Annotated in this window: 99 protein-coding genes and 1 pseudogene (1 of these 100 cut by a window edge); 64 read left to right on the forward strand and 36 right to left on the reverse strand. The window is 64.0% G+C overall.

Translation table 11 applies throughout. The features are described from left to right. The 3 genes from AC3WK8_RS04945 to AC3WK8_RS04955 all read right to left on the reverse strand — a co-directional run. Nucleotides 1–346, reverse strand: a 346-nt coding sequence (locus tag AC3WK8_RS04945) for a GntR family transcriptional regulator (RefSeq protein WP_146043234.1), incomplete at its 3' end; no start/stop codon positions are given. Between the two features lie 271 nt (nt 347–617). Next, a complete protein-coding gene (locus AC3WK8_RS04950) occupies nt 618–1,121 on the reverse strand; it encodes a L,D-transpeptidase family protein (RefSeq protein ID WP_022642484.1) in 504 nt (167 codons plus the stop codon). Between the two features lie 48 nt (nt 1,122–1,169). Continuing rightward, nucleotides 1,170–1,721 (reverse strand): NUDIX hydrolase, encoded by a 552-nt coding sequence (locus tag AC3WK8_RS04955; protein ID WP_103324091.1) that lies wholly within the window; start codon nt 1,719–1,721, stop codon nt 1,170–1,172. A gap of 149 nt (nt 1,722–1,870) precedes the next feature. On the opposite strand from AC3WK8_RS04955, the gene AC3WK8_RS04960 reads away from it, so the two are divergent. The 5 genes from AC3WK8_RS04960 to purT all read left to right on the forward strand — a co-directional run bounded on the left by AC3WK8_RS04960 (nt 1,871) and on the right by purT (nt 5,106). Next, nucleotides 1,871–2,470 carry a CoA pyrophosphatase gene (locus AC3WK8_RS04960; protein WP_085596212.1) on the forward strand — a complete coding sequence of 200 codons (600 nt, stop codon included), beginning with the start codon at nt 1,871–1,873 and terminating at the stop codon, nt 2,468–2,470. Between the two features lie 55 nt (nt 2,471–2,525). Next, nucleotides 2,526–3,050 (forward strand): gamma carbonic anhydrase family protein, encoded by a 525-nt coding sequence (locus AC3WK8_RS04965; protein ID WP_053134561.1) that lies wholly within the window; start codon nt 2,526–2,528, stop codon nt 3,048–3,050. Beyond that, a complete protein-coding gene (locus AC3WK8_RS04970) occupies nt 3,047–3,262 on the forward strand; it encodes a DUF1289 domain-containing protein (protein WP_103324092.1) in 216 nt (71 codons plus the stop codon). The genes AC3WK8_RS04965 and AC3WK8_RS04970 overlap by 4 nt, the downstream gene beginning before the upstream one ends. Before the next feature lie 100 nt (nt 3,263–3,362). Continuing rightward, nucleotides 3,363–3,830, forward strand: a complete 468-nt coding sequence (locus AC3WK8_RS04975) for a preQ0 transporter (RefSeq protein WP_022642489.1) — start codon at nt 3,363–3,365, stop codon at nt 3,828–3,830. Nucleotides 3,831–3,924: 94 nt separating this feature from the next. Then, nucleotides 3,925–5,106 carry a formate-dependent phosphoribosylglycinamide formyltransferase gene (purT, locus tag AC3WK8_RS04980; protein WP_085596210.1) on the forward strand — a complete coding sequence of 394 codons (1,182 nt, stop codon included), beginning with the start codon at nt 3,925–3,927 and terminating at the stop codon, nt 5,104–5,106. A gap of 93 nt (nt 5,107–5,199) precedes the next feature. On the opposite strand, the gene AC3WK8_RS04985 is transcribed toward purT, so the two are convergent. The 3 genes from AC3WK8_RS04985 to AC3WK8_RS04995 all read right to left on the reverse strand — a co-directional run bounded on the left by AC3WK8_RS04985 (nt 5,200) and on the right by AC3WK8_RS04995 (nt 8,845). Continuing rightward, the gene (locus AC3WK8_RS04985; protein ID WP_103324093.1) at nt 5,200–6,516 is read right to left on the reverse strand and encodes an MFS transporter; all 1,317 of its coding nucleotides are present in this window, start codon (nt 6,514–6,516) and stop codon (nt 5,200–5,202) included. Between the two features lie 289 nt (nt 6,517–6,805). After that, nucleotides 6,806–8,023 (reverse strand): HlyC/CorC family transporter, encoded by a 1,218-nt coding sequence (locus tag AC3WK8_RS04990; RefSeq protein WP_103324094.1) that lies wholly within the window; start codon nt 8,021–8,023, stop codon nt 6,806–6,808. Nucleotides 8,024–8,032: 9 nt separating this feature from the next. Further along, nucleotides 8,033–8,845 carry a cytochrome C assembly family protein gene (locus AC3WK8_RS04995; protein WP_103324095.1) on the reverse strand — a complete coding sequence of 271 codons (813 nt, stop codon included), beginning with the start codon at nt 8,843–8,845 and terminating at the stop codon, nt 8,033–8,035. Nucleotides 8,846–9,053: 208 nt separating this feature from the next. Here AC3WK8_RS04995 and ffh point away from each other — a divergent pair, with 208 nt between their 5' ends. From ffh to AC3WK8_RS05025, 6 genes are all read left to right on the forward strand, one after another. Next, nucleotides 9,054–10,427, forward strand: a complete 1,374-nt coding sequence (ffh, locus tag AC3WK8_RS05000; RefSeq protein ID WP_085596206.1) for a signal recognition particle protein — start codon at nt 9,054–9,056, stop codon at nt 10,425–10,427. 250 nt (nt 10,428–10,677) lie between these two features. Then, nucleotides 10,678–10,929: a 30S ribosomal protein S16 gene (gene rpsP, locus AC3WK8_RS05005; protein WP_003198088.1), complete on the forward strand. Its 252-nt coding sequence runs from the start codon at nt 10,678–10,680 to the stop codon at nt 10,927–10,929. Between the two features lie 5 nt (nt 10,930–10,934). Then, nucleotides 10,935–11,471: a ribosome maturation factor RimM gene (gene rimM, locus AC3WK8_RS05010; protein WP_022642495.1), complete on the forward strand. Its 537-nt coding sequence runs from the start codon at nt 10,935–10,937 to the stop codon at nt 11,469–11,471. A 2-nt stretch (nt 11,472–11,473) separates the two neighbouring features. After that, nucleotides 11,474–12,226, forward strand: a complete 753-nt coding sequence (gene trmD, locus AC3WK8_RS05015) for a tRNA (guanosine(37)-N1)-methyltransferase TrmD (RefSeq protein WP_103324096.1) — start codon at nt 11,474–11,476, stop codon at nt 12,224–12,226. Between the two features lie 45 nt (nt 12,227–12,271). Then, nucleotides 12,272–12,622: a 50S ribosomal protein L19 gene (gene rplS / locus AC3WK8_RS05020; protein WP_053134351.1), complete on the forward strand. Its 351-nt coding sequence runs from the start codon at nt 12,272–12,274 to the stop codon at nt 12,620–12,622. A 91-nt stretch (nt 12,623–12,713) separates the two neighbouring features. Beyond that, nucleotides 12,714–13,127, forward strand: coding sequence for an acyl-CoA thioesterase (locus tag AC3WK8_RS05025; RefSeq protein WP_022642499.1), 414 nt, complete (start codon nt 12,714–12,716; stop codon nt 13,125–13,127). 3 nt (nt 13,128–13,130) lie between these two features. Here the strand turns inward: AC3WK8_RS05025 and AC3WK8_RS05030 are convergent, their stop codons facing one another. Then, the gene (locus AC3WK8_RS05030; protein ID WP_103324097.1) at nt 13,131–14,933 is read right to left on the reverse strand and encodes a cation:proton antiporter; all 1,803 of its coding nucleotides are present in this window, start codon (nt 14,931–14,933) and stop codon (nt 13,131–13,133) included. 106 nt (nt 14,934–15,039) lie between these two features. Here AC3WK8_RS05030 and xerD point away from each other — a divergent pair, with 106 nt between their 5' ends. The 6 genes from xerD to AC3WK8_RS05060 all read left to right on the forward strand — a co-directional run bounded on the left by xerD (nt 15,040) and on the right by AC3WK8_RS05060 (nt 24,809). Then, a complete protein-coding gene (gene xerD / locus AC3WK8_RS05035; protein ID WP_103324098.1) occupies nt 15,040–15,936 on the forward strand; it encodes a site-specific tyrosine recombinase XerD in 897 nt (298 codons plus the stop codon). Between the two features lie 147 nt (nt 15,937–16,083). Then, on the forward strand, nt 16,084–16,815 hold the full coding sequence (locus AC3WK8_RS05040; RefSeq protein WP_022642502.1) for a thioredoxin fold domain-containing protein: 732 nt from the start codon (nt 16,084–16,086) through the stop codon (nt 16,813–16,815). Between the two features lie 137 nt (nt 16,816–16,952). Next, nucleotides 16,953–18,257 (forward strand): homoserine dehydrogenase, encoded by a 1,305-nt coding sequence (locus tag AC3WK8_RS05045; RefSeq protein WP_103324099.1) that lies wholly within the window; start codon nt 16,953–16,955, stop codon nt 18,255–18,257. A 104-nt stretch (nt 18,258–18,361) separates the two neighbouring features. Beyond that, the gene (gene thrC, locus AC3WK8_RS05050) at nt 18,362–19,771 is read left to right on the forward strand and encodes a threonine synthase (protein ID WP_085596201.1); all 1,410 of its coding nucleotides are present in this window, start codon (nt 18,362–18,364) and stop codon (nt 19,769–19,771) included. Between the two features lie 93 nt (nt 19,772–19,864). Beyond that, complete coding sequence (locus AC3WK8_RS05055) at nt 19,865–23,455, forward strand: ATP-binding protein (RefSeq protein ID WP_103324100.1); 3,591 nt, start codon at nt 19,865–19,867, stop codon at nt 23,453–23,455. A gap of 91 nt (nt 23,456–23,546) precedes the next feature. After that, on the forward strand, nt 23,547–24,809 hold the full coding sequence (locus tag AC3WK8_RS05060) for an EAL domain-containing response regulator (protein ID WP_103324101.1): 1,263 nt from the start codon (nt 23,547–23,549) through the stop codon (nt 24,807–24,809). Here the strand turns inward: AC3WK8_RS05060 and AC3WK8_RS05065 are convergent. Further along, a complete protein-coding gene (locus tag AC3WK8_RS05065) occupies nt 24,806–25,468 on the reverse strand; it encodes a response regulator (protein ID WP_031320957.1) in 663 nt (220 codons plus the stop codon). The genes AC3WK8_RS05060 and AC3WK8_RS05065 overlap by 4 nt on opposite strands. Before the next feature lie 207 nt (nt 25,469–25,675). Between AC3WK8_RS05065 and AC3WK8_RS05070 the strand changes: the two genes are divergently transcribed. Then, a complete protein-coding gene (locus AC3WK8_RS05070) occupies nt 25,676–25,963 on the forward strand; it encodes a DUF3509 domain-containing protein (RefSeq protein ID WP_085596198.1) in 288 nt (95 codons plus the stop codon). A 167-nt stretch (nt 25,964–26,130) separates the two neighbouring features. Here the strand turns inward: AC3WK8_RS05070 and AC3WK8_RS05075 are convergent, their stop codons facing one another. Then, entirely contained in the window at nt 26,131–26,982 is an 852-nt protein-coding gene (locus AC3WK8_RS05075) for a TIGR02285 family protein (RefSeq protein ID WP_085596197.1), read from the reverse strand. 40 nt (nt 26,983–27,022) lie between these two features. Continuing rightward, nucleotides 27,023–28,222, reverse strand: coding sequence for a CaiB/BaiF CoA transferase family protein (locus AC3WK8_RS05080; RefSeq protein WP_031320958.1), 1,200 nt, complete (start codon nt 28,220–28,222; stop codon nt 27,023–27,025). A 297-nt stretch (nt 28,223–28,519) separates the two neighbouring features. On the opposite strand from AC3WK8_RS05080, the gene bacA reads away from it, so the two are divergent. From bacA to AC3WK8_RS05110, 6 genes and pseudogenes are all read left to right on the forward strand, one after another. After that, nucleotides 28,520–29,140: a biofilm formation regulator BacA gene (bacA, locus tag AC3WK8_RS05085; RefSeq protein ID WP_085596196.1), complete on the forward strand. Its 621-nt coding sequence runs from the start codon at nt 28,520–28,522 to the stop codon at nt 29,138–29,140. 15 nt (nt 29,141–29,155) lie between these two features. Next, nucleotides 29,156–29,851, forward strand: a complete 696-nt coding sequence (locus tag AC3WK8_RS05090; RefSeq protein ID WP_022642515.1) for a PspA/IM30 family protein — start codon at nt 29,156–29,158, stop codon at nt 29,849–29,851. 66 nt (nt 29,852–29,917) lie between these two features. Next, nucleotides 29,918–30,559 (forward strand): OB-fold-containig protein, encoded by a 642-nt coding sequence (locus AC3WK8_RS05095; RefSeq protein WP_053134372.1) that lies wholly within the window; start codon nt 29,918–29,920, stop codon nt 30,557–30,559. Nucleotides 30,560–30,595: 36 nt separating this feature from the next. Then, a complete protein-coding gene (locus AC3WK8_RS05100; protein ID WP_022642517.1) occupies nt 30,596–32,668 on the forward strand; it encodes a flotillin family protein in 2,073 nt (690 codons plus the stop codon). Nucleotides 32,669–32,817: 149 nt separating this feature from the next. Continuing rightward, nucleotides 32,818–37,965, forward strand: coding sequence for a DNA repair ATPase (locus tag AC3WK8_RS05105; RefSeq protein WP_103324102.1), 5,148 nt, complete (start codon nt 32,818–32,820; stop codon nt 37,963–37,965). 45 nt (nt 37,966–38,010) lie between these two features. After that, nucleotides 38,011–38,699, forward strand: a pseudogene (locus tag AC3WK8_RS05110) (phospholipase D-like domain-containing protein). A gap of 24 nt (nt 38,700–38,723) precedes the next feature. Here the strand turns inward: AC3WK8_RS05110 and AC3WK8_RS05115 are convergent. Beyond that, nucleotides 38,724–40,457, reverse strand: a complete 1,734-nt coding sequence (locus tag AC3WK8_RS05115) for a hypothetical protein (protein WP_103324103.1) — start codon at nt 40,455–40,457, stop codon at nt 38,724–38,726. Nucleotides 40,458–40,679: 222 nt separating this feature from the next. On the opposite strand from AC3WK8_RS05115, the gene AC3WK8_RS05120 reads away from it, so the two are divergent. From AC3WK8_RS05120 to AC3WK8_RS05130, 3 genes are all read left to right on the forward strand, one after another. After that, entirely contained in the window at nt 40,680–41,222 is a 543-nt protein-coding gene (locus tag AC3WK8_RS05120; RefSeq protein ID WP_085596192.1) for a YaeQ family protein, read from the forward strand. Nucleotides 41,223–41,439: 217 nt separating this feature from the next. Next, nucleotides 41,440–43,149, forward strand: a complete 1,710-nt coding sequence (recJ, locus tag AC3WK8_RS05125) for a single-stranded-DNA-specific exonuclease RecJ (protein ID WP_022642524.1) — start codon at nt 41,440–41,442, stop codon at nt 43,147–43,149. 315 nt (nt 43,150–43,464) lie between these two features. Continuing rightward, nucleotides 43,465–44,571: an NADH:flavin oxidoreductase/NADH oxidase gene (locus AC3WK8_RS05130; RefSeq protein WP_085596191.1), complete on the forward strand. Its 1,107-nt coding sequence runs from the start codon at nt 43,465–43,467 to the stop codon at nt 44,569–44,571. A 65-nt stretch (nt 44,572–44,636) separates the two neighbouring features. On the opposite strand, the gene AC3WK8_RS05135 is transcribed toward AC3WK8_RS05130, so the two are convergent. Next, nucleotides 44,637–46,262: a glucan biosynthesis protein D gene (locus AC3WK8_RS05135; protein ID WP_103324104.1), complete on the reverse strand. Its 1,626-nt coding sequence runs from the start codon at nt 46,260–46,262 to the stop codon at nt 44,637–44,639. Between the two features lie 200 nt (nt 46,263–46,462). On the opposite strand from AC3WK8_RS05135, the gene AC3WK8_RS05140 reads away from it, so the two are divergent. Then, entirely contained in the window at nt 46,463–46,996 is a 534-nt protein-coding gene (locus AC3WK8_RS05140; RefSeq protein ID WP_103324105.1) for a GNAT family N-acetyltransferase, read from the forward strand. Here the strand turns inward: AC3WK8_RS05140 and AC3WK8_RS05145 are convergent. The 4 genes from AC3WK8_RS05145 to AC3WK8_RS05160 form a co-directional block, all read right to left on the reverse strand. Next, nucleotides 46,993–48,186 carry a DUF418 domain-containing protein gene (locus tag AC3WK8_RS05145; RefSeq protein ID WP_103324106.1) on the reverse strand — a complete coding sequence of 398 codons (1,194 nt, stop codon included), beginning with the start codon at nt 48,184–48,186 and terminating at the stop codon, nt 46,993–46,995. The two genes, AC3WK8_RS05140 and AC3WK8_RS05145, sit on opposite strands and share 4 nt — an antisense overlap. A gap of 2 nt (nt 48,187–48,188) precedes the next feature. Further along, nucleotides 48,189–48,785, reverse strand: coding sequence for a TetR/AcrR family transcriptional regulator (locus AC3WK8_RS05150; protein WP_103324107.1), 597 nt, complete (start codon nt 48,783–48,785; stop codon nt 48,189–48,191). Between the two features lie 134 nt (nt 48,786–48,919). Continuing rightward, on the reverse strand, nt 48,920–49,936 hold the full coding sequence (locus AC3WK8_RS05155; RefSeq protein ID WP_103324108.1) for a hypothetical protein: 1,017 nt from the start codon (nt 49,934–49,936) through the stop codon (nt 48,920–48,922). Then, on the reverse strand, nt 49,929–50,378 hold the full coding sequence (locus AC3WK8_RS05160) for a hypothetical protein (RefSeq protein ID WP_256592214.1): 450 nt from the start codon (nt 50,376–50,378) through the stop codon (nt 49,929–49,931). Before AC3WK8_RS05160 ends, AC3WK8_RS05155 begins: the two co-directional genes overlap by 8 nt. A 232-nt stretch (nt 50,379–50,610) precedes the next feature. On the opposite strand from AC3WK8_RS05160, the gene AC3WK8_RS05165 reads away from it, so the two are divergent. The 8 genes from AC3WK8_RS05165 to AC3WK8_RS05200 all read left to right on the forward strand — a co-directional run bounded on the left by AC3WK8_RS05165 (nt 50,611) and on the right by AC3WK8_RS05200 (nt 60,043). After that, the gene (locus AC3WK8_RS05165; protein WP_085596185.1) at nt 50,611–51,336 is read left to right on the forward strand and encodes a tellurite resistance TerB family protein; all 726 of its coding nucleotides are present in this window, start codon (nt 50,611–50,613) and stop codon (nt 51,334–51,336) included. A gap of 204 nt (nt 51,337–51,540) precedes the next feature. After that, nucleotides 51,541–53,163 carry a methyl-accepting chemotaxis protein gene (locus AC3WK8_RS05170; protein ID WP_103324109.1) on the forward strand — a complete coding sequence of 541 codons (1,623 nt, stop codon included), beginning with the start codon at nt 51,541–51,543 and terminating at the stop codon, nt 53,161–53,163. Continuing rightward, nucleotides 53,163–53,699, forward strand: coding sequence for a chemotaxis protein CheW (locus AC3WK8_RS05175; protein ID WP_085596183.1), 537 nt, complete (start codon nt 53,163–53,165; stop codon nt 53,697–53,699). The genes AC3WK8_RS05170 and AC3WK8_RS05175 overlap by 1 nt, the downstream gene beginning before the upstream one ends. After that, a complete protein-coding gene (locus AC3WK8_RS05180) occupies nt 53,696–54,964 on the forward strand; it encodes a CheR family methyltransferase (protein ID WP_085596182.1) in 1,269 nt (422 codons plus the stop codon). The genes AC3WK8_RS05175 and AC3WK8_RS05180 overlap by 4 nt, the downstream gene beginning before the upstream one ends. Continuing rightward, the gene (locus tag AC3WK8_RS05185; RefSeq protein WP_085596181.1) at nt 54,961–55,647 is read left to right on the forward strand and encodes a chemotaxis protein CheW; all 687 of its coding nucleotides are present in this window, start codon (nt 54,961–54,963) and stop codon (nt 55,645–55,647) included. Before AC3WK8_RS05180 ends, AC3WK8_RS05185 begins: the two co-directional genes overlap by 4 nt. Continuing rightward, complete coding sequence (locus AC3WK8_RS05190) at nt 55,644–57,986, forward strand: hybrid sensor histidine kinase/response regulator (RefSeq protein WP_085596180.1); 2,343 nt, start codon at nt 55,644–55,646, stop codon at nt 57,984–57,986. The genes AC3WK8_RS05185 and AC3WK8_RS05190 overlap by 4 nt, the downstream gene beginning before the upstream one ends. Beyond that, nucleotides 57,983–58,993 (forward strand): chemotaxis response regulator protein-glutamate methylesterase, encoded by a 1,011-nt coding sequence (locus tag AC3WK8_RS05195; RefSeq protein ID WP_103324110.1) that lies wholly within the window; start codon nt 57,983–57,985, stop codon nt 58,991–58,993. The genes AC3WK8_RS05190 and AC3WK8_RS05195 overlap by 4 nt, the downstream gene beginning before the upstream one ends. Nucleotides 58,994–59,041: 48 nt before the next feature. Continuing rightward, complete coding sequence (locus tag AC3WK8_RS05200) at nt 59,042–60,043, forward strand: response regulator (protein ID WP_085596178.1); 1,002 nt, start codon at nt 59,042–59,044, stop codon at nt 60,041–60,043. A 5-nt stretch (nt 60,044–60,048) separates the two neighbouring features. Here AC3WK8_RS05200 and AC3WK8_RS05205 read toward each other — a convergent pair whose 3' ends face one another. Continuing rightward, nucleotides 60,049–60,552, reverse strand: a complete 504-nt coding sequence (locus tag AC3WK8_RS05205; protein ID WP_103324111.1) for a hypothetical protein — start codon at nt 60,550–60,552, stop codon at nt 60,049–60,051. Nucleotides 60,553–60,738: 186 nt separating this feature from the next. Here AC3WK8_RS05205 and prfB point away from each other — a divergent pair. The 6 genes from prfB to AC3WK8_RS05235 all read left to right on the forward strand — a co-directional run bounded on the left by prfB (nt 60,739) and on the right by AC3WK8_RS05235 (nt 67,035). Continuing rightward, nucleotides 60,739–61,834 (forward strand): peptide chain release factor 2 gene (gene prfB / locus AC3WK8_RS05210; protein ID WP_103324112.1). Its coding sequence is split into 2 segments (ribosomal slippage): nt 60,739–60,810 and nt 60,812–61,834, totalling 1,095 coding nucleotides; the frame shifts between segments, so codons are not numbered across the junction. Between the two features lie 91 nt (nt 61,835–61,925). After that, nucleotides 61,926–63,428, forward strand: coding sequence for a lysine--tRNA ligase (lysS, locus tag AC3WK8_RS05215; protein ID WP_103324113.1), 1,503 nt, complete (start codon nt 61,926–61,928; stop codon nt 63,426–63,428). Between the two features lie 105 nt (nt 63,429–63,533). Then, nucleotides 63,534–64,250 carry a TetR/AcrR family transcriptional regulator gene (locus tag AC3WK8_RS05220; RefSeq protein ID WP_103324114.1) on the forward strand — a complete coding sequence of 239 codons (717 nt, stop codon included), beginning with the start codon at nt 63,534–63,536 and terminating at the stop codon, nt 64,248–64,250. 134 nt (nt 64,251–64,384) lie between these two features. Then, on the forward strand, nt 64,385–65,662 hold the full coding sequence (locus AC3WK8_RS05225) for a flavohemoglobin expression-modulating QEGLA motif protein (RefSeq protein WP_053134418.1): 1,278 nt from the start codon (nt 64,385–64,387) through the stop codon (nt 65,660–65,662). Between the two features lie 102 nt (nt 65,663–65,764). Continuing rightward, nucleotides 65,765–66,712, forward strand: coding sequence for an alpha/beta hydrolase (locus AC3WK8_RS05230; RefSeq protein ID WP_103324115.1), 948 nt, complete (start codon nt 65,765–65,767; stop codon nt 66,710–66,712). Then, nucleotides 66,709–67,035, forward strand: coding sequence for a PA3694 family proteiin (locus AC3WK8_RS05235; RefSeq protein WP_031320969.1), 327 nt, complete (start codon nt 66,709–66,711; stop codon nt 67,033–67,035). Before AC3WK8_RS05230 ends, AC3WK8_RS05235 begins: the two co-directional genes overlap by 4 nt. 103 nt (nt 67,036–67,138) lie before the next feature. On the opposite strand, the gene lptF is transcribed toward AC3WK8_RS05235, so the two are convergent. The 3 genes from lptF to AC3WK8_RS05250 form a co-directional block, all read right to left on the reverse strand. Continuing rightward, nucleotides 67,139–67,921 (reverse strand): lipotoxin F family OmpA-related lipoprotein LptF, encoded by a 783-nt coding sequence (gene lptF / locus AC3WK8_RS05240; RefSeq protein WP_085596174.1) that lies wholly within the window; start codon nt 67,919–67,921, stop codon nt 67,139–67,141. A gap of 49 nt (nt 67,922–67,970) precedes the next feature. Beyond that, nucleotides 67,971–68,384, reverse strand: a complete 414-nt coding sequence (locus tag AC3WK8_RS05245; protein ID WP_022642547.1) for a DUF4398 domain-containing protein — start codon at nt 68,382–68,384, stop codon at nt 67,971–67,973. Nucleotides 68,385–68,646: 262 nt separating this feature from the next. Beyond that, nucleotides 68,647–68,991, reverse strand: coding sequence for a hypothetical protein (locus tag AC3WK8_RS05250; protein ID WP_022642548.1), 345 nt, complete (start codon nt 68,989–68,991; stop codon nt 68,647–68,649). Between the two features lie 203 nt (nt 68,992–69,194). Here AC3WK8_RS05250 and ppc point away from each other — a divergent pair, with 203 nt between their 5' ends. From ppc to AC3WK8_RS05285, 7 genes are all read left to right on the forward strand, one after another. Beyond that, nucleotides 69,195–71,825 carry a phosphoenolpyruvate carboxylase gene (gene ppc / locus AC3WK8_RS05255; protein ID WP_103324199.1) on the forward strand — a complete coding sequence of 877 codons (2,631 nt, stop codon included), beginning with the start codon at nt 69,195–69,197 and terminating at the stop codon, nt 71,823–71,825. Between the two features lie 289 nt (nt 71,826–72,114). After that, nucleotides 72,115–72,762 carry an adenylate kinase gene (gene adk, locus AC3WK8_RS05260; protein ID WP_022642550.1) on the forward strand — a complete coding sequence of 216 codons (648 nt, stop codon included), beginning with the start codon at nt 72,115–72,117 and terminating at the stop codon, nt 72,760–72,762. 89 nt (nt 72,763–72,851) lie between these two features. Beyond that, on the forward strand, nt 72,852–73,526 hold the full coding sequence (gene tsaB, locus AC3WK8_RS05265; RefSeq protein ID WP_085596172.1) for a tRNA (adenosine(37)-N6)-threonylcarbamoyltransferase complex dimerization subunit type 1 TsaB: 675 nt from the start codon (nt 72,852–72,854) through the stop codon (nt 73,524–73,526). Nucleotides 73,527–73,713: 187 nt separating this feature from the next. Then, nucleotides 73,714–74,013: a hypothetical protein gene (locus AC3WK8_RS05270; protein ID WP_103324116.1), complete on the forward strand. Its 300-nt coding sequence runs from the start codon at nt 73,714–73,716 to the stop codon at nt 74,011–74,013. Further along, entirely contained in the window at nt 74,010–74,870 is an 861-nt protein-coding gene (locus tag AC3WK8_RS05275; RefSeq protein WP_177409109.1) for a DUF72 domain-containing protein, read from the forward strand. Before AC3WK8_RS05270 ends, AC3WK8_RS05275 begins: the two co-directional genes overlap by 4 nt. Nucleotides 74,871–74,900: 30 nt before the next feature. Next, entirely contained in the window at nt 74,901–75,734 is an 834-nt protein-coding gene (locus AC3WK8_RS05280; RefSeq protein WP_103324117.1) for an isocitrate lyase/PEP mutase family protein, read from the forward strand. A gap of 12 nt (nt 75,735–75,746) precedes the next feature. Next, entirely contained in the window at nt 75,747–76,445 is a 699-nt protein-coding gene (locus AC3WK8_RS05285; protein ID WP_103324118.1) for an extensin-like domain-containing protein, read from the forward strand. Nucleotides 76,446–76,454: 9 nt separating this feature from the next. Here the strand turns inward: AC3WK8_RS05285 and AC3WK8_RS05290 are convergent, their stop codons facing one another. Next, nucleotides 76,455–77,072, reverse strand: a complete 618-nt coding sequence (locus tag AC3WK8_RS05290; protein ID WP_103324119.1) for an energy transducer TonB — start codon at nt 77,070–77,072, stop codon at nt 76,455–76,457. Nucleotides 77,073–77,165: 93 nt separating this feature from the next. On the opposite strand from AC3WK8_RS05290, the gene AC3WK8_RS05295 reads away from it, so the two are divergent. Beyond that, nucleotides 77,166–77,948, forward strand: coding sequence for a class I SAM-dependent methyltransferase (locus AC3WK8_RS05295; protein ID WP_103324120.1), 783 nt, complete (start codon nt 77,166–77,168; stop codon nt 77,946–77,948). 16 nt (nt 77,949–77,964) lie between these two features. On the opposite strand, the gene AC3WK8_RS05300 is transcribed toward AC3WK8_RS05295, so the two are convergent. Then, nucleotides 77,965–78,609 carry a TetR/AcrR family transcriptional regulator gene (locus AC3WK8_RS05300; protein ID WP_085596166.1) on the reverse strand — a complete coding sequence of 215 codons (645 nt, stop codon included), beginning with the start codon at nt 78,607–78,609 and terminating at the stop codon, nt 77,965–77,967. A 94-nt stretch (nt 78,610–78,703) separates the two neighbouring features. Here AC3WK8_RS05300 and AC3WK8_RS05305 point away from each other — a divergent pair, with 94 nt between their 5' ends. Together AC3WK8_RS05305 and AC3WK8_RS05310 are read left to right on the forward strand one after the other, a co-directional pair. Continuing rightward, nucleotides 78,704–79,792: an efflux RND transporter periplasmic adaptor subunit gene (locus AC3WK8_RS05305; RefSeq protein WP_053134433.1), complete on the forward strand. Its 1,089-nt coding sequence runs from the start codon at nt 78,704–78,706 to the stop codon at nt 79,790–79,792. 6 nt (nt 79,793–79,798) lie between these two features. After that, on the forward strand, nt 79,799–82,855 hold the full coding sequence (locus tag AC3WK8_RS05310; RefSeq protein ID WP_103324121.1) for an efflux RND transporter permease subunit: 3,057 nt from the start codon (nt 79,799–79,801) through the stop codon (nt 82,853–82,855). A gap of 55 nt (nt 82,856–82,910) precedes the next feature. Here the strand turns inward: AC3WK8_RS05310 and AC3WK8_RS05315 are convergent, their stop codons facing one another. The 3 genes from AC3WK8_RS05315 to plsB are packed head-to-tail and all read right to left on the reverse strand — an operon-like array spanning nt 82,911 to nt 86,580. Continuing rightward, a complete protein-coding gene (locus AC3WK8_RS05315) occupies nt 82,911–83,600 on the reverse strand; it encodes a DUF4197 domain-containing protein (protein WP_085596164.1) in 690 nt (229 codons plus the stop codon). A gap of 24 nt (nt 83,601–83,624) precedes the next feature. Then, nucleotides 83,625–84,023 (reverse strand): YbaY family lipoprotein, encoded by a 399-nt coding sequence (locus tag AC3WK8_RS05320; protein WP_022642561.1) that lies wholly within the window; start codon nt 84,021–84,023, stop codon nt 83,625–83,627. Nucleotides 84,024–84,075: 52 nt separating this feature from the next. Then, the gene (gene plsB, locus AC3WK8_RS05325) at nt 84,076–86,580 is read right to left on the reverse strand and encodes a glycerol-3-phosphate 1-O-acyltransferase PlsB (RefSeq protein WP_103324122.1); all 2,505 of its coding nucleotides are present in this window, start codon (nt 86,578–86,580) and stop codon (nt 84,076–84,078) included. A gap of 388 nt (nt 86,581–86,968) precedes the next feature. Here plsB and AC3WK8_RS05330 point away from each other — a divergent pair, with 388 nt between their 5' ends. After that, a complete protein-coding gene (locus tag AC3WK8_RS05330) occupies nt 86,969–87,178 on the forward strand; it encodes a cold-shock protein (RefSeq protein WP_022642562.1) in 210 nt (69 codons plus the stop codon). Nucleotides 87,179–87,288: 110 nt separating this feature from the next. On the opposite strand, the gene AC3WK8_RS05335 is transcribed toward AC3WK8_RS05330, so the two are convergent. The 4 genes from AC3WK8_RS05335 to AC3WK8_RS05350 all read right to left on the reverse strand — a co-directional run bounded on the left by AC3WK8_RS05335 (nt 87,289) and on the right by AC3WK8_RS05350 (nt 92,500). Then, the gene (locus AC3WK8_RS05335) at nt 87,289–87,666 is read right to left on the reverse strand and encodes a hypothetical protein (RefSeq protein WP_022642563.1); all 378 of its coding nucleotides are present in this window, start codon (nt 87,664–87,666) and stop codon (nt 87,289–87,291) included. A gap of 85 nt (nt 87,667–87,751) precedes the next feature. Continuing rightward, nucleotides 87,752–88,561: a putative RNA methyltransferase gene (locus tag AC3WK8_RS05340; RefSeq protein ID WP_022642564.1), complete on the reverse strand. Its 810-nt coding sequence runs from the start codon at nt 88,559–88,561 to the stop codon at nt 87,752–87,754. Beyond that, nucleotides 88,561–89,712, reverse strand: a complete 1,152-nt coding sequence (dapE, locus tag AC3WK8_RS05345) for a succinyl-diaminopimelate desuccinylase (RefSeq protein ID WP_053134448.1) — start codon at nt 89,710–89,712, stop codon at nt 88,561–88,563. Before dapE ends, AC3WK8_RS05340 begins: the two co-directional genes overlap by 1 nt. A 196-nt stretch (nt 89,713–89,908) precedes the next feature. After that, nucleotides 89,909–92,500 (reverse strand): glycosyltransferase, encoded by a 2,592-nt coding sequence (locus tag AC3WK8_RS05350; RefSeq protein WP_103324123.1) that lies wholly within the window; start codon nt 92,498–92,500, stop codon nt 89,909–89,911. 218 nt (nt 92,501–92,718) lie between these two features. Between AC3WK8_RS05350 and tcdA the strand changes: the two genes are divergently transcribed. Further along, nucleotides 92,719–93,528, forward strand: a complete 810-nt coding sequence (tcdA, locus tag AC3WK8_RS05355; protein ID WP_404942555.1) for a tRNA cyclic N6-threonylcarbamoyladenosine(37) synthase TcdA — start codon at nt 92,719–92,721, stop codon at nt 93,526–93,528. Nucleotides 93,529–93,654: 126 nt separating this feature from the next. On the opposite strand, the gene AC3WK8_RS05360 is transcribed toward tcdA, so the two are convergent. The 4 genes from AC3WK8_RS05360 to AC3WK8_RS05375 all read right to left on the reverse strand — a co-directional run bounded on the left by AC3WK8_RS05360 (nt 93,655) and on the right by AC3WK8_RS05375 (nt 96,722). Further along, entirely contained in the window at nt 93,655–94,062 is a 408-nt protein-coding gene (locus tag AC3WK8_RS05360) for a SufE family protein (protein ID WP_085596158.1), read from the reverse strand. Next, nucleotides 94,059–95,264 (reverse strand): aminotransferase class V-fold PLP-dependent enzyme, encoded by a 1,206-nt coding sequence (locus tag AC3WK8_RS05365; protein WP_103324125.1) that lies wholly within the window; start codon nt 95,262–95,264, stop codon nt 94,059–94,061. The genes AC3WK8_RS05360 and AC3WK8_RS05365 overlap by 4 nt, the downstream gene beginning before the upstream one ends. A gap of 81 nt (nt 95,265–95,345) precedes the next feature. Further along, nucleotides 95,346–96,380, reverse strand: a complete 1,035-nt coding sequence (dapD, locus tag AC3WK8_RS05370; protein WP_053134461.1) for a 2,3,4,5-tetrahydropyridine-2,6-dicarboxylate N-succinyltransferase — start codon at nt 96,378–96,380, stop codon at nt 95,346–95,348. A 33-nt stretch (nt 96,381–96,413) separates the two neighbouring features. Then, nucleotides 96,414–96,722, reverse strand: a complete 309-nt coding sequence (locus AC3WK8_RS05375) for an arsenate reductase (RefSeq protein WP_256592243.1) — start codon at nt 96,720–96,722, stop codon at nt 96,414–96,416. A 288-nt stretch (nt 96,723–97,010) separates the two neighbouring features. Here AC3WK8_RS05375 and AC3WK8_RS05380 point away from each other — a divergent pair, with 288 nt between their 5' ends. Then, a complete protein-coding gene (locus tag AC3WK8_RS05380) occupies nt 97,011–98,657 on the forward strand; it encodes a Na+/H+ antiporter (protein ID WP_103324127.1) in 1,647 nt (548 codons plus the stop codon). A gap of 121 nt (nt 98,658–98,778) precedes the next feature. On the opposite strand, the gene dapC is transcribed toward AC3WK8_RS05380, so the two are convergent. The 3 genes from dapC to map are packed head-to-tail and all read right to left on the reverse strand — an operon-like array spanning nt 98,779 to nt 103,550. Further along, nucleotides 98,779–99,978, reverse strand: a complete 1,200-nt coding sequence (dapC, locus tag AC3WK8_RS05385; RefSeq protein ID WP_103324128.1) for a succinyldiaminopimelate transaminase — start codon at nt 99,976–99,978, stop codon at nt 98,779–98,781. A gap of 39 nt (nt 99,979–100,017) precedes the next feature. Further along, entirely contained in the window at nt 100,018–102,720 is a 2,703-nt protein-coding gene (locus AC3WK8_RS05390) for a [protein-PII] uridylyltransferase (protein WP_103324129.1), read from the reverse strand. A gap of 47 nt (nt 102,721–102,767) precedes the next feature. Beyond that, a complete protein-coding gene (map, locus tag AC3WK8_RS05395) occupies nt 102,768–103,550 on the reverse strand; it encodes a type I methionyl aminopeptidase (RefSeq protein ID WP_022642573.1) in 783 nt (260 codons plus the stop codon). Between the two features lie 408 nt (nt 103,551–103,958). On the opposite strand from map, the gene rpsB reads away from it, so the two are divergent. The 9 genes from rpsB to bamA all read left to right on the forward strand — a co-directional run. Beyond that, nucleotides 103,959–104,696 carry a 30S ribosomal protein S2 gene (gene rpsB / locus AC3WK8_RS05400; RefSeq protein WP_011059524.1) on the forward strand — a complete coding sequence of 246 codons (738 nt, stop codon included), beginning with the start codon at nt 103,959–103,961 and terminating at the stop codon, nt 104,694–104,696. A gap of 202 nt (nt 104,697–104,898) precedes the next feature. Further along, the gene (gene tsf / locus AC3WK8_RS05405; protein WP_022642576.1) at nt 104,899–105,765 is read left to right on the forward strand and encodes a translation elongation factor Ts; all 867 of its coding nucleotides are present in this window, start codon (nt 104,899–104,901) and stop codon (nt 105,763–105,765) included. 207 nt (nt 105,766–105,972) lie between these two features. Further along, complete coding sequence (gene pyrH / locus AC3WK8_RS05410) at nt 105,973–106,716, forward strand: UMP kinase (protein ID WP_007924076.1); 744 nt, start codon at nt 105,973–105,975, stop codon at nt 106,714–106,716. Then, entirely contained in the window at nt 106,713–107,270 is a 558-nt protein-coding gene (gene frr, locus AC3WK8_RS05415; protein ID WP_103324130.1) for a ribosome recycling factor, read from the forward strand. The genes pyrH and frr overlap by 4 nt, the downstream gene beginning before the upstream one ends. Nucleotides 107,271–107,286: 16 nt before the next feature. Beyond that, nucleotides 107,287–108,042: a polyprenyl diphosphate synthase gene (gene uppS, locus AC3WK8_RS05420; RefSeq protein WP_085596153.1), complete on the forward strand. Its 756-nt coding sequence runs from the start codon at nt 107,287–107,289 to the stop codon at nt 108,040–108,042. Further along, nucleotides 108,042–108,848 (forward strand): phosphatidate cytidylyltransferase, encoded by an 807-nt coding sequence (locus tag AC3WK8_RS05425; protein WP_103324131.1) that lies wholly within the window; start codon nt 108,042–108,044, stop codon nt 108,846–108,848. The genes uppS and AC3WK8_RS05425 overlap by 1 nt, the downstream gene beginning before the upstream one ends. Continuing rightward, nucleotides 108,845–110,035, forward strand: coding sequence for a 1-deoxy-D-xylulose-5-phosphate reductoisomerase (gene ispC, locus AC3WK8_RS05430; RefSeq protein WP_103324132.1), 1,191 nt, complete (start codon nt 108,845–108,847; stop codon nt 110,033–110,035). The genes AC3WK8_RS05425 and ispC overlap by 4 nt, the downstream gene beginning before the upstream one ends. Before the next feature lie 49 nt (nt 110,036–110,084). After that, on the forward strand, nt 110,085–111,437 hold the full coding sequence (gene rseP / locus AC3WK8_RS05435; RefSeq protein ID WP_085596150.1) for a sigma E protease regulator RseP: 1,353 nt from the start codon (nt 110,085–110,087) through the stop codon (nt 111,435–111,437). Between the two features lie 74 nt (nt 111,438–111,511). Continuing rightward, nucleotides 111,512–113,017: the 5' portion of an outer membrane protein assembly factor BamA gene (gene bamA / locus AC3WK8_RS05440; RefSeq protein ID WP_103324133.1), read on the forward strand. Its footprint extends 885 nt past the window's final position; 1,506 of the gene's 2,391 nt are visible here — the first part of the coding sequence; it begins with the start codon at nt 111,512–111,514; its stop codon lies beyond the right edge, outside the window.

The following is a 113,017-nucleotide window of genomic DNA, read 5'->3' on the forward strand; positions in this document are numbered from 1 at the left end:
GGGTGAGGGTACGTTCCAGCCATTGGGAACCAGGCACGAAGCCCTTGAGGCGCAGCATCTCGCTGAAGCCGGAGAGCCGCGACAGCGGTTGTTCCAGGCGCGGCGTGATGAAGGTCCCGGAGCCTTGGTTGCGGCGGATCAGGCCCTGCTCGAAAAGCACTTCCAGGGCCTTGCGCGCGGTCACCCGGGAAATGCCCAGCAGCTCGCTGAGGTTGCGCTCCGAGGGCAGGGCCTGCTCGGCTTTCCACTGGCCGGCATGGATCGCCGCTTCCAGGTTGCGGGCCAGTTGCAGGTATAGCGGGGTGGGCTGGGTGTCGTCCGGGCGCAGGTTCAGGAGATGGTTCATGGTCGGTTTCCGATGCGGTTATAGGTTGTCGTCGCCCGGTAATGCCGAAAAACTAATACCACTTAAATACCATGTCAACGCCACTGGTCCGCAGCAGGCGCGCGAGCATTGGCACTATCGGGGTGCTGGCGAGGATAAAGGATTGAAGTGGTATTAGGCAGGTCTGGCAGCGAGGGCCAGAAGCCAGGCCGCGACCCGCTGTGGGTCGCGAAGTGGTATGGGCAGGCGGGTTTTGCGGGGCGGGGAAAATATTTTTTGCAGGAGCGGGGGATTAAGGGCGGATCTCGATCATGGTGCCGTCCTTGACCAGGCCCCAGACCTCACGCATGTCGACGTTGCGCATGGCGATGCAGCCGTCGGTCCAGTCCAGGGTATGGAAGTACTGCTCGGGGAATTCCTCGGTGTCCGGGGTGCCGTGGATCATGATCATGCCGCCGGGAGGCACGCCCTCGCGCCGGGAGCGGGCCGAGTCGCTGATATTCGGATAGGAGATGTGCATGGCCAGGTAGTAGCGGTCGCTGGTCTTGCGCCAGTCTAGCCAGTACAGGCCCTCGGGCGTGCGCTTGTCGCCTTCCATGAGCTTGGGCCCCTTGGGTTTCTTGCCCAGGGAAATGCGGTAGGTCTTGAGGGGCTTGCCGTCGTTGATCAACTGCAGTTGATGGGCGGACTTGAGTACCAGGACCTTTTCCACGACCTTGCCGCCCAGGGTTTCTACCGTGGAGGCATGGGATGCGGCGACGAACGAACAGCACAAGAGGGCAAGCAACCAGCGCATTGACACGATATCCCCAGTCGCGCACGGGGTCCCGTGCACGATCATTGTTTAACTGATGGCAGGCTGAGCGAGTGGCGGTATGGACTCGGTGCGTACTTGGAAAGCACCTGCCCGCCGGTCAGCGAAGAAGCATTCTAAGGTACGGCCGACGGTGCGGAAAGCCAGCTCGGACCAAGGGATATCGGCTTCGCTGAACAACCGCACTTCCAGGCTCTCGGTGCCGGGGGCGAAATCCGGGTCGGCCAGCTCTGCGCGAAAGAACACATGCACCTGGCTGATGTGCGGGACGTCGATCAGGGTATAGAAGCTGAGGTCGCGCACCCGGGCGCAGGCTTCCTCGAAGGTTTCGCGGATCGCCCCCTGTTCCACGGTCTCGCCGTTCTCCATGAAGCCCGCCGGCAAGGTCCAGTAGCCCAGGCGTGGCTCGATGGCCCGGCGGCATAACAGGACCTTGCCTTCCCAGGTGGCCAGGCAACCGGCGACGATGTTCGGATTCTGGTAGTGGATGGTCTGGCAGTGATCGCAGACAAAGCGCAGGCGCGAGTCGCCTTCGGGAATGCGCTGGGTCACCGGGTTGCCGCACTGGCTGCAAAATTTCATGGGGGCTGTCCGGAAAAGGCTGCGGCTATCTTGGCGCGGGCGGCCCGTTGTCGGCAAGTTATCCTTGAGCGACATGCCCGGGGAACGGGGGTTGGGCGGCTGCCGGGATTGGTGCATGATGCACGGTAGCCAACAGATCGAGATACCCCATGCTGGACGAGCTACTTCATCGGGTAAGCCACTACACGCCGCGTACATTGGAGGCCGACCGACGTTTTCCCGAGGCCGCGGTGCTGGTGCCCATCACCCGCAGCGACGAGCCGGAACTGGTGCTGACCCTGCGCGCCAGCGGGCTTTCCACCCATGGCGGCGAGGTGGCTTTTCCCGGCGGCCGGCGTGACCCGGAGGACCCGGACCTGGTGTTCACCGCCCTGCGCGAAGCAGAGGAAGAGATCGGCCTGCCGCCTGGGCTGGTGGAAGTCATTGGTCCCCTGAGCCCGTTGATCTCCAAGCATGGACTGAAGGTCACGCCCTACGTCGGGGTGATTCCCGACTTCGTCGAGTATCGCGCCAACGACGCCGAGATCGCCGCGGTGTTCAACGTCCCCCTGGAGTTCTTTCGCCAGGACCCCAGGGAGCATACCCACCGCATCGATTACCAGGGGCGCAGCTGGTACGTTCCGAGCTATCGTTTCGGCGAGTTCAAGATCTGGGGCCTGACCGCGATCATGATCGTCGAGCTGGTCAACCTGCTGTATGACGCCGGGATCAGCCTGCGCCACCCACCGAAGAATTCCGCCACCCTCTGAAGCCATCGCACGTATGGCACTCACCCGCGGCTGCCTGAGCCATGAGGACAACAAGATGAAATACCGCCTGGGCGATGCCCGAGTCCAAACCCATCCACAGAGCTGGGTAGCCCCGAACGCCACGCTGGTGGGCAAGGTCAAGCTGGAGGAGGGCGCCAGCGTGTGGTTCAACGCCGTGCTGCGCGGCGACAACGAACTGATCCTGATCGGCAGGCACAGCAACGTCCAGGACGGCACCGTGATGCATACCGACATGGGGTATCCACTGACCATCGGCACCGGGGTGACCATTGGCCACAACGCCATGCTGCATGGCTGCACCGTGGGCGACTACAGCCTGATCGGCATCAACGCGGTGATCCTCAACGGCGCGAAGATCGGCAAGAACTGCATCATCGGCGCCAACTCGCTGATCGGCGAAGGCAAGGAGATTCCCGATGGTTCGCTGGTCATGGGCTCGCCGGGCAAGGTGGTGCGTGAACTCACCGAGCCGCAGAAGAAGATGCTCGAGGCCAGTGCCGCTCACTATGTGCACAACGCCCAGCGCTATGCCCGGGACCTGGCCGAGCAGGAGCCATGAGCCTTCCGGAGAAACCCGTGGCCTCGCCTTGCGTGAGCATCTGCGCCCTGGACGAACGGGATATCTGCACCGGTTGCCAGCGTACGGTGGACGAGATCACCCGTTGGGCGCGCATGGACAATGCCGAGCGCCGTGCGGTATTGATCCTGTGCCATGAGCGCGCCAGGGACAGTGGGCTGCTGTGGCTGACGGGCTCGGGGAGTAGCAGCTGATTCGTTTCTGCTGTCTTGTCGGGGAATCGAGGACTTTCCTGGCCCGATTCCCACGGCGCAAGTAATCTGTACGTCTTCCCGACAGGTACTCTTCGCCTCCATGTTCTTCCTGATCGCCTATATCAGCAGTGTCGTGCTGACCAACTACGCTTTCTCCGTCGCTCCGCACCTGGACATCATCTGGTCGGCCTGGGGCGGGTTGCTGTTCGTCCTGCGCGACATGGTGCAGACCCGCTTCGGCCATGGCGCCATCGTCGCCATGCTGGCGGCCCTGGCGTTGTCCTACCTGACCTCCGACCCGGCTATCGCCCTGGCCAGTGCCACTGCCTTCGCGGTCTCGGAGAGCATCGATTGGCTGGTGTTCAGCATCACCAAGCGCCCGCTGCACGATCGGCTGTGGATCAGCTCGGCGCTGAGCATCCCCCTGGATACCTTCATTTTCTTCGGCATGATCGACGCGCTGACTCCAGGGGTGATACTCACTGCCCTGGGGTCGAAGTTCGCCGGGGTCACGGTGGTGTGGCTGGCCATGGCCTGGCGTTTGCGCAAAGCGGCGTGCGCCGGCTGAGCCAAAGGCCACGGTTCATGTAAAATGCCGCGCTTTCCCGGGTCGCCAGCCTGGCGCTCGGCCTTCGATGATCCGCTTCCTTGAGGACCTTCAGATGACTCGTATCGGAACTCCACTGTCGCCAACCGCGACCCGCGTCTTGCTTTGTGGCTGTGGTGAGTTGGGCAAGGAGGTGGTGATCGAGCTGCAACGCCTGGGCGTCGAAGTGATCGCCGTGGACCGCTATGCCAACGCCCCGGCGATGCAGGTGGCCCATCGCAGCCACGTGATCAACATGCTCGACGGCGCAGCCCTGCGCGCGGTGATCGAGGCGGAAAAACCGCACTTCATCGTGCCGGAAATCGAGGCCATCGCCACCGCGACCCTGGTGGAGCTGGAAGCCGAAGGCTTCACCGTGATCCCGACCGCCCGGGCCACCCAGCTGACCATGAACCGCGAAGGCATCCGGCGCCTGGCCGCCGAAGAGCTGGACCTGCCGACCTCGCCATACCACTTCGCCGATACCTTCGAGGACTACAGCAAGGCTGTGCAGGACCTGGGCTTCCCCTGCGTGGTCAAGCCGGTGATGAGCTCCTCGGGCAAGGGCCAGAGCCTGCTGCGCAGCGCCGACGACGTGCAGAAGGCCTGGGACTATGCCCAGGAAGGCGGCCGGGCAGGCAAGGGCCGGGTGATCATCGAGGGTTTCATCGACTTCGACTACGAAATCACCCTGCTGACCGTGCGCCATGCCGGTGGCACCACCTTCTGCGCACCCGTGGGCCATCGCCAGGAGAAGGGCGATTACCAGGAATCCTGGCAGCCCCAGGCCATGAGCCCGAAGGCCCTGGCCGAATCCGAGCGGGTCGCCAAGGCGGTGACCGAGGCCCTGGGCGGGCGTGGCTTGTTCGGTGTGGAGCTGTTCATCAAGGGCGACCAGGTGTGGTTCAGCGAAGTCTCGCCACGGCCCCATGACACTGGCCTGGTGACCCTGATCTCCCAGGACCTGTCGCAGTTCGCCCTGCATGCGCGGGCGATCCTCGGCCTGCCGATCCCGCTGGTTCGCCAGTTCGGCCCTTCGGCCTCGGCGGTGATCCTGGTGGAGGGCAAGTCCACCCAGACGGCCTTCGCCAACCTGGGAGCGGCCTTGAGCGAGCCGGATACCGCGCTGCGCCTGTTCGGCAAGCCGGAAGTCAACGGCCAGCGGCGCATGGGCGTGGCCCTGGCCCGTGATGAATCCATCGAAGCCGCCCGCGCCAAGGCGACCCGCGCCTCCCAGGCAGTCGTTGTAGAACTGTAAAAGAACATCGCGGGCAAGCCTCGCTCCTACCAGGTTGCGCCAACCTGCAGGAGCGGGCGGACGGCGATCCGACTTGCCCGCGATGACGCCCCGTCAGCCGACCTGGTTCAGGTCGCTGCTGAGGGTTTCCTTCAGGCACAACACCGCGATCAGGCTCAGGATCGCCGCCCCTGAGACATATCCCCCGACCCAGCTCAAGCCGCCCATCGCCACCAGTTTCTGGGCGAAGAACGGGGCTGCCGAGGCGCCGACGATTCCTCCCAGGTTATAAGCCGCCGAAGCACCGGTGTAGCGCACGTGGGTGGGAAACAGCTCCGGCAGCAGGGCGCCCATCGGCGCGAAGGTCACTCCCATCAAGAACAGCTCGATGCACAGGAACAGCGCCACCCCGGCGGTGGAGCCCTGGGTCAGCAACGGTTCCATGGTGAAGCCCGAGAGGATTGCCAGGACGCCGCCGACGATCAGCACCGGCTTGCGTCCGAAGCGGTCGCCAGCCCAGGCCGCCAGGGGCGTGGCGGCAGCCATGAACAGCACGGCGAAGCACAGCAGGCCAAGGAAGGTTTCCCGGCTGTAGCCCAGGGTCGAGACGCCGTAGCTCAGGGAAAATACCGTGGAGATGTAGAACAGCGCGTAGCACACCACCATGGCGGCGGCGCCCAACAGCACCGGCAGCCAGTATTGGCTGAAGAGCTCGATCAGCGGCAGCTTCACCCGTTCGTGGCGGGCCACGGCGTTGGCGAAGATCGGGGTTTCATGCAGCTTGAGGCGCACATACAGCCCGACCATGACCAGCGCCGCGCTGAGCAGGAACGGAATGCGCCAGCCCCAGGCCCGGAACTGCTGGTCGTCCAGGCCCATGGCCAGGCCGAGGAACAGGCCGTTGGCGGCGAGAAAGCCGATGGACGGCCCCAGTTGCGGGAACATGCCGAACCAGGCGCGCTTGCCTGGTGGAGCGTTCTCGGTGGCCAGCAGGGCCGCGCCGCCCCATTCGCCTCCCAGGCCCAGGCCCTGGCCGAAGCGCAGCAGGCACAGCAGGATCGGGGCCCAGGCGCCGATGCTGTCGTAGCCCGGCAACACGCCGATCAGGGTGGTGCAGATGCCCATCAGCAGCAGCGAGGCCACCAGGGTCGACTTGCGCCCGATCCGGTCGCCGAAGTGGCCGAACAGCGCCGAGCCCAGGGGGCGGGCGAGGAACGCGATGCCGAAGGTCAGGAATGCCGAGAGCATCTGGGCGGTGCCGGAGCTCTGGGGGAAGAACACCGGGCCGATCACCAGCGCGGCGGCGGTGGCGTAGACATAGAAATCGTAGAACTCGATGGCGGTGCCGATGAAGCTGGCCGTGGCCACCCGGCTGGCGGAATTGCCGGGGTGGTCGGTGGCGCCGGTGCTGTAGGTCGTGCTGGTCGTCATGCGGTTATCCCTGACAGTCATTGCTCCAGTGGAGCGAATTGTTATGGTCGAGCACCCAGGGATGTGGGTTTGGTGCGGGCGTGGCTCGGGATGGGAGCGACGTCGAACGGACACGGTGGTTGCGTGCAGGGTCTCGCAGGGTGCGGGTAGCACGCGAGGCTGCGGGGGCTTGGGTAAGCCAGGGGATTATAGAAAGGCTGCTAACGATCCAACAAGGAGTTGTCGCAGTGGTTTGCAGCTTGCCTGCCGGGCCGTGAACGACGGCTTGCGGGCTTGTGGCCGGCGGGTCTCAGCGAGTGGTGCTGGTGTGCCAGATGAGCACTCGGCTGACGCGGTTCTCCTCGGTTTCGAGGATTTCCAGGCGGTAGCGGCCGATCTTCAGGCACACGGCGCTGTCGGGGATGGTTTCCAGCGCTTCGGTGACCAGGCCGTTGAGGGTCTTGGGGCCGTCACTGGGCAGGTGCCAGCCCAGGCTCTTGTTCAGCTCGCGGATCGAGGCCGCGCCTTCCACCACGTAGCGACCGTCGGCCTGGGGGTGGATGTGCGGGTTGTCGAGGCTGTGTTCGCTTTCGAATTCGCCGACGATTTCTTCCAGGATGTCTTCCAGGGTGACGATGCCCTGTACCTCGCCGTACTCGTCCACCACCATGCCCAGGCGTCGTTGCTGCTTGTGGAAATTGAGCAACTGCAATTGCAGCGGGGTGCTTTCCGGGACGAAGTAGGGTTCGTGGCAGGCTGCCAGCAGGGCTTCCTTGGTCAGGCTGGCGTTGGGCAGCAAGTGACGGATCTGGCGGGTATTGAGCACCGCCTCGACCTGGTTGATATCGCTGTGGAACACCGGCAGGCGGGTACGCCGGTTCAGCCGTAGCTGGGCGATGATCTGCTCGATCGGCTCGTCCAGGTTGATGCCGTCGACTTCGCTGCGGGGCACCAGGATGTCGTTGACGGTGATGTTGTCCAGGGCGTGGATGCCAGGCAGTGCGTGCTGCTCCGGAGCTGGCTCGTCGTCCAGCAGGGCGGGGTCGTCATCGCTGTGCTTGACCGCACTGGCCTTGCTGGCGAAGGGGCGCAGCAGCAGTTGGCCAATGGCATCGAGCAGCCAGGCCAGGGGGTAGACGAGCTTCATGGGGATGGCCAGCAGGCCGTTGCCGAAGCTCAAGGTACCCTCCGGGTAGCGCGCGGCCACGGCTCGCGGCAGGTACTCGGCCAACACCAGCAGGCCGCAGGTGCTGGCCAGGCAGGCCAGCCACGGACCGTTCTCTGCCCAGTAAAACAGGGCCAGCACGGTGCTGATGATGACTGCCAGCACCCGGCACAGGGTGTTGCAGAGGATCAGGCTTTCCTTGGGAAAGGCCAGTCGGGCTGCGGCTTTGTCACCTGAGCGCGAGCTGCTGCGCAGGGCCAGCAGGTGCAATTGGGCAGTATCGATGGCGGTTAACAGTCCCGACCAGACGATCAGCAGGGCGATTACCGCGAGCATCGGGCCGGTGGGCAGGGAGTCGGTCATGGCCGGTGGTCAGATGTGCAGGATGTATTCACGGACCAGCTTGCTGCCGAAATACGCCAGCATCAGCAGGCAGAACCCCGCCAGGGTCCAGCGGATCGCCTTGTGCCCACGCCAGCCCAGGCGATTGCGGCCCCACAGCAGCACGCTGAACACCACCCAGGCCAGGCAGGCCAGCAGGGTCTTGTGCACCAGGTGCTGGGCGAACAGGTTCTCGACGAACAGCCAGCCGGAGATCAGCGACAGCGAAAGCAGGGTCCAGCCGGCCCAGAGAAAGCCGAACAGCAGGCTTTCCATGGTCTGCAGGGGTGGGAAGTTCCTGATCAGGCCGGAAGGATGCTTGTTCTTCAGTTGATGGTCCTGGACCAGCAGCAACAAGGCCTGGAACACCGCGATGGTGAACATGCCGTAGGCCAGGATCGACAGCAGGATGTGCGCCAGGATCCCTGGCTCTTCGTCGATGATCGGTACGGTGCCGGTCGGGGCGAACTGGGCCAGCAGCGTGGTCAGGGCGCCCATGGGAAACAACAGGACCAGCAGGTTTTCCACGGGGATGCGCCAGCAGGCCAGCAGGGTCAGGCCGATTACCGCCGCGGCGATCAGGCTGGCAGCGCTGAAGAAGTCCAGGCCCAGGCCGACCGGGGTCAGCAGGTGGGTCATCAGGCTGGCGCCATGGGCCAGCAGCGCCAGGATGCCGAGCACGACCAGCAGGCGCTTGTTCGCCTTGGCGCCTTTGGCCAGGCTGGAACCTTGATAGAGGGTCGCAGCGGCATAAAGAACGGCGGCGGCGAGGGTGGGTAGCAAGCTGGGTGACAAGGGGAGCATAAATCCTGTTAGGCAAGCCCGAAAGCAGCTGAGTTTGGCATAGAACCCACAGCCCTGAAAGTCCAGGCAAGCAGACGGCGAGGTGTGCGCCACGCACAGTCTTCGCTATAATCCGCCGCCTGCCCACGCCGCGGGCTCATCGAGCACTTGTTTGTCATGCTCTGGGCCGCCATTACCCCGGTCTACCCTGGGCCTGAAAGGATCGAGCATGTTTGAAAACCTAACCGAACGTCTCTCGCAGACGCTGCGCCATGTCACCGGCAAGGCCAAGCTGACCGAGGACAACATCAAAGACACCCTGCGCGAAGTGCGCATGGCGTTGCTCGAGGCCGACGTCGCCCTGCCGGTGGTCAAGGATTTCGTCAACTCGGTGAAGGAGCGTGCGGTCGGCACCGAAGTGTCGCGCAGCCTGACTCCGGGCCAGGCCTTCGTGAAGATCGTCCAGGCCGAGCTGGAAAGCCTGATGGGCGCAGCCAACGAAGACCTGAACCTCAGCGCGGTGCCACCGGCGGTGGTGCTGATGGCCGGCCTGCAGGGCGCGGGCAAGACCACCACTGCCGGCAAGCTGGCGCGCTTCCTTAAGGAGCGCAAGAAAAAGAGCGTGATGGTGGTGTCGGCGGACGTCTACCGTCCTGCGGCGATCAAGCAGCTGGAAACCTTGGCCAACGATATCGGCGTGACCTTCTTCCCATCGGACCTGAGCCAGAAGCCGGTGGCCATCGCCGAAGCGGCTATAAAGGAAGCCAAACTCAAGTTCATCGACGTGGTGATCGTCGACACCGCCGGTCGCCTGCACGTCGACAGCGAGATGATGGACGAGATCCAGGCGCTGCACGCGGCGATCAAGCCGGTGGAGACCCTGTTCGTGGTCGACGCCATGACCGGCCAGGACGCGGCCAATACCGCCAAGGCCTTCGGCGATGCGCTGCCGCTGACCGGCGTGATCCTGACCAAGGTCGACGGTGATGCCCGTGGCGGTGCCGCGCTGTCGGTGCGGGCCATTACCGGCAAGCCGATCAAGTTCATCGGCATGGGCGAGAAGAGCGAGGCCCTGGACCCTTTCCATCCCGAGCGTATCGCTTCGCGGATCCTGGGCATGGGCGACGTGCTCAGCCTGATCGAGCAGGCCGAGCAGACCCTCGACAAGGAAAAGGCCGACAAGCTGGCCAAGAAGCTGAAGAAGGGCAAGGGCTTCGACCTCGAAGACTTCCGCGACCAGCTGCAACAGATGAAGAACATGGGCGGCCTGGGCGGCCTGATGGACAAGCTGCCGAACATCGGTGGGGTCAACCTGTCCCAGATGGGCAACGCCCAGAACGCTGCGGAAAAGCAGTTCAAGCAGATGGAAGCCATCATCAACTCCATGACCCCGGCCGAGCGTCGCGATCCCGAGATGATCAGCGGCTCGCGCAAGCGTCGGATCGCCATGGGTTCCGGTACGCAGGTGCAGGACATCGGTCGCTTGATCAAGCAGCACAAGCAGATGCAGAAGATGATGAAGAAGTTTTCCGCCAAGGGTGGGATGGCCAAGATGATGCGCGGCATGGGCGGCATGCTGCCCGGCGGCATGCCGAAGATCTGAGAATCCGCGCCGGCAACCATGCCGGCGCTTTTTCCACGGGGACGTGGAAGTCGGGACGGGTCTCCGATCGGGGCCTGTCCTCCCTGCTGCCGCACAAGGCAGCTCCATGGTGAATCTGGATGACAGCCGACGGGCGTCGGAAAAAGGCATTTGCAAAAGTCCGGATATTCCTTAGAATATGCGGCCTTTCGGGCACCCATGCCCGCTGTGCATTTAGATTTGCAGCACCGACTACAGGAACGATGTTCACATGCTAACAATCCGTCTTGCCCTTGGCGGCTCCAAAAAGCGCCCGTTTTACCACCTGACCGTAACCGACAGCCGTAACCCACGTGACGGTTCGCACAAAGAACAAGTTGGCTTCTTCAACCCGGTTGCCCGTGGTCAAGAAGTTCGCCTGTCCGTGAACCAAGAGCGCGTAGCCTACTGGCTGAGCGTGGGTGCACAGCCATCTGAGCGCGTTGCTCAGCTGCTGAAGGAATCGGCCAAGGCCGCAGCCTGAACCCTATGAACGCGACGCCAGCCCCTGCTGATGATTTGATCGTCGTCGGCAAAATTTATTCTGTTCATGGCGTTCGCGGCGAAGTGAAGGTCTATTCCTTTACTGATCCGATTAAAAACCTGTTGCAGTACAAAGCCTGGACGCTCAAGCGCGAAGGCAGCGTGAAACAGGTAGAGCTGGTCAGTGGACGCGGGAACGACAAGTTCCTGGTCGCCAAGCTCAAGGGTCTTGATGATCGTGAAGAAGCTCGTCTTCTGGCCGGTTACGAGATCTGCGTGCAGCGCAACCTGTTCCCTGAACTGACCGACGGCGAGTACTACTGGTACCAGCTGCAAGGTCTCAAGGTCATCGACACCCTCGGGCAATTGCTCGGGCAGATCGATCACCTGCTCGAGACTGGCTCGAACGATGTAATGGTGGTCAAGCCTTGCGCTGGCAGCCTGGATGATCGCGAACGCTTGTTGCCCTATACCGAGCAATGCGTGTTGGCCATCGACTTGGTCGCGGGCGAGATGAAGGTGGATTGGGACGCGGATTTCTAAGCGTGGCTAACTTGCGCGTAGAAGTGATCACTCTGTTTCCCGAGATGTTTTCCGCCATCAGCGAATACGGCATAACCAGCCGCGCGGTGAAACAAGGGCTGTTGCAGCTCACTTGTCGGAATCCGCGAGACTACACCACGGATCGACATCACACTGTGGACGATCGCCCGTTTGGCGGTGGTCCGGGCATGGTGATGAAGATCAAGCCCCTGGAAGATGCGCTGGTTCAGGCCAGGAATGCAGCCGGGGAGGGTGCGAAGGTGATCTACCTGTCGCCCCAGGGCCGCCAACTGAAACAGTCGGCGGTACGCGAGTTGGCCAATGAGGATGCATTGATCCTGATTGCTGGTCGTTATGAAGGCATCGACGAGCGTTTCATCGACGCTCATGTAGATGAAGAGTGGTCGGTTGGCGACTATGTACTGTCCGGTGGCGAGCTGCCGGCGATGGTCCTGATCGATGCGGTTACACGGCTGCTGCCCGGAGCTTTGGGGCATGTGGACTCCGCGGAGGAAGACTCCTTCACGGATGGTCTGCTGGATTGCCCGCACTACACCCGACCTGAGGTGTATGCGGATCAGCGTGTTCCTGACGTGTTGCTAAGTGGCAATCACGCACATATCCGGCGTTGGCGTTTGCAGCAGTCCCTTGGTAGGACCTACGAACGACGCGTCGATCTTCTGGAAAGTCGCTCACTTTCTGGAGAAGAGAAGAAGCTGCTCGAGGAATATCTCCGCGAGCGGGACGATAGTTAACAACGTATCGATGGTAGATCCGACGATTTACCTTAGGAGCACAGCATGACCAACAAAATCATCCTTGCACTCGAAGCAGAGCAGATGAGCAAAGAGATCCCTGCCTTTGCCCCGGGCGACACCGTAGTCGTTCAGGTGAAAGTGAAGGAAGGCGATCGTTCCCGTCTGCAGGCGTTCGAAGGCGTAGTTATCGCCAAGCGCAACCGCGGTGTGAACAGCGCGTTCACTGTACGTAAAATCTCCAACGGCGTTGGCGTAGAGCGTACTTTCCAGACCTACAGCCCGCAGATCGACAGCATGGCTGTCAAGCGTCGCGGTGACGTGCGTAAAGCCAAGCTGTACTACCTGCGCGACCTGTCGGGTAAAGCAGCTCGCATCAAGGAAAAACTGGCCTGAGTCCAGCTTCCGATGCAGAAAAAAGCAGCCTACGGGCTGCTTTTTTGTTGCCCGTCATTTATTCCTCATCAGTGTTTCAGGCAGTAGATCCATGTCCCCTCGCGAGCAAGAAATCCAGCGCCGTACCGAGCTTTCGGTAACCCGCGTGACCAAGGCTGTATTCCCTTCCACCACCAACCATCACAACACCCTGTTCGGCGGCACCGCCCTGGCCTGGATGGATGAAGTCTCGTTCATCGCGGCCACTCGTTTTTGCCGGTTGCCGCTGGTGACGGTGTCCACCGACCGTATCGACTTCAATCATCCGATCGCCGCCGGGTCGATCGTCGAACTGGTCGGACGGGTGGTGAAGGTGGGCAATACCAGCCTCAAGGTCGAAGTAGAGGTATTCGTCGAGAGCATGAGTTGCGACGGTCGCGAAAAGGCCATCCATGGCCTGTTCAGCTTCGTCGCCATCGATGACGACAAGCGCCCGGTTCCGGTATTGCCCGGGTTCGCGGCCTGAGGCTCAGGGCGTCTGTGGCTGGACCAGCGCCAGCAAGGTCCAGCCTGGCGCCGGCTTGAGGCTGCTGTCCGGGGTCAGTACATGGACCCAGCCGCCGGTGTCGCGGGCGAACAGCAACGTCGCACGCTCGCCATGCAGCGCCTGGTAGTCCTCCCAGCTGAACGCCTCGGTCAGGTTGGTGCTGTAGAGTTCCGCGCCCTGGCCCAGCAGGCTGGCGAGCTTGGTATAGGTCAGGGCCTCGCTGCCCAGCAACTGCCCGCGGTGCTCATGGCTGGCGCGATGCTTGTCGGTGCGCCGGCTTTCCTGGCTGTTGGCCAGGGCGTACAGGCGCTGGTGGCCGAAGTCATGGCGAAAACGCATGGCCGCCAGGGTGTTCAGCTCACCTGATGGCGACAGCGCCAGCAGGTGCCCAAGCCCTACCAGGTCCAGATGGGCATCGGCGTGCTGCGAGGCCGGATTGCCGAAATAGGTGTGCAGGCCTTCCATGCGTGCCGCGCGGATGTTCTCCCAGCTGGAATCGGTCAGCAGCACGCGGCTGCCAAGCTGCTGCAAGGCTTTGCCAATGATCCGTGCCGGGCTGTTGGCGCCGACGATCAGGAAGCCGCTGGGTGCCGGTTCGGCCACTTTCAGCAGGCGGGCCAAGGGCCGGGCGGTGGCGCTTTGCAGGACCACGGTGCCGATGATCACGGCAAAGGTCAGGGGCACCAGCAGCAGGGCACCTTCATGGCCAGCCTGGTCCAGGCGGATGGCGAAGATCGCCGAGACCGCCGCCGCGACAATCCCCCGCGGAGCGATCCAGGCCAGCAGGGCGCGTTCGCGCCAGTTCAGGCTCGAGCCGGCGGTGGACAGCAACACGTTCAGGGGCCGGGCCATCAACTGGATCACCAGCAGCAGGATCAGCACCAGCGGGCCCAGGGCAATCAATGCCTTGAGGTCCAGGCGCGCGGCGAGCAGGATGAACAGCCCGGAAATCAGCAGCACGCTGAGGTTTTCCTTGAAGTGCAGGATATGGCGCACATCCACGCCCTTCATGTTGGCCAGCCACATGCCCATCAAGGTCACCGCCAGCAGCCCGGACTCGTGCATCACCTGGTTGGAGGCGATGAAGATACCCAGCACTCCGGCCAGGGTCGCCAGGTTATGCAGGTACTCCGGCAGCCATTGGCGGCGCATGATGCTGCCCAGGACCCAGCCGCCGGCGATACCGAACAGGCTGCCGCACAGGATCACGCCGCCGAAGGTCATCAAGCTGTGGCTCAGGCCTGCGCCCTCGGCACTGGCGATGATGAAGCTATAGACCACCACCGCCAGCAGCGCGCCGATGGGGTCGATGACGATGCCTTCCCAGCGCAGGATGTTGGCGATCGAAGCCTTGGGACGCACGACTCGCAGCATCGGCACGATCACCGTCGGGCCGGTGACCAGGGTCAGGGTGCCGAACAGCAACGCCAGCATCCAGTCGAAGCCCAGCAGCCAGTGGGTGGCCAGGGTGATCACCGCCCAGGTGGACAGGGCGCCGAGGGTTACCAGGCGATGCACCACGCTGCCGATTTCGCGCCACTCCGAAAGATGCAGGGTCAGGCTGCCTTCGAACAGGATCAGCGCCACCGCCAGGGACACCAGGGGCATCAGCAGCGGGCCGAACAGCTCCTGGGGGTCGAGCCAGCCCAGCACCGGTCCGGCGAGAATGCCACTGAGCAGCAAGAACAGGATGGCCGGCAGCTTCAGGCGCCAGGCCAGCCACTGGCAGCCCAGGGCTGCCGCACCGATGCCACCGAAGGCCAGCAGGATCTGTTGTTCACTCATGGGATTACCCTGTTCCTTGAAATGGCTGGCTATGAAAGACTAGCGACCCTGCGCGCAGTTCACTATTTTTTTCCGCCGCCTCGCCAGCCGCGCCGTTCGAGTCTTTATGCCTGCCATCGACCACCCCCTCATCGACCGTTTCCTCGACGCCTTGTGGCTGGAAAAAGGCCTCTCCGACAACACCCGGGGCGCTTATCGCAGCGACCTGGCGCTGTTCAACGGCTGGTTGCAGGAGCAAGGGGGGGAGCTGCCTGGGGCCGGGCGCGAGTCGATCCTCGATCACTTGGCCTGGCGTGTGGAGCAGGCCTACAAGCCGCGCTCCACTGCGCGTTTTCTTTCCGGGCTGCGGGGGTTCTATCGCTACTTGCTGCGCGAGAAGCTGATCGAGGTGGACCCGACCCTGCAAGTCGACATGCCGCAACTGGGCCGCCCGCTGCCCAAGTCGCTGTCGGAAGCGGATGTCGAGGCGCTGTTGGCAGCGCCGGACCTGGGCGAAGCCATCGGCCAGCGTGACCGCGCCATGCTGGAGGTCCTCTACGCCTGCGGCTTGCGGGTCACCGAGCTGGTCAGTCTGACCCTGGAACAGGTCAACCTGCGCCAGGGCGTGCTGCGGGTGATGGGCAAGGGCAGCAAGGAACGCCTGGTGCCCATGGGCGAGGAGGCCATCGCCTGGGTCGAGCGCTACCTGCGCGATGCCCGGGCCGAGCTGCTTGGCGGGCGCCCCAGCGATGTGCTGTTTCCCAGCCTGCGGGGCGAACAGATGACCCGGCAGACCTTCTGGCACCGCATCAAGCACCAGGCCAAGGTCGCCGGGATCGGCAAGGCCTTGTCGCCGCACACCCTGCGCCACGCCTTCGCCACCCACCTGCTCAACCATGGTGCCGACCTGCGGGTGGTGCAGATGCTGCTGGGCCACAGCGACCTGTCTACTACCCAGATCTATACCCATGTGGCCCGCGCGCGCCTGCAGGATCTGCACGCCAAGCATCACCCGCGAGGCTGAGCGACCTGCCGGTGGCGCTTTGCGTCGCCCGTAGTCGGTGCAGACAAACAGATGTGTTAGGCTTTGCCGGTTCGCAAAACGGCTGTTGCGAGCCGTCGCCACCGCGACCGCTCCCATTTGCCTATTTGCCCGCCTTCAGGAGTTCCCATGCGCTTGACCCAGATTATTGCCGCCGCTTCCCTGGCGTTGCTCAGCACTTTCGTCATGGCCGATGACAGTGCCGAGAAAGCTATTCGCAAAAGCCTCGAGACCTTGCAGCTCGAGGTTCCGGTAGAGAGCATCAGCGCCAGTCCGCTGGCCGGCCTGTACGAAGTCAAGCTCAAGGGCAGTCGCGTGCTTTACGCCAGCGCCGACGGCCAGTTCGTGGTCCAGGGCTACCTGTTCCAGCTCAAGGACGGCAAGCCGGTCAACCTCACGGAAAAAACCGAGCGCCTGGGGATTTCCAAGTTGATCAACGGTATTCCAGTCGCGGAAACTGTGGTCTACCCGGCGATCGGCGAGACCAAGACCCACATCACCGTGTTCACCGACACCACCTGCCCGTACTGCCACAAGCTGCACGCCGAGATCCCGGCGCTGAACAAGGCTGGTGTCGAAGTGCGCTACGTGGCCTTCCCACGCCAGGGCCTGGGCTCGCCAGGTGATGAGCAGCTGCAGGCGGTCTGGTGCTCGGCGGACAAGAAGGCGGCCATGGACCAGATGGTCAACGGCAAGGAAATCAAGGCGGCCAAGTGCGCCAACCCGGTTTCCAAGCAGTTCGCCCTGGGCCAGTCGATCGGCGTCAACGGCACTCCAGCCATCGTCCTGGCCGACGGCCAAGTAATTCCGGGCTATCAGCCTGCGCCACAGATCGCCAAACTGGCGCTGGGTGCGAAATAATCCTGCATCGTCACGCTAGCCTTTGACGATCATGACCCGGCGGTTGCAGCCACCGGGTCATCTAATAGAGAGCCGCGCTGTTTGCGGCTGATTTCCACGGCCGGCCTTCGAGTCGGCCGTTTTATGGGGAGTTCAGAGTGAATCCGGTCAAAGTAGGCATCTGTGGGCTGGGTACCGTCGGTGGCGGTACCTTCAACGTACTTCAGCGCAACGCCGAGGAGATTGCCCGTCGTGCCGGGCGTGGAATCGAAGTAGCGCAGATTGCTACCCGTACGCCAAAGCCTCAGTTCCAAACGACCGGTATTGCGATTACCAACGATGTGTTCGCCGTGGCCACCAACCCCGAGATCGATATCGTCATCGAGCTGGTGGGCGGCTATACCGTGGCCCGCGAGCTGGTGCTCAAGGCCATCGAGAATGGCAAGCATGTGGTCACCGCCAACAAGGCGCTGATCGCCGTACACGGCAATGAGATCTTCGCCAGGGCCCAGGAGAAGGGCGTGATCGTCGCCTTCGAAGCGGCGGTGGCTGGCGGCATCCCGGTGATCAAGGCGATCCGCGAAGGCCTGTCGGCCAACCGCATCAACTGGCTGGCCGGGATCATCAACGGCACTGGCAACTTCATCCTTTCGGAGATGCGCGAGAAGGCTCGTACCTTCGAAGACGTGCTGGCCGAGGCCCAGGCCCTGGGTTACGCCGAGGCCGACCCGACCTTCGACGTGGAAGGCATCGACGCCGCGCACAAGCTGACCATCCTGGCGTCCATCGCCTTCGGCATTCCGCTGCAGTTCGACAAGGCCTACACCGAGGGCATCACCAAGCTGACCACCGCCGACGTGAACTACGCCGAGGCCCTGGGCTATCGCATCAAGCACCTGGGCGTGGCCCGGCGCACCGAGGCCGGCATCGAGCTGCGGGTGCATCCGACGCTGATCCCGGCCGATCGCCTGATCGCCAACGTCAACGGCGTGATGAACGCAGTCATGGTCAACGGCGATGCCGCCGGCTCGACCCTGTTCTATGGCGCCGGCGCCGGCATGGAACCTACCGCTTCCTCGGTGGTGGCCGACCTGGTGGATGTGGTCCGCGCCATGACCAGCGATCCGGAGAACCGCGTGCCGCACCTGGCCTTCCAGCCGGATTCGCTGTCCGACCACCCGATCCTGCCGATCGAAGCCTGCGAGAGCGCCTATTACCTGCGCATCCAGGCCAAGGACCATCCGGGCGTACTGGCCCAGGTGGCGAGCATCCTTTCCGAGCGTGGGATCAACATCGAGTCGATCATGCAGAAGGAAGTCGAGGAACAGGACGGCCTGGTGCCGATGATCCTGCTGACCCACCGGGTCCTGGAGCAGCACATCAACGATGCGATCACCGCGCTGGAGGCCCTGCAGGGCGTCGTCGGCCCAGTGGTGCGTGTCCGCGTCGAACATCTCAATTAATGCAGCGGCAAGCTGCAAGTAGCCAGCGGCAAGTCAGAAGCGGATCTGCTTTGACTTGTCGCTTGTAGCTTGCAGCTTGCCGCTCAAACCGAAGGTTTGCTCTTATGCGCTACATCAGCACCCGCGGCCAGGCACCGGCCCTGAATTTCGAAGATGTACTGCTGGCCGGTCTGGCCAGCGACGGCGGTCTCTATGTGCCGGAGAACCTGCCGCGTTTCACCCAGGAGGAAATCGCTTCCTGGGCGGGCCTGCCGTATCACGAGCTGGCGTTCCGGGTCATGCGCCCATTCGTCAGCGGCAGCATCGCCGATGCCGATTTCAAGAAGATCCTCGAGGAAACCTACGGCGTCTTCGCCCATGGCGCCGTGGCGCCGCTGCGCCAGCTCAATGGCAACGAATGGGTGATGGAGCTGTTCCATGGCCCGACCCTGGCGTTCAAGGACTTCGCCCTGCAACTGCTGGGTCGCCTGCTGGATCACGTCCTGGAGAAGCGCGGCGAGCGCGTGGTGATCATCGGCGCCACTTCCGGCGATACCGGTTCGGCGGCCATCGAAGGTTGCAAGCGTTGCGACAACGTCGACATCTTCATCCTGCACCCGCATAACCGCGTCTCGGAAGTGCAGCGCCGGCAGATGACCACCATCCTGGGCGAGAACATCCACAACATCGCCATCGAAGGCAACTTCGACGACTGCCAGGAAATGGTCAAGGCCAGCTTCGCCGACCAGGGCTTCCTCAAGGGCACGCGCCTGGTAGCGGTCAACTCCATCAACTGGGCGCGGATCATGGCCCAGATCGTCTACTACTTCCATGCGGCCCTGCAGCTGGGCGGCCCGGCGCGCTCCGTGGCGTTCTCGGTGCCTACCGGCAACTTCGGCGACATCTTCGCCGGCTACCTGGCGCGCAACATGGGCCTGCCGATCAGCCAGCTGATCGTCGCCACCAACCGCAACGACATCCTGCACCGCTTCATGAGCGGCAACCAGTACGTCAAGGAAACCCTGCACGCGACCCTGTCGCCGTCGATGGACATCATGGTCTCGTCGAACTTCGAGCGCCTGCTGTTCGACCTGCACGGTCGCAACGGTGCGGCCCTGGCTGGCCTGATGGACAGCTTCAAGCAGGGCGGCGGCTTCAGCGTCGAACAGGATCGCTGGACCGAAGCGCGCAAGCTGTTCGACTCCCTGGCGGTCACTGACGAGCAGACTTGCCAGACCATCGCCGAAGTCTTCGCCCAGACCGGCGAGGTGCTGGATCCGCACACTGCGATCGGCGTGCGCGCTGCCCGCGAATGCCGGCGCAGCCTCGATACGCCGATGGTCACCCTCGGCACCGCGCACCCGGTCAAGTTCCCCGATGCGGTACAGAAGGCTGGCGTTGGCAAGGCCCTGGAGCTGCCGGCGCACCTGACCGACCTGTTCCAGCGCGAAGAGCGTTGCACGGTCCTGGCCAACGACCTCAAGGCAGTGCAGGCTTTTGTCAGCCAGCACGGCAATCGTGGCAAGCCGCTCTAAGTATCCTGGCCTTGCCGATCACGAAGCCCGTCTCCTGACGGGCTTTGTTTTTTCGCGAACCTGTAGCCCGCCAGAGGCAGGGAGGCCCGGTTGATGTCCCTTCGAACTTCTCGTACTTGCCCTGCGCTGTCCTGGCTGCTCGCCGGCCTGCTGGCCTGGGGCATGTTCCATGCCTTGCCGGCCAGTGCCGCGAAGAGCCTGCCGTTCAAGCTGGTGCCGGCCTTCATCGACCTCGAGCCACTGGACCTTAAGCCTGCCGAGCGCCAATGGCTGGCGGCGCACCCGACCCTGCGGGTAGGCATCGCCATCGATGACTACCAACCCATCGACATCACCCGCGACCGCAACCGCTACCAGGGCATCAGCGCCGATTACCTGGGGCTGGTGGGCGAGCGACTGGGGGTGAGCATGGAGGTGCTGGGGTTTTCCGAGCGTGAACAGGCGGTAGAGGCCCTGCGCAACGGCACCATCGATATCCTCACCAGCGCCAACGGTTATGAGCGTGGCGTACCGGGGCTGCGCTTCACCAGCGACTACATGCCGGACAAGGCCGTGGTGGTCGTGCGCCGCGACGAGCCGGAACCCGGTGACGACCTGGCCGGCAAGCGCCTGGTGCTGCTCGATGGCTATGCCAATGCCGCGCAGGTCCATGCGGCCTACCCGGACAGCCAGATCATGCTTTCGCCCAACCTCTACAGCGGCTTGGAAGCCCTGAACCAGGGCGATACCGATGCCTTTATCGGCAACGAGATCATCGTTCGCGCCTACAAGGCCCTGCGGCCCTACCTGGCGGTGCAGATTCATGAGCAAAGCCGCTTGCCGCCCACCGGCTTCGCTTTCGCCACCCGTGACGACAACCCGCGCCTGGCGCAGTTGCTGGAGCAGGCGCTGCAGAGCATCGACGAATCGCTGCGCCGGGAAATCCAGGCGCGCTGGACCACGGGCCTGGGCACCAACTCCGGCGAGCGCATCGAGCTGAGCGCCGAGGAACAAGCCTGGATTCTCCAGCACCCCCATGTCCTGGTGGCGTCCCAGTCCTATCCGCCCCATGTGTTCAAGGACAAGGAAGGACGCTGGGTCGGCCTGAACATCGACCTGCTCAACCGGATTGCACGCATGACCGGGCTGCATTTCGTCCACAAGCAGAGCGCATCCACCGCCCAGACCCTGGAGTTGCTGGAAAGCGGGCAGGCGCAGATGAACACCACCCTGACCGACAGCGAGGACCGGCGGCTGTTCCTGAATTTCTCCCATGCCTTCGGTGGCGCCGCCTGGGTGTTCGTCGTCCGTCCCGAGGATCGTCGCCTGGGCAGCCTCAAGCAGATGGCGGGGGAGGTGCTGGCCCTGCCGGCCCGGCATACCCTGGAAAGCTATATCCGGCGCAACTATCCGGATATCCGCCTGCGCAGCGTGGCCAACTACGAGGAGGCCCGGGCCCTGGTCAAGAACGGCGAAGCCCTGGCCACTATCCAGAACGAGATCCAGGTGCAAGCGCTGGACCTGGCCTATGAAGGCTTGCGGGCAGGGCGCAGCGTCGAGGGGACCTGGTCCGCCGACGAATTCGCCGTGCGCAAGGACCAGCCGGAACTGCTGAGCATCCTGAACAAGGCCCTGGAAGCCCTGCCAGTGGCCGAGCTCAGTGCTACGCGCCTGAAGTGGCTGGGCTCGACCCCGGTGCCGATGCCCGTCTGGCAGCGGGTGCCGGATTGGGTCTACTGGGCCATCTGCACGGCGTTGCTGTTCGGCCTGCTGTCACTGGCCTGGAGCAGCCGGCTCAAGCGCCAGATCCAGCAGCGGCTGGAGGCCGAGCAGCGCTTGAACGACCAGCTGGCCTTCAAGCGCGCGTTGCTCGATGGCATGCCCAATCCGGTTTTCGTCCGCGACCTGCAAGGGCGCTTGATCACTTGCAACAAGAGCTACGAACAGCAACTGGGCACTCGCCTGGAGCGGATCCAGGGGCGCCGGTTGATCGACCTGGACCTGCTGCCGGCGGACACCGCCCGCCAGCTGCATGACGAACTCATGCAACTGCTGGCCTCCGAGCAGTCGGTGTTCGCCGACCGACAAGTGCAAACCCGCCACGGGCCGATCCACGCCTACCAATGGACGGTGCCGTTCTACAGCGCCGAAGGGCAGTTGCAGGGGCTTTTGGGCGGTTGGATCGACATCACCGAGCGCAAGCGCCTGGAGAACCAGCTGGTCCAGGCGCGTCACGCCGCCGACCAGGCCAACGCGGCCAAGAGTGCCTTCCTTTCCACCATGAGCCATGAAATCCGCACGCCGATGACGGCGATCATCGGCCTGCTGGAGTTGGAGAAGGAACAGGCCAGGGTGCGCGGCGCGCCGTTTTCCGAAGCCCTGCGAGTGGCGTACCAGTCCGCCCAGGAGCTGATCAGCCTGATGGGCGACAGTCTCGACCTGGCCAAGATCGAGGCCGGCTACATGCAACTGGCGCCAGAGGCCACGGCCCTCAAGCCGTTCTTCGAGAGCATTCGCCAGCTGTTCGATGCCACTGCGCGCAGCCGCGGTGTGCAGCTGCATCTGGTGTTCGACGAACAGGCCGGGGGCCGTTACCTGTTCGACCCATTGCGCCTGCGCCAGGTCATGCACAACCTGTTGAGCAATGCCTTGAAGTTCACCAGCGAAGGCCAGGTGCGCATCCAGGTCGAGCGCCAGGAGCAGGACTGCGCTCTTGCCAACCTGCGTATCAGCGTTGCGGATACCGGGCCGGGGATCAGTCCCGAGCAGCAGCAGAAGCTGTTCACGCCCTTCGTCCAGGCCACCGCCGCGACTTCCCAGGCCCATGGCGGCACGGGCCTGGGGTTGAGTATCTGCCGCCAGTTGGTCGAGCTGATGGGTGGGCGCATCGAGCTGCACAGCGCCCCGGGTGCCGGGACGCTGGTGACCATCGAACTGGCGTTGGAGCGGCTGGACGAGGACTGGGCAGCCTCGCCCACGGCGGCCGAGCGTCCGCCCAGTCGCAGCATCGAAGTGCTGGTGGTGGATGACTTGAGCGCCAACCGCATGGTCCTCAGCCAGCAGTTGATGTTCCTCGGGCATCGGGTGGTGGCTTGCGACAACGCCCAGGAAGCGCTGGAGCTCTGGCAGGGCGGCGAGTTCGACCTGGTGATGACCGACTGCCAGATGCCCGGCATGAGCGGTTATGCCCTGGCCGAGGCGATCCGGCAGTTCGAGGCGCAGCGGGGGCGCGGCGCTTGTCCGGTCATCGGCTGCACGGCCAATGCCTTCGAGGATGAGCAAGAACGTTGCGAGCGGGCGGGCATGGACCTGCTGCTGGTCAAGCCGGTGACCCTGGATCAGCTGGCGCAGACGCTGGCGCGGTTCCTGCCGCCGCCGTCCTTCGATATCCAGACCCTGCGGACGATGACCCAGGCCGACGAACAGGTACTGCAACGCATGCTGCAGGAGTTGCAGCGCAACCTGGCCCAGGAGCGCCAGGCCCTGGAGGCGGCCATGCAAGACCAGCATCCTGGGCGCCTGGGCGCCACCTTGCACCGGCTCAAGGGCGTCTGTTGCCTGATCGATGCCTTGCCACTGGCCAAGGCCTGCATCGAGGCGCAGGCGCGGATCAAGGCCGGGGAAGGGATAGAGGACCGGTGGCCGGCGTTGCTGGAGGCTATCGACAACTTGCGTGGCGATATCGAGGCGGCCCTGGACGTTTAGGACTTGTCCTATGTGTGATTAAGGTTTGCCTGGTTACCGTGTCGACCCCTTAGTGGACTGTTCCCGCTTGTGTCGTACCGGAGGTTGCCCCATGCATTCGCTTAAAGTGCTGATTCTCGAAGACAACTCGTTCCAGCTGATGGCCCTGCACCAGATGCTCAACGCCAATGGCGTGTACAACGTGCTGGCCGCCGAGAACCTTGAGTCCGCACGGCGTTCGCTGGCCAGCAAGGGTCCGGTGGATATCGCTATCTGCGACCTCTACCTGGAACAGGCCGATGGCCTGGAGTTGATTCGCGAACTGGCCCGGGAGCGGCAGGCCGAGGCCCTGATCATCCTCAGCGACGCCGAACCGGATGTGCTCGAAGGCGCCGCGGGCATGGCCCGGGAACTGGGGCTGAAAATCCTCGCCTGCCTGCCAAAACCGGCGTCGGTGGCGGTGATCGGCGAGCTGCTCACTACCTACCAGCAGCTGTCCCGGCAGACGCCAGCGCTCAACCAGGCATTGCTCCGGGATTTGCTGGCCCTGGACCTGTTCGCCGCCGAGGATGTCTCCCCTGAGGAAGGTGTGGCGGCGATCCTGGGGCACGGGGTGGCGCACTTCCAGCCGGTCATCCAGCGGTGTGGCGGGTTGCACGGCGTCGAGGCGCTGGCGCGCTGGGAGCATCCGGAACGGGGGCTGTTGATGCCGGCCGAGTTCTTGCCGTTGATCGAGTTCGCCGGCCTGCAGGAGGTGTTCACCTGGCACATGCTGGAGCAGGCGCTGGAGCTGGCGGCGGGGGTGCGGCTGGTGATGGGCCATGCTCTGCCGGTGGCGGTGAACGTTCCGGTGGGCATCCTCGAACGGCCGTTGTTCCCGCGCCAATTGGAGGCCCTGCTGCGGCGCTTCGAGATCCCCGCGCGGCTGTTGACCCTGGAGATCGTCGATACCACTTGTTTGCAAACCGGCACCGCCCATGTGGAAGCCTTGCTGCGCCTGCGGATGATCGGCTGCAAGTTGTCCATCGGTGATTTCGGCGTTGGCGGTACCAGTCTGCAACGCCTTCTGGAGTTGCCATTCACCGAGCTGAAGATCCCTCCGGCATTCGTCGCCGGCATGGCCATGGACGAGCGCAAGCAGGCGCTGGTCGGTAGTGCAGTGGGCATGGCCCGGCGTATCGCCCTGGGCGTGGTGGTGGCGGGGATCGAGACCGAAGCCGAGTACCAGGTGGCCAAGACCATGGGCGCGGCCCATCTGCAAGGGTGCTTCATGGCGCCGCCGATGAGCGCCGCCGACATGCGCCAATGGCTGGCGCAAACCCTGGGGCGCGAGTCTGCGGAATCGGCAGTACGGGCCGCCGGGATGTGTGCCTAGGCCAGGCCGTGTTCCTGGACGTAGATATACAGCGCCGCCTCGCTGGCCAGGCCCAGCTTGCGCATGGCGCTGACTTTCTGTGCGCTGACGGTCTGTTTGCTGCGGTTGAGCTGGGCGGCGATCTCGCCCACCGCATGGCCGGCGGCGAGCAGGCGGATCACCTCCAGTTCCCGGGGCGAGAGCTGGTCCTTGGACGCCAGCCGATCGGGGCCCACCTCGCCGGCCAGGCTCAATGCCCGCTGGATCGCCTGGGCCACGTAGGGCCTGTTCTGGCGAGCGTGCTCGATGGCGCTGGGCAGCTCCTGGGCCAGGCTGGCCTTGCTCAGCAGGCCCATGACCCCAAGGTCGAGGATCGAGCGGAACAGCCCGGCGTGATTGAGCATGGTCACCACCACGATGGGCAGCCCGGGATGATGCCGGCGCAGTTGCTCGAGCAGGCGCAGGCCATCGTTCTGCTGCTCCTCGGGCATCATGAAATCGGTCACCAGCACGTCGCAGGGGGTATCTTGCACCAGCTGGAACAGCGCTGAGGGCGAGCTGGCTTCGCCGACCACCTCCAGGCTGTGGTCCTGCTCCAGCACTGCCCGCAGGCCAATCAGGAAGATCGGATGATCGTCGGCGAGGATGATGCGCAATCTGTTGTTCGGCGTAGCTATCAAGGCGGGACTCCATTGCAGGGACGGTATGGCGGGCGCCTGGTTGGCCGTTTTTTGCTTGTCATATTACCCGTGCATGCTCGATTGACTCAGATCGGTAGCTGTAGGTTTGGCGAACTTTCCTCTCTGAGCAACGGTCACTTGAATGTCAGAAAGCTACCGGCATTTTTGTTTTCGAACCTTAATTCGAGCTATTGAGTGGTGATCTAGATGGAAAGTATCAGTCTTTTGTTGAACGAGGCACTAAGTCCATACCAAGTGGCCCTGACCCCTTCGGGAGCCCATGGCGAGTGCCTGGTAAGCGTGAGCGATGCCGCTGGAGCCCTGGTAGTGGAGCGTGAGGTCAACCAGGCCCAGCTCACCGACAAACGCTTGCTCACCGATGTAGTCGACGGTCTGCACCGTGACGTGCTGATTGCCGAGGGGCGCCTGGAGCCCTGTGTATTCGCGGCCTTGCGCCACGCCACCGAGGGCAAGGTCTTCGAACGCCGTACATGAATTGATTTTTACGGAACCTTCCGGCAATCCCGTCAGTCAGACCTTATGCCAGCAGGAAACAGGCATTTTGCTCCGATGCTTGCAACCTGCAGGTACGGGTCTTGAAGACCACGTTTAACCCCGAGTCGTCTCCCCACTTCTCGGGGTTTCTTTTTGCCTGGCGTTTGTCAGCGGTCCGGGTGGGCCTGGAAGTAGGCATGGGCATCGGCCCGATATGCATCGCGCATGGCGGGCTCCAACCAGGCGGCGTACAACTCCACCAGGCGCTCTTCGCGCAGCTTGAGCAGGGCCTGGTTGATCTGGGCGATGGCTAGCCGGCCCTGGGGCGTGTCGGAACAGCCGACATGGACATCCTGGTACTTGTCGATGCCCTGGATCGGATAGAACAGCAGTTCTTGCGGGTCGATGCCCTGCTGCACGGCCTGGTAGCGGATCTCCGGCCAGTAGCCCAGCAGCAGTTGCAGGCGTTCCAGGCGCTGCATCTGCAACAGGCTGCCCAGGGCGTCATTGCCGTAGTGGGCGTTGAGAGTGCCGGCTGGCGCTTGTTGCAGCAGGCTGTCGAGCTGCTGGCCGTAGCTGCGTTCGGCCACCATGCCCAGCCGCTGCTTGCCGCTGGCGAGCAGCGCCGGCAGATCGACCTGGCCGTCATGGATGAATGGCGCCAGGTGCTCGCGATCGGCGCGGCGGATCACCAGGCCGTTGCTCACGACCCGCAGGCTGGTGATGGAGTAGGCCACCCATTGCGCCCGCTCCTTGCTCCAGATCAGCGAGGGATCACAGGTGAAGCTGGGTTCGCGGAGCATCTGCATGCCCCGGGCGCGGTTGATCCGCATCAGTTCGTGTTGGTACTGCGGCAGCTCGGCGATCAGTTGCGGCATGAGCAGGTCGACCACCCCGCGTCCTTTCAGCTCGCCCTCGAAAATGCTCAAGGGCGGCAGGTCGCGCAGCAGCCAGGTCAGCAGCTCTGCCGTCTGGCCCGGCAGGCTGGGCAGCCAGAGCAGCAGCGCCACCAGGGGCATCGCCAGCCGCCGGCGGGAACTCGGGCGCTGGCGGGCCAGTTCAGATCGCTCCGCTGCTGCGCAGGTCGCGGATCTGCTCGGCGCTGTAGCCCAGGCCTTGCAGGATTTCGCTTGAGTGTTCGCCCAGTTGCGGTCCGACCCAGTCGGCGCTGCCCGGGGTCTGCGAAAGCTTGGGCACGATGCCGGGCATCTTGAAGGGCTTGCCGTCCGGCAAGCTGGCCTGGAGGAACATTTCCCGGGCCAGGAACTGCGGGTCGTGGAACATATCCTCGGCGCTGAAGATACGGCTGGCCGGTACTTCGGCCTGGTTCAGCTGCTCCAGCACCTGGTCCAGGGGCAGCGACGCGACCCAGCGATCGATCACCCCATAGAGTTCGTCGCGCCGGGTATCGCGGCCGTCGTTGCTGGCCAGGGCCGGATCGTCGGCCAGGTCCTGGCGGCCTATGAGCAGCATGAAACGCTTGAAGATCGCATCGCCATTGGCGCCGATCTGCACATGCCGGCCGTCGGCGCTGGTATGGATGGAGGAGGGGGTGATGCCGGGCATGATGTTGCCGGTACGCTCGCGGATGAAGCCGAACACGTCGAACTCGGGGACCATGCTCTCCATCATGGCGAAGATCGCCTCGTACAGCGCCACGTCCACCACCTGCCCCTGGCCGCCGTTGACCTCGCGATGACGCAGGGCCATCAGTGCGCCGATCACGCCCCACAGGGCGGCGATGGAATCACCGATGGAGATCCCGGTGCGCACCGGTGGCCGGTCTTCGAAGCCAGTGATGTAGCGCAGGCCACCCATGGATTCGCCCACGGCGCCGAAACCCGGCTGGTCCTTCATCGGCCCGGTCTGGCCGAAGCCCGACAGGCGCACCATCACCAGCTTGGGGTTCAGCGCGTGCAGCACGTCCCAGCCCAGGCCGAGCTTCTCCAGCACTCCGGGGCGGAAGTTCTCGATCAGGATGTCCGCCTCGCCCAGCAGTTGCTTGAGCACTGCCAGGCCCTCGGGGTGCTTGAGGTTGAGGGTCAGGGATTTCTTGTTGCGGGCCTGCACGAACCACCACAGGGAGGTGCCCTCATACAGCTTGCGCCACTTGCGCAGCGGATCGCCGCCGTCGGGGGATTCCACCTTGACCACCTCGGCACCGAACTCGGCGCAGATGCGTGAGGCGAAGGGGCCGGCGATCAGGGTGCCGAGTTCGATCACTTTCAATCCGGCGAGGGGCTTGCTGAGACTGTTCATGAGGCATCCGCAGGGCAGGAAAATCCGCCTAGCCTAGACCATTGGTCGGCATTAAGGCAGCGCCTGGAGGTTCTTGCCGGGCATTTTCCCGGCTTGGGCCTTGCGCGGTTGCGCTTCTCAGCGGGCCGGCGAGCAGTGTCTAATGGCGTCCTTTTCGCAGAACAAGGTTCGGTAGGACGGCGTGGGTCGTGCCTGCAGATGTCGCAATATATTGAATAATCTTGTTACAAATGCCGATCTCAAAAATTACATGTGATGAATTGCGATCATTACATGTGATGTTTTAGTCTGTGCGCCATGGAAAACAAATCCTCAGCCCATTACCAACGTTTATTCCGCCAGCGCCTGCGTGACCAGGGCCTGGTGAAAAAGGAAGTCTGGATACTGCCGGAGAACGCCAAGGCGTTGCTGGCGGTTGAACGCCAACTGCGCCAGCCCTGCCAGGGGCTGGTTTCTGTGGAAAAGGATGGAGAAATGAGCATGCCGCAGATCTGGAATGCCCGATCGCTGTGCCAGGCCCTGGCGGCCACCGAGTTGTTCACTGGCGGTGAAGCCAATGTCGAGCTGCTCGAAGGCGCCGAGCCTAGCTTGCACGTGACCATGCGCGAATACGGCGACCTGCCGTTGTTCGTCGCCGTGTCCGGCGAGCAGATCCTGGTGGAAGCACTGCTCTGGCCGCAGAGCGAAGTCACCGACGTAGCCGCCTTCAACGAGGAAGTGCTGCTCAGTCGCCAGCTCTTCCCGTTGTCGAGCATCGGCCTGGAGACAGGCCCCGGAGGCGAGCGTTTCTACATGATGTTCGGCGCCCTGAGCGCCACCTCGATCCTCTCCAATGTGCTCTACGAGATCGAAACCCTGGCCGGCAACGTGATCAGGGCCACCGAAGCCTATGAAGGCTACCTGAAGGCTCAGGCCTGACCTGGAGGAATGCACATGAACGTATGGAGCAAGCTGCTCACTGCCCTGCGCGGTGGCGCCAACGAGGCGGGCGAAGCCCTGGTGGACAGCCAGGCACTGCGGATTCTCGATCAGGAAATCCGCGACGCCGACCAGGAACTGCGCAAGTCCAAGGAGGCCCTGGCCGAGATCATGGCCCGGCAGAAGCTCGCCGCCGAGCGTGCCGACGCCACCGCGGCCAAGGTCGCCGAATACGAGAGCTATGCGCTCAAGGCCCTGGAAGCAGGCAATGAAAGCCTGGCCCAGGAAGTGGCGCAGAAGATCGCCAACCTGGAAAACGACCTGGTGGTGGAGCGTGAGCAGGCCGACGGGTTCGCCGCCAGCGTCGCCCAGTTGCGCAAGGCCGTGACCCAGGCCGAAGGCAACATTAAGCATTTGAAACAACAGGTCGATACCGTAAAGGCCACCGAAAGCGTGCAGAAGGCCCAGCAGGCCGTAGCCCAGCGCTATGGCGGCTCGCAGAGCAAGCTGCACACCGCCGTGGAGTCGCTGGAGCGGATCAAGCAGAAGCAGGCCGAGCGCGCGGCGAAAATGGAAGCCGCGGCCGAACTGGCCAGCTCCGGCAATCCGGACGATGCCCTGGATGCCAAGCTGCGCGAGGCCGGGATCGTCGCCGGCAGCACCAGCGCCGACAACGTGCTGGCGCGTTTGAAGGACCGTAGCAAGTCCTGATTCATCGTTGTGTGTCAGGGGCGGGGCCGATGGGCCTTGCCCGGCTTTTTCAGGGATAGGAAAGCAATGGAAATCTTCCTGCGGACAGTCTTGTCGTTCCCCACTGTGCTGTTCAGCTTCATGCTCTGCCTGGCGGTGATCTACTGGGCCGTGGTCGCCATGGGTTTGCTCGAGGTGGACCTCCTGGATTTCGAGGCCGACTCGCTGCTCGACGGCGCCCACAGCGCCGAAGGCCTGGCCGGGCTGCTGATCAAGTTCAAGCTCAATGGCGTACCGGTCACCCTGGTGCTGACCCTGCTGATGTTCTTCAGCTGGTTCCTGACGTATTTCACCGAACTCTACATTTTCAGCCAGTTGCCCCTGGGTTGGCTGCGCTATCCCCTGGGCCTGCTGCTGGCGGTGCTCGCACTGTTCCTGGCGGCGCCCCTCAGTGCGGCGATCTGCGCTCCGTTGCGCCCGCTGTTTCACAAGATGGAAGCCACCAGCAGCAAGTCGGTGCTGGGGCAGACTGCCGTAGTGCGCAGTGGCCGGGTCACCCTGGAGCATGGCGAAGCCGTGCTCGAGGACGGTGGCGCGGGGCTGATCCTGCGGGTGCGTGCCGATGAGGCGCGGGCATTCAAACGCGGCGACCGAGTCGTGTTGCTGGAGTATCTGGAGGCGCAACACGCCTATCGGGTCATTACCGAGGACGAGTTTCGCGGCCTCTGAGCCCGGACTCCCTCAGAATCAAAGGAGATTGATTGCATGAACTTACCGTCGCTGCTGCCCATCCTGCTCGGGCTCGGCCTTGTCGTCCTGGTGGTCTTCGGCCTGCTGGCCCTGTTCAAGGCCTTCTACATCAAGGTCCCCCAAGGCACGGCCCTGATCGTCAACGACATGTCTTCCACGCCCAAGGTGCATTTCACCGGTGCCCTGGTGTACCCGGTGATCCACCTCAAGGAATTCATGCGTATCTCGCTGATCACCCTGGAGGTCGATCGTCGGGCCAAGGACGGGCTGATCTGCCGCGACAACATGCGTGCCGACATCACCGTGGCCTTCTACCTGCGGGTCAACGAAACCCAGGAAGACGTGCTCAAGGTGGCCAAGGCCATCGGCGTCGACCGTGCCTCCGATCGTGCGGCGGTCAATGAGCTGTTCAACGCCAAGTTCTCCGAAGCCCTGAAGACCGTGGGCAAGCAGTTCGACTTCGTCCAGCTGTTCGAGAACCGCCAGGACTTCCGCGATCGGATCATCGAGATCATTGGCAACGACCTCAACGGTTATGTGCTTGAAGACGTGGCCATCGACTACCTGGAGCAAACCGCCAAGCATTCCCTGGATCCGAGCAACATCCTCGACGCCGAGGGTATCCGCAAGATCACCGAGCTGACCGCGACCCAGAACGTCATCACCAACGAGCTGGAGCGCAACCAGGAGCTGGCGATCCAGAAGAAGAACGTCGAGACCCGCGAGGCATCCCTGGCCCTGGAACGCCAGCAGGCCGATGCCGAGGCGCGGCAGAAGCGCGAGATCGAGACCATTCGTGCCCGCGAGGAAGCCGAGACCGCCAAGGTCAAGGAAGAAGAGCGACTGAAGGCCGAGCAGGCGCGGATCCAGTCCCAGCAGGAAATCGACGTGCGCACCGAGAACCACCAGCGCGAAGTCGAAGTGGCCCAGCAGAACCGCCAGCGTGCCGTGGTCATCGAGGTGGAGAAAGTCACCCGCGCCAAGGACCTGGAAGTGGTGGCCCGCGAGCGCGAAGTGGAGTTGCAGCGCATCGAGAAGGAAAAGGCCCTGGAAGAACAGCGCAAGAACATCGCCACGGTGATCCGCGAGCGTGTGGCGGTCGAGAAGACCGTGGCCCAGGAAGAAGAGCGCATCAAGGAAGTGCGTGAAGTGTCCGAGGCCGAGCGCGCCAAGCAGGTGGTGGTGATCCAGGCCCAGGCCGAAGCCGAGCAGGACCTGGTGCGCCAGGTCAAGCAGGCCGAAGCCGACGAAACCCGCTCCAAGCACAAGGCGGTGGAAATCAACAACCTGGCCCAGGCCGAGCTGGAGGCCGCGGCCAAGCAGGCCGAGGCCAAGAAGCGCCTGGCCGAGGGCCTGGAAGCCGAGCGCGCAGCGCCTGGCCTGGCCGATGCGCGGGTGCTGGAAGTCTCTGCTGCAGCCCAGGAGAAAGAAGGCCTGGCCCTGGCTCGGGTACGTGCCGAGCAGTTGATCGCCGAGGCCCGTGGCGACCAGGAAAAAGGCCTGGCCGACGCTCGGGTGCTGGAAGCCCAGGCTGCCGCCAAGGAAAAAGACGGCCTGGCCGACGCCAAGGTCCTGGAAGAGAAACTCGGTGCCCAGGCACGCGGCGAGGAACAACTGGGCGCGGCCAAGGCCAAGGCCACCAAGGACCTGGGTTCAGCCGAAGCCGAAGTGCTGCTGCAGCGCCTGAACGCCGAGGCCGAAGGCCTGGGCAAGAAGTTCGGTGCCCTGGATGCCCTCAGCGACAGCGCTCGCCAGCACGAAGAGTTCCGCATGCAACTGGAGAAGAACTTCGAGGAAGCGATGGCCGCCATCGCCGCCAACAAGGACATCGCCAAGGAGCAGGCCGAAGTGCTGTCCGCGGCGCTCAGCAAGGCCAAGATCGAGATCGTCGGTGGCGAGGGCGACTTCTTCAACTCCTTCGCCAAGTCGCTGTCGGTGGGCAAGGCCATCGAGGGCGTGGTGGGCAAGAGCCCGGTGGTCCAGGACGTCCTGGCACGCCTGCTCAACGGCAAGACCGCACCGGCCGTAGCCGCCGAGCTGGCTGCCGCCGCCGCGCGCAAGGTCGAGGCACCCTCTGCCGAAGCCTGAAATACCTGAACTCACCTGCTGATGCACCGGTAGCCGCTGTCTTGGGCAGTGGCTACCGGGTGGGCTCCAGGGGTTGAGTCCGGGTACCGGGAGCCAGGTTCCAGGCTCCCGCTTTTTTTGCACACCGCCGTAGATCCAGGAAGGCCACGATGTCGGACGCTCAAGTCGCAACTCCCCCGCAGGACGTATTGGACAAGGCTGTCGCCGAAGGCGGCGCCTATGAGGTGCTGCAAAAGCGCCTGCAGGACCAGGGCCAACGCCTGCGCGCAACCACGGACAGTCTCAACCAGAAGCGTCTGGACGAGTTCGGCAACAGCCGCATGGAAGTGGTCGGGCGGGTGCGCATCCGCACCGAGAACAACTGCATCGCCCGGGACATCGTCCAGGTCGGCGACTGCCTGTTGTTCGGCTACAACGTGTTCATGGGCCTGAAGAAGGAAACCAGCGTCGCCGACGTGTTTTCCCTGTACCGGCTGGTGGAGGAGGGCGAGGGCTACGAAGCCGAGTCCGTGCCCCTGGACGGCAGCTTCCTGGGAGCCCAGGGCTTCCTCAACGATTTCAACGAGCTGTACACCTATTACAAGAACACCCGCCTGCTGCAGCTGGCGATTCGCGATGGCAAGCTCCTGGCCAGTTTCCAGATCGGCGAGCGAGTCACCGATGTGCGGGTGTTCCGCTGGTCGATCTCGGCGGACGGCCGGGACGTGCGCTACATCGACAACCGTGGTGAACGGGACATCGCCCTGCCGGCGCCCTTCGATTTCGAATGGAAGAAGGCCACCCGCGAGATGGTGGTCGAGGGCCGTTTCCCGCACCTGAACATCCTCGACACGGTGTTCGTCGAAACCATCGGCGGCGACCTGACCATCAAGGTCGAGAACAATACCGAGTCGGGCCTGGGCATCTACCGCGAAGAGGTGCTGGACAAGACCCAGTCCCTGGACGACTCGCAGATCGAGTTCGCCCGCCTGGGCAGCCTGATCCTGCTCAAGGTCCTGCCGTATCGCGAGGAGCAGTGGCGCTACCTGGTGTTCAACAGCCTGACCCGCCAGGTGGAACGCATCGACGCCATGGGCCTGGCCTGCGTCCAGTTGCCGGAGGACCACGGGATCATCTTCCCCGGTGGCTACTACCTGCAAAGCGGCGAGTACAAGACCTTCGAGCAGTCCATGGAAGGCATGCGCTTCAAGCGCTCGGTCCGTTCGCCCAACGGTGAAGATGTGCAGTACATCTTCTACCACCCGGAGCAGGGGCGCTCGGTACTGCTGACCTACAACATGATCAACCGCCAGTTGCAGAACCCGCTGTTCGGCCATGGTTATGCGCGCCTGGAGGACGGGCGCATGGTGATCTTCGCCGCCGAGGGCGACGAGCCGACCCGGGTCCACCCGATGCAGGTCTGGCAGACCCCGTTCTTCACCGAGGAATACGCCGCGCGGCAACCGGCCCGCAGCGGCTTCCTGGGGCGCATCGGCAATGCCGAGCTGGTGCGCAGCGTTTCCGATCTCTATGACCTGTGCCGCGAGATCGACACCCCGGCGGTCTCGGTCCAGCGCTACTCGCTGCTGTGCCAGAACACCCGGCGCCTGTTCGACGTGTACCACTGGCTGGGCAGCGCCGAGCTCGATGGCCTGGCGCCGCTGCTGCGCGAAGTGGCCGCCACCTCGGAACTGGTGCTGGACGAATACGAGAAGGTCGAGAGCATCCGGCTCCAGTCGGAGCAAGCCATGGTGGCCGCCGAGGCCAAGCACAAAGCCCTGCTCGATGGCTTGCTGGTAGACAGCTGGGACCAGGTGCAGAGCTTCGTCGATGCCCTGAACGACATCACCGCCCAGCGCGGCCTGCTGCTGACCATCCGCGACTATCGCTACATCGACGTGGTCCGCATCGACGCCATGGAGGCCGAGTTGCTCAAGGCCCAGGAGCGTACCGCCGCAGGCACCGCGACCTTCCTGGCCAGCGAGCAGGCCCTGCTGCCCTTGGTCAGCCAGCTGGAAAACCTCGATGCCCAGGCCCAGAAGGCCGAGACCGTGGCCCAGCTCGGCGAGCCCCTGGGCGCCCTGCAAGCCATGGCCGGCGACCTGGACATGCTCTCCAGCCTGATGGCTTCGCTGCAGATCGACGATGCCACCCAGCGCACCCGGATCATCGAATCCATCTCGCAGATCTACGCCCGGCTGAACCAGGCCAAGGCCCGCGCCGAACAGCGGCGCAAGGGCCTGGGCTCGACCGAGACCGTGGCGCAGTTCGGCGCCCAGTTCAAACTCTTCAGCCAGGGCATCACCAATGCCCTGGCCCAGGCCCAGGACCCCGAGCGTTGCGACGAGCAACTGTCACGGTTGCTGGTGCAACTGGAGGAGCTGGAAAGCCGCTTCGGCGACCATGAGCAGTTCCTCGGCGACATCCTCGGCAAGCGCGAGGAGTTGCTGGAGACCTTCGAGGCCCATAAGCAGTCGCTGCTCGATGAGCGCCAGCGCAAGGCCCAGGGCCTGCTGGACGCGGCGCGGCGGATTCTCGACAGCCTGGGCCGGCGCACCGCCCGCTTCACCCAAGCCGAGGAGCTCAACGCGTTCTTCGCCGCCGACCCGCTGATCCTCAAGCTGCGGGAGTTGGCCGAGCGCCTGCGCGAGCTCAAGGACAGCGTCAAGGCCGATGACGTCGAGGCGCGCCTCAAGGGCGCCCGGGACCAGGCCGTGCGCGCCCTGCGGGACAAGACCGAGCTGTTCGAGGAAGGCGGCAATGTCATCAAGCTGGGGCCGCGCCATCGTTTCAGCGTCAACACCCAGGAGCTGGACCTGACGCTGATGCCCCGGGGCGACGAGCTCTACCTGCACCTGACCGGCACCGATTTTCTCGAGCCCCTGCAGGACCCCGAGCTGGAAGCCCTGCGCGACTTCTGGCAGGTGGCCCTGGAGTCGGAATCGCCACAGCTGTATCGCGCCGAGTACCTGGCCGGACAGGTACTGGACGCAGCGGACCGTGGCCAGGAAGGCCTGAGCCTGGAAAACCTCAAGCCATTGCTGGCCCACCCTGAGGAACTGGCCCGGGTGATCCGCGACTTCGCGGCGCCACGCTACAAGGAAGGCTACGAGAAGGGCATCCACGACCACGACGCGGCGGCGATCCTCCTGCAATTGCTGCCCCTGCGCGACAGTGCCGGACTGTTGGCCTATGGCCCGGCGGCCCGGGCCTTTGCCGCCCTCTACTGGGACCGCCAGCAGGCCGAGCCGCAACCCCGGCAATGGGTGGAGCGTGCCCGTACCAGCCGGCACATCCAGCAGCTGTTCGGTCGGCGCGAGGGGTTGCTGCAATTGCAGGCGGAAATCCTCGTGGCCCTCGAAGACTGGCACCGGATACAGGGCTTCGCCGTGGCCACCGAGCTGTTGCCCGAGGCCGCCGAATACCTGGTACAGGAGCTGGCTGCGGACCGCGTGGAGTTCACCTTCAGCAAGTACGCCCGGCAATTGCAGGAGGCCCTGGCCCTGCGCCTGCAAGGCGCGCGGATGTGGGATGACTACCAGCAGGCCCTGGCGCGCCTGGCCGAGCGCCCCGCAGCGCAGTGGGCGTTGACCGGCAACTGGCTGGCGGCCTTGTGCGCCGAGGGCGAGTTCGCCCCGCTGGCCGGCTACGTGCCCGAGGCCGTGGCGCTGTCGCTGCTGGGCGAGGGCTTTGCCCGACGGCTCACCGAGGTCGACCTGCGTTTCACCGTGGACAACCTGATGGGCGAGCACCCGCGCATCGAGGAGCGCAGCCTGGCGCTGACGGTGGACGGTTTCTTCGCCCGCCTGCGCGCTCATCGCGAAACCTTCCTGCCAGGCCTGCAGCGTTACCAGAACCTGCGCCAGGGCATCGTCGTTCGTGAGCGTTCGGCCCTGCGCTTGAGCGAGTTCAAGCCACGGCCACTGAGCTCGTTCGTGCGCAACAAGCTGATCAACGACGTCTACCTGGGCTTCATCGGTGACAACCTGGCCAAGCAGATGGGCACCGTGGGCGAGAACAAGCGCACCGACCTGATGGGCCTGTTGATGCTGATTTCGCCTCCGGGCTACGGCAAGACCACCCTGATGGAGTACGTGGCCCACCGCCTGGGCCTGATCTTCATGAAGATCAACGGCCCGGCCCTGGGCCACCAGGTGCGCTCCCTGGACCCGGCCCAGGCGCCGGACGCCACTTCGCGCCAGGAGCTGGAGAAGCTCAACCTGGCCCTGGAGATGGGCAACAACGTGATGCTCTATGTCGACGACATCCAGCACACCCATCCCGAGTTCCTGCAGAAATTCATCTCGCTGTGCGACGGCACCCGGCGCATCGAAGGCGTATGGAAGGGCGGGACCAAGACCTACGACATGCGCGGCAAGAAGTTCTGCGTGGTGATGTCGGGCAACCCGTACACCGAGTCCGGCGAGGTGTTCAAGATCCCCGACATGCTGGCCAACCGTGCCGACATCTATAACCTCGGCGACACCCTGGGCGGCATGCAGGAGGCCTTCTCCCTGAGCTACATCGAGAACGGCCTGACCTCCAACCCGGTGCTGGCGCCGCTGGCCACCCGCGACATGGCCGACGTCTACCGTTTCGTCGCCAAGGCCGAGGGCAAGGCTTTCTCCAGCAACGAGCTGAGCCACAGCTACAGCGGTGCCGAGATCAACGAGATCACCACCACCCTGCAACGCCTGATGCAGGTGCGCGACGTGGTGCTGCGGGTCAACCAGCAGTACATCGCCAGCGCTGCCCAGGCCGACCAGTACCGCACCGAGCCGCCGTTCAAGCTGCAAGGCAGCTACCGCAACATGAACAAGATGGCGGAGAAGATCTCGGCGGTGATGAACGATGCCGAACTCCTGCAACTGATCGCCGACCACTACCAGGGCGAATCCCAGCTGCTGACTACCGGCGCCGAGGAGAACCTGCTCAAGCTCGCCGAGCTGCGCGGTAACCAGACCCCCGAGCAGGGCGAGCGCTGGACGCAGATCAAGCGCGACTTCGTGCGCAACCGCTCCATGGGCGGCAGCGACAGCGATGTCGGCACCCGCGTGGTGGCCCAGCTCAACGACCTGGTGGATGGGGTTCGTGGCCTGGCCCGGCCCACGGAGCAGCACAGGGTGCGCGAGGTGCTGGAGAATCTCTCCGAGCAGTTGCAGAGCAGCTTCCTGCCGCTGGTCCAGGTGATGCACAAGAAGATCGATGTCGACCTGCACAGCCACCAGCGCATCGGCGATATCGCCCAGCGCCTCGATGAGCTGAGCCGCATGCTCAGCAATGGTGAAGTACCGACGCTCAAGGACCCTCAACCCTAGCCTGCCCAGCCACCGGCTCGCTGGTGGCGGCCCAAGGAAAACGACATGGATTTCGCCCATCTGGACCGGCAACTGCGCGACAGCCTGCTGGACTTGAAACTGAGCAACGAGGAGCGCGATGAGCTGCGCCAACTGGGCAGCGAGCTCAGCGCCGACCAGGTGCGCTATCTGCGCAATCGCGCCTTCGACCAGGTGCGCGAGCTGAGCCTGGCGGACAGCGCCAACGTGCTGCCGGCCCTGAAATGGCTGGAGCAGGTGGTCAAGACCCTGGATATCAGCGTCGCGCCGGTACGTGACATGGCCAGCGCCCACTTCAGCCCGGCGAGGATTGCCGGCGCAAGATCCGCGAGCTGTGTCGCCAGGCCCGCAGCTCGGTGGATATCTGCGTGTTCACCATTTCCGATGACCAACTGAGCGACGAGATTCGCGCCTGCCACCATCGCGGCGTGGCGGTGCGGGTGATCAGCGACAGTGAAAAGCAGTTCGATGTCGGCAGCGATATCGCCGCGCTACGGGAGGCCGGAGTGCCGGTGCGAATCGACGATACGCCGTTCCACATGCACCACAAGTTCGCCCTGTTCGATGGCCGCACCTTGCTCAATGGCAGCTTCAACTGGACCCGCAGCGCCACCACCGGCAATGAGGAAAACCTGCTGGTGATCGACCACCCGCACCTGGTGGCCAGCTACCTCAAGGAGTTCAACGAGCTCTGGGAGCGCTACGCGCCTCGTTGAAGGCGCGCAGCGGGGCGGGGGCGGTCAGGCGGGTCGGGAGGCGCGCATGGCTTCGCCGCTGATCAGCCGGTCCAGCAGTTGCTGCTGAAACTCGGCGGCGCGCTCGGGGGCACGCTGATGCATCTCCTCCAGGGCTTGATACAGGCGTGACAGCGGCTTCTTTTCGCTGAGCAGGGTGCTCAGGTTCAGCGCCTCGATGGCCTGGGCAAAGCGCTGGTGCTGGATGTGGTGCAGCAGCAGGTCCTCTTCCAGGATGTGACTGCCGGCTTCCAGGGCGTGCAACTGAGCCTGCAGCGCCTGGGCCGTTTCTGCCTCGTCGAGGTGCAGGTAGGCGCTGGCGATGTCCTCCAGGTAGAGGGTTTTCAGGTCTTCTTCGATCTCTGTCTCTGCGGCGTTGTCCAGCAATTCAATCGCCTGCTCCAGCAGCGTCTTGGCCTGGGCGGTCTGGTCCAGATCATGCAATAGCCGCGCTTGCTGGCAGAGGTACAGCAGTTGCTGCTCGGTATCTTGCTGCTGGCGCAGGTTGTGCATTTCTTCAAGGCTGCTACGCACCAGCCAGCTGTCCCGGCGATGGGCAGGCAGGCGGCTCTGGACTTGCAACTGGACCTTCAGAGCGTGCAGGCGCATGCCACTCCAGAGTTCCGACTCGTGCTTGTAGCCGTCGATCAGTCGCAGGGCCTGAGCCAGCAGCGCGGCAGTCCATTGCGGCTGCGCCTGGTGGTGCTCTTCGCAGAGGCTGAGCATCAGGCTCGGACGCTGGGACGGCTCGCTTACCCGCTCCTGCAGCAGGGCCTCGGCTTCAGCGGTGCGGCCTTGTGTCGCCAGGTGGTTCAGCAGGTGCAGGAGCATGCCGTGCTGATGCAGGTCGGGGATTTGCTCCAGCAGGCGCAGGGCAAGATCGAGTTGCTGGCGCTTCAGTGCCGCGTCCATCAGGTCGCTGTAGGTCGAGTAATAGAGGGTGTTGTTGTCTGCCATCAGGTTAAAGGCCGGCTCCGTTTGGCCGGCCTCGAACAGGGCGAGGATGGCCTGGACCTGTTCTTCGGCAGCCAGTGCCGGCATCCGGGCGAGGACCCGTTCAAACCGGCCCTGGGCCGCGCACTCATCGAACAGGCTGCGCCACTCCGTCAGATAGCGCCCCGCGGCGGGGTCCTGGAATTGCGCCCAGGCCCGCTCCAGGCTGAGCAGCGCCTGGTCTTCCATTCCCGCCTGAAATTGCAGGCGAGAGAGGATCAGGCAATTGCTGATGCTCTGCTCTTCCTGGGCTGCGGGGTTTTCGGGGTCGCTCAGCTCGCCCAGCACGGCCAGGGCCCGATCCTGCTCGCCGCGGGCCTGGAGAATGCGCACCTGCAGCAGTGGCCAGCTGGGCAGTGGTTCGCCCCATTGCTCCAGCAGTTCCAGGCAGGTCTGGGTGTCGTTGGTGTCGAGCAGCGACTCGATCAGCGTGTTGAGGACATAGTCCCGAGCCATGGGCGGCAATTGCCTGCCTATTTCCAGGGCCTTGGCCTTGTGCCCCGCGAGGTAGAGTTCGGCGGTCACCAATTGCAGCGCCAGTTCCCGAAGCTCGCCGCTCAACCGCTCGGCCAGTTTCAGCGCCAGCAGCGGCTCGGATTTGCTCAGTAGCAGGGTCTGGTTGATCTGCGAGGTAACGTCGCTGGCCGTTGGCAGGTCCTCGTTCTGTTCAGCCATTTTCTGGCGGGAGTACAGAATCAGTGCGATGAACAGCAGCATGATGACAAGCAGGGTGACAAAGAGGGTCATGGACGTCCTTTTCTTCTATTGAACTGCGGCGTTGGCGCGGTGCGCGCCGGCCGATTCGCGCGGGGGTTATAAAACCCTGATGGCAGGCTGGCAATCGACTTTACCCAGGCAATGCGTTGCAGTGGATTTCAACGCGAGGGCCGCTGACCGGCCAGCGGTCGGGCAGGGCGGCGGGTTTCGGGTTAGACTTGCCGCCTTTTCGCATACTCAAGAAGCCCGCACATGGCCCAGCCGTCCACCACCTACAAATTCGAACTGAACCTGACCGACCTCGACCGCGGGGTCTACGAAAGCGTCAAGCAGACCATCGCCCGCCACCCTTCGGAAACCGAAGAGCGCATGACCGTGCGCCTGCTGGCCTATGCCTTCTGGTACAACGAGCAGCTGTCGTTCGGGCGCGGCCTGTCGGATGTGGATGAGCCGGCGCTGTGGGAAAAGAGCCTGGATGACCGCGTGCTGCACTGGATCGAAGTCGGCCAGCCGGACGCCGAGCGCCTGACCTGGTGCTCGCGTCGTACCGAGCGCACCAGCCTCCTGGCCTACGGCAGCCTGCGGGTCTGGCAGACCCGGGTGGTGGACGCGGTGAAGAACCTGAAGAACCTCAACATCGCCGGTGTGCCCCAGGACGTGCTGGAGACCCTGGCCAAGGACATGCCACGGGTGATCAAGTGGGACGTTATGATCAGCGAAGGCACCCTCTTCGTCACCGACGATCGCGGCCAGCATGAAGTGCAGTTGGAGTGGCTATTGGGCGATCGCGGCTAACAGACCGTTGAAAAACTATCTGCGTTGCCATCGCTGCGTTAAAAACAAGCTGGTGCGCCAGCCCGGTCAAAATGCTCATTTACCACTCGTGAACTGCGCTTTTTCGCCTGTTTTTGCCTTGCGCTGGCTGCCTCGCCTACGTTTTTCAACGGCCTGCTAAGCCTGCGTCCCCGTTCCTGATCGATCCACCGTATCCAAGAGAAGCTGTCGTTAGCCCATGCGTATCGAACCCCGTGAGTTGCCCGCCGTCCTGCCCTTTCTCGGCGACCTGCCGCCGTTGCTGACCCGTCTCTACGCCGCCCGTGGCGTGCAGACGGTGGATGAGCTGGACAAGAGCCTGGCGCGGCTGATCCCGTTCCAGCAGCTCAAGGGCATCGACGCCGCGGTGGACCTGCTGGTGACCGCCCTGGACCTGCGCCAGCGCATCCTCATCGTCGGCGACTTCGACGCCGACGGCGCTACCGCCAGTACCGTCGGCTTGCTGGGCCTGCGCCTGCTGGGCGCGGCCCATGTCGACTACCTGGTGCCCAACCGCTTCGAGTACGGCTACGGCCTGACCCCGGAAATCGTCGCGGTGGCCCTGCAGCGCCAGCCGCAGTTGCTGATCACCGTGGACAACGGCATCTCCAGCGTCGACGGCGTGGCTGCGGCCAAGGCCGCGGGCTTGCAGGTATTGGTCACCGACCACCACTTGCCGGGCCCGGAGTTGCCGGCGGCGGACGCCATCGTCAACCCCAACCAGCCGGGCTGCGAGTTTCCCAGCAAGGCCCTGGCCGGGGTCGGGGTGATCTTCTATGTGCTGATGGCGCTGCGTGCGCGCCTGCGTAGCCTGGGCCGCTACGAGAGCCGGCCGCAGCCGAATATCGGCGAGCTGCTGGACCTGGTGGCCCTGGGCAGCGTGGCGGACGTGGTGCCGCTGGATGCCAACAACCGCATCCTGGTGCACCAGGGCCTGGAGCGGATTCGCGCCGGTCGCGCCCGGCCGGGGCTCAAGGCGATCCTGGAAGTGGCCAAGCGCGACCATTCGCGCATCACCTCCACCGACCTGGGGTTCATCCTCGGGCCTCGGCTGAACGCCGCCGGGCGCTTGGACGACATGAGCCTGGGTATCGAGTGCCTGCTCAGCGACGATGCGTCGGCGGCGCGGGCTATGGCCGCCCAGCTCGATGAGCTGAACCAGGACCGCAAGTCCATCGAGCAGGGCATGCAGCGCGAAGCCCTGGCCCAGCTCAAGGAGCTGCCGGTGGAATCGATGCCGTTCGGCCTGTGCCTGTTCGATGCCGATTGGCACCAGGGAGTGATCGGGATCCTCGCCTCGCGCCTGAAGGAGCGTTACCACCGGCCGACCATCGCTTTTGCCGACGCTGGCGACGGCATGCTCAAGGGCTCTGCGCGTTCGGTGCCGGGCTTCCATATCCGTGACGCCCTGGACGCGGTGGCCGCCCGTCATCCACAACTGATCAGCAAGTTCGGTGGCCACGCCATGGCCGCCGGCCTGTCGCTGCCGGAGCAGAACTTCCCGGCCTTCGCCGAGGCTTTCGATGACGAGGTGCGGCGCCAGCTCAACGAGGAAGACCTCACCGGGCGCCTGCTCTCGGACGGCACCCTGGCCGTGGAGGAATTCCACCTGGAGCTGGCCCGCGCCCTGCGCCACGCCGGACCCTGGGGCCAGCACTTCCCCGAGCCGATGTTCCATGGGGTGTTCGAGCTGGTGGAGCAGCGCATCGTCGGCGAACGCCACCTGAAGGTGGTGCTGCGCAGTGAATGCGGTTCGCTGAAGCTGGACGGCATCGCCTTCGGCATCGATCGCGAAGTCTGGCCCAACCCGACCATCCGCTGGGTGGAGCTGGCCTACAAGCTCGACCTCAACGAGTTCCGTGGCCAGGAAACCGTGCAACTGATGATCGCCCACATCGAGCCCCGCTGACGCACCTGTAGCCGCTGCTGTCGAACCTGCGAGGCTGCGACCGGTCGCGCAGCGGTCGCAGATAGCCCCCGCTGCACGGTGATGCGCAGCCTGCGGCAGGGGCTAGATGGAGCGCTGCCTGGGGTTTTCGCTCGGCGAGTGATCAGGAACCCTGCTTCGGCCAATGTTGTCGACTAGTCTGTTAGGACTGTCTGATTGGCCTTGTGACGTTTTGTCCTTTTCTCTTCCCGCGGGGGCGGGCGCTTCAACTTCGCAGTCACTCGTCGACCGTTCAAACAGATCCCTGGAGCCTGACCACTGACCGAGAGGTGCCCCATGAGTCTGCTGCTTGAACCCTATACCCTGCGTCAACTGACCTTGATCAACCGCATTGCCGTGTCGCCCATGTGCCAGTACTCGTCGGTGGACGGGCTGGCCAATGACTGGCATCTGGTGCACCTGGGCAGCCGTGCCGTGGGCGGCGCCGGGCTGATCTTCACCGAGGCCACGGCGGTCACCGCCGACGGCCGGATCACCGCCCAGGACCTGGGGCTGTGGAACGACGACCAGATCGAACCCTTGCGCCGCATCACTCGTTTCATCAGTGCCCAGGGCGCCGTCGCCGGCATCCAGCTGGCCCATGCCGGGCGCAAGGCCAGCACTCACCGGCCCTGGCTCGGCAAGTCCGGCAGCGTCAAGCCCGAAGACGGGGGCTGGGTGCCGGTAGGGCCGTCGCGGATCGCCTTCGACCCGCAGCACACGCCACCGGCGCCACTGGACGAGCACCAGATCGCCGACGTCGTCCAGGCCTTCGTCGCCGCTGCCAAGCGGGCCCTGGAGGCCGGCTTCAAGGTGGTGGAAGTGCACGCCGCCCACGGCTATCTGCTGCACCAGTTTCTTTCGCCTCTGAGCAACCAGCGCCAGGACCGCTACGGTGGTTCATTCGAGAACCGCATCCGCCTGGTATTGGAGGTGACCGAGGCGGTGCGCCAGGTCTGGCCGCAGGAGCTGCCGCTGTTCGTGCGGGTCTCGGCCACCGATTGGGTGGAAGACGGCTGGAACCCCGACGAAACCGTGGAACTGGCCAGGCGCCTCAAGGACCTGGGGGTGGACCTGATCGACGTGTCGTCCGGCGGTACGGCGGCCAATGCCGAGATCCCCACCGGCCCCGGCTACCAGACGCGCTTCGCCGAGCGGGTGCGCAAGGAGTCGGGAATCGCCACCGGCACCGTGGGCATGATCACCGAGCCGGCCCAGGCCGAGCACATCCTGCGTACCTGCCAGGCGGACATCATCCTGCTGGCCCGGGAGCTGCTGCGCGACCCCTACTGGCCGCTGCATGCCGACGACGACCTGGGCGGGCGCAACGCCACCTGGCCGGCGCAGTACCAGCGGGCGACTCACAGGGACCAGCCGATCCATGAATCGGACCTGCGGGACTGACCGTTTGCAGGCAAGAAAAACCGGCCAGTCAAGGAGGTTGTAGAGGGCATTTCACCGGTAGGGCATCAAGGGTACTTGCGTTTCTCCGGGGCCGGCGGGAAGTACTGGTACAGCCAGGTCTCGCTCAGGGTGCGGTCGTTGGTGCGGATGAACAGCCGCAGTTCCACCGGGTCCACGCTGTCGTTGGTGGGGTACCAGTCGAAGAGGATGCGGTAGCCCTTGATCTCGTCCAGCACCAGTACGCTGAAGTCCTTGACCTGGCCGTTGGAGGCGGTGACCACCGGTTCGATGCCGGTGCCCGCCGGCAGGCGATCGAGGCCGCCGCCGGTGAAGTCCACGGCGAAGCGCCGCGCCCAGACGGGCGGATAGTGTTCGCCCGGGGCCCACCCCTCGACGAAGCCGCCCATGCCCGAACGGGTGGCGTGGACCCGCGCCAGGGGCGTGCCCACCGGCGGTAGGGCGCTCCAGTAGAGCTTGTAGCCGTAGTTCAGCGAGTCGCCGGCGGCCACCGGCTTCTTCGGTGTCCAGAAGGCCACGATGTTGTCCATGGTCTCGCCGGTGGTGGGGATCTCCAGCAGGTCGACGCTGCCCTCGCCCCAGGCGGTGGTGGGTTCGACCCACAGGCTCGGGCGACGGCTGTACCAGTCCACGGTGTCCTGGTAGCTGGCAAAGTCATGGTCGGTCTGCACCAGGCCGAAGCCTTTCGGGTCCTTGTCGGCGAAGGCGTTGAATTGCAGGGTCGCCGGGTTGTTCAACGGCCGGCAGATCCATTCGCCGTTGCCGCGCCACATGGCCAGGCGGTCTGAGTCGTGGATCTGCGGGTGGATGGTGTCGCACATGCGCCGCTCGTGGGTGCCGCAACTGAACATGCTGGTCATCGGCGCGATGCCCAGTTGCTCGATGGCCGTACGCGCATTGACGTGGGCATCGACTTCCATCACCACGCGCTCGGCCTGGCAGTCGATGTCGAAGCGATAGGCGCCGGTGGCGCTCGGCGAGTCCAGCAGGGCATAGACCACGAAGCGGGTGCTGTCCTTGTCCGGGGTCTCGAACCAGAACTGGGTGAAGTCGGGGAATTCCTCGCGATGCTTGGCGTAGGTATCGATGGCCAGGCCCCGGGCCGAGAGGCCGTACTGGCCGGTGGCGTCCACTGCGCGGAAGTAGCTGGCGCCGAGGAACGACACCACGTCGTGTTTATCCAGCTCCGGCGCCTTGAACAGCTTGAACCCGGCGAAACCCAGGTCGCCCTTGAGCTGCGCGGTGTCGACGCGGGTGTTCTGGTAGTTGAACAGCGGCGGACGGAAATGCACCTCCCGCGACAGGCGGGTCTTTGGGTCGACGCTGTGCATGCGCACCGGCTGGCGAAAGCCCATGCCTACATGGAAGAACTGCACATCCAGCTGGCCGTTCAGGTCATTCCACAGCGAATGCTTGGCGTCGTACTGGATAGCGTTGAAGTCCTGCGGGGTCATCTGCGCCAAGGTCGGCGGCAGCACCTGCTTGGTGTCCACGTACTGCTTGGCGGCCAGTTGCCTGGCCTGGGCCTTGAGGCGCTCGAAGTCGAATGCCTGTGCCTCGCCATCGGCGGCACCGGTACCGGCCCAGGCTCGGGCGGCCAGCAGGCCGCTGGCCGAAAGGCCGGTATAGGCCGCCAGGGCCATGGACGCTTTGAGGAGATTCCTACGATGCATGGTTAAGCCTTGTACAGGGAAAGATCCGCAGCCGTTCTTGGCCGCTCGGGGGATCGCGTGGATGAGGTCCGGCCAAGCCGTTGGCCGAACCCGTCTGACCTTAAACAGATGCTGCGTAGAATAATCGGTTCGCCCGGGGCAGAAAAATGATTAGCTTGTGTCCATAGGTAACGACTTAACCAGCCCTAGGAAATTGCCCCATGCTGCGCCTGCGACCCCTTGTCGAAGACGATATCGCCCTGCTCAAGACCATCGACCGCGCCGAGCTCATCGACGAGTTCTACCGCCTGCAGGATGGAGGGCTGGTGCGTTATGCCCAGCATGAAGTGGTGACCGGTTGGCCGGCCGGGGAAGCCGAGCATGACGAGGTGATCTTGCAGCAGTGTCATCAGCGCGGCGGGTGGCTGCATGGGGCCTTCGACGACACGCGGCTGGTGGCGGCGGCGGTGGTGGATTGCCTGCCGATCGCCAACGCCGGGCTGGACCTGCGCCAACTGAAGTTCCTGCATGTGAGCCAGGGCTGGCGTGGTCATGGCCTGGGCCGGCAGTTGTTCGCCCTGGCCCGGGAGCAGGCCCTGGCCATGGGCGGCCAGGGCCTGTACGTGTCGGCCACGCCGTCGCGGCATACGGTGGATTTCTACCAGGACCTGGGTTGCCAGTTGCTGGACGTCCCGGACCCGGAGCTGTTGCGCCTGGAGCCCGAGGACATTCACCTGTACCTGCGCCTGGCCTAGGCCTGGCGGGGTTTGCTCCAGTTCGGCCAGGCGCCGATGGTCACCGCGCGCAGCACCCATTCGCAAGGGCCGTACTGGTGGTGGCGCAGCCACAGGGCACTGAGTTGCATCTGCACCAGGTAGATGGCGATCACCACCAGCGGCAAGGCCAACGGTGGCAAATGGTTGACCAGCCCCAGCCCGTAACCGGTGAACAGCAGGCAGAGGATCAGCGATTGCAGCAGGTAGTTGCTCAGGGACATGCGCCCCAGGGGCGCCAGGCGCCGGCACAGGCGCTGGCCCAGGGGTGAGTCGAAGGCCTTGAGCAGCAGCATGGCGTAGCTGGCCGAGAGCAGCGGCGCGGTCAACTGGCTGAGGCCATAGCCGATCAATTCCAGGCCCCCACCGGGGGCATAGGCGGCCCAGTAGCCATAGAGCAGGGCGCCGCCCAGGCCCAGGGTCAGGGTGCATGCCAGCAGCGATGGCAGCCGGGACGCAAAGCGGTAGGGCGCCACCAGCAGTTCCTTGCGCCCGGCCACGTAGCCCAGCAGGAACATCGCCAGGGTGCTGGGCCCTTGCAGCAGCCACAGGGCCGAGGCGGTTTCCAGCAGGTGCGAAGCGTTGTAGGCCAGGGTCTCCAGCGCAGTGCCGCCCAAGGCCAGGTCCTTGAGCAGCGATTCGCCGTCGGCCTTGCCGGTGTAGAGGCCGATTTCCAGCAGTTCGGCCCCCAGCAGCAGGAACATCAGCGTGCTGGCGATGACCAGCAGCAGCGCCAGTACCGCCGCCCACCTGGCCGATAGCCCGCGCAGCGCCAGCAGGATCAAACCGAGCAAGGCATACAGCGAAAGGATCTCGCCATAGAACAGCAGCGCACCGTGCACCAGGCCGATGACCAGCAGGGCCAGTTGCCGGCGCAACATGCGTGGCACGAAGGACGCCCCCGAACGTTCGGCGGAGCTCATCTGCAAGGTGAAGCTGTAGCCGAACAGGAAGGAGAACAGCAGGTAGAACTTGGCCTCGAAGAGGACCGACACCAGCCAGCGCACCAGGTGATCGAGGGCGCTGGAGTAGGCCGGGTTGCTGGTCGGCGAAGCGTAGTAGGGGTCGGCGAAGGACCAGATGTTCACCGCCAGGATGCCCAGCAGGGCGAATCCACGCAGGGCGTCCACATGTTGCAGGCGGGTCGGTGCCAGGCTCTGGGGTTGGGCCATGTTCAATCTCCCTGCAACAGGTGTAGGGCCAGTTGCCTCAAGACCGGAGCCTGGGCCTGGGGCGAGAACTGCGGCTCGACGGCAATGCGGGTGAACAGCCCGTCGATCAGCGCGGCCAGCCAGGTGGCGGCCTGCTCGGGGCACAGTTGAGGCCGGGTCAGGCCTTGTGCGCTGGCCTGGCGTACCAGCGCCGCCAGGCCGTCGCGCAGTACCAGGTCGTTGTGCCGTGCGTGCCATGCGATGTCCAGGTCGCGATGGCTGAGGGCGGCGATTTCCAGGGCCAGGCCGGTGTAGTGCGGATCTTCGGCCAGCTGGCAGACATGCTGGAGAAACCCCAGCAGGGCCGAGAGCGGTGCCTGTTCCAGCAGCAGCTGGTCCATGGCCTGCTGGATTTCCTGGCCTTCACGGGTGATCAACGCCAATAGCAGCGCTTGCTTGCTGGGAAAGTAGTGAAACAGGTTGCCGGCACTCATATCGGCTCGCAGGCAGATGTCCGCGGTGCGGGTGGCGGCATAGCCGCTTTCGGCGAAACAGCGGGCGGCGGCATCGAGCAGGGCGTTGCACCGGGCTTCGCGTTGCGCAAGGTTGGCAGGACGCATCCAATGGCCTTTTTAGTTAATTGAGCAGTCACTCAATTAACTCAGGCACGCAGGATCCGGGCAATGCAATTCTTGTTAAAAAGCGTCAATGAGGGTCGACACCGGCATCGGCCTGATCCCGGTTTCGAAGTCGTTCAGCCTTGCTGCCGGGCCGGTTCCGGCAGGCACTGGACCGGCTGCTTGGGCAGTTGGCCCTGGCTGGTGCTCCAAGTCAGGGGGGAGAGGCTGGGCAGGTAGTCGCGTTGCAGCGCTTGCTGGTAGCAGGCCACGGCCCGGTCCGGGTCCCTGGTGCCCCAGCGTCCGCTGGCCAGTGCGCTGGCGAGGGTGTTGTAGAGCACGCCTGCATCCAGCTTGCGCAGTGCCTGCATGACCACCGCTTCGGCCTTGACCGGGTCCTGGCAGCCTTCTTCCGGGCCGTTGGCGTGCGGGTCGCAGTAGTACATGGACAGCATCAAGGCGGCCTCGGCGTCGCTCTGGGCGTAGGGCAGCAGCAACTCCTGCGGCTCCCCTGGCTTGAGTTCCGGGGCCATGCCCGAATATCCCAGGCTTACAGCTTGTACTGCGGCATTGGCCGAACCGTGGCGGGCGGCATCCAGCAAGATGCGCTGGCCCAGTTCGAAGAAATAAGTGGTCAGCGGATACTGCTCGCGGGCACCGTAGTCCAGGAACAGCTCGGCCTTGCGTACCTGGCGCTGGACCTCGGTCTCGCCGGGCGTCGCCTTCTGGTCCAGCAGGTCGCCCATGGACCATTGCTCCACCCGGACCAGTTGCCAGCAGCTGTCCTTCTCGAACACGAAGGCCTGGACCACATCGCCCTGGGCGTCATGCACGACCAGGGTCTCGCCCTCCCAGAAGGTTTGCAGGCCGCTCCAGGCCTGGGCCTGGGGGGCGAGCAGGGTCAGTTGCGGACGCTCGGCGCCTTCGCGCTTGTGTCGGATGGTGATTGCCCGGCCCCGTTCGTCATAGACCACGCGTTGCTCGACCATGGGCGAGCGGCTGAACGCTTGCTGCAGCTCGGGGCTGCTGGCAAAGGCCTGGGCGAAAGTCGGCAGGTCCGCGGATGGGCACGCCACCGGTTCGGCGCGAAGGCCTTGGGCAGCGCAGGCGAGCACCAGGCCCAAGGCGGCCAGGCTGTATTTGTGCTCAAGCATGGGCCAGCTCCAGGCGCTCGAAGCGTTGGCACAGCCTTTGGGTCAGCCAGATGGCCAGCAGCGGTGGCACTGAGCTCAGGAAGCAGTAGACGTAGCCGCGTACCGGGTTGTCGGGAAACAGCGCCCAGATATTGAACAGCACCAGGGCGGCCACCAGGCCCAGCTTGAACTTCCGGCTGGGCAGCAGGGCCAGCAGGGCGCTGACCAGGATCAGCAGGAAGAACGAGAATTGCGCCATCGGCTCCACCACCGCTGGATTGACCAGCTTGCGGTACAACGGGATGCCCCAGGCATGGGCCAGGTAGAACAACAGTACCGGCAGCGAGTGGACCGCCAGGCCGAGGCCGATGCGTACGACCTGGTCGCGGTTGCCCTGGTCGTGGTTCAGGCGACGGGCTCGCTGGCGGTCCAGCGAGGCCTTGATGGGGGTGTGACGAGACATGGCACGTCCTTACTGCCGGAGGTGTCTGGGAGGGCCGCTCAAGGGCACCAAAGGTTCATGGCGGCGGATAGTGCCGTAACTCCAGGCGCTAATCCAGCGCGGCAAAGCGCTGCTGGCAAGACCTGGCGCACGCAACATCCAGAAGCATTATCGCCCCCTGGGTCCGGGCACTTCTCTCTAGGCTTGCAACCTTAGGTGTCGACGTGCACTCGTTTTTCTTGGGAGGTGGCAGATGAATACCCGCGGCTTGCTCGACCAACTCTTGAAGTCGGGCCAGGAGCTTTTGCAGAACAAGGCGGGGGCGAGCCCGCAAGCCAAGCCCCAGGGCGATCCGGTGGGCCTGGGCGCCTTGCTTGGCGGCAAGACCGGCAACCTGGGCGGCCTGCTTTCCGGGGCTGGTGGCGGTGCGCTGGCCGCTGGGGCCATGGGCTTGTTGCTAGGCAACAAGAAGGCCCGCCACTTCGGCGGCAAGGCGCTGGCCTATGGTGGCCTGGCCGCGCTCGGGGTGCTGGCCTATAGGGCCTACGGCAATTGGCAGGCACAACAGGCTGGCGCGCCGGGCAATGAGCCGCAGACCCTCGATCGCTTGCCGGCGCAGCAGGCCGAACAGCATAGCCAGGCGATCCTCAAGGCCCTGGTGGCGGCGGCCAAGGCCGATGGCCATGTGGATGAGCGCGAGCGGTCGCTGATCGAAGGCGAGTTCAGCAAGCTGGACGACGATCCGCAGTTGCAGCGCTGGCTGCATGCTGAACTGAACAAGCCGCTGGACCCGGCGGATGTGGCCCGGGCCGCCAGCACTCCGGAAATGGCCGCCGAGATGTACCTGGCCAGCCTGCTGCTGGTGGATGACCAGCACTTCATGGAAAAGGCCTACCTGGAGGAGCTGGCGCGCCAACTGCAGTTGGCACCTGGGCTCAAGGCCGAGCTGGAGCGACAGGCACGCCAAGGCATGGCCTGAGGCAGCGAGCGGCCATGGATGGCGGTTCTGCCTGGGGAATTTGCCAAAATGCCCGGTCAGGGTGGATGGGGCTGCGCAATGCCGCTATCCAGAGCGGCTGAACCCATTGAGCAAAAGTCCTGCCTGTGTCGTTAAACCACCCATAAAACCCGGATCGTCCTCGGCTATACTCCCCCCATTTTTGAATGGGTTCGAGGGCTGGCTGTGAAGAACTGGACGTTGCGCCAACGCATTTTGGCGAGCTTTGCGGTGATCATCACCATCATGCTGCTGATGGTCGTCGTCTCGTACTCGCGGCTATTGAAAATCGAGGCCGGAGAGGAGCGCATGCGTTCCGATGCCATCCCGGGGGTCTATTTCAGTTCGATGATCCGTGGCTCGTGGGTCGACAGCTACTTGCGTACCCAGGCCATTCTCGGCCTGGACGAGGGCAAGGAAGTTACGGCGCAGGACGAGGCCGACTTCAAGGGTTTCGAACAGCGCCTGCAGAAGTACATGGCCAGCTACAAGGAAACCCTTCGTGGAGAGAGCGACCTGAGGGAGTTCAACGATTTCGAGAACTATCACCAGAGCCTGCTCAAGACCCTGGCCACGATCCTGGACCTGCATCGGCATAACCAGAATGCCGAAGCCATTCGCCTGTTCAATGAACAAATGACCCCCACCTGGGTCGCCGGTCGGATGAAGCTCAACGACATCATCGAAGAGAACAAGGGCGTGGCCGATTCGGCCGCTGCGCAGATCGACGACGCGGTGCTCGCCGCCAAGATCAGCATGGGCGTTTCGCTGCTGGTGGCGATCCTGGTGGCCGGCCTGTGCGGCCTGTTGCTGATGCGCGCGATATTGTCGCCGATGAACCGTATCGTCGATATCCTGGAAATCATGCGCACCGGCGACTTGAGCAGGCGTTTGAACCTGGAGCGCAAGGACGAATTCGGCGTGGTGGAAACCGGCTTCAACGACATGATGAGCGAACTTGCGACCCTGGTATCCCAGGCCCAGCGCTCGTCGGTGCAGGTCACCACTTCGGTGACCGAGATCGCCGCCACGTCCAAGCAGCAACAAGCCACGGCCACCGAGACCGCGGCAACTACCACCGAGATTGGCGCCACCTCGAGGGAAATCGCCGCCACCTCGCGGGACCTGGTGCGCACCATGACCGAAGTCTCCAGCGCCGCCGACCAGGCCTCGGTGCTCGCCGGCTCGGGCCAGCAGGGGTTGGCGCGGATGGAAGACACCATGCACTCGGTGATGGGCGCGGCGGACCTGGTGAATGCCAAGCTGGCGATCCTCAACGAGAAGGCCGGCAACATCAACCAGGTGGTGGTGACCATCGTCAAGGTCGCCGACCAGACCAACTTGCTCTCGCTCAACGCCGCGATCGAAGCGGAGAAGGCCGGCGAGTACGGGCGCGGTTTTGCCGTGGTGGCCACCGAAGTGCGGCGCCTGGCGGACCAGACGGCGGTCGCGACCTATGACATCGAGCAGATGGTCCGCGAGATCCAGTCGGCGGTGTCGGCGGGTGTCATGGGCATGGACAAGTTCTCCGAAGAGGTCCGGCGCGGCATGGCCGAAGTGCAGCAGGTGGGCGAGCAACTGTCGCAGATCATCCACCAGGTCCAGGCCCTGGCGCCGCGGGTGCTGATGGTCAACGAGGGCATGCAGGCCCAGGCCACCGGCGCCGAGCAGATCAACCACGCGCTGGTGCAGTTGGGCGATGCCAGCAGCCAGACCGTCGAGTCCCTGCGCCAGGCCAGCTTCGCCATCGATGAGCTGAGCCAGGTGGCCGTGGGCTTGCGTGGCGGCGTGTCGCGTTTCAAAGTCTGATGGACGAACTCGCGCACAAGCGCCATGGCGCTGCCGGGGCCAAGAGCGTCTTGTTCCTGGTCTTTCGCATCGGCGACGAGCGTTATGCGCTGCGTGCCGTGGACGTGGTGGAGGTATTGCCGCGCCTGCAGCTCAAGCCCATTGCCCAGGCCCCGGCCTGGGTGGCGGGTGTCTTCGCCTATCGTGGCGTGGTGGTCCCGGTCGTCGATTTATGCCAGCTGACCTTCGGCCGTCCGGCGCAGCAGCGCACCAGCACGCGGTTGGTGCTGGTGCACTATCACGGCGATGCCGGGCAGCCGGCCCGGGTGCTGGGGCTGTTGCTGGAGCAGGCCAACGACACCCTGCGCTGCGACCCGGCGCGGTTCCAGCCCTATGGCCTGGACAACTCCCAGGCGCCCTACCTGGGGCCGGTGCTGGAGGATGAGCAGGGCCTGTTGCAGTGGGTACGAGTCGACGACCTGCTGGGAGCGCCGGTCCGCGACTTGCTGTTTCCCGATCCGCCGCCGGACCCGGCCGCACTCGAGGAGCTTCGATGAGCGGCGAACAACGGTTCTTCGACTTTCTCAAGGAACGTATCGGCCTGGATGTCGCCTCCGTGGGGCCGGCGATCATCGAGCGGGCGTTGCGCCAGCGCTGCAACGCCTTGCATATCCATGGCAGCGACGAGTACTGGCAGCGGTTGCAGGGCTCGCGGGAAGAACAGCAGGCCCTGATCGAGGCGGTGATCGTTCCCGAGACCTGGTTCTTCCGTTACCCGGAATCCTTCTCCACCCTGGTCAAGCTGGCCACCGCGCGCCTGGCCCAGCTCAAGGGCATGCGTGCCCTGCGCCTGTTGAGCCTGCCCTGTTCCACCGGCGAGGAGCCCTATTCGATCGCCATGGCCCTGCTGGACGGCGGCCTGGCGCCCCATCAGTTCAAGGTCGATGGCCTGGACGTCAGTCCGTTGTCGGTGGAGCGCGCCAGGAACGCGGTCTACGGCAAGAACTCCTTCCGTGGCCAGGACATCGGCTTTCGTGAGCGGCATTTCGTCGCCGAGGACGAGCGCTATCGCCTGAGCGAGCGGGTGCGCGAGCAGGTGCGCCTGCAAGTGGGCAACGTGATGGAGCCAGGGTTGCTGGCCGCCGAGCCGGCCTTCGACTTCGTCTTTTGCCGCAACCTGCTGATCTATTTCGACCAGCCGACCCAGCGCCAGGTGTTCGAGGTGCTCAAGCGCCTCACCCACGAGGAGGGCGTGCTGTTCATCGGACCGGCCGAGGGCAGCCTGCTGGGGCGCCTGGGCATGCGCTCGATCGGCATTCCCCAGTCCTTCGCCTTCCGGCGCCACAACGAGCCCGAGCCGGTGCTGGCGCAACCCATGCCGCCGCCACTGCCGATTCCGTCTCGCAATGTCGTGCCGCCGGCGCCGCGCCACCGTCCTTTCGCCAGCCGCCTGGCGTCCTTGCCGGCGGTGGAGCCCGCGCCGCCCGCCAGCGATGCCGCCAGCCTGCTGGCCAGCATCGCCACGCTGGCCAACGAGGGCAAGAGCGCCGAGGCCCGCGCCGCTTGCGAGCGCTATCTGCGCGAGCATGAGCCGGCGGCCCAGGTGTTCTACTGGCTGGGCCTGCTCAGCGATGTTTCCGGCAACGCCATGGAGGCCCAGGGTTTCTATCGCAAGGCCTTGTACCTGGAGCCGCAGCATCCCGAGGCCCTGGCCCACCTGGCGGCGTTGCTGGCCTCCCAGGGCGATGCGGCTGGCGCCCAACGCTTGCAGGAACGCGCGGCCCGTAGTTCGCGCACCGCCGACAGTGAGTTGAAACGATGAGCCATCCCTATTCATTGGACGTGACCCGTGAAGATGCGCAGGTCATCGATGACTGCTGGAACCGCATCGGTATCCATGGCGACAAGTCCTGCCCTCTGTTGGCCGAGCACATCCATTGCCGCAACTGTTCGGTGTATTCGGCTGCCGCCACGCGCCTGCTGGACCGTTATTCGTTGCGCCAGCAGGACCGTGAGCGCTCGGTGGCCGAGGAAACCGACAGCGATGTGGCCAGCCGCTCGCTGCTGATGTTCCGTCTTGGCGAGGAATGGCTGGGGTTGCCTACCCGCTGTCTGTTGGAAGTGGCGCCGCAACAGGCGATCCATTCCCTGCCGCACCAGCGTTCACGAGCCTTGCTGGGGGTGGCCAATGTCCGCGGGGCGTTGGTGGCCTGCCTGTCGTTGACCGAGTTGCTGGGGCTCGACAGCTCACCGGCGATAGCCTCCAGTGCCCGGGTGATGCCGCGGATGCTGATCATCGGTGCCGAAGGCGGCCCGGTGGTGGTTCCGGTGGACGAGGTGCATGGCATCCATGCCATCGAGGAACGCATCCTCGACAACGCTTCGGCGTCCGGCGACCAGGCCAATGCCAAATACACCCGTGGCGTGTTGCAATGGCAAGGACGCAGCTTGCGCTTGCTGGATGAAGAGCAATTGCTCTCGGCCGTGACCCGGAGCCTGACATGACCCCCGATCAAATGCGCGACGCCTCGCTGCTGGAGCTGTTCAGCCTGGAAGCCGAGGCCCAGACCCAGGTGCTCAGCGCCGGGTTGCTGGCCCTGGAGCGTAACCCGACCCAGGCCGACCAGCTGGAGGCTTGCATGCGTGCGGCCCACTCCCTCAAGGGCGCGGCCCGGATCGTCGGGATCGATGCCGGTGTCAGCGTCGCCCATGTCATGGAGGATTGCCTGGTCAGTGCCCAGGAAGGGCGCCTTTATCTGCAACCCGAGCACATCGACGCCTTGCTCCAGGGCACCGACCTGCTGATGCGCGTCGCCACTCCAGGCGGTGCCGAACTGGTGGCCCCGGATATCCAGGCCTATGTGGCGCTGATGGAGCGCTTGTTGACCCAGGGGCCTGGCGCGCCGCAGCTGGCAGCGCCAGGCGTGCCGGCGCCTGTTGCGGTGGGCCTGCCGGAATTGTTGCTCGAGCCCAGGCTGCAGATGCCGGAGCCTGCGCCGACGCTGGCCGACCTCGAGCCTGAAGCGCAGGCACCTGACGAGCCAGCCCAGGAACCGGTCCCGGGCCTGCGCCGTGGCCGGCGGGTCACCGATGGCGGTGAGCGGGTGCTGCGGGTCACCGCCGAACGGCTCAACAGCTTGCTGGATCTGTCCAGCAAGTCCCTGGTGGAAACCCAGCGGCTCAAGCCCTACCTGGCCACCCTGCAGCGTCTCAAGCGGATCCAGAACAACAGCCTGGCGGCCCTGGAGAACCTCAACCTGCATCTGAAGGAGCATGCCCTGGGCCTTGAGGCCCAGGAGGCCCTGGCGGATGCGCGGCGGTTGCTGGCCGAGTCCCAGCAGCTGCTGGCGGAAAAGACCGCCGAGCTCGATGAGTTCGGCTGGCAGGCGAGCCAGCGCGCCCAGGTGCTCTACGACACGGCCCTGGCCTGCCGGATGCGGCCCTTCGCCGATGTGCTGGGCGGCCAGGTCCGCATGGTCCGGGACCTGGGGCGCAGCCTGGGCAAGCAGGTGCGCCTGGAGATCGAGGGTGAAAAGACCCAGGTCGACCGCGACGTGCTGGAAAAGCTCGAGGCACCGCTGACCCATCTGTTGCGCAATGCCGTCGACCACGGCATCGAACTGCCCGAGCAGCGCTTGCTGGCGGGTAAACCGGCCGAGGGGGTGATTCGCCTGCGGGCCTCGCACCAGGCCGGGTTGCTGGTGTTGGAGTTGAGCGACGACGGCCATGGCGTGGACCTGGAGCGCTTGCGCCTGAGCATCGTCGAGCGTCATCTATCGCCGGCCGAAACTGCCGCCCAGCTTAGCGAGGAGGAGTTGCTGACGTTCCTGTTCCTGCCGGGTTTCAGCCTGCGGGACAAGGTCACGGAGGTTTCCGGCCGGGGCGTCGGCCTGGATGCGGTGCAGCACATGGTGCGCCAGCTGCGTGGGGCGGTGGTGCTGGAGCAGGTCAGCGGCCAAGGCAGTCGCTTCCACCTAGAGGTGCCGTTGACCCTGTCGGTGGTGCGCAGCCTGGTGGTGGAGGTGGGGGGCGAAGCCTATGCCTTCCCGCTGGCCCATATCGAGCGCATGCGCGACCTGGAGCCGGAGGACATCGTCCAGGTGGAAGGGCGCCAGCATTTCTGGCACGAGGGCCGGCATGTCGGCCTGGTGGCCGCCAGCCAACTGTTGCAGCGGCCGGCGACCCAGGATGGCGCGGCTACCTTGAAGGTGGTGGTGATCCGCGAGCGCGAGGCGGTGTACGGCATCGCCGTGGAGCGCTTCATCGGCGAGCGGACCCTGGTGGTGCTGCCGCTGGACGAGCGCCTGGGCAAGATCCAGGACATTTCCGCCGGTGCCCTGCTGGATGACGGCCGGGTGGCGTTGATCGTCGATGTCGAGGACATGCTGCGCTCGGTGGACAAGCTGCTCGACACCGGTCGCCTGGAGCGCATCGCCCGGCATCACCAGCAACATGCCCAGGCCGCGCGCAAGCGGATCCTGGTGGTCGACGACTCGCTGACGGTGCGCGAACTGCAGCGCAAGCTGCTGATCAATCGCGGCTACGACGTGGCCGTGGCCGTGGACGGCATGGACGGCTGGAATGCCCTGCGTTCGGAAAGCTTCGACCTGCTGATCACCGACATCGATATGCCGCGCATGGATGGGATCGAACTGGTCACGCTGCTGCGTCGTGACAATCGCCTGCAGTCGTTGCCGGTGATGGTGGTGTCCTACAAGGATCGTGAGGAAGACCGGCGTCGTGGACTGGATGCCGGTGCCGACTATTATCTAGCCAAGGCCAGTTTCCATGACGACGCCCTGCTGGATGCGGTGGTGGAACTGATTGGAGGAGCGCGGGCGTGAAGATAGCGATAGTCAATGACATGCCCATGGCGGTGGAGGCGCTGCGCCGGGCGCTGGCCTTCGACCCCAGCCATGAGGTGGTCTGGGTCGCCACCAACGGGGCGGAAGCGGTGCAGTACTGCGCCGAGCTGACCCCGGACCTGATCCTGATGGACCTGATCATGCCAGTGATGGACGGGGTCGAGGCCACGCGGCGGATCATGGCCGAGTCGCCCTGCGCCATCGTCATTGTCACCGTCGACCGCCAGCAGAACGTGCACCGGGTGTTCGAGGCCATGGGCCACGGCGCCCTGGATGTGGTCGACACGCCGGCGGTGGGGGCGGGCAACGCCCAGGAGGCGGCGGCGCCGTTGCTGCGCAAGATCCTCAATATCGGCTGGCTGATCGGCCAGAGTGGCAGTCGCGTGCGTTCCGCGCCGCAACCCCTGCGCAACGGTGTGGCACGCCGCAGCCTGGTGGCCATCGGTTCCTCCGCCGGCGGGCCGGCAGCCCTGGAGGTGTTGCTCAAGGGCTTGCCAAAGGACTTTCCCGCCGCCATCGTGCTGGTCCAGCATGTCGACCAGGTGTTCGCCGCGGGCATGGCCGAGTGGCTCAGCAGTGCATCGGGGTTGCCAGTGCGCCTGGCCCGGGAAGGGGAACCGCCACAAAGCGGCACGGTGCTGCTGGCGGGCACCAACCATCACATCCGCCTGTTGAAGAACGGCACGCTGGCCTATACCGCCGAGCCGGTGAACGAGATATACCGACCCTCCATCGACGTATTTTTTGAAAGTGTCGCCAGTTACTGGAATGGCGATGCGGTGGGCGTGTTGCTGACGGGCATGGGCCGAGATGGCGCCCAGGGCTTGAAGCTGATGCGCGATCAGGGTTATCTGACCATCGCTCAGGACCAGAACAGCAGCGCGGTGTATGGCATGCCCAAGGCGGCCGTTGCCATCGGCGCCGCGGCAGAGATTCGCCCACTGGACAAGATCGCTCCACGTTTGCTGGAGATATTCGCCAAATGACTGATAAACGCAGCTGTCCTGGCCAGGTAGCACTTCAGGTGACAACCCATGAATGATTTACAGCTCGACGAATTCAAGACCGACGAAAACGCCGCCATGGTGTTGCTGGTGGACGACCAGGCCATGATCGGCGAGGCGGTTCGGCGTGGGTTGGCGAACGAGGAAAACATCGACTTCCACTTCTGCGCCGATCCGCACCAGGCCATTGCCCAGGCCATTCGCATCAAGCCCACGGTGATTCTCCAGGACCTGGTGATGCCGGGCCTGGACGGCCTGACCCTGGTGCGCGAGTACCGCAACCATCCGGCGACCCAGAACATCCCGATCATCGTCCTGTCCACCAAGGAAGACCCGCTGATCAAGAGCGCGGCCTTCGCCGCCGGGGCCAACGACTACCTGGTCAAGCTGCCGGACAACATCGAGCTGGTGGCACGCATCCGCTATCACTCGCGTTCCTACATGACCCTGTTGCAGCGGGACGCCGCCTACCGGGCGCTGCGGGTCAGCCAGCAACAGCTGCTGGACACCAACCTGGTGCTGCAGCGGCTGATGAACTCCGACGGCCTGACCGGGCTGTCCAACCGCCGGCACTTCGACGAGTACCTGGAGCTGGAATGGCGCCGGGCCATGCGTGAGCAGACCCAGCTGTCGCTGCTGATGATCGACGTCGACTACTTCAAGACCTACAACGATACCTTCGGCCACCTGGAGGGCGACGAAGCCCTGCGCAAGGTGGCCGCGGCGATCCGCGAGGCCAGCAGCCGGCCATCCGACCTGCCGGCGCGCTACGGCGGCGAGGAGTTCGTGCTGGTGCTGCCCAATACCTCGCCGGGTGGTGCGCGCCTGGTGGCCGAGAAGCTGCGCCAGACCGTCGAGGCCCTGAAAATCCCCCATATCGCGCCGGTGGAAGGGGCTAGCCTGACCATCAGCATCGGCCTGTCGACCATCACCCCGCAGCCCAACAGCCATTGCCGGCAATTGATTTCAGCGGCGGACAAGGGCCTCTATCTGGCCAAGAACAATGGGCGCAATCAGGTGGGGATCGAATAACCGCTTCAGTTGCCGGGCTGTTGGTCCCTGGGTACTTCGATAAAGGTATCGGGGAACAGGTAATAGCAATGGCTCGAGGTTTGCGAGCAGGTCAGCAGCACGGCTTCGACTCTGTACTGGACATGGGTGTTGAGTTTTCCAGCGCTGAACAGATTGCCGATCAGGTTGCTTGCGGCGATGGGATAGTCACCGAAGGCGTAGCGCCAGTGGCCATTTCTGTGGGCGTTGACCCAGGTGGCGCTGAACTGCGCCTGCAGCCATCGGGTTCGCGGGCCCACGGTGTTTTCCATGGCGCGGGTGCGGTAGTAGATCCACCACCAGAGAAACACCGCCAGAAGCACGGCCAGGGCCCAGGCCAGCAGCGGGTGGAGGAACAAGCCGAGGCCCAGCAGCGGTATGGCGGCGAACAGGCTGAGGATGAAGTACACCACTGCCCGCGAGCCCCTCAGGTTGCGCCTTTCCCGGGCAAGGATGTAGCGGATCTCTGCATCAGTGAGGTTTCTTTCCATGAGGGGCGCTTGCGGTTTCTGCTGGTAGTGGGAAATAGGCAATGAAGCCTGAGCCGGATTATAGAGCTCCCGATATGCCGGTTGGCGTGGCTATTCGTTGTTAAAGCCGCCAAGCGGGCTGCCGCCATTCGGTGATTCCGTTATAATCGCCGGCTTTCAAAAGTTCGCCAACGAGTGCTGCCATCCATGGAAATCAACCCGATCCTGAATACCATCAAGGACCTGACCGAGCGTTCCCAGTCCATTCGGGGGTATCTTTGACTACGATCAAAAGCATGACCGCCTGATCGAAGTCAACCGCGAGCTGGAAGACCCCAACGTCTGGAACAAGCCCGAGTACGCCCAGGCACTGGGGCGTGAGCGCTCCATGCTGGCACAGGTCGTCGAGACCCTGGACAAGCTGTCCGGTGGCCTCGCGGACTGCAAGGACTTGCTCGACATGGCCGTCGAAGAGAATGACGAAGGCGCCGTGAGCGACGTCGAGACCGAGCTGCAGGGCCTGGAAGAAGCCCTGGCCCAGCTTGAGTTCCGTCGCATGTTCAGTGGCGAGATGGACATGAACAACGCCTACCTGGACATCCAGGCCGGCTCCGGTGGCACCGAGGCCCAGGACTGGGCCAACATCCTGCTGCGCATGTACCTGCGCTGGGCCGACAAGCGCGGTTTCGACGCCACCATCATGGAACTGTCCGAGGGTGACGTCGCCGGCATCAAGGGCGCCACCGTGCATATCAAGGGCGAGTACGCCTTCGGCTGGCTGCGTACCGAAATCGGCGTGCACCGCCTGGTGCGCAAGAGCCCGTTCGACTCCGGCGCCCGTCGCCACACTTCGTTCTCGGCGGTATTCGTCTCGCCCGAGATCGACGACAAGGTCGAGATCGAGATCAACCCGTCCGACCTGCGCATCGATACCTACCGCTCCTCCGGCGCCGGCGGCCAGCACGTGAACACCACCGACTCGGCGGTGCGGATCACCCACGTGCCGACCAACACCGTGGTCAGCTGCCAGAACGAACGTTCCCAGCACGCCAACAAGGACACCGCCATGAAGATGCTGCGGGCCAAGTTGTACGAGCAGGAAATGCAGAAGCGCAACGCCGCTTCGCAGGCCTTGGAAGACACCAAGTCGGACATCGGCTGGGGCCACCAGATCCGTTCCTACGTACTGGATGACTCGCGCATCAAGGACCTGCGCACCGGCGTCGAGCGCAGCGACTGCCAGAAGGTCCTGGACGGCGACCTCGACCAATACCTGGAAGCGAGCCTCAAGCAGGGGCTGTAAACCGCACACCACCGCCGCGATACCGGCCATTGCCGGTATCGCGTGCCCTGCCCGACAGGGGCAATGAACACCTGATGGAAAGAATGACGACATGAGCGACCTCAAGACCGAAGCGCAAGACCTGCAACAGGAAGAAAACGCCCTGATCGCCCTGCGCAAGGAAAAACTTGCCGCAGAGCGTGCCAAAGGCAATGCCTTCCCCAACGACTTCCGTCGCGACAGCTACTGCAACGACCTGCAGAAACAGTACGCGGACAAGACCAAGGAAGAGCTGGAAGCAGCGGCGATCCCGGTCAAGGTGGCAGGTCGCATCATGCTCAACCGTGGCTCGTTCATGGTGATCCAGGACATGACCGGCCGCATCCAGGTCTACGTCAACCGCAAGACCCTGGCGGAAGAAACCCTGGCCGCGGTGAAAACCTGGGACCTGGGCGACATCATCAGCGCCGAAGGCACCCTGGCCCGTTCCGGCAAGGGCGACCTGTACGTCGAGATGACCAACGTGCGCCTGCTGACCAAGTCGCTGCGCCCGCTGCCGGACAAGCACCATGGCCTGACCGACACCGAGCAGCGCTACCGCCAGCGCTACGTCGACCTGATGGTCAACGAGGAAACTCGCCACACCTTCCGCGTGCGCTCCCAGGTCATCGCCCACATCCGTAGCTTCCTGGCCAAGCGCGACTTCCTCGAAGTCGAGACGCCGATGCTGCAGACCATCCCTGGCGGCGCGGCGGCCAAGCCGTTCGAAACCCACCACAATGCCCTGGACATGGCCATGTTCCTGCGTATCGCGCCGGAGCTGTACCTCAAGCGCCTGGTTGTCGGCGGGTTTGAGAAAGTGTTCGAGATCAACCGCAACTTCCGTAACGAAGGCGTCTCGACTCGTCACAACCCAGAATTCACCATGCTCGAGTTCTACCAGGCCTACGCCGACTACAACGACAACATGGACCTCACCGAGGAACTGTTCCGTGAGCTGGCGCAGCTTGTCCTGGGGACTACCGACGTGCCGTACGGCGACAAGGTGTTCCACTTCGGCGAGCCGTTCGTGCGCCTGTCGGTGTTCGACTCGATCCTCAAGTACAACCCGGAGCTGACCGCCGCCGACCTGCAGGACGTCGACCGCGCCCGCGAGATCGCCAAGAAGGCTGGCGCCAAGGTGCTGGGCCACGAAGGCCTGGGCAAGCTGCAGGTGATGATTTTCGAGGAACTGGTTGAGCACAAGCTGGAGCAGCCGCACTTCATCACCGAGTACCCGTTCGAAGTTTCGCCACTGGCCCGTCGCAACGACGACAACCCGGCCGTGACCGACCGCTTCGAGCTGTTCATCGGTGGCCGCGAGATCGCCAACGCCTATTCCGAGCTCAACGATGCCGAGGACCAGGCCGAGCGCTTCCTGGCCCAGGTGGCCGAGAAGGACGCTGGTGACGACGAAGCCATGCACTACGACGCCGACTTCGTGCGGGCCCTGGAATACGGCATGCCGCCCACCGCCGGTGAAGGCATCGGCATCGACCGCCTGGTGATGCTGCTGACCAACTCGCCGTCGATCCGCGACGTGATCCTGTTCCCGCACATGCGGCCCCAGGCCTGACATGTCGTGAATGAGAAGCCGCCTTCACCAGGCGGCTTTTTATTGTCTGGGTGGAACTGACGTACCGCTTCTGATTCCGTGTGACTGATAAGAGGAATACCTGTCGTGAACCGCGCAATTGCTCAAGAGGGTGCAGCTGGCATCGCCACCGCGGTGGCTGAAAGCGTTCAGTACCAAGGCCGCAAGGCCAGTCGCCAGGGCAGTGAACAACGCCGACAGGAGATTCTCGATGCCGCCATGCGCATCGTCGTACGTGATGGCGTGCGGGCCGTGCGCCATCGGGCGGTAGCCGCCGAGGCCGGTGTGCCGCTATCGGCCACCACCTACTATTTCAAGGATATCGATGACCTGCTCACCGATACCTTCGCCCAATACGTCGAACGCAGCGCGGCGTTCATGGCCAAGCTGTGGACCAGCAATGAAGGGCTGCTGCGAGAGATGGTCGCCTATGGCGACGGCAGCCCGGCGTGTCGTTCGCAACTGGCCGACGATATCGCGCGGATGACCGCCGACTACGTGCAGCGCCAGCTCAGCACCCGGCGCGAGCACCTGATGGCCGAGCAGGCGTTCCGCCAGGAGGCGCTGCTCAATCCGCGCCTGGCGCAGTTGGTGCGCTCGCACCAGCAGATCCTGCTGCAGGGCACTTGCCAGTTCTTCCAGGTCCTGGGATCGCGGGAGCCACAGCAGGATGCCAAGGTGTTGACGTCTATAATCGGCCGAATGGAGTATCAGGGCCTGCTCAACGATGCCGAGCCTCTGGCCGACGAGGAAATGCTCGGCATCCTGACCCGCTACATGCACCTGGTGCTGGCCTCAGTATGAGGTAGCGGCCCGGCCGGGAACGGATCAACCGGGCACCAGGTCAATTCAGGAGCGACGAGCACTTCGCCGCAGCGGTACGCGTCCAGCGGGCCGTCCAGTAACAGGTTCGAGCGATTCAACAGAGGGAATTTCCGGTGGACGATTACCAGCAGACGATACGCACCTTGTCCGATCGCATAGTGCTGGCGCAGACACCGATCCGCGTGCTGGATGCGGTGAAGTGGGACGAGAGCATCCGCAAGGGTTTTCTCAAGGCCAAGGGCAAGGAAATGCCGGCGGTGGACCGCGCCTACTACGAAGGTCGCCCGCTGTCCTTCGACTCCGGCGCGGTGAAGCTGGAATTCCAGAACATCGAGCGCGACATCACTCGCCAGCTGGGCCAGTTCAACCCGGTGGGGCAGATCATGCGCCGCATGTGCAAGGAATACCGCATGGTGGTGCGCATGCTCGAGGCCCGCGGCACCGGCGACTTCGGCCTGATTTCCCAGGAGCTGTACGGCGCCGCTTCGGATGCCTTCCATGCCGGCGACCCGACCCTGGCCGACCTCGGGCTGATGATGTCCGATTACCTGAACAACATCGACGGTCGTGGCGACCTCAAGGACGAGCCCAAGACCCTGAGCGCCAAGGATGCGGTGAGCCTGCTGCAGGGCCGGCTGAACAAGGTCTTCGGCGAGGCCGAGGAGACCATCCGGGTCTTCGAGTCCGACGGTATCGTCGCCGATGCGGCGGCGGGTGCCGACTACATCAAGATCCGCAGCGATGCGATGTTCAACGACCGTGATGTAAGGGCCCTGGAAGTCCACGAAGGGCTGGTGCATGTAGGCACCACCCTGAATGGCCTGAACCAGCCGATCTGCACCTTCCTGGCCAAGGGCCCACCCTCGTCGACGGTGACCCAGGAAGGCCTGGCGATCCTCATGGAGATCATCACCTTCGCCTCCTACCCCAGCCGCCTGCGCAAGCTGACCAACCGGACCCGGGCCATCCACATGGTGGAGGAGGGAGCGGATTTCCTGCAGGTGTTCGAGTTCTTCCGCGAACAGGGTTTCGAGATGGCCGAGAGCTATGGCAACGCCAGCCGGGTGTTCCGCGGTTCGGTGCCCACGGGGCTGCCTTTTACCAAGGACTTGTCCTACCTCAAGGGCTTCATCATGGTTTACAACTACATTCAGCTCGCCGTGCGCAAGGGCAAGCTGGAGCAGGTGCCGCTGCTGTTCTGCGGCAAGACCACCCTGGAAGACATGCGTACCCTGCGCCAACTGGTGGACGAAGGGATGGTGGTAGCGCCCAAGTACCTGCCCGACCAATTCCGCGACATGAATGCCCTGTCGGCATGGATGTGCTTCTCCAACTTCCTCAACCACCTGAGCCTGGACCGGATCGAGGCCGACTACTCCAACATCCTTTGACTGCAGCCGGGGGGCGCACATGGACGTATCCACAGATATCCGCAGCCGCCACGGGCTGCTTCAGCAGGCGGGGCCATCGACTGCGGACCGCGCCCCGGCGCCATGCCGCGCGGGGAGTCGCAGGTGAGCAAGCTACTCAAGTGTTGCGCGGTTCTTGCCCTGTTGCTGGGCCTGCACGGTTGCAGTTCGCTGCTGTTCTATCCTGAGCCGGGCCTACCCTTCACCCCGGAGCGGGCCAAGCTCGAATACCGTGACGTCACCCTGACCACCGCCGATGGCCTCAAGCTCCATGCCTGGTGGCTGCCGGCCAAGGCCGGGGTGCCGGTCAAGGGTACGGTGCTGCACCTGCATGGCAACGGCGGCAACCTGGCCTGGCACCTGGGCGGCAGTTGGTGGCTGCCGGAGCAGGGCTACCAGGTGTTGTTGCTGGACTATCGCGGCTACGGCTTGTCCGAGGGCGAACCGTCCCTCCCGGCGATCTACCAGGACCTGGACAGCGCCTTCGCCTGGCTGGACCGGGCCCCCGAGGTCCAGGGCAAGCCATTGGTGGTCCTCGGCCAGAGCCTGGGCGGTGCCCTGGCCATCCACTACCTGGTGGAGCATCCCGAACGCCAGGCCCGGCTCAAGGCCATCGTTTTCGATGGCGTGCCGGCCAGTTATCGCGATGTCGGGCGCTACGCCCTGAGCACTTCCTGGCTGACCTGGCCCTTGCAAGTGCCGCTGTCCTGGCTGGTGCCGGATGGCGACAGCGCGATCCATTCCATGGCGCGCCTGACCGGGGTGCCGAAGCTAATCTACCACAGCCTCGACGACCAGCTCGTCCCCTTGTCCAATGGCATCCGCCTGTATCAAGCTGCGCCGCCGCCGCGGGTCCTGCAACTGACCCGCGGCGACCATGTGCAGACCTTCGCCGATCCGACCTGGCGCAGCGTGATGCTGCGCTACCTCGACGACCCACGGCATTTCGACGGGTTGCGCCGCCTGGGGGAAATCCCCAACTACCCGACGACCCCCAATTCAGCAGTTGAACCTCCAGAGAGTCCGCAATGAGTGAAGAACGTAACGTCCTGCCAATGATCATCACCGGTATCTGCAGCATCATCGGTACCGTGGCCTGCCTGTGGTACTACGGCTACCTGCATTTCGCCAAGCCGGAGGATGCGCTGCTGCTCAACGACTTCACCATGCTCAAGACCATTCCCGGGGAGGACTACAAGATCTCCCTCAAGCCGGCAGCCCAGGTGGCCCAGTGCGTCGATGGCGTGCTGGTGCTGTTCGATACCGAGCAGAAGGGCCTGACCGGGGTGCTGGTCGACAACAAGAAGCAGGCGGTGCGCTGCATGGGCCAGGAAACCCCGCAACTGGTGCAGTAGGTTCCCCAGGCTTCGGGGCTGTTTCAGCCAGGCATGAAAAAACGCCGCGGACCCAGGTCCGCGGCGTTTTGTTTTCCCGGCCGGTCAAGGCCGGGGACCGGCATCAGCGGATCGTGGAGCGAGGAGCCACTGGCTGGTTGTCGTTGGAAATGGTCACTTCCACGCGACGGTTCATGGCCCGGCCGGAAACGCTGCCGTTATCGGCTACCGGGTATTCCTTGCCATAACCCTGGGAGACGATGCGCGCCGGGTCGATACCCATGCGGATCAGGGCCATCTGTACCGAGCCGGCACGGCGCTCGGACAGCGACTGGTTGTAGGAGTCGCTACCGGTGCTGTCGGTGTAGCCCTCGACGATCACCTTGCGGTCCGGGTTCTGCTGGAGGAATTGCGCCAGCTTGTTGATGTTGGCCAGGCCGGCGGGCTTGAGGTCGGACTTGTTGAGGGCAAACAACACATCGCCGAAGGTCACCAGGGTGCCGCGGTCGGTCTGCTTGGCGTTGAGGCTGGCCTGCAGTTGCTTGATCTGCGCATCGCGGGCATCGAGGATGGCGCGGGCACGCTGGTCGCCGGCGTCCTTGAGCTTGATCTCGGCGGTACGCAGGGCGATGGTTTCCTTGGCTACTTCAACCCGCTGGTTGGTCAGATAGGCCAACTGGTCGACCTTCTTCTCGTTCTCCTTGTCCAGGTAGGCCTGGTCGGCCTTGTTCATCCAGTCGGAGGCGTCCTTGGTTTCCAGGGCGGCGAGCTTGCTGGCCTGCGGGTTGGCTTGCAGGGCCGAGAAGTTGGTCCGGGCGTTTTCCAGGTTGGCGTTAGGCGGGGTGGAGCAGGCCGCCAGGGCTACGCTCATGGCCAACAGGGCAGGGATCATCAGTTGTTTGCGCATAGTGTTCGTCCTTTCAATCGATTACGAGTACGTGGGAATCGGCGGCGGCTTACTGCACGCTGCGCATACCTTCCTGACGCAGTTCCTGAACGCCTTTCTGGGAGTCCTTCAGCGCCTGCTCGGCCTTGGCGGCCTGTGCTTTGCGCTCGGCTACCCGGGCGTCCCACTCGGCCTGTTCAGCCAGGCGCCGAGCCTCGTCGTAGTTCTTGTCGTGCATGGCGATTTCCGCTTGCTTGAGCTTGTCCTGTGCAGCCTTCATTTCCACTGCGGCGAATTCGGTGCCGCCTGCGGTCACTGCGCTATTGACCGCAGATTGGGTAACCGCGTACTGCTCGGAAGGCGGATTCCCGGCACAACCGGCCAGTACCATGCTGCTACCGAGGGCCAGCGCGGCCAGTTTCAGTCCGCGCAGAGAGGTGAACGAGGATTTGGCAGTGCTGATCTTCATGGTCTTCAACTCCATTGGGTAACTCCTGGGAAACATCAAAATCCACCCCGGTCCTGGCGCCGTGACGCTGAGTGACTACAAGCGCTGATGGCAAAATTTGAAACGGCCGTTCCAGTGATGGCTAATGGGTGTGACCTGAGGCGTTTTTGAATAGTTCAGCGAAAGCTGGCGATTGGCCAAAAAAAATTCGGCGCCCCGAAAACCCCCGTAAACCGGGAACTTTTGCCGCTTGCAGAGGTAATCCCGGCCGCTTGCGCAGCCGGGAACGGGGGGCGACTCAGTGCTTGGGTTTGTCCACCTGGCTCGACATCAGGTGCAGATGCTGGCGCGACAGCGCCAGGAAGCGCGGAGTAGGGCCGACGTCCTCATACAGTGGATCGCCTTCCTCGTCGGTGGCTACCACATGTTGGCCCTGGACATAGGGGAAGCTCGCCTCGAGCTCTTCCAGGGCGGCGCCGATCAGTTCGCCCAAAAGCTCCTCGGTCTGGCGCTTGGGGTACATCTCGGACAGGGCGGCCAGGCGCGCGGCGGCCTCCATGTCCAGGTGGATCCGGTAGCTGGTGCGGGTCAGGCGACCCTTGGCGTTCTCTTCCCAGTGTTGCGCGAGTTCACGGATTTTCATGCTGGCCTCGATGACACCTGCTCGTGGCAGGGCAGTGGGTTGACCGGACGATGCCGGTGAGCGGCCGTTGTGCGGCCTATCCTTGAGACTAGCTTCATCGCCGAAGGTCGGTGCCCGGTTCGTCCCATGCTTGCTAAGGAGCGCATGCAGGCGGCACTCTTGAGCCTTCCGTGCTGCCTCATAGCCTGCTGGAGAACACCTCGATGACCGATATTGATGCGCGCCTGCGCGAAGACGTCCACCTCCTGGGGGAGCTGCTGGGCAACACCATCCGCGATCAGTACGGGGAGGGGTTTCTCGACAAGATCGAGCAGATTCGCAAGGCGGCCAAGGCCGATCGCCGCAGTTCCACCGGAGCCGAGCTGAGCGCCAGCCTCGATCCGCTGGCCGAGGATGAACTGCTGCCGGTGGCCCGGGCCTTCAACCAGTTCCTCAACCTGGCCAACATCGCCGAGCAGTACCAGTTGATCCACCGACGCGACGAGGCACAGCCGGCGCCGTTCGAGGCCCGGGTCTTGCCGCAGTTGCTGGAGCGCCTGCGGGCCGAGGGGCATTCGGCCGATGCCCTGGCCCGGCAGTTGGGGCGCCTGGAAATCGAACTGGTACTGACCGCGCATCCCACGGAAGTGGCGCGCCGCACCTTGATCCAGAAATACGATGCCATCGCCGGGCAACTGGCCGCCCAGGACCACCGCGACCTGACCAGCGCCGAGCGCGCGCAGATCCAGGAGCGCTTGCAGCGCCTGATCGCCGAGGCCTGGCACACCGAGGAAATCCGCCGTACTCGCCCGACCCCGGTGGACGAGGCCAAGTGGGGGTTCGCGGTGATCGAGCATTCGCTGTGGCAGGCCATTCCCAACTACCTGCGCAAGGCCGACAAGGCTTTGTTCGACGCCACCGGGCTGCGCCTGCCGCTGGAGTCGGCGCCGATCCGCTTCGCCTCCTGGATGGGCGGCGACCGCGATGGCAACCCCAATGTCACGGCTGCGGTGACCCGTGAGGTGCTGTTGCTGGCGCGCTGGATGGCCGCCGACCTGTACCTGCGGGACGTCGATCACCTGGCCGCCGAGCTGTCCATGCAGCAGGCCAGCGCCGCTTTGCTGGCCAAGGCCGGAGATAGCGCCGAGCCTTACCGGGCCTTGCTCAAGCAACTGCGCGAGCGTTTGCGGGCGACTCGCAACTGGGCCCATGCGGCACTCGGGGCGGCGGTGCCGGCCGGTCCCGAGGTGTTGCAGCACAACCGCGAGCTGCTGGAGCCGCTGCAACTGTGCTACCAGTCGCTGCACGAGTGCGGCATGGGCGTGATCGCCGATGGGCCGCTGCTCGATTGCCTGCGCCGGGCGGTGACCTTCGGCCTGTTCCTGGTACGGCTGGACGTGCGCCAGGATTCTGCCCGGCACACCGCGGCCATGACCGAGATCACCGATTACCTGGGCCTGGGCCGCTATGAGGACTGGAGCGAGGAAGACCGCATCACCTTCCTGATGCGCGAGCTGGGCAGCCGGCGCCCGCTGTTGCCAGGCTACTTCAAGCCCTCGGCGGACACCGCCGAGGTGCTGGCTACTTGTCGCGAGATCGCCGTGGCCCCGGCGGCGTCGCTTGGGTCCTATGTGATCTCCATGGCTGGCGCCGCCTCCGATGTGCTGGCGGTACAGCTTTTGCTCAAGGAGTCCGGAGTATTGCGGCCGATGCGCGTGGTGCCGCTGTTCGAAACTCTGGCGGACCTGGACAACGCCGGCCCGGTGATGGAGAAGCTGCTGCACCTGCCGGGCTATCGCGCACGCTTGCAGGGCCCGCAGGAAGTGATGATCGGTTACTCCGACTCGGCCAAGGACGCCGGCACCACGGCTGCGGCCTGGGCCCAGTACCGGGCCCAGGAGCGGCTGGTGGATATCTGCCGTGAGCAGCAGGTGGAACTGCTGTTGTTCCACGGCCGTGGCGGCACCGTGGGGCGTGGCGGCGGTCCGGCCCACGCGGCGATCCTGTCGCAGCCGCCGGGCTCGGTGGCGGGGCGTTTCCGTACCACCGAGCAGGGCGAGATGATTCGCTTCAAGTTCGGCCTGCCGGATATCGCCGAGCAGAACCTCAACCTCTACCTGGCAGCGGTCCTGGAGGCCACTGTGCTGCCGCCGCCACCGCCCGAGCCGGCCTGGCGCCACCTGATGGACGAGTTGGCCAGCGACGGGGTCCAGGCTTATCGGGCGGTGGTGCGGGACAACCCGCAGTTCGTCGAGTATTTCCGCCAGTCCACCCCGGAGCAGGAACTGGGGCGCCTGCCCCTGGGCAGCCGGCCGGCCAAGCGCCGGGCCGGGGGCATCGAAAGCCTGCGGGCGATCCCGTGGATCTTCGGCTGGACCCAGACCCGCCTGATGCTGCCGGCCTGGCTGGGCTGGGAGGCGGCGCTGAGCAAGGCGCTGGCTCGGGGCGAGGGCGAACTGCTGGGACAGATGCGGGAGCAATGGCCATTCTTCCGCACCCGTATCGACATGCTGGAGATGGTCCTGGCCAAGGCCGATGCCGAGATCGCCCGGTCTTATGACGAGCGCCTGGTGGAGCCGGAGCTACTGCCATTGGGTGCGCATTTACGCGACCTATTGTCGCAGGCCTGCGCGGTGGTCCTGGGGCTGACCGGGCAGTCGCAACTGTTGGCCCACAGTCCCGAGACCCTGGAGTTCATTCGCTTGCGCAACACCTATCTCGACCCGCTGCACTTGTTGCAGGCCGAACTGCTGGCTCGTTCGCGCAAGCAGGAGGCGCCCCAAGGAAGCCCCGTGGAACAGGCGTTGCTGGTCTCCGTGGCGGGTATCGCCGCTGGCCTGCGCAATACGGGTTGAGGTCGGCGGGTAGCGTCGGACGGAATTGGCGCACCCCTGATTGAGACAAATCCTGAGTGTCGCTCAGATCTATCTGGCGACACTTTATTACGGGGTTGCGACTTGTCATACCTCGCCAACAGGGCACGAAAAGGCCGGGTTCCTCCGACTTTCGACTGCTTGTGTGCGCTGTGTCGGCTGTGTATCTTGATCAGCCTTTGGCCGTTTGGGCGGCTTTAACCTGATTTTTGAGATTGGCCCGACGAGGCGAATCCGAGCGTTTCTAAATAAAAAATTGAGGAGCACATCGATGCGCGTAATTCTGCTGGGAGCTCCCGGGGCCGGTAAAGGTACTCAGGCAAAGTTCATCACCGAGAAGTTCGGCATTCCACAGATCTCCACCGGCGACATGCTGCGTGCTGCGGTCAAGGCGGGCACCGAGCTGGGCCTGAAGGCCAAGAGCGTGATGGACAGCGGCGGCCTGGTTTCCGATGACCTGATCATCAACCTGGTCAAGGAACGCATCAGCCAGCCTGATTGCGCCAACGGCTTCCTGTTCGATGGCTTCCCGCGCACCATTCCCCAGGCCGAGGCGCTGGTGAAGGCTGGCGTCGAACTGGACCACGTGGTGGAAATCGCCGTCGACGATGAAGAGATCGTCCAGCGCATCGCCGGTCGTCGTGTGCACGAGGCTTCGGGTCGTGTGTACCACACCGTCTACAACCCGCCGAAGATCGCCGGCAAGGACGACATCACCGGTGAAGACCTGGTGCAGCGCAAGGACGACACCGAGGAAACCGTGCGCCATCGCCTGTCGGTCTACCACTCCCAGACCAAGCCGCTGGTTGAGTTCTACCAGCAGTTGGCCGCGTCCCAGGGCAAGCCGAAATACAGTCATATCCCTGGCGTGGGCTCGGTGGAAGTGATCACCGCCAAGGTGCTCGAAGCCCTGAGCTGAATAACCTGATCGTTTGATCGCACAACGGCCCGCTTGCGGGCCGTTGCTGTTTATAATGCGCCACTTTTTTCAATGCTATGGAACCCCCGATGAGCACCTTGCTGGCCCTGGACACCGCGACTGAAGCCTGCTCCGTTGCTTTGCTGCATGACGGCAAGGTCACGAGCCATTACGAGGTGATCCCGCGCCTGCATGCGCAGAAGCTCTTGCCGATGATCAAGGAGCTGCTGGCCAACGCCGGGACTACCTTGCAGGCGGTGGACGCCATTGCCTTCGGTCGTGGCCCGGGCGCCTTCACTGGGGTGCGGATCGCGATCGGCGTGGTGCAGGGCCTGGCCTTTGCCCTGGACCGCCCGGTGCTGCCGGTGTCCAACCTGGCGGTCCTGGCTCAGCGGGCCCTGCGCGAGCACGGTGCGACCCAGGTCGCGGCGGCCATCGATGCGCGGATGGATGAAGTCTATTGGGGCTGCTACCGGGAAGTCGCCGGCGAGATGCGCCTGGTGGGCAAGGAGGCGGTCCTGCCCCCCGAGGTTGCCGCGTTGCCCGAGGGCAGCAGCGGCGACTGGTTCGGTGCCGGCACCGGATGGGGTTACGGCGAGCGCATTGCGCTCAGCCTCAGCGGCCAGGACGCGGGCATGCTGCCCCATGCCGAAGACCTGCTGGCGCTTGCGCGGTTCGCCTGGGAGCGCGGCGAATCGATCCGTGCCGACGATGCCCAGCCGGTCTACCTGCGGGACAAGGTAGCCACGCCCAAGGCTCGTTGAATAATCCCGTGCCGATTGGCGGATGGAATGGGCAACCTCCACGACTGACGCCAATCGTCCGGTTTTTGACGCGAATCCTGCCCGGATTCAAACCTTTTGGCTTTTCTGTGTTCTAGTTATCACTCGGGCATTTGCTAAGTCGAAGCGGTGCCGCTAAATTGCCATCATCGACCCCGGGCTTTTCAGTATGCGTATAGACGGCATCTCCTCGCACTCCTACCCCATCAAGCGCAAGCCTCGCAAAGGCCGGGCGCAGGTAGATGAGTCCCTGGACGATATCGAGGTGGTCGATGTCCAACCCGAGCCCGCAGCCCAGGGCCGTTCCCAGTCAGCCTCCCGTACCAGCAATCTTCCCGCCCGTCCCCAGGACATGATCTTCCAGCGCGCAATGAAAAGAAGCGTGGCCAATGCCCTGGCCAGCTACCTGACCACCGCTGGTTTCGTCGATTGGGATATGGAAGTGGTGGGGCTCGACCTGCACATCTGATGCTGCCCTATTTTCTCGGCTGTCCTTCCTGGAGCGAAAACGCCTGGCGCGAGTACCTGTACCCGGAGGATGCGCGACCCAACGATTTCCTCGGCCTGTACTGCCAGGTGTTCAACGCCGTCGAGGGCAATACCACCTTCTATGCCCGGCCCGCGCCAGCCACGGTGGAGCGTTGGGCACAGATCATGCCCGGGCATTTTCGCTTCACCGCCAAGTTCCCGGGCGATATCAGCCATGGCGGCGACCTGCGCGAACAACTGCCGGCTGCCGAGAGTTTCATCCAGTTGCTCAGCCCACTGGGTGAGCGGGTGTCGCCGTTGTGGCTGCAGTTGCCGGCCACTTTCGCGCCACAGCGTCTGGGCGAACTGATGGAATTCATCGATGGCCTGCAGCGACCGCTGGCGGTGGAGGTCCGGCATCCGGAGTTCTTCGCCAAGGGCGACGCCGAGCGCATGCTCAACCGCTTGCTGCGCGAACGCGGTGTGGAGCGTATCTGCCTCGACCCACGAGCCCTGTTCAGCTGCACTTCGACGGCGCCAGCGGTGCTGCATGCGCAGTCGAAGAAACCCAAGGTGCCGCCGCGCCCTGCGGCATTCACCCAGTTTCCCCAGGTGCGTTTCATCGGCCATCCCGAGCTTGCGGCCAACGATCCGTTCCTGGTGCCCTGGCTCGACAAGGTCGCCGGCTGGATCGAAGAGGGGCGTACGCCCTATGTTTTCCTGCACACCTCCGACAACCGCATGGCCGCTGAACTGGCCCGGCGTTTTCATGCGCGCCTGATGCAACGTTTGCCTGGTTTGCCCGCCTTGCCTGAGTTATACAGGGAACCCGCCGCGGAGCAGCTTGGTTTGCTCTGAGGTGCTTTTGCAGCCTTCGAGGAGCGAGTAATGGATCACGCGCAAACCCTTCGTGCCAATGCCTTCAGGGCCCTGCATGAACGTGCCGGGGCTTTTGTCATTCCCAATCCCTGGGATGCCGGCTCCGCCAGGATGCTGGCCGGCCTGGGCTTCGAGGCCCTGGCCACCACCAGTGCCGGCTATGCGTTTTCCCTTGCGCGCCCGGATGCCGAAGGCGCCTTGAGCCTGGCCGATACCCTGGCCAATGTGCGCGGCATCGTCGGCGCCAGCGAGCTGCCGGTGGCCGTCGACCTGGAGAACGGTTTTGCCGACAGCCCAGGGGAGTGCGCCCAGGCCCTGTTGCAAGCGGCTGCCTGCGGCGCGGTGGGTGGCTCGATCGAGGACGCCAGCGGCCGCGCCGAGGACCCCATCTACGATTTCCAGCTGGCGGTGGAGCGCATCGAGGCTTGCGTCGCGGCGGTGCGTAGCCTGCCGTTCTCCTTCACTCTGACTGCCCGGGCGGAGAACCAGCTGCACGGCTGCAATGATCTGGCGGACACCATCCGCCGCTTGCAGGCCTATGCCGAGGCCGGCGCCGACGTGCTCTACGCCCCGGCGCTGCGCAGTGCGCAGGAGATCAGCCAAGTGGTGCGGGCGGTGGCGCCCAAACCGGTGAACGTGCTGATGTCCGGCGGCCTGGACCTGAGCGTGGCGCAACTGGCGGAACTGGGCGTCAAGCGCATCAGTGTCGGTTCGGCCCTGGCCCGGGCGGCCTATGGCGCGTTCTACCAGGCGGCGCAGGAGATCCGTGACCAGGGCCGCTTCGATTTCGCCGAGCTGGCGATTCCCTTCGGGCAGATCAATCAATTGTTCAAGCAGTCGTAAAAAGGAATCGGCGTGAGGGCAAGGACGGTTGTGGGTGCCCTGGTGTTGCTGGGCGCCCTGTTGTTGATTGGTGTGCGGTTGGGCTGGCTGCCGCTGGCCGATGCCTGGAATCCCTGGGCGCCGCTGGATGTGCGGGCCAAGCCCAATCTGTTGACTCGCTTCAAGCTGTCACGACTGCAGGATGACCCGCAGCTGTGCGACCAGGCCCTGGCGACCTCGGGCTTGCGCACCAGTCGCCAACCCGACAGCCGTGCCGATGTGGACTGTCCCTTGAGCAATACGGTGCGGGTGCAGGGCGGCGATATCGCCCTGAGCAGCAGCTTTCTCGCCAGTTGTCCGCTGGCCGTGGCCTTTGCCCTGTACCAGCGCCATGGCTTGCAGCCGGCGGCGCAGCAGGTGTTTGGCCAGCGGGTGGCGCGCGTCGATCACCTGGGCAGTTTTGCCTGTCGCAACATGTATCACCGCAAGATTGGCTGGCGCAGCGAGCATGCCAGCGCCAACGCCCTGGATATCGCCGGCTTTCGCCTGAGTAACGGACGCAATATCAGCGTGCTCAAGGATTGGCCGAAGGACAGTGCCGAGGGACGGTTTCTGCGCCTGGCCCGGGATGGTGCCTGCGACGCATTCAACGTGGTGCTGGGGCCGGACTTCAACAGCGCCCATCGCAACCATTTCCACCTGGACCTGGGGCCGCTCTGGCGTTGTCGCTGAGGGACAGGGTCAGGCGGCGATGCGCAGGTTCTGCAAGATCAGCGGACGGGCCCAGCCCATGTCGAAGTCCATCTGCCGCTGTTGCTCGATAAGCTCTTGTGGCGGGAACGGCTCGGCCGGCTTGTCCAGCAGGTCCAGCTCGAATTCGGCGATCGGCAGGTGCAGCGGGCGCGGGTCCGGGGCCGGGCCGGGCTCTGGCAGGGGCTGGCCGGCATTGAGCACGATCGGGCGTACCCAGCCGCTCTCGAAATCTTGCTGGCGTTGCTGGGCGATGATTTCTTCCGGCGGGAAGGGCGGGGCTGGCTTGTCCAGCAGTTCCATCTCGAACTCGGCGATGGGCAGGAACAGTGGCTCGGGCGGACGGACTTCGGTGTCCTGGACCTCGCAACCGCGCTGGTTGACGATCTGCGCCAGTATCTCGCTGCCACCGGCAGGTTCCACCGGGCCATCGACGGCCACTTTGGGCATGGCTTCAACGCCGGCGCCATCACCTCTTTGCTCGGCCAGGGCCTGGGCAAAGAAGTCCTGCCACAGGTGGCTGACGCCACTGAGTGCCTGGGAGTTGCGCAGGCCATAGTCGCCATGGGGCGAGATATAACCTATCGATGTGCGTTGAATGTCTGACATTGCTCTCGGTCGACGCTGAGCTCTGGCAAAATGGCCGATAGTCCTGTTATCGGCAGTTTTTGCCGATCATTAATTTTTTGAGTGTGTTTTCAGATGAGTGAGCAACCTGCGGCCTGCCGCATCAACGTCGAGGCCCTGGATGCCGGGTTCGAGTCCGTGGCCCGGCAGTGGGCCGAGCGCCTGGGCCTGCCGTTGCAGATCGAGGACGCCGAGTTCGCCCTGCAGGTGGGCGAGCAGGGGTTGCAGCTGCAGCAACTGGGGCCTGACGCCCCGGGGCCGGTACGGGTGGACTTCGTCGAAGGCGGCGCGGCCCATCGGCGCTTGTACGGCGGGGGCAGCGGCCAGATGATCGCCAAGGCCGTGGGCGTGGCCCAGGGCGTGCGGCCACGGGTGCTGGATGCCACGGCGGGCCTGGGCAAGGATGGCTTCGTGTTGGCGACCCTGGGTTGCCAGGTGAGCCTGATCGAGCGCCAGCCGCTGATCGGCGCCTTGCTGGAGGATGGCCTGGCCCGTGCGGCACAGGATGCCGAGGTGGCGCCCATCGTTGCGCGGATGCAACTGCTCAAGGGCAACTCCATCGAACTGATGCGCAACTGGCAAGGCGAACCGCCCCAGGTGATCTACCTCGACCCGATGTTCCCCCACCGGGAGAAAAGCGCCCTGGTAAAGAAGGAAATGCGCCTGTTCCGGCCTCTGGTGGGCGACGACAACGACGCTCCGGCATTGTTGGAAGCGGCCCTGGCCCTGGCCAGCCACCGGGTGGTGGTCAAGCGTCCGCGCAAGGCGCCGTGCATCGACGGGCCCAAGCCCAGCCATGGCCTGGAAGGCAAGTCCAGCCGCTACGACATCTACCCCAAGAAGGCGCTCAAGGCCTGAACCCTGGCCGGCGCGTTCAGTCCGGCTCCGGACGATAGGCGCGCATGAACAGCCCCACCACTTCCCGCACGTGCTCCTCTGCGGCGGCCCCGGCCAGGGGCTTGCCGCAGCCGTAGAGCAAGCGGAAATTCGCCCCGCCCTTGAGCATGCAGAAGAAGTGTTCGGCGGCGTTGCGCGGCTTGTCGATGCTCAGGGTGCCCTGCTGGTGGATCTTGCCCAGGAGCCGTTCCATGCCCTGCAGGACACGTTCGGGACCGGCTTCGAAGAACACCTGCGAGAGCTTGGGGTCCTGGCTGCCCAGGGTCATGATCAGGCGGTGCAGGTTGACCGACTCGTCGCTGTTGACCAGGTGATGAAACCCCCGGCCGATGGCCAGCAGCAGGCTTTCCACCGACGTGCCGGGCGTCAGCTCGTAGATCAGCGTAGGCAGTTGTTCCTCGCACTTGGCCACCACGGCGGCGGAGAACAGCGTCTCCTTGTCGTTGAAGTGGCTGTACACCGTGAGCTTGGAAACCCCGGCTTCGGCGGCGACCGCATCCATGCTGGTATTGGCGTAGCCATTGCTCAAGAACAGGCTCTTGGCTGCGTCGAGAATGGCTTGGCGTTTTGCCAGATCCTTGGGCCTGCCTGGCCCAACGTGTGCGGCGTGATTGTCGGACATTTTTTCGTTGTTAATACTGGACTGGTGAGTTTGCTATTAATAACATACTGGCCAGTATAATTATTCCAAGCCCCATTAGCGAAAGGTCGCCGCCATGTTCCGCTATGCCCTGCCAGTCAGCCTGGCTTTTTTTCTGTCTGCTTGTGGGCACGAAGAGCCCGTCCAGATCGGCGTCCGGCCGGCCATGGTGGTACAGCCAGAGCCTTCGGCACGGGCTTCGGACAGCTACCCCGGCGAAGTACGGGCCCGCTACGAACCGGACCTGGCGTTCCGCATCGGCGGCAAGGTCAGCCGACGGCTGGTAGAGGAGGGCGAGCGAGTCAAGGCCGACCAGCCGCTGGCCGAGCTCGACCCCCAGGACGTGCGTCTGCAACTGGAGGCCACCCGGGCCCAGGTCACCGCCGCCAGCGCCAACCTCAACCTGGTGCGTGCCGAGCGCGATCGCTACAAGGCCCTGCTGGACCGGCAGATGGTCAGCCATTCGCAATACGACAACGCCGAGAACCTCTATCGTTCCGGCGAAGCGCGGCTGAAGCAGATCAAGGCTGAGTTCGATGTCGCCAATAACCAGGCCGGCTACGCCGTGCTGCGAGCGCCCCAGAATGGCGTGGTGGCCAAGCGGGCAGTGGAAGTGGGGCAGGTCGTGGCCGCCGGGCAGACGGTCTTCACCCTGGCTACCGATGGCGAGCGGGAGGTACTGATCAGCGTCCCGGAACAGAATTTCGGTCGCTTCAAGGTCGGCCAGCCGGTATCGGTGGAGCTCTGGACCCAGCCGGGCCAGCGCTTTGCCGGACATATCCGTGAGCTGTCGCCAGCCGCCGATCCACGTTCGCGGACCTTCGCCGCGCGCATCGCCTTCAACGCTGGCAAGGTCCCGGCGGAACTGGGCCAGAGTGCCCGGGTGTTCGTCCAGAACGGCGAGCAAGTGGCGCTGTCGGTACCGCTATCGGCCTTGACCGCCGAAGGCGGGGCCACCTACGTCTGGCGGATCGACGCCAATAACACCCTGCACAAGACCCCGGTACGGGTCGGTGCCTTCAATGAAAAGACCGTGCCGGTGCTCGAAGGCCTGAGCCCATCCGACTGGGTGGTGGCGGCAGGCGTGCATGTGCTCCATGAGGGCTTGCAAGTGCGCCCGGTGGATCGCTCCAACCGTGTGGTCAACCTGGCGGCCAAGGAGTAATCCCCGATGGGTTTCAACCTTTCCGCCTGGGCGTTGCGCAATCGCCAGATCGTCCTGTTCCTGATGTTGTTGCTGGCCATTGTCGGGGCGCTGTCCTACACCAAGCTGGGTCAGAGCGAAGATCCCCCCTTCACGTTCAAGGCCATGGTGATCCGCACCAACTGGCCGGGAGCCACGGCCCAGGAAGTGTCGCGCCAGGTCACCGAGCGCATCGAGAAGAAGCTGATGGAGACCGGCGAGTACGACCGTATCGTGTCCTTCTCGCGGCCCGGTGAGTCCCAGGTGACCTTCATCGCCCGGGACTCGATGCACTCCAACCAGATTCCCGAGCTCTGGTACCAGGTTCGCAAGAAGCTCAGCGATATCCGCCACACCCTGCCGCTAGGCATCCAGGGGCCGTTCTTCAACGACGAGTTCGGCACCACCTTCGGCAACATCTATGCGCTGACCGGGCAAGGTTTCGACTACGCGGTGCTCAAGGACTACGCCGACCGCATCCAGATCCAGCTGCAACGGGTCAAGGACGTGGGCAAGGTCGAGCTGCTGGGCCTGCAGGACGAAAAGATCTGGATCGAACTGTCCAACGTCAAGCTGGCGACCCTGGGCCTGCCTCTGGCGGCAGTGCAACAGGCCCTGGAGGAGCAGAACGCGGTATCCACCGCAGGGTTCTTCGAGACTTCCAGCGAGCGGGTGCAATTGCGCGTGTCCGGTAATTTCCAGACTGTGGAGCAGATCCGCAGCTTCCCGATCCGCGTCGCCGGGCGCACCTTCCGTATCGGCGATGTCGCCGATGTGCGCCGCGGCTTCAACGATCCGCCCGCGCCACGCATGCGCTTCATGGGCGAGGACGCCATCGGCCTGGCCGTGGCCATGAAGGAAGGCGGTGACATCCTGGTGCTGGGCAAGGCCCTGGAGGGCGAGTTCGCGCGGCTGCAGAAAACCCTGCCGGCGGGCATGGAGCTGCGCAAGGTCTCCGACCAGCCGGCGGCGGTGAAGACCGGGGTCGGCGAGTTCGTCCGGGTACTGGCCGAGGCGCTGATCATCGTACTGCTGGTGAGCTTCTTTTCCCTGGGTATCCGCACCGGGATGGTGGTGGCCCTGGCCATTCCCCTGGTGCTGGCGATGACCTTCGCCACCATGTATTACCTGGGCATCGGCTTGCACAAGATTTCCCTCGGCGCCCTGGTCCTGGCCCTCGGCCTGCTGGTGGACGACGCGATCATCGCGGTGGAGATGATGGCGATCAAGATGGAACAGGGGTTCGACCGGATCAAGGCCGCCAGCTATGCCTGGACCAGCACCGCGTTCCCGATGCTGACCGGCACCCTGATCACGGCGGCCGGCTTCCTGCCGATCGCCACGGCCCAGTCGGGCACGGGTGAGTACACCCGTTCGATCTTCCAGGTAGTGACCATCGCCCTGGTGACCTCCTGGATCGCCGCAGTGGTGTTCGTGCCGTACCTGGGCGAGAAGTTGCTGCCGGACCTGGCCAAGCTCCATGCCGCCAAGCACGGCGCCGAGTCCAATCCCCACGGTACGCCGTTCTACCAGCGGGTACGCCGGGTGGTGGGCTGGTGCGTGGAGCGGCGCAAGACGGTGATCGTCCTGACCATCCTGGCGTTCGTCGGCTCGGTGCTGTTGTTCCGCTTCGTCCCGCAGCAGTTCTTCCCGGCTTCGGGCCGCCTGGAACTGATGGTCGACCTGAAACTGGCCGAAGGCGCCTCCCTGAGCAACACCGCCGAGGAGGTCAAGCGCCTGGAGGCGATGCTCAAGGATCACCCGGGCATCGACAACTACGTGGCCTACGTCGGCACCGGTTCACCGCGTTTCTACCTGCCCCTGGACCAGCAGCTGCCGGCCACCAGCTTTGCCCAGTTCGTGGTCCTGGCCAAAAGCATCGAGGATCGCGAGAGCCTGCGCAGCTGGTTGCTCGATACCCTCAACCAGCAGTTCCCGGCCTTGCGTTCGCGGGTCACGCGCCTGGAGAACGGCCCGCCGGTAGGTTATCCGGTGCAGTTCCGGGTCACTGGCGAGCACATCGAGGAGGTGCGTGCCCTGGCCCGCAAGGTGGCGACCAAGGTGCGTGAAAACCCCCATGTGGCCAACGTCCACCTGGACTGGGAAGAGCCGAGCAAGGTGGTCTACCTGAACATCGACCAGGATCGTGCCAGGGCCCTGGGCGTGAGCACCGCCAACCTGTCGAAGTTCCTCCAGAGCTCGTTGATCGGTTCCACCGTCAGCCAGTATCGCGAGGACAACGAGCTGATCGAGATCCTCCTGCGTGGCACCCGCGAGGAACGCACCGAGCTATCGCTGTTGCCGAGTCTTGCGGTACCCACCGACAACGGCCAGAGCGTGTCGCTGTCCCAGGTGGCGACCGTGGAGTACGGCTTCGAGGAAGGGGTGATCTGGCATCGCAATCGCCTGCCTACGGTGACCGTGCGGGGCGATATCTATGGCAAGGAGCAGCCGGCGACCCTGGTCCAGCAGATCCTCCCGACCCTGGAACCGGTGCGTGCCGAGTTGCCCGATGGCTACCTGCTGGAAGTCGGTGGCACCGTCGAGGACTCGGCCCGTGGCCAGAACTCGGTGAAGGCCGGCGTGCCGCTGTTCATCGTGGTGGTGCTGACCTTGCTGATGGTCCAGCTGCGCAGCTTCTCGCGCACGGCCATGGTGTTCCTCACCGCGCCCCTGGGGCTGATCGGCGTGACGCTGTTCCTCCTGGTGTTCCGCCAGCCTTTCGGCTTCGTGGCGATGTTGGGGACCATCGCCCTGTCGGGGATGATCATGCGCAACTCGGTGATCCTGGTGGACCAGATCGAGCAGGACATCAGGGCCGGGCAGAAACCCTGGGATGCGATCATCGAGGCCACGGTACGGCGCTTCCGGCCTATCGTGCTGACCGCCCTGGCGGCGGTGCTGGCGATGATCCCGCTGTCGCGCAGCGTGTTCTTCGGGCCGATGGCGGTGGCGATCATGGGCGGGCTGATTGTCGCTACGGTGCTGACCCTCTTGTTCCTGCCGGCACTGTATGCGGCATGGTTCAGGGTCAAGAAGGACTGAGGCGATTGCGCGAAGCAGGAGCCGGGCGACCGGCTCCTGTGGGTGAGGGCAGGGCTTACAGGGTGCCGAAGACTTTCTTGGCCAGGCTGGTGGCCGCGGCGCCCGGGTTCTGGCGAATGGTTTCTTCCTGCTTGCCGATCATCTCGAACAGGCCGTTGAGCGCCTGCTCGGTCACGTAGCCCTCGATATTGGCGCTCTTGGCATCCAGCACGCCGAGGGTCGCAGCCTGTCCGGCGAAGGAGTTGTATTGCTTGGCCAGGCCGACCTGGTCGGTGGCCTGCTTGACGATCGGCAGGAACTTGGCGCGGATCTGCTCACGGCTGCTCTTGTCCAGGTACTGGGTGGCCGAATCCTTGCCGCCGGCCAGGATGCCCTTGGCATCGGCCACGGTCATCTTCTTCACTGCATCCACCAGCAGCGCCTGGGCCTGCGGGACTGCCGCCTCGGCGGCCTTGTTCATGCTGGTTTCCAGCTGTTCGACCTGCTCGCCCATGCCGAACTGCTTCATCTTCTTGGCGACCTTGCCCAGGTTGCCCGGCAGCTCGATGCGTACGTCCGGGTTGTTGCTGAAGCCGCCGGGGGTGCCCAGCTGCTTGACGGCGATTTGTGCACCCTGGGTCAGGGCATCCTTGAGACCGCCGCTGGCATCACCCTGGGACAGGTCGCTCAGGGACAGGGCCAGGGCGCTGGCGGAGATCATCAGGCCAGCGCACAGGCTGGTGAAACGAAGCGAGGTACGGAGCATGGCGGCTTCCTTGTGCAGTGGGGATTAACGGACAGCGTCGACACGGAGCTTGAACGGCCGCGGATCGCTGCCGTCGAGTTTGACCCCGTTGTGTTCGGTGGTGATGAAGATCAGCCGGCCATCGACTTCGATGCGCGCGCTGAGCGAATAGGTGTGGCCAGGCTTGACCTGGGCCGGATCGTAATCGAGATGGAAGGGCAGCGGCACCTGGCCCTTGACGGGCCCGCGCTGCTCGGCCAGGACCACCGCCGGCGCATCGGCCAGGGATACGTCCTGCAGGCTCACGCTCAAGGTGGCGGTCGCTGGCAGGGCGATGCGTTGCAGATAGAAGACTTCACCTTCGAGGCTGGCCTTGGCCGCAGGCGCGGTGGATTGGCAAGCCCCGAGCAGCGCGGCGGCGGCCAGCAGGATGAACTTCTTCATGGCGGATCTCCGTATCTGGGGGCGCCGCACGAGCCGCGGCGCCCATGAGAATCTACTCGCTTTGCGCCGCAGTCGCGACTTGCTCGGCGGCGTCTTCGCTGCGATGCAGGGCGACCTGGCGGATCGACAGGCGAATCTCCGCCGGGAGCACGCGCTTGGCGGCGCCCTCGGCCAGTTCCCCGAGCAACTCGTGGTAGCTCAACTTGCCGGCGTCGTCGCGCCGCAGCACGCCCTGGTCCAGCAAGGTCTGGATGAAATGGCGGAACAGGCTCTTGTCGAAGAACTCCGGGGCATTGAGGCCATGCAGGATCGACAGGCGCTGGGCCATGACCGTGCAGAGGTCTTCCAGCTGTTCGGCGCTGATGCTGTTCTGGCCGCTGTTGAGCAACAGCGAAATGGCCATGTAGAAGCGCTGCAGGGTCTGGGCGATGCTCTTGGACAGCAGGGTCAGCAGGACGAAGTGCCGCGAGCTGGGCGCCGGGCGCTGGTACATCTCTTTCTCGAAGCGCAGCAGGCCTTGCTCGACGAAGGCTTGCAGCCACTGGTCCACCACGGCGTCCAGTTCCTCCAGGGGCCAGCGGATGAACAGCTCGGCTTGCAGGTACGGATACAGGGCCCGGGTGTAGCGCAGGATCTGCTCGCGGCTCATGCGCGAGGAGCTCTGGAAGAAGCTTGCCAGCAGTGCCGGCAAGGCGAAGATGTGCAGCACGTTGTTGCGGTAGTAGGTCATCAGGACGGCGTTCTGCTCGTCCAGGTAGAGGATCTTGCCCAGGGCGTCGCTCTGCTCGGCCAGCAGGTCCATGTCCTTGACGTGCTGGATCAGCGCCTGGCCATCGCCTTCCGGCAAGGTGGTGTGGGGCGAATAGGGCACGCTGCGCAGCAGGGCCAGGTACAGGTCCAGTACCCGGGCCATGGCGCGGTCGTCCAGGGCCAGGCGGCTGGTGGAGAGCAGGGCCAGGGCCACCAGGTTCACCGGGTTGATCGCCGCGGCTTCATTGAGGTGCTGGGCCACCCGCTCGCCCAGGCGATTGGTGGTTTCGTTGAGCCAGGCCGGACGGTACTGCGGGCCCAGTTCCTGGGTGCGCCAGTCCGGTTGTTCCTGGTCGAGGAATTCCGCCAGCTTGATGGGCTCGCCGAAGTTCACCGCCACTTGGCCGAAACGCTGCTTGAGGGCGCCGATGACCTTGAAGATGTCGAAGATCGACTCCTTCTTCTTGCTCGCACCACGCAGTTCGCCCAGGTAGGTGCGGCCTTCCAGTACCCGCTCGTAGCCGATGTACACCGGTACGAAGACGATGGGCATGCGCGAGGAGCGCAGGAAGCTGCGCAAGGTGATGGCCAGCATGCCGGTCTTGGGTTGCAGCATGCGCCCGGTGCGCGAGCGCCCGCCCTCGACGAAGTACTCCACGGGGAAGCCCTTGGTGAACAGGGTGTGCAGGTACTCGTTGAACACCGAGGTGTAGAGCGGGTTGCCCTTGAAGGTGCGGCGCATGAAGAAGGCCCCGCCGCGTCGCAGCAGGCCGCCGATCAGCGGCATGTTGAGGTTGATCCCGGCGGCGATGTGGGGTGGGGTCAGGCCGTTGCGAAACAGCAGGTAGGACAGCAGCAGGTAGTCGATATGGCTGCGATGGCAGGGCACGTAGATGACTTCGTGGCCCTGGGCGATCTTCTGCACGCCCTCGAGGTGGTTGACCTTGATCCCGTCGTAGATCTTGTTCCAGAACCAGCTCAGCACCACTTCCAGGAAGCGGATCGCGGTGTAGGTGTAGTCCGAGGCGATCTCGTTGCCATAGCGCAGGGCCTGGGCCTTGGCCTTTTCCGGGGAGATCTTCTCGCGTTCGGCTTCATCCAGGATCGCCTGCTTGACCAGGGGCTGGTTGAGCAGGCCCTTGACCAGGTTGCGCCGGTGGGAGATGTCCGGGCCGATGACGGCGGCCTTGAGGTTGCGAAAGTGCACCCGCAGGATGCGCTGGGCCATGCGCACGGTGCGCTCGTGGCCCTTGTTGTGCTCGATCAGCTCGCGCAGGTGGATCGGCGCCGAGAACTGTACCCGGGTCTTGCGTCCCAGGATCATGATGCTCAACAGGCGACGCAGGCGCCCGGTGACCGCCCAGCTGTCGGCGAACAACAGTTTCCAGGGGCTGGACTCGCTGTCCGGGGACTGGCCCCAGAACACGCTGACCGGGATGATCTGCGCATCTTCGGTGGCGTTCTGGGTCAGGGCGCTGACCAGGCGGGTCAAGGTTGGCGGTGCGCCGCGCTTGTCCTGGCGGCCGAGCCAGTCCGGCTCCGGGGTCAGGTAGAAGAACGCCGCAGGCTCCAGCAGGTTGCCCACCGACACCGGCAGCACCGGGCGTGGCAGGCCGGCCTTGGTGCACTCGGTGTCCACCACCGCCAGGTCGCTCAAGGATGGGTTTTGCAGGACGTAGAACACCGGTCGGCTGCGGTCCAGGTCAAGAGTGAAGGACGACTGGTTGATGGTTTCCGAGCGCACCCAGAGATACAGCAGGCGGCGCAAGGCGCCAAACACGAGACGGCGGATCGGGGAGCGGGTCATACGGTTTCTACGTGAGTGAATAAAAAACCAAGCGCAAGCCTGGGGGGAGGAGCCGTGGTCGCTGGGATAGGTCGCGACGGCAGCTCGCTTGTTGCGGAAAAAGGCGCGAGAAGTGCGGTTTGCTCGCTCCAGCCCGGTAGTCGGCAACGTCGTCCGGCAACGCGGCTCTTTACCTGGCAGTAGTGGGCGCTAGTGTGCCGTATTCGTCGAAAATCGGCAAAAACGCCACTAAACAAGATTGAGTTGAGAGTTTTTCCACCTGTCATATACTCGGCCAACTCTCCCGCAGTCGTATCGCTTCCATTCATAGAGAAGCAGGCCCAGGGAAAGTTCTCCAGGTTTGGCGGCAGAGCGCCGAGCCAATAATAAAAAATTGAGGGATGGATTCATGACTACTCGTGAGACCGGCAGCGTGAAGTGGTTCAACGACGCCAAGGGCTACGGCTTTATCCAACGTGAAGGTGGGGCGGACGTGTTCGTTCACTACCGGGCGATCCGTGGCGAAGGCCACCGTTCCCTGACCGAAGGCCAGCAGGTGGAGTACGCCGTGGTCGAAGGCCAGAAAGGCCTGCAGGCCGAGGACGTCGTCGGCTTGTAAAGGCCCTGCCCGATAGGCGCGAGCCTTGCCCGCGATAACGTGCTACCAGGCACAACGCTATCGCGAGCAAGCCTCGCTCCTACCGCAATTGGAATCAGGTGCAAGCGAAATCAGGCGGTGCGCCAGGTAATCTCTTCTTCACCGTCGGTGCTGATGCGAATCCAGCGATCGGCGGACTCTTCACCTTCCTCCTCGACCCAGCTACCCGGTGCGCAGCGCACCTCGACGTTGAGCGCGGCGAACGCGGCGCGGGCGCAGGCGATGTCGTCATCCCAGGGCGTCTGGTCGCTTTCCAGGTACAGGCTGTTCCATTTGCCCACGGCCTTGGGCAGCCAGGTCACCGGTACTTGGCCGGCGGTGCATTTGTAGGTCTGGCCCTTCTGTACCCATTGGCTGCAAGGACCCAGCACGGCGCCGAGCCAGGCGGCGATGGCCTTGTGGTCGACGTCGGCGTCTTTCAGGTAAATCTCGATATCGGGCTGGCGCATGGATGTCCTCATTGCCGGTCTGAAAAATCCATTCGCGGATTTATCCGACCCCGGGCCCATGCCCGGGGTCGTGGTTGAAGTGGGGTCACTGCAGTACGAAATAATCGTAGCGCATCGATACGCTGACCTCGAACGGCTGCTCTTGCTCGATCACCGCGGCCCGGCGCTCGGCGCTGGCACGCCAGCCATGGGGCGTCATGGCCAGCAGGTTGGCGCGATCTTGCGGGCGATCCAGGCGCAGCTTGAATTCCAGGACCTCGCTATGGTCCAGGGCCATGCCCTGTGGCACCAGGGCCAGGTGCTTGTCGTCGGTGTATTCCCGGACCTCGTCGTACAGGCGTTCGCGCAGCTCCATCAGGTGGCCGCTGGTAGGCCCGACCTTCATCAGGCCGCCGCCAGGGCTCAAGAGGCGCTTGGCTTCCTGCCAGTCCAGAGGACTGAAGACACTGGCCAGGAACTGGCAACTGCCCTCGGCCAGGGGAACACGCGCCATGCTGGCGACCATCCACGTCAGTTGCGGGGCCCGGCGGCAGGCGCGCTTGACCGCTTCCCGGGAAATATCCAGGGCGTAGCCATCGGCGTCGGGCAGGGCCTGGGCCAATTGCGCGGTGTAGTAACCCTCGCCGCAGCCGATATCGACCCAGCGCTGTGGTGCCCGCTCGGCGGCCAGCTCGGCCAGGCGCGCGGCCACCGGGGCGTAGTGCCCGGCGTTGAGGAAGTCGCGGCGGGCCTCGACCATGGCCTGGTTGTCGCCCGGGTCGCGGCTGTTCTTGTGTTGCACCGGCAGCAGGTTCAGGTAGCCCTGGCGGGCACGGTCGAAGCGATGCCCGGCCGGGCACACCACGCCGTTGTCCTGGGTGTTCAGCGGGGCGCTGCAAAGAGGACAGGCGAGCATCAGGCGAGCAACCGGACCAGGGTCTGGTAGTAGATCTCGGTCAGCACGTCGAGGTCGCTGGCCAGGATCCGCTCGTTGACCTGATGGATGGTGGCGTTGACCGGCCCCAACTCCACGACCTGGGTGCCCAGGGTGGCGATGAAGCGACCATCGGATGTACCGCCGCTGGTGGAGGCCTTGGTCTGGCGGCCGGTGACCTGCTTGATGCTGGCCGATACCGCGTCCAGCAGGGCGCCTGGCTCGGTCAGGAACGGCAGGCCGGACAACGCCCATTCCACATGCCAGTCCAGTTCGTGCTTGTCGAGGATCGCCGCGACCCGCTGCTGCAGGCCTTCGACGGTGGACTCGGTGGAGAAGCGGAAGTTGAACAGGGCCACCAGTTCACCGGGGATCACGTTGGTGGCGCCGGTGCCGGAGTTGAGGTTGGAGATCTGGAAACTGGTGGGCGGGAAGAAGGCGTTGCCGTCGTCCCAGTGCTCGGCCGCCAGTTCCGCCAGGGCCGCAGCGGCCAGGTGGATCGGGTTCTTGGCCAGGTGCGGATAGGCCACGTGGCCCTGGACCCCACGGACCGTGAGCTTGGCGCCCAGGGAGCCGCGACGGCCGTTCTTGACCACATCGCCCACCAGGCTGGTGCTCGACGGCTCGCCGACGATGCACCAGTCCAGGCGCTCCTTGCGTGCCGCCAGGCGTTCGACCACGGCCTTGGTACCATGGTGCGCCGGACCTTCTTCATCGCTGGTGATCAGGAACGCCACCGAACCCTTGTGGTCCGGGTAATCGCCGACGAAGCGCTCGGCGGCCACCAGCATCGCCGCCAGGCTGCCTTTCATGTCCGCCGCGCCACGGCCGCAGAGCATGCCGTGTTCGTCGATCAGGGCCTCGAACGGATCGTTCTGCCAGGCCTGGACCGGGCCGGTGGGCACCACGTCGGTGTGGCCGGCGAAGCACAGCACCGGGCCCTCATGCTTGCCATGGGTGGCCCAGAAGTTGTCCACGTCCTCGATGCGCATCGGTTCCAGCTGGAAACCGGCATCGCCCAGGCGCTGCATCATCAGCTTCTGGCAGTCGGCATCGACCGGGGTCACCGAGGGGCGACGGATCAGGTCACAGGCAAGTTGCAGGGTCGGCGAAAGCTCGGCATGGGCCGTCATGGGAAACTCCGGAGACGTTATAGGTAGGAGCGAGGCTGGCCCGCGATGGTCGCTATGCGGTTTGCCCAAAGCACCGCAAAGGTTTCATCGCAGGTAAGCCTGGCTCCTACTGTAATGGGGGGCAAGGCGCGCAAAATGGCGGATATCTTAAAGCAAAACGGCAGCCTCAGGCCGCCGTTTAGTGCTTTGCGTCGATTCAGCCCGCAGGGGCCGGTTCAGGCTCCGGGGCCGGCTTGGGCAACGACGACAGGAAGGCCATGACCAGTGCCGCCACGTAGGGCAGCGACTGCACCAGGAGCATGGTCACCCAGAAGCGCATGTCGTTGCTCGGCAGGCCCTGGACCAGGAAGATCCCCAGCGCCGCGCCCCACAGCAGCAGCATGATGAACAGCTCTTCCCGAGCCTCGGAGATCGCCACCCAGAAACCATGGCTGTTGGCGTTCTTCGGCGTGCGGAAGAACGGAATGCTGCTGGTGAAGAAACCGTACAGCACCGCCTTGGCGATGGTATGGGACAGGGCCAGGCCGGCCAGGGCCGCGCAGAAGGCGTCCTTGAGGTTCACGCCCACCGCACGGCGGTAGAGGAAGATGATCTTGCCGACCTTGAACACGAACAGCGCCAGGGGCGGGATGGCGAAGATCAGCAGCGGCGGGTCCACCTGCTTGGGCACGATGATCATCGCCGCCGACCACAACAGCGCGCCGATGGTGAAGAAAATGTTCATGCCGTCGGCCACCCACGGTAGCCAGCCTGCCAGGAAGTGGTAGCGCTGGCCGCGGGTCAGCTCGGTGTCCTTGCCGCGCAGCAGGCTGGCGGTATGGCGCTTGATGATCTGGATCGCGCCGTAGGCCCAGCGGAAACGCTGCTTCTTGAAGTCGATGAAGGTGTCGGGCATCAGGCCCTTGCCGTAGCTTTCGTGGTGGTAGGCGGCCGACAGGCCCTTCTCGAACACCCGCAGGCCCAGCTCGGCGTCCTCGCAGATGCACCAGTCGGCCCAGCCCAGCTCTTCGAGCACCGAGCGCCGGGTCATGGTCATGGTGCCGTGCTGGATGATGGCGTCGCGGTCGTTGCGGGTGACCATGCCGATATGGAAGAAGCCCTTGTACTCCGCGTAGCAGAGCTTCTTGAAGGTGCTTTCGTCCTGGTCGCGGTAATCCTGGGGCGACTGCACGATGGCGATCTTCGGGTCGGCGAAGTGCGGCACCATGTGCTTGAGCCAGTTACGCTCCACGCAGTAGTCGGAGTCGATGACCGCGATCACCTCGGCGTCCTTGGCGGTGTGCGGGATCAGGTAGTTCAGCGCGCCGCCCTTGAAGCCGGCCAGCGGCGAGACATGGAAGAAGCGAAAGCGCGGGCCCAGGGTCTGGCAATAGGCCTGGACCGGCTCCCAGACGGCCGGGTCCTTGGTGTTGTTGTCGATGATCAGGACTTCGTAGTCCGGGTAATCGAGGTTGGCCAGGGCATCGAGGGTCTGCTTCACCATCTCCGGTGGTTCGTTGTAGCAGGGCACGTGGATCGAGACTTTCGGCCGGTAGCCGGAATCGCCTTCCACCGGCAGGAACTCGCGCCGGCGCTTGCGCACCCACACTGCCTCGGCCAGTTCGTGGGCCTCGGTGAGCAGGACGATGAACACCCCCAGGGCGCCCAGGGCCAGGAGGAAGCCCACGGTCAGGCTGAACCAGGTGCTGTACTGCTGGCTGTAGTCATAGCCGATCCACACCAGCACCGAACCGCAGAGGAAGGCGATGAAGGTCAGGAACGTCCGCCCACGCTGGCGCAGGGCCGAGCCGTCGATCAGCAGGATCGCCAGGGACAGCATCGCCAGGACCACCGAGCCAATGGCCAGTACCCGCCATTGCGGGATCGCCACCACCGGGCCTTCGAAGTTGAATTTCTGCTGGCGCGCAGCGTTGAACACGCCCCAGTAGGCGCCCACCGAGCCTTCGTCGCTGGCCTTCCACGGTTGGTCGAAGGCTTCGATGACGAAGTAGTTGTAGCCCTGGCGGTTGAGCTGGTTGACCAGGGTCCGCAGGTAGATCGCCTGGTCCGCCGGGCTGGCGTCGGCGCCACCGCGCATCCGGCCATTGCTCGGCCAGCCCACTTCGGACAGCAGCAGCGGTTTTTTCGGGAACATCTTCTTCAGGTCGCGAGCCCGGTCGAGGACGAACTGTTCGGCCTTGTCCACCGGGATGAATTCCCAGTAAGGCAGGATGTGCGCGGCGATCAGGTCGACGTGCTGGGCCAGTTCCGGATGTTCTTCCCAGACGTGCCACTGCTCGGAAGTGGTGACCGGCACCTTCACTGCAGCACGTACCCGGTCCAGGACCACGGACAGTTGGTCGGCGCTGATTTCCTTGCGGAAGATCGCCTCGTTACCCACCACCACCCGGACCACGCTGCGAGAGGTGTTGGCCAGTTCGATGGCGCGCATGATCTCGCGCTCGTTGCGCTCCAGGTCCGGGCTGATCCAGATCCCTAAGGTCACGCGCAGGCCGAATTCTTCTGCCAACCGGGGAATGTCTCCCAGGCTGCCATCCACCGAATAGGTACGAATGTTGTCGGTCAGCTTGCTCATGATCTCCAGGTCGCGACGCATTTCATCGTCGGACGGGTACTGGTCCTTTTGCGGGAACTGACCCAGCTGGAAGGGCGAGTAGGAAAAACCGGAGATCTGTTCCGGCCAGTCGGGGGCCGAGACCGGGCGATTGATCAGCGCCCAGAAACCGGTGAACAGTGCGGCGATGGCCAGCACTACCACCAGGTTGAGTCCAAATTTACGCGATGACATGGCTATTTCGGGTTCCAAGAAGTGTGGAACGAGGGAAGGGGCGGCAGGCGCCAAAACGGCGCGCATCCTACACTGGCCCTCAACTGAGCGTACAGCGCACAGGGGACAGCGGGACCTTGGGCACCGTAATTGGGTTTAAGTTCTTTACTTGTAGCTTGCAGCTTAAAACTTGTCGCGGCGAAGCCCTATAATGCGCGCCGGTTTTTTAGGTGATGGTCATGAGTACAGAAGATCCACGGTTTGCCGGCGTCGCCCGCTTGTATGGCATCGACGGCCTGGAACGGCTGCGGGCGGCCCATGTGGCGATCGTCGGTATCGGCGGGGTCGGTTCCTGGGCGGCGGAAGCCATCGCCCGTTGCGGAGTGGGGGAAATCTCGCTGTTCGACCTCGACGATGTCTGCGTCAGCAACAGCAACCGCCAACTGCATGCCCTGGACAGCACTGTGGGTCGGCCCAAGGTCGAGGTCATGGCCGAGCGCCTGCGGGGCATCAATCCGCACTGCGCGGTGCACCCGGTAACGGACTTCGTCACCCGCGACACCATGGCCGAGTACATCACTCCCGAAATCGACTGCGTGATCGACTGCATCGACAGTGTGAATGCCAAGGCGGCCCTGATCGCCTGGTGCAAGCGCCGCAAGATCCAGATCATCACCACCGGCGGGGCTGGCGGGCAGATCGATCCGACCCAGATCCAGGTCTGCGACCTGAACCGCACCTTCAATGACCCGCTGGCATCCAAGGTGCGTTCGACCTTGCGCCGCGACTACGGGTTCTCGCGCACCATGAACCGGCACTACAGCGTGCCCTGCGTGTTTTCCACCGAGCAACTGCGCTATCCCAAGCCCGACGGCGGTATCTGCCTGCAGAAGAGCTTCGTCGGGGATGGGGTCAAGCTCGATTGTGCCGGCGGTTTCGGTGCGGTGATGATGGTGACCGCGACGTTCGGCATGGTCGCGGCGACCAAGGCGGTGGACAAGCTGGTAGCCGGCGTGCGCCGTCCGTCCGAGCGCAACAAGGCGGTGTAGCCTTGCGGCCTAGGCATTCACGGACTGGCCCGTGTAGCCGCTACCGCAGGCTGCGTACGGGCGCTGGGTCTTGAATGCGCTGAAGGTCCTTTGGCTCTTGTCGCAGCCTCGCGGGCTCGTCAGCGGCTACACGCTGGCCAGTTCGCCCATCCGTTGCAACACGGCATTCAGGCCGTTGGCGCGTGATGGCGAGAGCTGGCGCGACAACCCCAACTGGTTGAACCAGTCCGCCAGGTCCACCTCGCGTAGCTCTTGTGCCGACAAACCGTTGACCCGCGCCAGCAGCAGCGCCACCAGGCCACGGATCAGCCGCGCATCGGTGGCCGCGGCGAATTGCCAGCGGCCTTGATCCAGGCTTGCCACCAGCCACACCTGGCTCTCACAACCGTGCACCCGATTGGCCTCGACCCTGGCGCTGTCGTCCAGGGCCGGCAGGCGCTCGCCCCATTGCATCAACAGGCGCGCCCGCTGCTCCCAGCCTGCGGCTTCCTGGAACACTTGCAGGGCTGTACTGGCGTCTTCCGGCAGGCTCATCGCAGCAGTTCCAGGGCCTGGTCCAGGGCTTCGAAGAAGCGCTCCAGGTCCTCGGAGTCGTTGTATAGCGCCAGGGACACGCGGATCGCTCCGTGCAGGCCGAGGCTCTTGAGCAAGGGCATAGCGCAGTGATGGCCGGCCCGCACGGCGATGCCCTGTTCGGTCAACAGGTGTGCCAGGTCGGCGCTGTGTACGCCGTCGACCACGAAGCTGACCAGCGCCAGCTGCGGCGTGCCTAGCAGGCGGATGCCGTTGCGCGCCTGCAGCCCATGCAGCAGGTAGGCATGCAGTTTTGCTTCATGTTCGGCCACGGCTTGCTGGTCCAGGCCAGCGAGGTAGTCCAGGGTGGCGCCAAGGCCGATGACTCCGGCGATCGCTGGCGTTCCTGCCTCGAAACCCAGGGGCGCGGGACGGAACCTGGCGTGCTGGTAATCGGCGTCCTGGACCATCTCGCCTCCGAATTGCCAATGGCGCAGCTCCTTGAGCGCCCCATGGCGGCCGAAGAGCACGCCGACGCCTTCCGGGCCGTACAGCTTGTGGCTGGAAAACACATAGAAGTCGCAGCCCAGGGCCTGAACGTCATGTCGGCCATGGACTACCCCCTGGGCGCCATCGACCACGGTCAGCGCGCCCTGTGTCCTGGCCATGGCCAGCAGCGGGGTCAAGGGTTGCCAGGCACCGAGCACGTTGGACAGCTGGCTGACTGCCAGCAATCGGGTCCGCGGGCCGATCAGGCGGCTCGCGGCGTCGATATCCACCAGCCCGTCGGCATCCAGCGGCAGGACCACCAGGCTCAGCCCGCGGCGCTGGGCCAGTTGCTGCCAAGGCAGCAGGTTGGCGTGATGTTCCAGGGCGCTGACGACGATTTCATCGCCAGCCTCGAATCGATGCTCCAGGCCATAGGCCAGGAGGTTCAGCGCGGAAGTCGCGCCGTGGGTGAAGACGATCTGCCCGCTGTCGCCGACATTCAGCCATTGCCCGACCTTGCTGCGGCTGTCCTCGAAAGCCTGGGTGGCGTGGGCGCCGGGCAGGTGCTGGGCGCGATGCACGTTGGCCGCGCCATTGGCGTAGTAGTGCGCCAGGGCGTCCAGCAGGGCCTGGGGCTTCTGGGTGGTGGCGGCGTTGTCCAGGTAGGTCTGGTCCTGGCGTTGCAGGGCGGCGATGGCCGGGAAGTCGGCGCGCCAGGGGGAGGGTAAAAGCATGATGGCGAAACTCGTTCGAACAGGCCGGGCGCTGATGATAAGCGCCCGGCGGGTTCCGGTGGAACCGCGTGCTGGGCTCGCTTAGTTGTGAGCGTGCAGCGCTTCGTTCAGCTCGATGGCCGACTTGTGGGTCTTGCACTCCACGGCGCCGGTTTCCGAGTTGCGACGGAACAGCAGGTCAGGCTGGCCGGCCAGTTCCCGGGCCTTGAGGACCTTGACCAGTTGGTTGTTCTCGTCCAGCAGCGCCACCTTGGTCCCGGCGGTCACGTACAGGCCCGATTCCACGGTGTTGCGATCGCCCAGCGGGATGCCGATGCCGGCGTTGGCGCCGATCAGGCAGCCTTCGCCGACCTTGATCACGATGTTGCCGCCACCCGACAGGGTACCCATGGTGGAGCAGCCGCCGCCCAGGTCCGAACCCTTGCCGACGAACACGCCAGCCGATACGCGGCCTTCGATCATGCCCGGGCCTTCGGTGCCAGCGTTGAAGTTGACGAAGCCTTCGTGCATCACGGTGGTGCCTTCGCCGATGTAGGCGCCCAGGCGGATCCGTGCGCTGTCAGCGATACGCACGCCGCTCGGCACGACGTAGTCGGTCATTTTCGGGAACTTGTCCACCGAGAACACTTCCAGCAGTTCGCCGCGCAGGCGTGCTTCGAGTTGGCGCTCGGCCAGTTCGGCCAGGTCGATGGCGCCCTGGCTGGTCCAGGCGACGTTCGGCAGCAGCGGGAACACGCCGGCCAGGCTCAGGCCATGGGGCTTGACCAGGCGATGGGACAGCAGGTGCAGCTTGAGGTAGGCCTCTGGGGTGCTGGTCAGTTGGGCGTCTTCGGCCAGCAGGGTGGCGACCAGGGGCTTGTGGCTTTCGGCCAGGCGGGTCAGCAGGGCGGCTTGGGTGGCGTCGATGCCCTTGAGGGCGTCGGCCATCTGCGCGGCCTGGGTGGTGCTGAAGGTGATGGCCTGGTTGCCTTCGCTGTAGCCGAGGATCGGCGCTACGGCGGCGACGATTTCAGCGGCTGGCTTGAGCAGCGGCGCTGCGTAAAACACTTCCAGCCAAGCACCTTGGCGGTTCTGGGTGCCGACACCGAATGCCAGGCTGAACAGGGTAGTGGACATGCAGTTACCTCTTGCGAAATTGATTGAGCAGGCTTACTTGAGCGCCGCTGCGTAAAGGTCTGGCTTGAAGCCAATCAGGGTTCTGTTTCCGAGGTCGAGCATCGGACGCTTGATCATCGACGGTTGCGCGAGCATCAGTTCGACGGCCTTGGCCTGGTCGAGGTCGGCCTTGCTGGCCTCATCGAGCTTGCGGAAGGTAGTACCCGCGCGGTTCAGCACCACTTCCCAGCCGTGCTCGGCGCACCACTGGTTCAGGTGCTCGCGATCGATGCCGGAGGTCTTGTAGTCGTGGAAGTCATAGCTGACAGCGTGTTCATCGAGCCAGGTGCGCGCCTTTTTCATGGTGTCGCAGGCCTTGATGCCGAAAAGGTGCAACGTTTTGCTTGAAGCGGTCAAGGAATTGCCCCCTCTGGAGTGCTGGTAATCAAAGGTCCGGGATTATGCCACGACGGCGGCGCTTAGGCGTCGGCGGCTGCGGGGCTTTGTCGCATTGTGTTGCGCGGACCTGGGCGTTGCGACTTTCGTGCAGCGGCGTGAGCGCAGCTTAAGCGGCTAATATGGCACTTCTGCGGCGAATTGTTGCCGCGTTTGTGTGTCTGCTCTGAAAGTCCGAACCAGGAACCCCGCTTTATGCAAACCGCCTATACCGTCCTCATCATGCTGATGCTGGTGAGCCTCTCGCGTCTTGTCGGGCGGGTGATTCCACTGCCACTGCCCCTGGTGCAGATCAGTGCCGGGGCCCTGCTGGCCTGGCCGACCCTGGGCCTGCACGTGGCCCTGGACCCGGAGCTGTTCCTGTTCCTGTTCCTGCCGCCGCTGTTGTTTTCCGATGGCTGGCGCATGCCCAAGCGCGAGTTCTGGCGCTTGCGTGGCCCGATCCTGACCCTGGCCGTGGGGTTGGTGCTGTTCACCGTGGTCGGCGCCGGTTACTTCATCCACTGGCTGCTGCCGACCATCCCTTTGCCGGTGGCCTTCGCCCTGGCGGCGGTGTTGTCGCCTACCGACGCCGTGGCGGTCTCGGCGATATCCCAGAACCGCCTGCCGACGCCGTTGATGCACATGCTCCAGGGCGAGGCGTTGATGAACGACGCCTCGGGCCTGGTGACCTTCAAGTTCGCCCTGGTGGCGGCGGTCACCGGGGTGTTTTCCCTGGCCAATGCCAGCCTGACCTTCGTCCTGGTGGCGGTGGGTGGCCTGGCGGTGGGCGTGGCGCTGAGCTGGCTGGTGGGACGCCTGCGGGCCTGGATGATCGCCCGTGGCTGGGACGATCCGGCGACCCACGTGGTGTTCATGTTGCTGCTGCCGTTCGCCGCCTATGTGCTGGCCGAGCGCCTGGGAGCCTCGGGCATCCTTTCGGCGGTGGCGGCGGGGATGATGCAGAGCTGGCTCGACCTGCTGCCGCGCCAGACCAGCACCCGCTTGCTCAACCGCAGTGTCTGGTCGTTGCTGGAGTTCGCCTTCAACGGCCTGATCTTCCTGCTGCTGGGCCTGCAGTTGCCGGACATCATCAAGGCGGTGGTCAGCCACGAGACTTCACTCTGGCCGACCCTGGCCTACCGCTGTCTGGATGTGGTGGCGATCTTCCTGGTGTTGCTGGTGCTGCGCTTCATCTGGGTGCAGAGCATCTGGCGCTTGTCGGGCCTGCTGCGGCGCTGGCGCGGCAAGGGCGAGCTGACCCTGGTGCCCACCGCGCGTTCCTGCTGGCTGCTGACCGTGGGCGGGGTGCGTGGGGCGGTGACCCTGGCCGGTGTGATGTCGGTGCCTCTATTCCTGGGCGCGGGCGAAGCCTTTCCCGAACGTGACCTGCTGATCTTCATTGCCGCCGGGGTGATCCTGCTGTCCCTGATAGCGGCGTGCATCGCCCTGCCGCTGTTGCTGCGGGGCATCGTCAAGAGCCCTGACGACAAGCGCCGGGGCGAAGTGCGCGATGCCTGGCGCAAGACCGCCGAGGCAGCGATCCACGCACTTGAAGCCGAGGAGGTCGCCGAGTCCGGCGAGGCTCCGGATGCTGCCCAGGCCGCCCTGAGCAGCGAGCTCAAGGGCCGGTTGATGGCCGAGTATCGGCACCAGCTGGAGGTCTACAACGATTCTGCCGAGGCCCAGGCCCTGGCCCAGCAGATGGACCTGCTGGAGCGGCGCCTGCGGCTCAAGGCCCTGCGCGCGCAACGGTTGGAGCTGTATCGCCTGAGCCGCCAGCATCAGATCGGCGACGATGTGCTGCGTGAAGTGCTGGCGGAACTGGATTTGAGCGAGGCGAACCTGGGGCAGGTGAAGTGACGCTGGTGTAGGAGCGAGCGGGCGGCGATCCGGCTTGCCCGCGATTCAGACGACGCAGTGCACCTGATGCACTGCGTTGTCGTCCATCGCGAACAGGCTTCGTTGCTGCAGGTTCGCGAGATTATTTACGGCGCTGGACGAAGTCGCGAATCCGCTCGGCGGCCTCGACGCATTCGGCCAATGGTGCCACCAGGGCCATGCGCACGCGGCCGGCGCCGGGGTTGGTGCCGTCCACATCGCGGGAAAGATAGGAGCCCGGGACCACGGTCACGTGTTCCTGCTCGAACAGGTCGCGGCAGAACGCTGCGTCATCACCGGCCACGTTCGGCCACAGGTAGAAACTGCCGTCCGGGCGCTGCACGTCCATGACCGGTGCGAGAATCGCCAATACCGCATCGAATTTCTCGCGGTACAGCGCACGGTTGGCCCGTACATGGACTTCATCGTTCCAGGCGGCGACGCTGGCCAGTTGGGTCTGCACCGGCATGGCGCAGCCGTGGTAGGTGCGGTACAGCAAGAAGCCCTTGAGGATCTCGGCATCGCCGGCGACGAAGCCCGAGCGCAGGCCCGGCAGGTTGGAGCGCTTGGACAGGCTGTGGAACACCACGCAGCGCTTGAAGTCCTTGCGGCCCAGCTCGGCACAGGCACTGAGCAGGCCGGGTGGCGGCGATTGTTCGTCGAAATACAGCTCGCTATAGCATTCGTCGGCGGCGATCACGAAGTCGTGCTCGTCCGCCAGGGCGATCAGCTTCTTCAAGGTCGCCAGCGGAATCAGTGCACCAGTGGGGTTGCCCGGCGAGCACAGGAACAGGATCTGGCAGCGCTGCCAGATCTCGGCCGGTACTGCGTCGAAGTCCGGGTTGAAGCCGTTTTCGTCCAGGCAGGGCAGGTAGTGCGGCTTGGCCCCGGCCAGGAACGCTGCGCCCTCGTAGATCTGGTAGAACGGGTTGGGGCTGACCACCAGGGCGTCCTCGCCGCGATTGACCACGGTCTGGGTGAAGGCGAACAGCGCCTCGCGGGTGCCGTTCACCGGCAACACGTTACGCGCCGGGTCGATCCAGCCTTCCGGCACGCCGAAGCGCCGCTCGCACCAGGCACCGATGGCCTCGCGCAGGGCCGGGATGCCCAGGGTAGTGGGGTACACGGCCATCTGGTCGAGGTTGTTGGCCAGGGCCTCGGCGACGAAGCTCGGTGAACGGTGCTTGGGTTCGCCGATGGACAGGGCAATGGGCCGCTTGTCAGGGTTGGGGGCGACGCCGCCGAGCAAGGCGCGGAGCTTTTCGAACGGGTAGGGCTGCAGCTGGTTCAGAGCGTTGTTCATCGGTGCGGGGTCTCGATCAAAGCGTCGGGTCATGACCTGTCAGATGCTCAGGCGGGTCATTTCGATAGTCGGTTCATGGCTGACGCTCAACTGGCTGACGATCGCATCCTGCAGGCGACTGCACAGCTGGGGGTCGGAAAGGGGCTGGTTGTTCGCGTCGGTAATGAAGAACACGTCTTCCACGCGCTCGCCCAGGGTGGCGATCTTGGCGTTCTGCAGTGACAGGTCGAACTCCAGGAAGATCTTGCCAATGCGCGCCAGCAGGCCCGGGCGGTCGGGAGCGCTGAGCTCCAGCACGGTGACCGGGCGCTGGGCGTCGTTGTGGATGGTCACCTCGGGGGCGAAGGCGAAGTGCTTGAGCTGGCGCGGTACCCGGCGCTGGATGATGGTCGGGTAGTCGTCGGGATTGCGCAGGGCATCGGTCAGGCCCTTGCGGATCTGCTCGACCCGCTCGGGGTTGTTGCCGATGGATTCGCCGTCGTTGTCCAGGACGATATAGGTGTCGAGGGTGAACTGGCTGCTGGAGGTGATGATCCGGGCGTCATGGATGTTCAGGTTGAGCTGGTCCATGGCGGCCACGGTCACGGCGAAGAAATCGTGCTGGTCGGGGGCATAGATGAAGATCTGCGTGCCACCCTCGAATTCGCGCTGGGTGATTTCCTTGATCAGCACCAGCGAGCCGCCATCGACCGGCTGCTGGAGGATGGCGTCGCTGTGCCAGGCCACGTCGCCGGCGGTGTGGCGCAGGAAGTAGTCGTCCCCCAGCTGTGACCAGAGTTGCTCGACCTCGTCCGGATCGGTGCCATTGCGCACCAGGATATCCAGGGCCGCGCTCTGGGTCTGGCGGATCTGCTCCTCGCGATCCACCGGGTTCTCCAGGCCGCGGCGCAGGGCGCGCTTGGTCTCGGTGTAGAGCTGGCGCAGCAGGCTGGCGCGCCAGGAGTTCCACAGGCTGGGGTTGGTGGCATAGATGTCGGCCACGGTCATCACGTAGAGGTAGTCCAGGCGGGTCTGGTCCACCACGACCTGGGCGAAGTCGTGGATCACTTGCGGGTCGGAGAGGTCCTTGCGCTGGGCTGTGGTGGACATCACCAGGTGGTTCTGCACCAGCCAGACGATCAGCCGGGTGTCCCATAGCGGCAGTTGGTGGCGGATGCAGAAGGCCTCGGCGTCCACTGCGCCGATTTCCGAGTGGTCGCCTTGCCGGCCCTTGCCGATGTCGTGGTAGAGGCCGGCCATGTAGATCAGCTCCGGCTTGGGCAGCTTGCCCATGAGCTTGCTGGCCAGCGGGAATTTCTCGGAAATGGGCGTGTACTGCAGTTTGCGCAGGTGCTTGATCAGGTTCAGCGTGTGGGCGTCCACGGTATAGATGTGGAACAGGTCGTGCTGCATCTGTCCGACGATGAAGCCGAACTCGGGCAGGTAGCGTCCGAGAATGCCGTAGCGGTTCATCCGCCGCAGGTTGCGGTGGATACCGATCTCGCACTTGAACAGCTCGATGAACAGGCTGGTGTTGCGGATGTCGTGGCGGAAATCGTCGTCGATCAGGTGCCGGTGCTCGCGCAACAGGCGGATGGTGTCGGCGCGCACGCCCTTGATCTCAGGGTGCTGGGCCATCAGCACGAAGATCTCCAGCATCGCGAACGGGGTGCGCTTGAACACCTTGTCGTTGATCGCTTCGATATAGCCGTCGTGCAGCTGGAAGCGGGCGTTGATCGGCTGGGGCGGGGCTTCATCCTCGGGCGCGAGGATCACCTCTTCGAAGTGCTGGATGATCAGGTCGCTCAGCTGGGCGATGCTCATCACCACGCGGTAGTACTGCTGCATGAAGCTTTCGATGCTCTGCTTGGCGTCTTCGCCCTCGAAGCCCAGCAGGGTGGCGATGGAGCGCTGGTGGTCGAGCAGCAGGCGGTCTTCGGCGCGTCCGGCGAGCATGTGCAGGGCGTAGCGCACACGCCAGAGGAACTCCTGGGAGGACGCCAGCAAGGCGTTCTCGCTTTCCAGCAGGAACCCTTCGCCGGCCAGGGCCCGCAGGTTCAGGGTGCCGTACTGGCGGCGGGCGACCCAGAGAATGGTCTGGATATCCCGCAGGCCGCCGGGCGAGCCCTTGACGTTGGGTTCCAGGTTGTACTCGGTATCGTTGTACTTGTGGTGGCGAGCCTTTTGTTCGGTGTGCTTGGCCAGGAAGAAGTCCTTGCTCGGCCACATGTGCTCGGTGCTGGTGACTTCCAGCATGCGCTGGCGCAGGCGCTCGGGGCCGGCGATGGTGCGGCTTTCCATCAGGTTGGTGATCACCGTCAGGTCGGCCCGGGCCTGTTCTGCGCACTCATCCACCGAGCGCACGCTTTGCCCCACCTCCAGGCCGATATCCCAGAGCAGGGTGAGGAAGCGTTCGATGGAGTCGCGAAAGATCTCGTGGTCGGCGCTGTCCAGCAGGATCAGCAGGTCGATGTCGGAGTAGGGGTGGAGCTCGCCGCGCCCATAGCCGCCGACCGCCACCAGGGCGATATCGGCTTCGGCGCTCCAGCTGAACTGGTCCCAGGCCTTTTGCAGGATGTTGTCGATGAACCAGGCGCGGTCTTCGATGAGCCGGCGGATCTCCCGTCCGCTGCGAAAGCGGTTGTCGAGCACTTCCCGTGCCTGGCGGATGGCTTTCTTGAAGGCTGCGATGGGGCTGGCCTTCAATGCCAGTTCCGCCTGGAACTGGCCGCGGTCGAAGAGTTCGGGATCCACCTGCGGCATCGATTGCTTTCCTTTCTATCTATAAGGTCGGGGCGCGGCGGTGTGGATCAGGGCGATACCCGGGCGATGGTGTCGTCGCTGCGCAGGGTGAAGATCTCGTAGCCGGTCTCGGTCACCAGCAGGGTATGTTCCCATTGCGCCGACAACTTGCGGTCCTTGGTGATGGCGGTCCAGCCGTCGCCCAGGACCTTGGTGTCGGCCTTGCCCTGGTTGATCATCGGCTCGATGGTGAAGGTCATGCCGGCCTTGAGCTCCATGCCGGTGCCAGCGCGGCCGTAGTGCAGGATCTGCGGTTCTTCGTGGAACACCTTGCCAATGCCATGGCCGCAGAATTCACGGACCACCGAGAAGCCGTTCTTTTCGGCGTGCTTCTGGATCACTTCGCCGATATCGCCCAGGCGGCATCCCGGTTTCACCAGTTCGATGGCCTTGTACATGCATTCCTGGGTGATCTGCGACAGGCGCTCGGCCCAGACCGGCACGGTGCCGACGTGGAACATGCGGCTGGTATCGCCGTGGTAGCCGTCCTTGATGACGGTCACGTCGATGTTCAGGGTGTCGCCATTCTTCAACGGCTTGTCGTTGGGAATGCCGTGGCACACCACGTGGTTGATCGAGGTGCAGATGGACTTGGGGAAGCCCTTGTAGTTCAGCGGGGCCGGGATGGCGCCTTGCACGTTGACGATATAGTCATGGCAGATGCGATCCAGTTCTTCGGTTGTTACACCGGGTTTGACATGCTCGGCAATCATTTCCAGCACTTCGGCGGCCAGTTTGCCGGCGACACGCATTTTTGCGATGTCCTCGGGGGTTTTGAGGGTGACGGTCATACAGGCTCTCTTGACGCTCAGGGGGAGCGATAAACACGGGATGGCCAGAAAACCGCGCTCGCCAGGCTTGGCCTGCGATAGGGCCGCGAGGTTTTCGGAAGCCGCAAAGGTGCGATTCTAACAGAGGCTCGGCGCAAATCCGCGGTTGTGCCGCTGCTTGCCCTTATCCAAGGGTGCATTCTGGACCGATTCCAGGGGCAGGGCAAAAAACCGCGCAGATCGGCGGATGTGAAACCGGGTTCCGTTTTTGCCCTTGCTGTGATATAAAATGCGCCGCTTTCCGGGGATGACCCTGAAAAGCCCAAACCCACACACGTGTCGACACGATGACCTGGGTGCCCTCAGCTCAAGCTGTTGGTTGGTCATTGGGATACGTGGAGGCCTAACCCGACTTATTAAGGAACTATCATGTCCCAAGTCAACATGCGCGATATGCTGAAGGCCGGTGTGCACTTCGGTCACCAAACCCGTTACTGGAATCCGAAAATGGGCAAGTACATTTTCGGCGCGCGTAACAAGATTCACATCATCAACCTGGAAAAAACCCTGCCAATGTTCAACGAGGCTCTGACCTTCGTAGAGCGTCTGGCCCAGGGCAAGAACAAGATTCTGTTCGTCGGCACCAAGCGTTCCGCCGGCAAGATCGTTGCTGAAGAAGCAGCACGTTGCGGTTCGCCGTACGTCGATCACCGCTGGTTGGGCGGCATGCTGACCAACTACAAGACCATCCGTGCTTCCATCAAGCGTCTGCGTGACCTCGAAGTCCAGGCTGAAGACGGTACCTTCGCCAAGCTGACCAAGAAAGAGGCGCTGATGCGCACTCGCGATCTGGAAAAGCTGGATCGTTCCCTGGGTGGTATCAAGGACATGGGCGGTCTGCCTGACGCACTGTTCGTGATCGACGTTGACCACGAGCGCATCGCGATCACCGAAGCCAACAAGCTGGGCATCCCGGTCATCGGCGTTGTCGATACCAACAGCAGCCCGGAAGGCGTTGACTACATCATCCCAGGCAACGATGACGCCATTCGCGCCATCCAGCTGTACATGGGTTCGATGGCTGATGCCGTGATCCGTGGCCGCAACAACGTTGCTGGCGGCACCGAAGTGTTCGAAGAAGCTGCAGCACCGGCGGCTGAAGCCTGAGTAACTGACGCTTAGCGTTTACTCAGTACGCAAAAAGGGGGCTTGGCCCCCTTTTTGCCAACTCGAAAATCATTTCGTAGCGGGCCCCGACAGTTTCTGTAATGCGTGGCTGCTATGAAGTGGGTTCGGGGTAGTGCCCAAGAATTGAGCGCCCGTTCAGTCGGGTGGAATGGTTGATAACCTATCCAAGAGGATTTTGAAAATGGCAGAGATTACTGCAGCGCTGGTCAAAGAACTGCGCGAGCGTACCGGCGAAGGCATGATGGACTGCAAGAAGGCCCTGACCAAGGCCGGCGGCGACATCGAGAAAGCCATTGATGACATGCGTGCCTCCGGCGCGATCAAGGCTGCCAAGAAAGCTGGCAACGTTGCCGCTGAAGGCGCTATCGCCATCAAGGACGACGGTAAAGCCGCCGTTCTGCTGGAAGTGAACTCGCAGACCGACTTCCTGGCTCTGCAGGACGACTTCAAGGCGTTCGTTGCTGCCAGCGTGGAAAAAGCTTTCGCTGACAAGCTGACCGACGCAGCTCCGCTGATCGAAGCTCAAGAAGCTGACCGCCTGATCCTGGTTGGCAAGACTGGCGAAAACGTCAACATCCGTCGTCTGGCTCGCGTTGAAGGTGACGTGGTCGGTACTTACCTGCACGGTAACAAGATCGGTGTTGCGGTTGTCCTGAAAGGCGGTTCCGTAGAGCTGGCCAAAGACATCGCCATGCACGTAGCTGCCAGCAACCCTGAGTTCCTGCTGCCATCGCAAGTTTCCGCCGAAGCCATCGAGCGCGAAAAAGGCGTCTTCCTGCAGTTGAACGAAGACAAGATGAAAGGCAAGCCAGCTGACATCGTTGAAAAAATGATCGCTGGTCGTATCAGCAAGTTCCTGGCCGAGGCCAGCCTGGTTGAGCAAGCTTTCGTCAAGGACCCAGAAGTCACCGTTGGTGCTCTGGCCAAGAAAGGCGGCGCTGAAATCGTTTCCTTCACTCGTTTCGCCGTAGGCGAAGGTATCGAGAAGAAAGAAGACAACTTCGCTGAAGAAGTTGCTGCACAACTGGCTGCTGCCAAGCAACAGTAAGACGGTTTTACAACTGTCGCCCGAAAGAGGCTGCCCGCTCACGCGCGCAGCCTCTTTTCAAATGGGTAGGGCAATTTTGTTGTCCGCTCCCGGAACCGGCTTACAAAGCCGTGTTCTGATGGCGCTGTGACAGCGTCAAGCTAGAGTGAACGCAAGCTGCAAACAGCTCGCAAAGAATTTTTAAATACGCCGCAGGAGAGATTCGCAATGGCTCAGCAGGGCAGTGGTTATCAAGCTCGCTATAAACGCATTCTACTCAAGCTTAGCGGCGAGGCCCTGATGGGCTCGGAAGAGTTCGGGATCGATCCCAAGGTGCTGGACCGCATGGCGCTGGAAGTCGGCCAGCTGGTCGGCATCGGTGTCCAGGTGGGCTTGGTGATCGGTGGTGGCAACCTGTTCCGTGGCGCCGCCCTGAGTGCCGCCGGCATGGATCGGGTCACTGGCGACCACATGGGTATGCTGGCCACCGTGATGAACGGCCTGGCGATGCGTGACGCGCTGGAACGTGCCAATATTTCGGCCATCGTGATGTCGGCTATTTCCATGGTCGGCGTGACCGATCACTATGACCGTCGCAAGGCCATGCGCCACCTGAACTCCAAAGAGGTGGTGATCTTCGCGGCCGGTACCGGTAACCCGTTCTTCACTACCGACTCTGCAGCATGCCTGCGGGCCATTGAGATCGACGCTGACGTCGTGCTCAAGGCGACCAAGGTCGATGGTGTTTACACTGCAGATCCGTTCAAGGACCCGCATGCCGAGAAGTTCGATCATCTGACCTACGATGAAGTGCTGGATCGCAAGCTGGGAGTGATGGACCTGACGGCTATCTGCCTGTGCCGCGACCACAAGATGCCGCTGCGGGTATTTAACATGAACAAGCCCGGCGCCCTGCTGAACATCGTGCATGGTGGCGCTGAAGGAACCCTGATCGAGGAAGGCGAACAATGATCAACGAAATCAAGAAAGACGCCCAGGAGCGCATGAAGAAGAGCCTGGAGTCCCTGGCCCATGCGTTCGGCCAGATCCGCACTGGCAAGGCGCACCCCAGCATCCTGGGCAGCGTGATGGTGCCTTACTACGGCGCCGACACTCCGTTGAGCGGCGTCGCCAACGTGACCGTGAAGGATTCCCAGACCCTGCAGGTCGTGCCGTTCGAACGCGCCATGCTGGGGGCCATCGACAAGGCCATCGGCAGCGCCGGCCTGAACCTCAATCCAACCAACCTGGGTGAGTTGCTGCTGATCAAGATGGCACCGCTGACGGAGGAAACCCGCAAGGGCTTCACCAAGCAAGCACGCGCCGCTGCCGAGGACGCACGGGTTGCGGTACGCAACATTCGTCGTGACGCTCTGGGCGAGCTGAAGAAGCTGTCCAAGGACAAGGCCATCAGTGAAGACGAGGAGCGCCGTGCCGGTGCTGAAATCGACAAGCTGATCAAGGAGTTCGAGGGCCAGATCGCCAAGGCGACCGAGGAAAAAGAAAAAGACCTGATGGCCGTATAAGGATCAGGACGTTTTCATGGAAAAGACCAAACAGCCTGTGCCGTCTTCAGTGCCACGCCATGTCGCGATCATCATGGACGGAAACAACCGCTGGGCAAAAAAACGCTTCATGCCGGGTGTGGCCGGGCATAAGGCGGGCGTTGATGCGGTACGTGCAGTCATCGAGGTGTGCGCCGAGGCCAAGGTCGAGGTTCTGACCCTGTTTGCCTTTTCCAGTGAGAACTGGCAGCGCCCGGCCGATGAGGTCAGCGCCTTGATGGACCTGTTCTTCAAGGCGCTACGTCGTGAGGCCAAGCGCCTCAACGATAACAACATCAGCCTGCGGATCATTGGCGATCGTTCGCGTTTCCATCCCGAATTGCAGGCGGCGATGCGCGAGGCCGAAGCCATTACCGCCGGCAGCGATCGTTTCATCCTGCAGATCGCCGCCAACTACGGCGGCCAGTGGGATATCGCCCAGGCCGCCCAACGCCTGGCGCGTGAGGTGCAGGCCGGCCATTTGCGCCCCGACGACATCACTCCGGACTTGCTGCAGGCTTGCCTTGCCACCGGCGATTTGCCGTTGCCCGACCTGTGTATCCGCACCGGTGGCGAGCATCGCATCAGCAATTTCCTGCTGTGGCAGCTGGCTTATGCCGAGCTGTATTTCTCCGACCTGTTCTGGCCGGACTTCAAACACGATGCCATGCGCCATGCGCTGGCTGATTACGCATCTCGCCAGCGGCGCTTCGGTAAGACGAGCGAGCAGGTCGAGGCTGGAGCCCGGGTTTAATGCTCAAACAACGAATCATTACTGCGTTGATCCTGCTGCCGATCGCCTTGGGTGGGTTTTTCCTGCTCGAAGGCTCGAACTTCGCCCTGTTCATCGGCCTAGTGGTCGCACTGGGTGGTTGGGAGTGGGCGCGGCTGGCAGGTTTCAGTGCGCAGCCGGCGCGAATCGCCTATGCCGTGGCGGTGGCGGCACTGTTGTTCATGATGCACCTGGTTCCAGGTGTCGCTCCATGGGTCTTGGGAGCTGCGGTGCTGTGGTGGGGCTTGGCGACATTCCTGGTGCTCACCTATCCGCGTAGCAGCGAACAATGGTCCGGGGCAGCCCCCAAGCTGTTGATCGGCCTGCTGATCCTGCTGCCGGCCTGGCAGGGCTTGGTGTTCATCAAGCAATTGCCGCTGGGCAATTGGCTGATCATGGCGGTAATGGTGTTGGTCTGGGGTGCGGATATCGGCGCCTATTTCTCGGGCCGGGCCTTTGGCAAGCGCAAGCTGGCACCCCAGGTCAGCCCTGGCAAGAGCTGGGAGGGCGTATACGGCGGCCTGGCCCTGAGCCTGGTTATCACCGCGGTGATGGGGCTGGTTCGTGGGTGGGGCTTTGGCCAGATGGTCGTGGGCCTGCTGGGGGCGGCCATCGTGGTCTTCATCTCGGTGGTGGGCGACCTGACCGAAAGCATGTTTAAGCGCCAGGCCGGCATCAAGGACAGCAGTAACCTGCTGCCTGGCCATGGCGGCGTGCTGGACCGGATCGACAGCCTGACTGCAGCGATTCCGGTGTTCGCAGTGCTGCTGTGGATGACTGCGTCGTGAGCCGCGTTCAGCAAATCACGGTCCTGGGAGCTACTGGCTCCATCGGCCTGAGTACCTTGGACGTCATCGCTCGCCACCCGGATCGCTACCAGGTCTTCGCTCTCACCGGTTTCAGTCGCCTGGCCGAGTTGTTGGCCTTGTGCGTGCGCCATGTGCCGCGTTTTGCCGTGGTGCCGCAAGAGGCGGCCGCCAGGCGCTTGCAGGAGGATCTGCAGGCTGCCGGGTTGTCGACCCGCGTGCTGGTGGGGGAGCAGGGGTTGTGCGAAGTCGCCTCGGCTCCTGAGGTCGATGCGGTGATGGCGGCGATCGTCGGTGCGGCCGGCCTGCGTCCGACCTTGGCGGCGGTGCAGGCCGGCAAGAAGATTCTCCTGGCCAACAAGGAAGCGCTGGTGATGTCCGGTGCGTTGTTCATGGAGGCGGTGGGGCGTAGCGGTTCGGTGTTGCTGCCTATCGATAGCGAGCACAATGCGATTTTCCAGTGCATGCCGAGGGACTTCTCTCGTGGTCTCGGCCAGGTTGGGGTGCGACGCATCCTCTTGACCGCCTCGGGTGGCCCGTTCCGGCAGACACCGCTGGCCGAGCTGGAAGATGTCTCGCCGGAACAGGCTTGCGCTCATCCGAACTGGTCCATGGGGCGCAAGATCTCGGTCGACTCGGCGAGCATGATGAACAAGGGCCTGGAGCTCATCGAAGCTTGCTGGCTGTTCGATGCCAGGCCGGCGCAGGTCGAGGTGGTAGTGCACCCGCAAAGTGTGATCCACTCGCTGGTGGACTACGTCGACGGCTCGGTGCTGGCGCAACTGGGGAACCCGGATATGCGTACCCCGATCGCCAACGCCCTGGCCTGGCCGGAGCGAATCGACTCCGGTGTGGCGCCACTCGACCTTTTCGCCATTGCCCGCCTGGACTTCCAGGCGCCCGATGAGCAGCGATTCCCATGCCTGCGCCTGGCTCGTCAGGCGGCCGAGGCAGGCGGCAGCGCCCCGGCGATGTTGAATGCGGCCAACGAAGTGGCGGTCTCGGCATTTCTCGAGCGGCGCATCCGCTATCTGGAGATCGCGAGTATCATCGACGAGGTTTTGAATCGTGAGCCGGTGGTTGCGGTCAACGAGCTGGATGCCGTATTCGCAGCGGATGCCCAGGCCCGGTTGCTGGCTGACCAATGGTTGCAGCGTAACGGGCGATAGGATTCGCGACCCGCGCGAGTGACGGCGAATAGGATTGCGGAGAAAGTAGATGAGCGCGCTCTATATGATTGTCGGCACCCTGGTAGCCCTGGGCGTGCTGGTCACCTTTCACGAATTCGGTCATTTCTGGGTCGCCCGCCGCTGTGGCGTCAAGGTGCTGCGCTTCTCGGTGGGTTTCGGCATGCCCCTGGTGCGTTGGCATGATCGCCATGGCACCGAGTTCGTGATCGCCGCCATTCCCCTGGGCGGTTACGTGAAGATGCTCGACGAGCGCGAAGGCGAGGTGGCGCTTGCGGAGCTCGATCAATCCTTCAATCGCAAGTCCGTTCGTCAGCGTATTGCCATCGTCGCGGCGGGCCCGATTGCCAACTTCCTGCTGGCCCTGGTGTTTTTCTGGGCCCTGGCGATGCTGGGCAGTCAGCAGGTGCGACCGGTCATCGGTGAAATCGAGGCCGGTAGCATCGCCGCCAAGGCCGGACTGAGCTCGGGTCAGGAAATCATCGCCATCGACGGCGAGCCGACCACTGGCTGGGCAGCGGTGAACCTGCAGTTGGTGCGCCGCCTTGGTGAAAGCGGCACATTGCAACTGCTGGTTCGTGAGCAGGGCGCCACGGTCGATTCGCCACGCCAGTTGGTGCTGGATAAATGGCTCAAGGGCGCCGATGAGCCCGATCCTATTCGTTCCCTGGGTATCCGCCCCTGGCGCCCGGCCTTGCCTGCGGTGCTGGCTGAACTCGATCCGAAAGGTCCAGCCCAGGCTGGCGGCCTGAAAACCGGTGATCGCTTGCTGGCTCTCGATGGCCAGGCGGTCGATGACTGGCAGCAGGTGGTCGACTGGGTGCGTGTGCATCCTGCGGCCAGGATCGTCCTGCACGTCGAGCGTGATGGCGCCCGAATCGAGGTTCCCGTGACCCTGGCCAGTCGAGGTGACAGCAAGGCCCCGAGCGGTTACCTGGGGGCCGGTGTGAAGGCCGTCGACTGGCCGCCGCAGATGTTGCGCGAAGTCAGTTATGGCCCGCTGGAGGCGATTGGCGAAGGCGCCCGGCGCACTTGGACGATGAGCGTCCTGACCCTTGAATCACTGAAGAAAATGTTGTTCGGCGAGCTCTCGGTAAAAAACTTGAGCGGACCGATAACCATTGCTAAAGTGGCGGGCGCTTCTGCCCAGTCGGGCATTGCCGATTTCTTGAATTTCCTTGCTTATCTGAGTATTAGCCTGGGGGTTCTGAATTTGTTGCCCATCCCGGTACTGGATGGGGGGCATTTGTTGTTTTATCTGATCGAGTGGGTGCGTGGTCGCCCCTTGTCGGATCGGGTGCAAGGTTGGGGGATACAGATCGGTATCAGCTTGGTGGTCGGAGTCATGCTGCTTGCTCTGGTCAACGATCTGGGTCGTCTGTAACGCTTCGCTGAATTGCGAATCTGCCGCATTTTGCGGCAGTTTGTTTATTGCCAGTTGGAATAAGAAAGGACTTCATGAAACGTCTGCTGCTAACTGCGGTTCTCTCCGTATTGATGATCGCCGAAGTTCACGCCGAGTCCTTCACTATCTCCGATATTCGCGTCAACGGCCTCCAGCGCGTTTCCGCGGGTAGCGTCTTTGGTGCCTTGCCGTTGAACGTCGGCGAGCAGGCGGACGACCGTCGCCTGGTGGAATCCACTCGTGCGCTGTTCAAAACCGGTTTCTTTCAAGACATCCAGCTGGGGCGCGATGGCAACGTCCTGGTCATCACGGTAGTCGAGCGGCCTTCGGTTGCCAGCATCGAGATCGAAGGCAACAAGGCGATCTCCACCGACGACCTGATGAAGGGCCTCAAGCAGTCCGGTCTGGCCGAAGGCGAAATCTTCCAGCGTGCGACCCTCGAAGGGGTGCGTAACGAACTGCAACGTCAATATGTTGCTCAGGGTCGTTACTCGGCCACCGTCGAGACCGAAGTGGTTCCGCAGCCGCGTAACCGTGTCGGCCTGAAGGTGAAGATCAACGAAGGTACCGTCGCGGCCATCCAGCACATCAACGTAGTAGGCAATACGGTCTTCCCCGACGACGACCTGATCGGCCTGTTCGAGCTCAAGACCACCAACTGGCTGTCGTTCTTCAAGAACGATGACAAGTACGCCCGTGAAAAACTCTCCGGTGACCTGGAGCGCCTGCGTTCCTACTACCTGGACCGCGGCTATATCAACATGGATATCGCTTCGACCCAGGTGTCCATCACTCCGGACAAGAAACACGTCTATATCACCGTCAACATCAATGAAGGCGAGAAGTACAGCGTTCGTGACGTCAAGCTCAGCGGCGACCTGAAGGTACCTGAAGACCAGGTCAAGGCATTGCTGCTCGTGGAGAAGGGCCAGGTGTTCTCGCGCAAGCTGATGACCACCACTTCCGAGCTGATAACCCGTCGCCTGGGTAACGATGGCTATACCTTCGCCAACGTCAACGGCGTGCCACAACCCCACGATGACGACCACACCGTCGACATTACCTTCGTGGTGGATCCGGGCAAGCGCGCCTACGTCAACCGCATCAACTTCCGTGGCAACACCAAGTCCGAAGACGAAGTACTACGTCGCGAGATGCGCCAGATGGAAGGCGGCTGGGCTTCGACCTACCTCATCGACCAGTCCAAGACTCGCCTCGAGCGCCTGGGCTTCTTCAAGGAAGTCAACGTCGAGACTCCGGCCGTGCCGGGTGTCGATGACCAGGTCGACGTCAACTACGCCGTGGAAGAGCAGGCTTCGGGTTCGATTACCGCCAGCGTTGGTTTCGCCCAGAGTGCGGGCCTGATCCTCGGTGGTTCGATTACCCAGAACAACTTCCTGGGTACCGGTAACAAGGTCAGCATCGGCCTGACCCGAAGCGAGTACCAGAGCCGCTACAACTTCGGCTACGTGGACCCCTACTGGACCGCCGATGGCGTGAGCCTGGGCTACAACGCTTTCTATCGCACCACTGACTACAAGGACCTCGATGTCGATGTA

Source organism: Pseudomonas sp. FW507-12TSA, from assembly GCF_058781435.1.

What these genes read in the sequence shown, in the direction of transcription:
- AC3WK8_RS05390 (WP_103324129.1), bottom strand. Translation starts at nt 102,720, where the DNA reads ATGCCGCAGGTGGATCCCGAACTCTTCGACCGCGGCCAGTTCCAGGCG.
- AC3WK8_RS04985 (WP_103324093.1), bottom strand. Translation starts at nt 6,516, where the DNA reads ATGACGACCAGCACGACCTACAGCACCGGCGCCACCGACCACCCCGGC.
- AC3WK8_RS05250 (WP_022642548.1), bottom strand. Translation starts at nt 68,991, where the DNA reads ATGAAAATCCGTGAACTCGCGCAACACTGGGAAGAGAACGCCAAGGGT.
- thrC (WP_085596201.1), top strand. Translation starts at nt 18,362, where the DNA reads ATGCGCTACATCAGCACCCGCGGCCAGGCACCGGCCCTGAATTTCGAA.
- AC3WK8_RS05140 (WP_103324105.1), top strand. Translation starts at nt 46,463, where the DNA reads ATGCTGCGCCTGCGACCCCTTGTCGAAGACGATATCGCCCTGCTCAAG.
- ppc (WP_103324199.1), top strand. Translation starts at nt 69,195, where the DNA reads ATGACCGATATTGATGCGCGCCTGCGCGAAGACGTCCACCTCCTGGGG.
- recJ (WP_022642524.1), top strand. Translation starts at nt 41,440, where the DNA reads ATGCGTATCGAACCCCGTGAGTTGCCCGCCGTCCTGCCCTTTCTCGGC.
- tcdA (WP_404942555.1), top strand. Translation starts at nt 92,719, where the DNA reads ATGAGTACAGAAGATCCACGGTTTGCCGGCGTCGCCCGCTTGTATGGC.
- AC3WK8_RS05365 (WP_103324125.1), bottom strand. Translation starts at nt 95,264, where the DNA reads ATGCTTTTACCCTCCCCCTGGCGCGCCGACTTCCCGGCCATCGCCGCC.
- bacA (WP_085596196.1), top strand. Translation starts at nt 28,520, where the DNA reads ATGGAAAACAAATCCTCAGCCCATTACCAACGTTTATTCCGCCAGCGC.
- AC3WK8_RS04960 (WP_085596212.1), top strand. Translation starts at nt 1,871, where the DNA reads ATGCTGGACGAGCTACTTCATCGGGTAAGCCACTACACGCCGCGTACA.
- tsaB (WP_085596172.1), top strand. Translation starts at nt 72,852, where the DNA reads ATGAGCACCTTGCTGGCCCTGGACACCGCGACTGAAGCCTGCTCCGTT.
- AC3WK8_RS05305 (WP_053134433.1), top strand. Translation starts at nt 78,704, where the DNA reads ATGTTCCGCTATGCCCTGCCAGTCAGCCTGGCTTTTTTTCTGTCTGCT.
- AC3WK8_RS04970 (WP_103324092.1), top strand. Translation starts at nt 3,047, where the DNA reads ATGAGCCTTCCGGAGAAACCCGTGGCCTCGCCTTGCGTGAGCATCTGC.
- purT (WP_085596210.1), top strand. Translation starts at nt 3,925, where the DNA reads ATGACTCGTATCGGAACTCCACTGTCGCCAACCGCGACCCGCGTCTTG.
- AC3WK8_RS04975 (WP_022642489.1), top strand. Translation starts at nt 3,363, where the DNA reads ATGTTCTTCCTGATCGCCTATATCAGCAGTGTCGTGCTGACCAACTAC.
- rpsB (WP_011059524.1), top strand. Translation starts at nt 103,959, where the DNA reads ATGTCCCAAGTCAACATGCGCGATATGCTGAAGGCCGGTGTGCACTTC.
- AC3WK8_RS05330 (WP_022642562.1), top strand. Translation starts at nt 86,969, where the DNA reads ATGACTACTCGTGAGACCGGCAGCGTGAAGTGGTTCAACGACGCCAAG.
- AC3WK8_RS05070 (WP_085596198.1), top strand. Translation starts at nt 25,676, where the DNA reads ATGGAAAGTATCAGTCTTTTGTTGAACGAGGCACTAAGTCCATACCAA.
- AC3WK8_RS05425 (WP_103324131.1), top strand. Translation starts at nt 108,042, where the DNA reads ATGCTCAAACAACGAATCATTACTGCGTTGATCCTGCTGCCGATCGCC.
- AC3WK8_RS05205 (WP_103324111.1), bottom strand. Translation starts at nt 60,552, where the DNA reads ATGGAAAGAAACCTCACTGATGCAGAGATCCGCTACATCCTTGCCCGG.
- dapD (WP_053134461.1), bottom strand. Translation starts at nt 96,380, where the DNA reads ATGTCCACTACCCTGTTCAGCCTGGCATTCGGTGTCGGCACCCAGAAC.
- AC3WK8_RS05145 (WP_103324106.1), bottom strand. Translation starts at nt 48,186, where the DNA reads ATGGCCCAACCCCAGAGCCTGGCACCGACCCGCCTGCAACATGTGGAC.
- AC3WK8_RS04950 (WP_022642484.1), bottom strand. Translation starts at nt 1,121, where the DNA reads ATGCGCTGGTTGCTTGCCCTCTTGTGCTGTTCGTTCGTCGCCGCATCC.
- dapC (WP_103324128.1), bottom strand. Translation starts at nt 99,978, where the DNA reads ATGAACAACGCTCTGAACCAGCTGCAGCCCTACCCGTTCGAAAAGCTC.
- AC3WK8_RS05095 (WP_053134372.1), top strand. Translation starts at nt 29,918, where the DNA reads ATGGAAATCTTCCTGCGGACAGTCTTGTCGTTCCCCACTGTGCTGTTC.
- uppS (WP_085596153.1), top strand. Translation starts at nt 107,287, where the DNA reads ATGGAAAAGACCAAACAGCCTGTGCCGTCTTCAGTGCCACGCCATGTC.
- AC3WK8_RS05130 (WP_085596191.1), top strand. Translation starts at nt 43,465, where the DNA reads ATGAGTCTGCTGCTTGAACCCTATACCCTGCGTCAACTGACCTTGATC.
- AC3WK8_RS05090 (WP_022642515.1), top strand. Translation starts at nt 29,156, where the DNA reads ATGAACGTATGGAGCAAGCTGCTCACTGCCCTGCGCGGTGGCGCCAAC.
- AC3WK8_RS05150 (WP_103324107.1), bottom strand. Translation starts at nt 48,785, where the DNA reads ATGCGTCCTGCCAACCTTGCGCAACGCGAAGCCCGGTGCAACGCCCTG.
- AC3WK8_RS05115 (WP_103324103.1), bottom strand. Translation starts at nt 40,457, where the DNA reads ATGACCCTCTTTGTCACCCTGCTTGTCATCATGCTGCTGTTCATCGCA.
- AC3WK8_RS05105 (WP_103324102.1), top strand. Translation starts at nt 32,818, where the DNA reads ATGTCGGACGCTCAAGTCGCAACTCCCCCGCAGGACGTATTGGACAAG.
- AC3WK8_RS05380 (WP_103324127.1), top strand. Translation starts at nt 97,011, where the DNA reads ATGCAAACCGCCTATACCGTCCTCATCATGCTGATGCTGGTGAGCCTC.
- AC3WK8_RS05180 (WP_085596182.1), top strand. Translation starts at nt 53,696, where the DNA reads ATGAGCGGCGAACAACGGTTCTTCGACTTTCTCAAGGAACGTATCGGC.
- AC3WK8_RS05165 (WP_085596185.1), top strand. Translation starts at nt 50,611, where the DNA reads ATGAATACCCGCGGCTTGCTCGACCAACTCTTGAAGTCGGGCCAGGAG.
- lysS (WP_103324113.1), top strand. Translation starts at nt 61,926, where the DNA reads ATGAGCGACCTCAAGACCGAAGCGCAAGACCTGCAACAGGAAGAAAAC.
- AC3WK8_RS05080 (WP_031320958.1), bottom strand. Translation starts at nt 28,222, where the DNA reads ATGAACAGTCTCAGCAAGCCCCTCGCCGGATTGAAAGTGATCGAACTC.
- AC3WK8_RS05335 (WP_022642563.1), bottom strand. Translation starts at nt 87,666, where the DNA reads ATGCGCCAGCCCGATATCGAGATTTACCTGAAAGACGCCGACGTCGAC.
- AC3WK8_RS04965 (WP_053134561.1), top strand. Translation starts at nt 2,526, where the DNA reads ATGAAATACCGCCTGGGCGATGCCCGAGTCCAAACCCATCCACAGAGC.
- AC3WK8_RS05295 (WP_103324120.1), top strand. Translation starts at nt 77,166, where the DNA reads ATGAGTGAGCAACCTGCGGCCTGCCGCATCAACGTCGAGGCCCTGGAT.
- AC3WK8_RS05280 (WP_103324117.1), top strand. Translation starts at nt 74,901, where the DNA reads ATGGATCACGCGCAAACCCTTCGTGCCAATGCCTTCAGGGCCCTGCAT.
- AC3WK8_RS05300 (WP_085596166.1), bottom strand. Translation starts at nt 78,609, where the DNA reads ATGTCCGACAATCACGCCGCACACGTTGGGCCAGGCAGGCCCAAGGAT.
- AC3WK8_RS05040 (WP_022642502.1), top strand. Translation starts at nt 16,084, where the DNA reads ATGCGCTTGACCCAGATTATTGCCGCCGCTTCCCTGGCGTTGCTCAGC.
- AC3WK8_RS05315 (WP_085596164.1), bottom strand. Translation starts at nt 83,600, where the DNA reads ATGCTCCGTACCTCGCTTCGTTTCACCAGCCTGTGCGCTGGCCTGATG.
- AC3WK8_RS05290 (WP_103324119.1), bottom strand. Translation starts at nt 77,072, where the DNA reads ATGTCAGACATTCAACGCACATCGATAGGTTATATCTCGCCCCATGGC.
- tsf (WP_022642576.1), top strand. Translation starts at nt 104,899, where the DNA reads ATGGCAGAGATTACTGCAGCGCTGGTCAAAGAACTGCGCGAGCGTACC.
- AC3WK8_RS05310 (WP_103324121.1), top strand. Translation starts at nt 79,799, where the DNA reads ATGGGTTTCAACCTTTCCGCCTGGGCGTTGCGCAATCGCCAGATCGTC.
- rseP (WP_085596150.1), top strand. Translation starts at nt 110,085, where the DNA reads ATGAGCGCGCTCTATATGATTGTCGGCACCCTGGTAGCCCTGGGCGTG.
- AC3WK8_RS05230 (WP_103324115.1), top strand. Translation starts at nt 65,765, where the DNA reads ATGCCGCGCGGGGAGTCGCAGGTGAGCAAGCTACTCAAGTGTTGCGCG.
- AC3WK8_RS05055 (WP_103324100.1), top strand. Translation starts at nt 19,865, where the DNA reads ATGTCCCTTCGAACTTCTCGTACTTGCCCTGCGCTGTCCTGGCTGCTC.
- AC3WK8_RS05160 (WP_256592214.1), bottom strand. Translation starts at nt 50,378, where the DNA reads ATGTCTCGTCACACCCCCATCAAGGCCTCGCTGGACCGCCAGCGAGCC.
- AC3WK8_RS05155 (WP_103324108.1), bottom strand. Translation starts at nt 49,936, where the DNA reads ATGCTTGAGCACAAATACAGCCTGGCCGCCTTGGGCCTGGTGCTCGCC.
- AC3WK8_RS05245 (WP_022642547.1), bottom strand. Translation starts at nt 68,384, where the DNA reads ATGGAGTTGAAGACCATGAAGATCAGCACTGCCAAATCCTCGTTCACC.
- AC3WK8_RS05340 (WP_022642564.1), bottom strand. Translation starts at nt 88,561, where the DNA reads ATGCTCGCCTGTCCTCTTTGCAGCGCCCCGCTGAACACCCAGGACAAC.
- xerD (WP_103324098.1), top strand. Translation starts at nt 15,040, where the DNA reads ATGCCTGCCATCGACCACCCCCTCATCGACCGTTTCCTCGACGCCTTG.
- AC3WK8_RS05200 (WP_085596178.1), top strand. Translation starts at nt 59,042, where the DNA reads ATGAATGATTTACAGCTCGACGAATTCAAGACCGACGAAAACGCCGCC.
- AC3WK8_RS05030 (WP_103324097.1), bottom strand. Translation starts at nt 14,933, where the DNA reads ATGAGTGAACAACAGATCCTGCTGGCCTTCGGTGGCATCGGTGCGGCA.
- ffh (WP_085596206.1), top strand. Translation starts at nt 9,054, where the DNA reads ATGTTTGAAAACCTAACCGAACGTCTCTCGCAGACGCTGCGCCATGTC.
- AC3WK8_RS04955 (WP_103324091.1), bottom strand. Translation starts at nt 1,721, where the DNA reads ATGAAATTTTGCAGCCAGTGCGGCAACCCGGTGACCCAGCGCATTCCC.
- rplS (WP_053134351.1), top strand. Translation starts at nt 12,272, where the DNA reads ATGACCAACAAAATCATCCTTGCACTCGAAGCAGAGCAGATGAGCAAA.
- rimM (WP_022642495.1), top strand. Translation starts at nt 10,935, where the DNA reads ATGAACGCGACGCCAGCCCCTGCTGATGATTTGATCGTCGTCGGCAAA.
- AC3WK8_RS04990 (WP_103324094.1), bottom strand. Translation starts at nt 8,023, where the DNA reads ATGACCGACTCCCTGCCCACCGGCCCGATGCTCGCGGTAATCGCCCTG.
- frr (WP_103324130.1), top strand. Translation starts at nt 106,713, where the DNA reads ATGATCAACGAAATCAAGAAAGACGCCCAGGAGCGCATGAAGAAGAGC.
- AC3WK8_RS05235 (WP_031320969.1), top strand. Translation starts at nt 66,709, where the DNA reads ATGAGTGAAGAACGTAACGTCCTGCCAATGATCATCACCGGTATCTGC.
- AC3WK8_RS05060 (WP_103324101.1), top strand. Translation starts at nt 23,547, where the DNA reads ATGCATTCGCTTAAAGTGCTGATTCTCGAAGACAACTCGTTCCAGCTG.
- AC3WK8_RS05270 (WP_103324116.1), top strand. Translation starts at nt 73,714, where the DNA reads ATGCGTATAGACGGCATCTCCTCGCACTCCTACCCCATCAAGCGCAAG.
- AC3WK8_RS05320 (WP_022642561.1), bottom strand. Translation starts at nt 84,023, where the DNA reads ATGAAGAAGTTCATCCTGCTGGCCGCCGCCGCGCTGCTCGGGGCTTGC.
- AC3WK8_RS05375 (WP_256592243.1), bottom strand. Translation starts at nt 96,722, where the DNA reads ATGAAAAAGGCGCGCACCTGGCTCGATGAACACGCTGTCAGCTATGAC.
- AC3WK8_RS05135 (WP_103324104.1), bottom strand. Translation starts at nt 46,262, where the DNA reads ATGCATCGTAGGAATCTCCTCAAAGCGTCCATGGCCCTGGCGGCCTAT.
- AC3WK8_RS05175 (WP_085596183.1), top strand. Translation starts at nt 53,163, where the DNA reads ATGGACGAACTCGCGCACAAGCGCCATGGCGCTGCCGGGGCCAAGAGC.
- AC3WK8_RS05360 (WP_085596158.1), bottom strand. Translation starts at nt 94,062, where the DNA reads ATGAGCCTGCCGGAAGACGCCAGTACAGCCCTGCAAGTGTTCCAGGAA.
- pyrH (WP_007924076.1), top strand. Translation starts at nt 105,973, where the DNA reads ATGGCTCAGCAGGGCAGTGGTTATCAAGCTCGCTATAAACGCATTCTA.
- lptF (WP_085596174.1), bottom strand. Translation starts at nt 67,921, where the DNA reads ATGCGCAAACAACTGATGATCCCTGCCCTGTTGGCCATGAGCGTAGCC.
- AC3WK8_RS05025 (WP_022642499.1), top strand. Translation starts at nt 12,714, where the DNA reads ATGTCCCCTCGCGAGCAAGAAATCCAGCGCCGTACCGAGCTTTCGGTA.
- adk (WP_022642550.1), top strand. Translation starts at nt 72,115, where the DNA reads ATGCGCGTAATTCTGCTGGGAGCTCCCGGGGCCGGTAAAGGTACTCAG.
- AC3WK8_RS05075 (WP_085596197.1), bottom strand. Translation starts at nt 26,982, where the DNA reads ATGCCCCTGGTGGCGCTGCTGCTCTGGCTGCCCAGCCTGCCGGGCCAG.
- AC3WK8_RS05120 (WP_085596192.1), top strand. Translation starts at nt 40,680, where the DNA reads ATGGCCCAGCCGTCCACCACCTACAAATTCGAACTGAACCTGACCGAC.
- AC3WK8_RS04995 (WP_103324095.1), bottom strand. Translation starts at nt 8,845, where the DNA reads ATGCTCCCCTTGTCACCCAGCTTGCTACCCACCCTCGCCGCCGCCGTT.
- AC3WK8_RS05350 (WP_103324123.1), bottom strand. Translation starts at nt 92,500, where the DNA reads ATGTCATCGCGTAAATTTGGACTCAACCTGGTGGTAGTGCTGGCCATC.
- map (WP_022642573.1), bottom strand. Translation starts at nt 103,550, where the DNA reads ATGACCGTCACCCTCAAAACCCCCGAGGACATCGCAAAAATGCGTGTC.
- plsB (WP_103324122.1), bottom strand. Translation starts at nt 86,580, where the DNA reads ATGACCCGCTCCCCGATCCGCCGTCTCGTGTTTGGCGCCTTGCGCCGC.
- AC3WK8_RS05185 (WP_085596181.1), top strand. Translation starts at nt 54,961, where the DNA reads ATGAGCCATCCCTATTCATTGGACGTGACCCGTGAAGATGCGCAGGTC.
- dapE (WP_053134448.1), bottom strand. Translation starts at nt 89,712, where the DNA reads ATGACGGCCCATGCCGAGCTTTCGCCGACCCTGCAACTTGCCTGTGAC.
- AC3WK8_RS05190 (WP_085596180.1), top strand. Translation starts at nt 55,644, where the DNA reads ATGACCCCCGATCAAATGCGCGACGCCTCGCTGCTGGAGCTGTTCAGC.
- AC3WK8_RS05100 (WP_022642517.1), top strand. Translation starts at nt 30,596, where the DNA reads ATGAACTTACCGTCGCTGCTGCCCATCCTGCTCGGGCTCGGCCTTGTC.
- rpsP (WP_003198088.1), top strand. Translation starts at nt 10,678, where the DNA reads ATGCTAACAATCCGTCTTGCCCTTGGCGGCTCCAAAAAGCGCCCGTTT.